Below are 113,206 nucleotides of genomic sequence, written 5' to 3' on the forward strand. Positions count from 1 at the left end.
CAGAAGGCGGCTGCGAACAGTCCCCACCCTATGCCCGGGAGCCGGCCCGCGTGCCAGCCGATGAGGACGGCCACCCCGATAATCCAGTTTTTGGGTTCAAGGCCGTCTGTGATGGCACGGGCGAGGGAGGATTTCTGCCTGGCGAGGGTGAGTGTCACACGCTTTCCTGATCGGGTGTGGTGGTGACCGGGGCGATGGGGTTCGTCGTGGTGGGGCCGCCCGCGGTTTGGGCTCCGCGCGACTGGTAGGCCGTGCTGACGGACCGGAGTCTGGCAACTTCGGCCTCGAAATCGAAATCTATGAGGTCCTGCCGCTCGGTGTATGTGCCTTGAGTTGGTGTGGGTGTTGGCGCGATAGGTGCTCCGGCGAGCCTGGCTGCACGGGCGGCGTGCAGCCAGATCGCTTCTTCCAGGGCGGAGCGAAGTGCAGGAATGGGTTCGGACTGTTCCGCTGCGCGACGGGCCTGTTCGCGAAGGCCGGCCGGGGCATGGCGTGCCAGGATGAGTGCGGCGTCCCGGACCTCGATCACGGCCCGGTGTAGTCGGACCCGTGGGCTGGGACGGAGGAAATGCGTATCGAGAACGACTTCGGGGACGGCGCTGGTGAGGGACGCCCACAGGGGCCGGATACTGCGTAGTGCATGCCAGTCGCGCACCGAGCGCCGCAGAGCTCCCATCGCGGGGATCGAACTGCCCACAATGATGAGAGCGATGGCGGTGTACTCAATAACATCGGCTATCCGATTGGCCCGGGGCCCGTCAACGCTGATACGCAGCAGGCCCAGGATCATGAGGACGGAACGGTACAGGCTGTACCCGGCGCCGAGGGCTGTTCCCGTGCCCAGCAGCCGCAGCCCAATGCGCAACCAGCCAGCCCCGGCATGGCGGCCGCTTCCCCAGAACAGCCAGGTACACATGGCCATCGCCAGGCCGAGACTGTCCAGGAAGACCAGGCAGTAGGCGGTGCCCGGCACGGAACCAAGGCTGGATTGGAAGAAGTTGTCGGACTCGATTGGACGTGGGGTCACTGCAAAGAGTCCGGCCAGCACTGCCATCGTGGAGGCAGTTGCCGGGATCAGCCATCGGCGGGCACCAGCCGCAGCTGCGGGCCGGGCGATCGAGATGACGAAATCTAGAACCGCCGCTGAGGCAACGATGCCCAGTAGGTTCTTTCCCAGGGTGGCCGCGTCGTGGATGCCGATCAGGGCATCAGTGGAGCGGGCCACGCCGGGGGCCCCGAGAGTCGTGGCGGCTGCTATGGAGGCGAAGGCGAGCCACAAGGCCCGCTGCTTTGTGACGCGGACGGCGCCGGGAAGCCGCCAGGCCGTGACGGCCCAGAGCAGGATCAGCGCCGCGTGCTTGACGACTGTCACGACCTTCTCCCCGGATGGCCGAGGACGTCGTTGAGGCGAGCGAGGACGTCTGCTGATCCGCCCGAGGTCGAGATGGTCTCATTGCGGCTGGCACGCTCAAGGATGAGGGTGGCCAGCGTCTCCGCCTCTTTCTCCTGACGGTCGGCGAACTTGGTGCGGCCGAGGAGATGGAGGATGCGGTCGGTGGACAGTCCCAACTCGGCGTCACCGGGAGCTGGCCTGGCTGCGGCGGCGCGGATCCGCGCCGCCTCGGCGCGCACGATCTCGGGCAGTCCAGGTTGGTTCACTGCGTTCACGGCGTCACCGGTGCGTGCGAGCAACTGGGTGAAGTGTTCGGATATGGCGGAGAATTCGTCCTGGGGGGTGTCCTCGTTGGGGTGCAGCTGGGGTGCGACGTGTCCGAGGAGCATGTGGGCGATCTCATGGAGCACGATCTGGACTTTGAGGATGTCTGCTGCGCAGGACTCGTAGAACACCAGGTCTGCGGTGTCGAGGCCGAGCCAGATGCCGCACGGCTGCTCGGGGTCGGCTGGGCCGTCGAGCGGAATCAAATACAGGGGACGGCCCCGCTGTTCAGCAATGCTCGAGCAGAAAGCGTCGAGATCGAACGGCTGGGGGATGGCAAGTCCCTCGACGATGGTTGCACACAGGTGGGGGCGTGACCTCTTCCACCAGCTCATGAGATCCCTCACCGCTCCAGGCATCGACAATGCGCGGCGGGCCACCCGACCGCGCCGACGGCCGCTGAATCTAGCCGTTACGTCGCTTGGGTTGCGGAACCTTCGCTTCCGGTAGCCCCTCGGCTTGGCGGAACCCTTCGACGATGCTCTTGATTCCCCGCAGGGACCGGGCTGACAGTCCGCTGAGCCGAAACGCCACGGCGCGGACCTCCTTGTCCCTGAGGACATCGGCGACCTCGTCCCCCGCGTCGGCCGTCTCCACACTTTCCTTGATCTCCCTGATGCGCGCCTCGACAGTCCTGGAGAGTGAGTCATCGAGGAAGTAAGCGGTCGGAACGCCGAAGAAGGCGGCCAGTGCCCGCAGGGAGTCTACGCTGGGGTTGGTGACCTTTCCTGTGCGGATTGCCTGGACGGTCCCATGGGAAACAGTCGGTTCCCCTTCACCCGCAGACTCCTTGATCATGTCCGCGATCTCCTGGTACGTGAACGGCCCCCGGCCCTTGGGGTGGATCTCGCGGATCAGGTAGTCCAGCTTTGCGGCGATCGTACGTCCGTCGGCGGCCGGGGCCCGGTTGCCCATCTGCTGATCACCTCTTCTTGCACGGGTCTGCGGAGCCCCCTCCGGAGCGGACCGATTATCTCGTTGACTAGATGGACTCGCAACTCACGCCACTTCATCGTCAGGAACATGCTTGACATGCTCAGGTGGGCGTGACGTATGTTTCGGCACGCTGCATCTAGTTGACTAGACGTTGATATGGAGAGGCGCACGGGACGCACTGGCCGTAAGTGCGGTCGCCATGAAGGTTCGGGAGTGACTGCCTGGGCCACCATGCGATCGTCGGCATGCCGGTCTGAGGAGTTGCAGGGGAATGCAGCTCTGCGGTGGCCCCGACGACACGTTGACCGGCATCTGCGGCAACTGTTGGTCGAGGTCTCGCGAGGTCAGGCCTACAGACCGGCGCGTTCAGGAGGAGGGGGAAGTGGGCGAGGATGTCCTTCAGGACCAGAAGGATGTCGCAGGGGCTCGGCTGGGGTTCCGGGGTGTGTCGGCGCCAGAGGAGGCCCTGTACCGACGGTTGCTGAACGAAGTAAGGGATGACGGGGGTGCAAGGTGCGTGCAGCCACGGGAAGAAGACCTGGCTGACCGGCTGGTCGAACTCGGCCTCGCCGTACGCAGTGGTGTCGGCGGCCTTCGGGCTGCCGGCCCGGCGCGCGCGGTCGATCAGCTCATCGACAGGCGGCTGAACAGGCACCGGGAAGAACTTGAGCAGACCGTGCAGGCGCACGGTGTTGTCGAGTCACTGGTGACCGAGATGGCGAGCTTGCCGACCTCATCCGACGATGCGCAGCCGGTCAAGCAGTTGGAGGGGCTGACAGCCGTCCGTGAGGCCATTGACGAACTGACCTTTTTCGCGCGTTCGGAGAAGCTGACCGTGAACCCGGTGGGCGTACTCGCCAGTGAGTCCATCGAGATGTCCCGTCCGCTGGACCTGCGTGGGGCACGACGGTCGGGTTCTTCATCACTGTGACCAAGGGGGGAGTCTGCCTTGCGCAATGACATGTCAATTCTCGGATTGTCCGAGATGGAGGAGCGGATCTACCGGCATTTCCTCCGGAATCCCGGAACCACCGCAGACGATATGCATCTGCTGTTCCGAGTGGCTCTCGACGACGTCCAGCGGGCATTGGACCGGCTGTGCGTCGGCGGTGCACTGCGCGAATCGCCACCGACGGGGTATCTGGCCGCGCCACCCGACATCGCGGTGGACAAGCTCACCGACCTGCGCCTGCGTGAGCTTCACGAGGAGCTGCGAAACCTCACCCAGTCCCGGCACCTGGTCTCCTCGCTGCAGGCCGAGTGCGAGCCCAAGCCGGTGGAGGCGTCCGGCATCGAGCGGCTCGACCGGGTGCGCCAGATCCGCGACCGGATCGACGACCTGGCCTTCTTTGCGCGCGAGGAGATCCTGTCGGTGGAGCCGTACTCGGCGCTCACCGAGGACAACATCGGACACGCCCGCCCGCTGGACATGCGCTGCCTGCGGCGGGGTGTGCGGATCCGCAGCGTCATCCTGCGGAAGGCGCTCGACCACCCGCCGACCGCCGGATACCTGCGGGAGCTGCACTCCCAAGGGGCCGAGATCCGGGTGGCCGAGGAGATCAACGAACGGATCCTGGTCTACGACGGCCGCACCGCACTGACCCCGGTCGATCCGGCCAACATCTCGCGGGGCGCCCTGATTGCCCGCGAAGCCGGGCTGGTGGCCAACGTGGTGGCGCTCTTCGAGAAGATCTGGGACTCGGCAGTGGACCTCCTCGCGGCCGCGCCGACCGGGGAGGCCGAGGCCCCGGGCCTCGGGGACACCGAGCAGCGCGTCCTGGAGGCGATGTGTCGCGGCGTCAAGGACGAGATCGGCGCGCGCGATCTGGGCATGTCGGTGCGGACGTACCGCCGTTACGTGGCCGAGCTGCTGCAGACGCTCGACGCGGCCAGCAGGCCGCAGGCAGCGCTGCTGGCCCGCGAGCGCGGCTGGGTCTGACCGAACGTCAAGCACCTTCGTGGCCACGGATACCCGACTTTCCATGATGGAAAGTCGGTGGTACGCTTTCCATCATGGAAAGTGACAAGAGCACGCCTGAGAACATCGCCGCCGCCCGCGCCGCACTCGACGGTGTCAGCGAGGTCCGCAGCCGGATCGCCGACCGGGTGGCCAGCCCGTGGTGGTACCACGCGGGGCTCGGTCTGTCGGTGGCCACCGTGTTCGCCTCGATCGACGTCGGCGGGTCGTTGGTGCCCTCCGGCGTCGTCGCCGGCGGCGTCCTGATGCCGCTCGCGCTGAGCTGGACGGTGGCCAGGTCCAGGGGTATCTCGGTGTCCCAGGCGGTCTCGACGCCGAGCGCGCGGGGGCTGAACGGCGCCTTCCTGGTGCTGCTGATCCTGCTCGGCGGCCTCGGGCTGACCCTCAAGATGGCCGCCGGACTGCCCGGCGCGATGACGGCGGCCGGGCTCGCGGCGGCCGCGCTGACCATCTGGACGACCGTCCGCAACGACGTCGCGCTCCGCCGGGACCTGCGAAGCGGCGCATGAGCGGCCCGAGATTCGACGAGGTCATCCACCCGGCGCACCGGCTGCAGATCTGCGCGCTGCTCGCCGGAGTGGAGGCCTTGGAGTTCGCGGTCGTCCGCGACACCCTCGGGGTGAGCGACTCCGTGCTGAGCAAGCAGGTGAAGGCCCTGCAGGCGGCGCAGTACGTGGAGATTCGGAAGGTACCGCTGAACGCCCGTACCCACACTTGGCTGGCGCTCACCCCGTCGGGCCGCACGGCACTGAAGGGGCACCTGGCCGAACTGCGGCGGGTGGCGGCGCTGGCCGGGCCCATTTAGGGCGTACAGGCCAACGCATCAGCCACAACAGGGGCGCGGGAAACCGCGCGAAGCGGAAGGCACAGGCCCGCAGCCTCCCGATTCGCGCAGTTCCTCGCGCCCCTTGGGGATGCCCCTCACTGGCGGGGACTTGGCATCAGGGCGCTGCCAGGGCGTCGGCGTCCAGGTCCCCCAGGGCGACCGTGGTCATCGCCTGCTCGCCGAACAGCTGCGCGCCTGCGGATGACACCTCGTCGGCGGACACCGCCCGCAGCCGCGCGGGCAACCGGTCCAGCTCGGCGACCTGGTGGCCGGCGGCCGCCAGCTGCCGCAGCAGGTCGGCCAGCAGCGCCGGGGAGTCGAACGCGGCGAGCAGCTGGGCGGCGCAGAACCCGCTGGCCCGGGCGACCTCCGCCGAGCTGAACGGCTCCCGCGCGATGCGCCGGAACTCCTCCCGCAGCGCAGTCAGCACCTGCCTGGCCTGCGAACGGGGCATCCGGGCACGTACCAGCGACCGGGGAATGTCGAGCAGCACGTCGCGACCCGAGTAGATCTCGAAACCCTGCGCCGAGAGTCCGGCGTGACGGGCCGCCAGGCGAGAGCCGTAGTAGCCACCGAACGCGGCCGTGGCGACGTACCGGGCGGCCTCCGTCGCGCCCTCGGCGCGCTCCGGCGCCGCGCAGAGCAACTGGACGTCCCCAGCCGTGCGGTCCTGGAGGATCAGCAGTCGGTCGGGCTCCGGGAACGGTCCGGGCGTGGGCGCCGGTTCACCGTCCCAGCCGCCGAGCGCGTGGTGGGCAGCAGCCGTCACCGCTGCGGCGCCGAGCGGGCCGACCACGACCAGAACACCGCCGGCCGGGCGCAGCACGGAGCGCTGGAGAGCCGCAGGCGTCGGTGCCGGGTCCTCGGCGCCACCCCAGTGGCGCCGCAACGCCTCGTCGAGCAGGCGGTGCGGGACCGGCCGGCCGGGAGTCGGCGGGAGGGTGTCGGGAAGCGGCGCAGTGACGGCGCTGCGGAGCACTTCGAGCCACTGCCGCAGCGCCTGCGGCGGGACGTGTCCGGCGGCGTCCAACCACTGGCCGTCGGTGGACAGCGACAGGCAACCGCCGAGCGCGGCGGCTCGGGCGGGCGCGTCGGTGGCCGACAGGCTGTGCCGGAGCAGTGCCTCGACTCGGCCCGGGTGCTGCCAGCCCAGAGCGCCGAGCGGCAGCCGCAGCCGTACCTCGGCCAGCGGGGTGCGGCCGTCGCCCGCGGTGAGCACTCGGAGGCCGTTGTCCAGCACCGTGTCACCGAGCAGGGCGGACGTCGGAGGAAGGTCCTGGCCGTAGGCAGGCAGTGGCCGGGGCTCCTGACCGGACAGGCGTGCGGCGGGCGGGACGGGCTGCGGCTTCGCAGTGGTGCGGTCGGGGCGGGTGCGGGTAGCTCCGGGACGCATGACGAGCACCGCCGGCAGCGCCGTGGCGAGCGTGTGGGCGGCGTCGGCGAGGTCGGCGGGCCGCAGGGCGAGCAGGTGGTCCGGTAGGGCGTCGAGTAGCTCGGCCCGGCCGTAGAGGATCTCCAGTCGACCCAGTGCGCGGCAGCGGGTCTCCAGGTCGCCGTGCGCGCGGTGGTGCTCGCCGGCCATTGCCAGGGTGGTCCGCCTGATCGCGTCGTGGTCCGGCGTGCCGTCGGACCAGTGCGACCACTGCTGCCGGACGGCCGCGAGGGCCTGCTCGGGTGCGAGGTCAGGGGGCAGCAGGGCGGTGAGAACCAGGGCATCCGGGTCCTTGGCGTCGAGCGGGCCGAAGAATCCGCTGCTGGTGCTGAGACCCGGCAGCGAGGTGCCCGTGCCAGGCACCCCGCTCCGGTCACTGAGCAGGCGGGCGAGGACGGTGTGGGCCAGATAGGCCGTCAGATCGGTCTGCGGGTCGGGCAGCCGGTAGCCCAGGGCGAGGGCGGTGGCGGTGACGCCCGGCTCGGTGGTCTCCACCCAGCGCTCGGCCTGCGGGTGTGGCTCGTCCAGGTCGGGCGCCGGGGGTAGCGGGCGGGCCGGGATGTCCGCGAAGTGCCGCTCGACCAGGTCCGCGACGAGCTCGGCGGGCAGCGGACCGGCCACGGTCAGGACGGCGTTGCCCGGGGCGTAGTGCGTGGTGAAGAAGTCCATGCAGTCGGCCGGGGTGACCCGGCGCAACCGGTCGGCGTCGCCGTAGCCGTCGTGGGCGTTGGCGAAGTTCTGGAACACGGCGCCGGGCAGCAGCGGCCAGGGGAACCCGCCGTATGGCCGACCGTGCACGGCCTGGTGGATCTCCTGGGCGACGCCTTCGAGTTGGCCGGCCAGCTCGGCCTCGGTGAAGCGGGGAGCGCGCATCCGGTCGGCCTCTGCGAACAGCGCGCGTTCGAACGCGCCCGGCGGGACCACCTGGTAGTAGTCGGTGTAGTCCTGGTGGGTGGTCCCGTTGGCGTGTCCGCCGTGGCGGTGGACGTGGTCGTAGAAGCGTCCGTCGGGAAGGCTGGCGCTGCCCCGGAACATCAGATGTTCGAAGAGGTGCGCGAAGCCCTCCCGGCCGGGCGGTTCTGAGCGGAAACCCGTGCCGTAGTGGACGGCGACGGCCATCCGGGCCGCCTCGGGGACGGTGTCCACCACCACCCGCAGTCCGTTCGGGAGGGTGAAGCGGCTCACGCGGGACGTCAGTGGGGTGGGGGACATGCGGGTGTCTTTCGCTCGGAGGTCGCTCGGGAATCAGAGATCGATCAGGAAGATGAGGAAGCCCGCGTAGTGCTCGAAGCCCATGGTGTGCCAGCCGACGTACGCGGCGATGTCGTGGACGTGCAGCAGGATCCGGATCGCGGCCGTCGCGGCCCAGTGCGTGCCCAGCTCGCGGCCGTAGCCCTCGAACAGCGCTTCCAGAAGCAGCTGCCAGTTCTCCTGTTCGCCACCCAACTGCCAGCGCAGTTCGACGATTTCGCCAACGGCCCAGCCGAGGTCGAAGTACCAGGGCGCGACGGCGAGATCCTCGCCGACCAGCAGCTCGGCCGGGCGGCCCGCGGTGTTGGTGACCAGTGAGCCGAGGCCGGGGGCGCCGTGTACCAGCGTGACGGCGGTGTCCTCGTTGAGCTGCTCGGTCCAGCCGAGGATCTTGGACCAGCGGTCCTCGCCGAGCCGGGCCCGGAGCTCCGCCGCGACCCATGCGGCCCGCGCCACCGGGGCACGGCCGCCCAGCCAGGTGTTCAGCCGGTCCAGGCCGCGCGGTGGCTGCGGCGCGAGCGCGGCCGTGTGCACCGGACCGGCGTCGTGCAGCCCGCGCAGCAGGGCACCGAAGCCGCGCAGCGGGTCCGCGAGTTCGGGCTGCGGGCCGCTGGTCAGCAGGCGGTTGGCGACCGACTCGCGGCCGTGGACCCGGTAGATCCTGGCCGGACCGTCGGCTGCCGCCGGTGCCCAGCGGGCGAGAGCCTCGTCGCCGGGCTGGACCAGCAGGTCGAGCAGCTCGTCGCTCGGCCGCCGGAACGGCGCCGGGGCGGCCGTGCCCGGTGCGCGGCGCCACTCGTAACCCCCGGGGATGCTGCGCACCGTGGTGTGCAGCAGATCGGTGCCGAAGTCCGCGACGGTGTGCGCACCGACCAGGGTGCTGCCCCGGCCGGTCACGGCTTGGCCAGATCTGCGAGGAAAGCGGCCGGAGCAGTGGAGGCGAACGGGTCTGCCGCCCGGTCGAGTTCGAGACGGCGTTGTTCAGTCATGGCGATGACCTCCGGAAACAGGGGTGGCACCCAGGCGTCTGAGCGGCCGGTGGTCAGACTGACACCGGAGTGCGGCGGGGCGAGGACGATGTTGGGGCGGGCGGCGAGCGCCGCCCAGTGGGCTTGGAAGGCGGCGCTGTGCAGACCACCTGGCGGCAGTGCGGGGGCTACCGCCACCGGTGCCTTGGTGCACTGGGCGGCGAGCAGCGCGGGGCTGTCGGCCAGGCCCAGGGCGAGCCGGGCCATGAAGTGCAGGGTGGCCGGGTAGACGACGATCGCCTGCGCCCACTCGGCGAGTTCGACGTGCCGGGCACGACTGTCGTCGTCCGGCCAGGTGTCCACCAGCACCTCACCGGGGGTGCGGCCGGCCAGCGCGTGGCGGGTGACGAAGCGCTCGGCGCTCCGGGTGAGCACCACGTTGACCGCCAGCTGCGGGTAGTTGGCGCGGGTCCAGTCGAGCCAGAACGGCATCCCGGTGGCGTACGCGGAGCCGGCCGTGACCACCAGGAGCCGGTCGATGCCGAGCGCGGGGGCCGGGGCTGCGGCGGGCGGTATGTCGGTCACCCGGCGACCTCCTTGAGGATCGTCTCCAGCTCGCGCAGCGCGGCCTGCCCGCCGTGCAGGCCGAGCACTCCGGTGACGTTGAGCACGATCTCGTCGACGCCGGCCTCGCGGTACTCTGCGAAGGTGTCGGTGAGTTGCTCGGGCCCGCCGTAGAGGAAGGCGCCACCCTCGACCAGAGCCGCCGCGCCCGCCTGCGGGTCGGCGGTGTCGATCTGGATGCCGGAGCGGCCCAGCATGTCGGCGTAGTGCGGGAGTTGAAGGTGCCCCAGGTTGCTGGCGTACGCCAGGGCGACGGGGTTGCGGTCGGGTGCGGCAAGCGCGACCGGGACGATGGAGACCACGCGTGGCACCGGACGGCCTGCGGCCTCGGCTCCCTCGCGCAGTGCGGGCATGATGACCTCCCGCAGGTAGCGGGCCGGGGTCAGCCAGGTGATGGCGACGTCGGCGACCTCACCGGCGAGCCGGGCCATGCCGGGCCGCAGTACGCCCAGGCCGACCTCGATCGGCGGCCGCGGCACGGCGGGCAGCTTGCCGTGGCAGCTGAAGTACTCGCCGTCCTGTTCGACCAGCTCGCCGCCGAGCAGTCCGCGGACGACGGTCAGGTACTCGCGGGCCGCGGTGAGCGGGCTGCGGTAGGGGCGGCCGAGCATGCTGCGCTGGAAGACGGCGGCGCCGGGGCCGAAGCCGGCCACCACCGAGTGGCCGGTGGCCGCCGCGACGGCATGTGCCTGCAGCGCTGCCTCGTAGGGGTGCTGCAGCGGCATCAGGGCCACGCCGAGCCCGACCGGGATCCGGAAGCCGGCTGCGGCGGCGTAGGTGAAGGCATGGTGCGGCTGGTTGAGGACGGCCTGGCCCTGCCAGAGCCGGTGGGCGCCGCTCCACTGGGTGAGCGCCGCGTAGGGCAGCAGTTGCTCGGGCCTGGGCGGCGCGAACGGCATCAGGATGGAGTAGGTGGTCACGGGAGGGGCTCCGGTGGTCATGCCGGTGCATAGGTCAGGGTGCTGAGCACCTGTCCGCTCACCAGGTCGGTGTAGTCCTTGCAGCGCTCGAGCAGGTCACTGTGGGTGCCCTGGTCCACCACCTGTCCGGATTCGAGGACGATGACGTGGTCGGCGTGCTGGATGGTGGACATCCGGTGGGCGACCACCAGGACGGCGCGGTCGGTCGCGATCTCGTCCACGACCTCACGCAGCTTCAGTTCGTTGAGGCTGTCCAGCTGGGAGGACGGCTCGTCGAGCAGCACCAGCGAGGCATCGGTCAGCAGGGCGCGGGCCAGGGCCAGTCGCTGGCGCTGGCCGCCGGAGAGGTTCGTGGCGCCGCCCAGGACGGTGTCGAGGCCCTGAGGCAGTCGGCCGACCTCGGCGGCCAGACCGACCCGCTCGAGCGCAGCCACGAGCTGCTCGTCGTCCGGTGCGTCCGTTCGGCCGAGCAGCAGGTTGTCGCGGACGCTGCCGGGCAGCAGCGTCGCAGCCTGGTCGACATACGCGATCCGGGCCCGCTGTTCGTCCAGCGACCAGTGAGCCGTGTCGCGGCCGAAGAGCTCGATCCGACCGGCGTCGGGTTCCAGGAACCGCTCGACGAGGGCGAGGACGGTGCTCTTGCCGGCGCCCGAGAGGCCGACCATCGCGGTCAGGCCGGTGCGGGGGACGGACAGGTCGATCCCGCGCAGGATCTTCTGGTCGCCGTAGCCGAACTCGACCTGGCGGAACCGGACGGCCGGAGCGGCGTGGTCGTCGGTGCGCCGGGCGCTGCCGGCCTGGGCCTCGACCTGGGTCGGCTCGGCCGACGTCGGCTCCGTCGGCAGAGCGAAGACGTCCTCGAAGCGCCGACGGGCCATCAGGCCCATCTGCAGTCCGCTGACGCCGGACGCCGCCATGATCAACGGAGCGGTGAGCTGCAGCAGGTAGAGCAGGAATGCGACGAAGTCCGCGAGCGACAGGTGCCCGTCGAGCATCCGGCTGCCGCCGCCCACCACCACGCTGACCAATGCGATCTGCTGGCCCAGGTTGATCACCGGGACCATCAGCGACTCCATCCGGGCGGCCCGGGTCTCCAGCGCGGCCACCCGCTCTGCCCGCTCGGCCAGCTGGTCCGCGACCCGCCGTTCGGCGCGGAACGCCTTGACGACGGTCAGTGCCTCCAGCGTGTCGACGAACTGCTGGGCGAGCGATCCGACCTCCTTCTGGACGGAGAGATAGGTGCGGCGCAGCCCGATCACCACCATGGCGATGATGCCCACGGCCAGGAGGAAGGCGGCGACGGTGACCAGCAGCAGGACCCAGTCGAGGGTGCCCATGATCACGAGCGTGCCGAGGACCGTGATCCCGGCCATCGGCAGCTGGATCGGCCCGATGTCGATCAGGTTCTTCACCCGGGCCGCGTCCGCGGTCAGCCGCGCCACCAGATTGCCGGAGCCCTCCTGCTGCGCCGTCGCCAGCCGCAGCGCCAGCGCGTGCCGCATGGTGCGGATACGCAGGCGGCAGATCAGCCGCTGGCCCATCCGGCTCAGCAGAAAGCTGGCCAGCGCGCCGGCGGCGGCGGAGCCGAAGCCCGCGCCGACCATCGCCAGCACCCGCCAGGTCAGGCTCTCCCCGCGCTCGATGGTGGCGATCAGCTGCCCGACCACCATCGGCAGCGCGAGCGTCGCCAACGTACTGACCGTGGCGAGCACACCGATCAGGACGACCTCCGTGGCCCGACCCCTGGTCAGTTCCCGCAGGACTCTCAGCTGCTGCGGCCGCTGTGCTTCTGTCGTGCTCACGGTGTTCCCACCTTCCTGTGGATAAGTCCTGTGTGTCCGGATCCTCAGCGCCGTGCGCCGCGCAGGGCGTCCCTGACCTTGACGATCCCGCCGTGCTGCAGCAGGCCGCCGGTGTAGATCCGGCTGCCGATCCGCAGCAGCGCGGCGACCGCCGCGAGCATCAGCGCGAACGAGGCGCCGACCTGCCACCACGGGACGGGGCCGACCGCCATCCGGACGGGCATCGCGGCCCAGGACACGCCCGGCACCAGGGAGAGCGCCTCGATCAGGCTCTGGTGCTTGCCCGAGACGGCCAGCGCCGGGCCGACCAGGCTGATCATCTGCAGCATGTTGACCGGGCCGATCACCCGGTTGACGTCCTCCGGCCGCGAGACCAGCGCGCCGGCGGCGGCGTACATCGTGACGAACAGCAGGTAGCCGGGGACGAACCAGATCAGCACGTTGACCGCCGCGCCGATGGTGTCCAACGGCGCCTCGACGGCGCCGGAGGCGATCGCCGCGGTGAGCGCGGCGGTGACCAACAGCAGGATCTGCACCAGGGCAGCGGTGCCCAGGCCGACGATCTTTCCGGCCAGCAGGTGCCAGGCCCGGACCTTGGCCAGCAGGACTTCGACGATCCGGCTGGACTTCTCCTCCGCCACGCCCTGGGCGATGCCCAGCCCCGAGATCATCATGAGGATGAAGAGCAGGAAGACGCCGAGGCCTGCCGTCATGGTCCGCTCCTGGGTGCGGGCGGCATCCTTGTCCAGCGTGGTGATCCGCAGCGGCTCGGGTGCCAGTGCCTGGTCGACCTCCGCCCGGGTGGCGCCCAGGGCGGTCAACTGCTGTGCCTGACGGGTCGTCTGATACGCGTGCTGAATGCTCTGCGCAAGGCCGGACGGCAGCGTGCGCAGTACGGCCACCTGGCCGCCCGGCAGCAGGGCCGCGTCGGCCTTGCCGGCCCGCACGGCCGCCTGGGCCGCTCCGGCGTCCGCGTAGTCGCGGACCTCGGTCTGCGAAGCCAGCGCGGCCGCCAGCGCGGGCTGGGCGCCGACCACGGCGACGGCGGGCCGGTCGGCGCTGGAACCGCGGAGGACGCCGGTCAGGGTGAAGGACAGGCAGAGCATGAGCGAGGTGACCGTGACCGAGATCCAGAAGGTCTTGTTGCGCAGTTGCTGGGAGATCTCCCGGCCGGCCACGATCCTGATCAGCGAAAGGTCGGCGGCCCGTCGGCGCCGGCCGGTCGCGGGCTGATCGCCCGTCAGGTCGATGGTGGGCTGATTACTCGTCAGGTCGATGGTGCTCATCCCGACACCGCCTCTCGGAAGATCTCTGCCAGGCCGCTCTCGCATCGGCCGAAGTACTCGACCTCGCCGGCGGCTTGGGCGGCGGCGAGGACCTCCCGGGCGGCCCGGGGTCCGTCTGTCAGAAGCGTCGTGGTGCGGCCGTCCTCGGACAGCACGCGTACCCCCGGCACCCGGTCGGCCCAGCCCCGGGTCGCGCCGGTGAGGGTGACCTGCAGCTGCTCGCCGCCGGCGTTGCGGCGCAGTTCCGCCACGGTTCCCTGCGCCACCAGGGTGCCGGCGCGGATGATGCCGACCCGGTCGCAGAGCCGCTCGACGAGTTCCAGCTGGTGGCTGGAGAAGACGATCGGCACGCCCCTGGCCGCGAACTCGAGCAGTGCGGCGGCCATCGCGTCCACCGCCAGCGGGTCGAGGCCCGAGAACGGCTCGTCCAGGACCAGGACTTCCGGATCGTGGATGAGCGCGGCGGCGAGCTGGACCTTCTGCTGGTTGCCCAGTGACAGCTTCTCCAGCGGGTCCTTGGGGGAGCAGACGACGCCGAGCCGTTCCATCCACTCCTGGGCGCGGCGCTCCGCGACGCCCGCGCGGACGCCGCTGAGCCGCGCGAGGTAGACCAGTTGCTCGGCCGGCACCATCTTCGCGTACAGGCCGCGCTCCTCCGGCATGTAGCCGAAGCGCCTGCGGGTCGCCGCGTCCACCTCGGCGCCGTGCCAGCGCACGCTGCCGGAGTCGGCGGCCAGCACGCCGAGCGCGATGCGCATCGCGGTGGTCTTGCCGGCGCCGTTGGCCCCGCAGAAGCCGAACAGTTCGCCCGGTCGCACGTCGAAGGTCAGGTCGCGCAGGACCTGTCGGTCGCCGAAGCTCTTCGCGACGTTCTCGAAGCTCAGCATCGACCGTCCTCGCCCTCGGCGGGCCCGGCAGGGGCGAGTTCCAGCAGCGAGCGCACCGCGGTGGACGGACCCTGCCAGGTCACTCGCAGGCCGGCGGCCGCCACCAGGGCGAGCAACTGGTCGGCCGTGCGGGTGGGCGCCGGCATGGTGGCCCGCAGCCACAGTTCCGGTCCGGCCGCCGTCCCCGGGTCACCGGGCACCTGCAGGTTGACCTCGGCCAGAAGCACCTTGCCGGTCGGGCCGGCGGCCTCGGCGCAGCGGCGCAGGATCTCGACGGCCTGGTCGTCGCTCCAGTCGGCGAGGATCGCGGACAGCAGATAGACGTCGCCGCCGACCGGCAGCGGCTCGAAGAAGCTGCCGACGACGGTCTCGGTCCGGTCGGCCAGGCCTGCGGCCTCGAAGACCCGGCCGGCCACTGCGGTGACGTTCTTGAGGTCGATCAGGGTGCCGTGCAGGTGCTCGTGGCGCTGCAGCAGGCTGGTGAGGATCGCGCCGGTGTGCCCGCCGACATCGACGACGCGCTCGACCGGCGCCCAGTCGTAGCTGTCGATGATGAGCTCAGCGCCCCAGCCGACCCGTTCGGCGTCGCTCTGGTTCCGGGCGTCGGCCTCCAGGTCCTCGACGAAGGCCGGGTCCTCGTTGACGCTCTGCCAGTAGTCCCGGCCGAAGATCGAAGCGTGCGCCGGCTCGCCGGTCCGAACGGTGTGGACCAGGTTGACCAGCGCCATGTCGGCCCGGCCGACCAGGCCGGTCGCGCTGAGGTGGCGCCGGACGCTCTGCGGATGGTCCGAGCGGAGCGGCCCGCCGAGTTCGGTCAGCGTGTAGCGGGCATCGGCGTCACGGCTCTCTGTGTGACGGTCGAGCACGCCCTGGGCAGCCAGGTGGCGCAGCATCAGGTCGAGCAGATCCGGTCGGGTGCCGGTCAGTTCGGCGAGTGCGCCGGTACTGGTGGCGCCGGCGGCGATGTGGTCGGCCACCTTGAGGGTGGCAGCGGCACGGATGGTCGCGGGGCCGAGCAGATCGGCCATGGTCAACAGGTTGGCGGGCTCGGCTGGTTGCGCCATCGTGATTCCCCTCGGTGTTCGGGCGAACGGGTTGGCCGGCCGGCCGTGGGAGGGAGAGCGTTGCTCGGTCCCACGGCCGGCCGCGGCAGGTGCGGTTCAGCAGCCGCCGGAGATCGTCTTCGCCGAGAACTGGCTGGCCAGCCAGCTGGCGGTGGCGGAGGCGATGCAGGCCGGGGAGGTGGCGGGTGCGTCGACGGCCGAGGTCACGCCCAGCTCACGGGCGTCGCTGTACGCCTCGTAGCCGGCCATCAGGTCCTCGATCGCGGTGGCCTTCTCCATGGTTGTTCCTTTCGGGTTCTGTCCCTGGCAGGGGCGATGGGTTGTCGGCCGGTTCGGCCGGCCGAAACGGCGAGGGTGGGTCAGCAGGTGATCTCGTAGGTGGCGCCGGAGGCGGCGCTGGCACCCGCGGCGCACCACGAGGAGCTGGCGATGCTGACGGCGCAGACCGGCGTGGTGGCCGGGGCGTCCGCAGCAGCGGTGACGTTCAGCTCGGTCACGTCCGCGTAGGAGGTGTAGTTGGAAACCAGCTCCATGATCGCGGTGCTCTTGTCCATGGGATTCTCCTTGTGAATAAGGGATCTGACGGGAAAACAGAGAGCGCTGCCAGCGCTCCCAGCAATCGCGTCAGCGCCGCTTGCAGGAGACGGTGGGGCTGGGGCAGGCCGCGCGATACGGGGGACGGATCGCGCGACCTGCGGATCGGGACGGCCGGTCAGGCGGGTACGGGCACAGCCGGGCACGGCACGTGGAAGGCCGGGAAGCGGGGCGAGTCGAGGTTGCGAGCCGGGTTGTCCGGATCGATGCCGGCCTCGGTGAACCTGGCGCGGAGCACCGCGGCCAGCGGTTCGCCACCGGCGGCACTGTCCATCAGGGCGTGTGCGAGGGCGGTGGCACGGTGCTGGCCGAAGCTGAGCCCCTGCATTCCGGGGCTGCGGTCGTCCGGCTCCCAGGCGACCGACACCCCGGGGACGATCCGCTGGGCGAAGACCGAGGATTCGGGGGCCACCCCGGGCAGGCCGTCGAGCAGCGCGGCCAGCGCGGCGATGTGGTCCCAGGACTCCTGGCCGAGGTAGACGACGAGCGCGTCACGGCGCGGGTAGAGCGCCTTGGCGGACAGCACCTTGGACCGGTAGGCGACGTCGCGCTCCTCCAGGTACTCCAGGACCTGTGCCCAGACCGGGGCGGCAGCTTCCCAGCCGTCCAGGTGCACATACAGGCGGAGCAGTTCGCGGTGCGGGCTGCGCGGCGTGGTGCCGTCGACCACGAAGAAGCCGGGGGAGAGCGCGGGGCGCCTGGCCGGGACGGTGACCGCCACCACCTGGCCTTCCCGTGCGGTGTCGGCGTCGCGGACCAGCCCGGCGGGCAGCCACAGCTTCACGCCGTCGCGCTCCACCAGCAGCCGGGTGCCGCCCTTGCCGTCGTCCTCGGCGGGGCGGAGGACGAGGGCGGGAGCCGTGGTCCGCTCGTGCGGCACGGCGGTGGCCAGGTGGGCCTCGAAACCCTCCTCGCGCAGCCGGAAGGACAGTTCGCCCTTCTCCACATGCTGGCCGGCGTGCAGGATGTCGTAGAGCGCCTCAGCCAGCATCCGGCGCATGTCGCGGGAATTGTCCGTCTCGATCTCGCGGTCGGCGACGGTCGCACGTGACAGGTTGGGTGCCACCGTCAGCTGATGGGCCACCGCCCGGTACCAGCCCGGCAGGCCCTCGTCATTGGTGCTCATACCTCTTCCTTCGAAAAGCCGAGCGTGGTTGCGAACTTCTCCGGTGCCAGCAGCGCGGCCCGCCCGATGCCCGCGGCCGCCCGCTCGATGCCGGAGAGCCGGGAGGCACGGGAGCCGCCCGCCATCAGCCGGTCCAGCAGGTGCCAGCCGGCGTAGGCGGTGGCGCGGACCGGCAGGCCGGCGTCGAAGTCCGGCCGGGTGGACCGGTAGCCGTGCCAGAAGCTCTCGATCAGGGGCAGTAGACGCTGCATCTTCGCCACGCCCCGGCTGAGCACGAGTTCATGGGTGAGTTCGGCGTCGAGGAAGACCGTGTCACCGCGGGTGGTGACGATGTCCAGCACCGACCGGTACAGCCACTCGCCGGCGAACGCGCCCACATCGCGGGCGGGGTCGGCGAGCCGGAACTCCTCCCAGTCCGTGACAAGGAAGTCGTCGCCCAGAACGAGGAACTGATCCACCCGCAGGTCGCAGTGGGACGGGACGCGTGGGGTGTGCTGCTCCTGCTCGCGCAGCGCCGACACCGCCTGGACCAGTGCCTCGTCCTGCTGCATCAGCCGCCAGCCCTGGAGCTCGGCGAAGGTGAGCGTCTCGAACAGCGGCAGCGACATGCCACGCAGGAGGTTCAGCGGCGGGTGCGGCGGCACCGAACGGTCGAGTCCCGCTTCCGGCGCCACCGGGGCCGCGTGCAGCAGCCCGATGGCCCGCCCGATCTGCTCGGCGAGTTCCTCGCCGAAGGTCTCGTCGACCATCAGCTCGGCACCGTTACGGGCGCCGTTGACGTATTCGAAGACCACCAGATGGTTCTCCTCGTCGCTGCCGAGGAAGGCGGGCCCGCGCAGGGCAGCCGCCGGCAGGCCGGTGGCGAACCGCTCGAAGGCGAGCATCCGGCCCATCCGGGCGCGCACGTCCTCCTCGGGGCCGATCAGGCGCTTGACGAACACCCGGCGCCCGCCGACGGTCTGCCCGGCCCACGAATCGTTCCGCCCGACCGGGGCCACCAGCGAATCCCGCAGGAACGGGCCGAGACCCAGATCGTCGAGCAAAGCGTCCACAACCGGAAAATCGTCCAGATCGCGCGGCTTGAATGCCGGTGCGGCGGGATTCGCCGAGTTCTCAAGGGCAGGGCGCGCGATGACGGAAGTATTTCCGCTCATTATTCCTCGCATAGTCGTGATCCGACACGAACGGATCGTGCTCGCAGCCTGATGCCGACGGCCCGGCTACTGCCAGCCGTTGACGTCCATCGACTCCAGCTGCCAGCCGTTGACGTGGGCCTGGATCCCGACCGAGACCGAAGCCTTGTCGCCGCTCCCCGCAGCGAAAGCCGAACCGGCGAACACCGGCGAAACCACAATCGTCAGCGCAGCGCCCACAGCAGCGACAATCCGTCGGGCGTTACCGGCGATGAATTCCTTGCTCATTTCGTTCCCCCTGGTTACTTCGTCTGAGGAAAACTCTGCCAGCGCGCAGGGGCCGGAACCATGGAATCGGATGTCAACTTGCTGCAGACGGCGGTGCACCTGCATTTCGTCGGCGCAGCTTCATGCAACCGCCGCACCTTCACGGCAATCGGCCATCCCGGTCCTGGCTCGGCCCAGTGCCTTTCGGGTGGCCGAGATCAGGGCATGCGATCGGGTGTCCACCTCCCCTCGCCGCGGCCGCGCCATCCCCTGGAGCGGCCGCGCCCGTCGGCCGCGCTCCGCCCTGGGAAGGGTGCTACCACCTGGGCTCGCGACACGCACACCGTGGAGGGGAGGTGTCGCAGCCGCTCGACGTCCACCGCCGCCGCCCTGCCACACGCGCGGTCGTCGTCGCACCCCGCGGGTCCGGCGCCGCCCGTCCGACCGGCCGTGCCATGGCCGACGCGCCGTAGAAAGGAGAACCGCATGGCGATGACGACCGAACTGGCCGATCCGACCCAGGAAATGCCGGCGCTGGAGGCGGAGACCTTCGAGATCGAGGACTACGCCGAAAGCCAGGGCAAGCTGCTCGGCGTCAGCTCCACGAGCTGCGACAGCAGCAGCTGCTCGTCCAGCACGACGAGCACCACGAGCTGCAGCTGCGCCTGACAGCGTCCCCATCCACCGTCGCACCGACGGCCCATCCACCATTGTGAGGAGAACGCACATGACCCCGAAGACGGATCTGGCTGACCTGGCCCAGGAGATGCTGGCCCTGGAGTCCGAGACGTTCGAGATCAACGACTACCCGGACACCCAGGGCGTGCTGCTCAACGCCACAGCACCAGCTGCGACAGCAGCTGCTCGTCCAGCACGATGGAGCCCAGCTTGCGCCTGTTCATCGACAAGGTCCTGCCGAACCTTTGACCGGAGATGACCGAGGCAGCAAGTCGGCACGGGCGTGACGCCGTCAGGATCAGCAGGCGAACGAGCCTACGAAGCCAAAAGCTCCGCATCGGCCACGACGCGCGCGAGCGGGCCATCGAGGCCCTGACCGAGCACAGCCGCGAGGGCCGGCTGAGCATCGACGAGTACGGGGACCGCCTCGCGGCCGCTCAGGAGGCCGTCTCCCGCGAGGACCTGTCGGCCCTCTTCACGGACCTGCCCGAGCCGCACCTCCACCGCCCGGAGCCCGCCGCGCCGGCGGCCACGTCCCCTCACCGGCCGACCGTACGGGAACGCCTGACCCGGGCGAGTGTCCCCGTGGGTGCCGTTGCGGCGGTGGGCCTCACAACCGCCACCGGTAACTGGCTGTTCATGTTCCTCACCCCACCGGTGACCTACGCGGTTGAGTCCCTCCTCCGAGGCGCCCGGTCCCGCCGCCACGGCTGACGCCGGTCCGCTCACCGTCCCCGCAGCGCGGACAGCGCCCTCGACTGCGATCCGGCACCACCCCGCAGTGGGGGTTTCTTTGCTCTGCATCGACAGGCCCCTGACCTGTGGCTTTAAAGTTTTGCTCAAGGCCCACGAAGGCGTGGGTGGGCGGTTCAGGACGTGGGGATGTGGGTGAAGCGGGACGCCGTGTGGAGGTCGGACTCGATGCGGTCGGCGGTCGTGCGGAGCGCGGGGAGGATGTCGTGGACGCAGTCCTCCAGGGTGCGGCGGGCCGCGTGGGTGGCGACGTTCACGGCGGCGACCGCACGGCCGGCCCGGTCCCGCAGCGGTACGGCGATGGATCGCAGGCCCGACTCCAGTTCCTCGTCGACCAGGGCGTAGCCCCGGGCGCGGACCTCGGCGAGGGGCGGGGGGAGGGAGGAGGGGGTGTCGGCGAGGAGGACGCGGCCGAGGGAGGTCGCGGCGGCGGGCAGGCGGGCGCCGACGGTGATGTGGACCGTCAGGACGCGGCTCGTGCCCGCTCCGGCCGTGTACTGGATCTCCGTGCCGTCGGGGGTGAGGACCGCCAGCGCGGTCGGCTCGTGCAGGCGGTTCGCCAGGGAGCGCAGGTGCGGCTCGGCCAGGCGGGGGAGGGTGGTCCGGGACAGGGGAGGGAAACCGAGGCCGAGGACGCGCGGGGTGAGGGTGAAGGTGCGGTCCGGCTGTGCCGACACCAGGCCCAGGTGCTCGTGGGTGAGCAGCGCGCGGCGGGCCGTGGCCCGGGCCAGGCCGGTCGCGTGGGCCACCTCGCTCAGGGACAGCGCCGCGCGGCCCTCGCCGAAGGCGGCCGGCACGGTCAGGCCGCGCGCCAGGGACTCCACGAAGTCCCGGCCCAGTCGGTGTTTGGACGCCGTGGTCCAGGTCGCGAGGCCCGAGGGCGGCGGGCCCGGCTCGGGCGGGGGGGCGGTGCGCAGTTCGGACTCCATCGCCGCCACCGCCGTACGAAGGCGGGGGAGGAGGGTGGCGCGCAGGTCGGTCGCCGAGTGGCGGCTGGTGTGGCTGACCACGCTCGCCACGCAGGCGGGCCGGCCGGTGCCCGGGTGCCGTACGGGTACGGAGATCGCGACCAGGCCCGGTTCGATGAGCTGGTCGTCCACGGCCCAGCCGTCCCGGCGGGCCCGCTCCACCCGTGCCGGGAAGGCGGAGTCGTCGGCGGGCACCTGTTGCGGGGGTACGGAGGGGAAGGTCGCGTCCGTCGGGTCCGCGGCGCGGCGGGCGCGCCAGCGGGTCCAGTCCGGCTCGGTCCACTCGGTCGCGAACAGGGGGCCGGGGGCGGTGCGTTCGGCCGGGAGCAGGTCGCCGATGCGGAAGCTGACGGACATCGCGCGGCGGCGGGTGGCCTGGTGGATGAAGCGGATGCCGTCGAGGTCGGCGACCGCGAGTGACACCGACTCGTCCAGTTCGTCGGCGAGGGCGTCGGCGTGGGCGCCGAGCAGCGCGGGCAGGCGGAGGGCGGCCAGGTAGGCGTTGCCCAGCTCCATCACGCGGGGGGCCAGGACCACGTCCCGGCCGTCGAGGCGGACGTAGTCCATCCGGGAGAGGGTCGCGGTGATCCGGTCGACCGTGGAGCGGGCGAGGCCGGTGGCCCGTTCCAGTGCGCTCGGGCTCAGCGTGCCGCCCGCCTCGGTCAGCCGCCGCAGCACCCCGACCCCGCGCAGCAACGGCCCGACCGCTTCCCCCGTCTCGACACGGGCGTCGGCATCCAGTGCGGTCTTCGCGGGCATCGGCTCTCCGGTACGGCGTTCGGGCAGGCCTACGGTAAACCGCCGAGCGGGCGTCACGGGACGGCGCCGCCGTGGCCGTTCCCGCGGCCACGACAGCGGGGGTGGGGGGCCACCGGTACTTCTGCCATGTCCCTGCCGTCAGCTCCCATGGCCCGGCACGGCGAGCGCACGCTTCCGGTGCCTCGGTACGCCCCTGCTTCCCCCTGCCTCCCCTACTTCCGTGTCACCCGCACCCGGTAGTTCCCGTCCTCGTCCCTGCTGACCACCTGCACGGTGACGCCGTGGCGCGGGTCCTTGAAGGTCTCGCCGGGGGAGAAGGGGGCGTCGGAGAGTTCTGCCTGGACGTTGGGGCTGCGGGTGCAGCCGCCGCTGTCCCGGTGGCTGTCGTACACCGTGACCGGTCCGCGTCCGGTGTCGATGGTGCCGTCCACCTTGTAGATCAGCACACCCGGCCGGCACACCACCTCGTCGTTGCCGCCCTGTTCCCGCACCTCCAGGGCGTACGAACTGCGCGCGTCGACGGGGACGAGGACCAGCTTTCCGCCGCCCGGCCGGTACAGCGGTGTCAGCGCGTACTCGACGCTGCCCCGCGCCGCCGCGCAGCCCACCTGGGAGCCGTCCAGCCAGCCCAGCTTCCACTTGTGCCAGCCGAGCAGGTCGTTGTCGGCCCCCCAGTCCTCGCTCATGATGTCCCAGTGCCCGACCGCGCTCCCGCCCTCCTGTGTGTACAGGTCGGGCAGGCCGAAGGTGTGGCCGTTCTCGTGCGGCAGCACCCGGTAGCCGGTGCGGGAGTAGGAGCCGGAGCCGTCGTCCTGGCGGGAGTAGACGAAGGACGCGTTGGCGATGGTGACGCCGTCGGCGACCGGGGCGTCGCCGTTGCCGGCGAAGGTCACGGACAGGACCGTGTCCAGGGCGGAGGGGCCGGCGTTGGGGGTGACCAGGACGTTGAGGATGTCGTACGCGCGGAAGTCCACCTTCGGATCGGCCGCGGCCACGATGTCCTGCACCAGTTGCCGGTAGCCGGGGTCGAAGGGCGCGCCGCGCTCTATGCCGTACCCCTTGAAGGGCTTGGGCATCCGCAGCCATGTGGTGATCGGGGTCTCCGGCTCGTAGTCCAGGCGGCCGTACGACGCGGTGCGGAACCACTCCTGGGTCTGCGGGAAGAACTCGTGGAAGCGGTCCATGGCGCTGCCCTTTCCGGGCGCGTCGGAGAAGTCGACCATCAGGGTCAGGGCGTGGAGCGTGCCCGTGGAGTGGGCGTAGCCGTGCGGGGTGGGCAGGCCCTCGGTCATCTGTACGTCGACGGCACCCTGGACCGCGCAGGGCGCGAGGGCGGAGCGGGCCGTGCCGATGGGCCCGGCGGTGGTGGGCGCCGGCAGGCGTCCGGTCCCGGCCGAGGTGCCGACCGCCAGGGTCAGCGCGGTCACCGCGGCGAGAGCGGCCGTCCGGCGCGGGCGTATGCGACGGCGGGTGCGAGCGGGGCGTACAGCGGGGCGTATGCGGCGGCGGGGTGGCTGCGGCTGCATGCATGGGCCTCTCGCTCCACGGCAGCCGTGGTCTGTCGGCTGCACCCTTGCGCTCACCCTGTGTCGGCGGGGTGCGGGCCGCTCGCTGGAGGAGACCGATCGTGGGAATGCCGGTCCGCACGGGAGTGAATTCCGGCGGGAGGTGAGTGTGTCTCAGGTCACAGGCGCTCTTTTTGTGGGCGGGAAATAACCGGGGACCCTCTCCCCGTTTAACCGTGTGTCCGAGCGAACCGGGGACTGCCTCCCCGGATCGCCCCCGCCTCTTCGAGGAGTACACCGTGCCGACCGCGAGCATCCCCGCACCGCGCAAGGTGACCCGGCCGCGCGCCGACGCCGTGCGCAACCGGGAGCGGATCGTCACCGCCGCCCGGGAGATGTTCGTCGAGCACGGCCCGGACGTGCCGCTCGACGAGATCGCCCGCCGGGCCGGCGTCGGCAACGCCACGGTGTACCGCAACTTCCCCGACCGTGAGGCCCTGGTCCGCGAGGTCGTCTGCTCCGTCATGGACCGTACGGCCGAGGCGGCCGAGGTGGCCCTCGCCGAGACCGGGGACGCCTTCGCCGCGCTGGAGCGGTTCGTGCACGCCTCCGCCGACGAGCGGATCAGCGCGCTCTGCCCGATGATCTCCAGCAGCTTCGACAAGCACCACCCCGACCTGGAGGCCTCCCGCGAGCGCGTCGAGCAGCTCGTCGAGGAGGTCATGGGCCGGGCCGTGGCGGCCGGACAGCTCCGGTCCGACGTCGGGGTCGGCGACCTGATGATCGCCGTGGCCCAGCTGAGCCGGCCCCCGGCCGGCACGGACTGCCTGCGCGGCGACCGTTTCGTCCACCGCCACCTTCAGATCTTCCTCGACGGCCTGCGGGCGCCCGCCCGCTCCGCCCTGCCGGGCACGGCCGTGACCATCAAGGAGCTGCGCGAGTGCTGACCGATTAGTTCGGCTCCCGATCCCAGTCCACCCGTACGTCCCTTCGTACGAGCTGTACGCCCTGTACGCCCGACCTTCCGGCCGTCAGCGTCGACGAGCCGTTCCCTGCGCCTGCCGCTTTGCCGTCCTGTTTCTCCGTACTCCTCCGTACTCCTCCGTACTCCTCCGTACTCCTCCCTAGTCCTCCGTAGTTCTCCTACCTCGTCTTTTTCCGTCACGAAGTCCCGAAGTGGGTACCTCCATGTCCGATACCGCCCGTAAGGCTCCCGGCGCCACCGCGCCGGCCGGCTTCGCCGCACAGTCCGGCGACGCCAATCGCTGGAAAGCGCTCGTCTTCATCGCGCTCGCCCAGCTGATGGTCGTCCTCGACGCCACCATCGTGAACATCGCCCTGCCCCACGCCCAGACCGACCTCGGCATATCCGACGGCAACCGGCAGTGGGTCGTCACCGCCTACGCCCTCGCCTTCGGCGGTCTGCTGCTCTTCGGCGGCCGTATCGCCGACAAGTGGGGCCGCAAGCGCGCCTTCGTCACCGGTCTGACCGGCTTCGCCCTCGCCTCCGCGCTCGGCGGTGCCGCCACCAGCGGCGCGATGATGTTCGGCGCCCGCGCCCTCCAGGGCGTCTTCGGTGCCCTGCTGGCCCCGGCCGCGCTCTCGCTGCTCGCGGTGATGTTCACCGACGCCCGTGAGCGCGCCAAGGCGTTCGGCATCTACGGCGCCATCGCCGGCGGTGGCGGTGCCGTGGGCCTGATCCTCGGCGGCTTCCTCACCCAGTACCTGAACTGGCGCTGGACCTTCTTCGTGAACATCCCGTTCGCCGTCGTCGCCGCGCTCGGCGCCTACTTCGTCATCCGTGAGCCCGAGGGCGGCCGAAACCGCTCCCCGCTCGACATCCCCGGCGTGGTCCTGTCCACCCTCGGCCTGGTCGCCCTCGTCTACGGCTTCACCCGTGCCGAGTCCGACGGCTGGAGCGACGCGGTCACCATCGCCATGTTCATCGCGTCCGTCGTGCTGCTCACCGCGTTCGCGTGGGTCGAGTCCCGGGTCAAGGCCCCCCTGCTGCCGCTGCGCGTGGTGACCGACCGCAACCGCGGCGGCATCTACCTCTCGCTCGGCCTCGCGATCATCGGCATGTTCGGCCTGTTCCTCTTCCTGACCTACTACCTCCAGGTCGTGAAGGGCTACTCGCCGGTCAAGACCGGCTTCGCGTTCCTGCCGATGGTGGCCGGCATGATCACCGGCTCCACGCAGATCGGCACCCGGCTGATGACCCGGGTCCCGGCCCGCTTCCTGATGGGCCCCGGCTTCCTGGTCGCCGGTCTGGGCATGCTCATCCTGACCCAGCTGAAGATCGACTCCGCCTACCTCACCCAGCTGCTGCCCGCCATGGTGCTGCTCGGCCTCGGCATGGGTACGGCGTTCATGCCGGCGATGTCGCTGGCCACCCAGGGTGTCCAGCCGCGGGACGCCGGTGTCGCCTCCGCGATGGTCAACACCTCGCAGCAGGTGGGCGGCGCGATCGGCACCGCCCTGCTGAACACCATCGCGGCCTCGGCGACCACGTCCTACGTCAAGGGCCACATCGCCGGTGCCGCCGCCAGGCCGCAGCAGGAGCTGGTGAAGCTCCAGGGCATGGTGCACGGCTACAGCATGGCGATCTGGTTCGCCGTGGGCATCCTCGGGCTCGCCGCCCTGATCGCCTTCACCTTCGTCAACGCCGGCCGCCCGGGCGGCACCGAGGTGATCTCCGGCGAGGGGCAGGGCGAGGGCATCGAGGACGAGGTGCCGGTGCCGGTGGTGGCCCACTGAGCACCCGTACGGTGATTCACCAGTGATCTAGCGGAGCCAGGGCAGGTCCGCACCCACTTCATCGGGCTGGAGGCCCTCGGCGATGATCTCCATGATCTCGCCGAGGGCCTTCTGCTGCTGCGGGCTGAGCCGGTCGAACATCGCCTGCCGTACGGCGTCCACATGGCCGGGGGCGGTGCGCGCGAGCACCTCGGCGCCCTCGTCGGTGAGCACCGCGAACTGGCCGCGCTTGTCGGAGGGACAGTCCTCGCGGCGCACCCAGCCGTTCTTCTCCAGCCGCGCGATCGCGTGCGACAGCCGGGAGCGGGTGATCTTCGCCTGCATCGCCAGCTCGGTCATCCGCAGCCGGCGGCGCGGGGCCTCGGCGAGACCGACGAGCAGGCCGTAGTAGATGTGCGGCATGCCCGCGTCGCGCTGCAGCTGCCGGTCGAGGTGGTCCTCCAGCAGGGTGGTGGCGTGCAGATAGGCGCGCCAGACGCGCTGTTCCTCGTCGGTGAGCCAGCGGTGCTGTGCGGCGGAGCCGGGTGCCGTGTTCATGTGTCCCACTGTACGAGGCAGCTCCTTGAAACTTGAACAAGTCGGGCGTACCGTTGTCGGTATAGAGCTTGAGAGTTAAAGCATCTGGATCGACTGCTGGAGCCGCCGCCATGTCCTCCGCCGCACAGGAGACGCACACCGTCGCGCAGGAGCGCATGCCCGCGCTGTACCTCAGCCACGGCGCCCCGCCGCTCGCCGACGACCCCGTCTGGCCCGGCCAGCTCGCCGCCTGGTCCGCCGCTCTGCCCCGGCCCAGGGCGATCCTCATGGTCTCCGCCCACTGGGAGGAGGCCCCGCTCGCGCTGGGCGCGGTGCGGACCGTCCCACTCGTCTACGACTTCTGGGGCTTCCCCGAGCACTACTACCAGGTGCGGTACGCCGCCCCCGGCGCCCCGGAGCTCGCCGAGTCCGTCCGCAAGCTGCTGCGCGCCCCCGGCACCCCCGTCCAGGACATCCCCGACCGCGGCCTCGACCACGGCGCCTACGTCCCCCTCGTCGAGATGTTCCCGGCCGCCGACATCCCCGTCCTGCAGATATCCATGCCCACCCTCGACCCGGTGCGGCTGATGGACATAGGCCGCAAGCTGGCGCCGCTGCGCGACGAGGGTGTGCTGATCGTCGGCTCCGGCTTCTTCACCCACAACCTGGCCGCCCTGCGGTACGCGGGGACGGGCGTGCCCAGCTGGTCCTCCGAGTTCGACGACTGGGGCCGGCGCGCGCTGGAGGCCCGCGACTGGGACGCCCTGCTGGACTTCCTGGACAAGGCCCCGGCCGGCCGCTACGCCCACCCGCGCACCGAGCACTTCGCCCCGCTCTTCGTCACCATGGGCGCGGCGGAGGCGGGCGGCGAGCTCGACGCCCAGAGGTCCGTGATCGACGGGTTCTGGATGGGCATGGCGAAGCGGTCGGTGCAGTTCGGGTGAGCCGCGCGTCCCGGCCGGGGCCGTGCCCCTAGCCGAGGTCCTTCTCGTACCAGGCCACGTCCCAGTAGCGGCCGAACTTGCGGCCGACCTCGCGGTACGTGCCGACGTGCCGGAAGCCGAAGCGGGCGTGCAGCCGCTCGGAGGCCTCGTTGGGCTGCGCGATCCCGGCGTAGGCGCGGTGCACGTCCTCGCCGGCCAGCGCCTTGAAGAGGGCGTCGTAGAGGAGCGACCCGATCCCGCGGCGTCCGGCGTCCGGGGCGACGTAGACCGAGACCTCCACGGACGTGACGTACGCGGGCTTCGGGCGGTAAGGGCTGGATGTGGCGTACCCCAGAATCTCCTGTGACTCCGCATCTGTGGCAACCATCAGGCGGTGCGGGCCGTCTTCCGGGTGGGAGAGCAGCCAAGGGCGGCGCTCTTCCGGAGTGAAGATCGCGGTATCGAACGTGATGGCCGTCTCGCGTACGTAGTGGTTGTAGATCGCCGTGAGGGCGTCGAGATCACCCTCGGCCCCCGCTCTGACCTGCACCTCTGTGCGTTGCGTCGGCATCGCGCCTCCCGTGTGGCGGACAGGGTACTGCATGATCAGAAAAATTGGGGGGCGGGTTGGGAATTCTGTCCGGATTCCAGTCGTTGTTTCCCACGGATGCAGGGCACTCGGAGAGAGTCGCCAGAGACACTCCCCCGATGCCGAGCGTTCATCAGGACCACCCGCCAGCCCACCATCGCAAGGGAGCACGCATGGCAACCCGTGCCGTCGCCCGTCGTCAGTCCGCCACCGGCGAGACGGCCGACTCGGCAAGCAGTGTTCGCGCTCATGGCGGCGAGATCGCGGACCGCGACCTGGTCGGCATGTACCTCGACGAGATCGCGCGTACGCCGCTGCTCGACGCCGCAAAGGAGGTCGAGCTGTCCCAGACCATCGAGGCGGGTGTGTTCGCGCAGCAGGTCCTCGACGGCGAGGAGGAGTCCGCGTCGGACGCCACCCGCGAGGAGCTCCAGGCCCTGGTCGCCGCCGGCGAGCGGGCCAAGGACATCTTCATCCGGTCCAACCTCCGCCTGGTCGTGGCGGTGGCGCGCCGCTACCCCCGTAGCGGTCTGCCGCTCCTCGACCTGATCCAGGAGGGCAACGCCGGCCTGGTGCGCGCGGTCGAGAAGTTCGACTACCGCAAGGGCTTCAAGTTCTCGACGTACGCCACCTGGTGGATCCGTCAGGCCATCACCCGCTCCATCGCCGACCAGTCCCGCACCATCCGGCTCCCCGTCCACCTGGTGGAGGAGCTGGGCCGCATCCGCCGCGTCCAGCGCGAGTTCAACCGGGAGAACGGCCGCGACCCGGAGCCCGCGGAGATCGCCGCGGAGCTGGGCGCCACGCCGGAGCGCGTCATCGACGTCCTCGACTGGGCACGCGACCCCGTCTCGCTGAACATGTCGGTGGACGACGAGGGCGAGACCCAGTTCGGCGACCTGCTGGAGGACACGTCCGCGGTCAGCCCCGAGCAGTCCGTCCTCACCCTCCTGCGCAGCGAGGAACTGGACGACCTGATCGGCCGCCTGGACCAGCGCACGGCCTCCATCATCAAGATGCGCTACGGCATCGAGGACGGCCGCGAGCGCACCCTGACCGAGGTCGGCAAGGAGCACGGCCTGACCCGCGAACGCATCCGCCAGATCGAGAAGCACGCTCTGCTCGAACTGAAGAAGCTGGCCCGCCAGACCGGCTTCGACGCGGCGGCGTAAGGGGTTCGGGTGCCGGTGCCGGTGCCGGTGCCGGTGCGGTGAGGGGGTGCCTGTGAGGGGAGGCAGGGGCGCGACGCCGGGGCGCGGCGCTGCGCAACGCCTGGTGCCTGTGGGCGTACGGTGCCTGAGGGAGCGCACGCCGGTGGCGGAGGACGGCGCAAACATGGCGTGGTCCCATCGCTTCAACTGCCGGGCCCACGGGAACAACCCTTGCGGGCCCCACAGCAGCCAGGCCCCGGAACCGCACTCCCCACGCACCGCACAGACCGGCCGACCCCACGCGCCCACCCGCACGACCCGACCCGCACAGCCAGGTCCCGACGCTCATCCCCCCCCGGCGCCGGGACCTTCCCAGCCGGGCCTCGGCACCTATCCCCCCCGGGTGCCGGGGCCCGGCTTCATCTGTGTCTCCATAGGCAACATCCCCTGTGTTCGGGCCGGTTGAGGGGTGGGATCCGTCAACGCGTCACTCGAATCCGAACGTTGGCATCAAGCCACCGCCCGCGCACGCAACGCCGCGGTCGCCCAGTCGATCACCGGGGGCACCGGCTCGGGAGCCGGCCGCCCGTTGACGACGGCCGGCAGGCAGAGGCAGGCGTCCCTGCGGGGTTCGCGCGCGGATTCGAGGCGCTGGAGCAGCCACGCGTACGGCGTGACGGTGGCCGGCCTGCCCGGAGGCGGGGGCGCACCGGCTGACGAGGGCCGCGACGTCGGCATCCGCTTCCGGCGCTTCGGGCCCGGTGCCGGACGCCAGAGCGGTGCCCACGACATCCCGGGCGACAGCGACGACATCCGGCGCGGGCGGTGTGGCCACGCTCTGCTCGGGCCCGTTCCGATTCCCCGCGTGCTCCTGGAACTCGGAGGTGAGGGAACATCGTAGCCCGGTCTTGGCGGGGTGAGGTGTGCCTGCCGGTGAGGGCCGGGGTGTGAGGGCGGGGACGGTGCCTCGAAGACTGCGCCGAGGAAACCGTTAGTCAGGCGTCGCCGTTCCGCTGCGGACAGGGTCGCCAACCGGCGCATGAGCTCCATCTCCTCCAGGGTCGGCTCACGCCTGGCGGACACGGCGGACAGCACCGCCCGGCGCAGGCGCAGCACACTGATCTGCACGTCCGGTGCGGCCGCCTGTTCGGCGGCGACCCGGCCCAGGAGAGCGGCCGGTCCGCGATCCGCCGGATCACCTCCAGGCCGAGGCCGAGTTCGCGCAGTGTCCGTACGAGCGCCGGCCGGGCGACCGCCTCGGGGCCGTAGCGGCGGTAACCGGCCGGCGTGCGGCTCGCCGTGCCACGAGACGCCGAGCCGAAGAGAAACGGATCGTCCTGACCGACAGCCCGGTGCGCCGGGCCGGTTCATCGATCGAGTGCGAGATGCCGGAGTGCATGAGCCCGCCTTCCGGTCTTCCCCGGCGGGAGGCTCAAGTCCGCGCGGTGGGCGGGGCGGTGGAGCGTCCTGGAGCGACGGCCCACCCCGTACCTGAACCCCGGGGTGGACCGTCGGATGGCAGATTCTGCCACATGGGCATAGCCTGCCGGGATGAGCACCACCCCCAGCGCCACCAGGGGCATCTTCCCCAGCACCGACCGCCGGCCGCCTTCCGCCCCCGCGCCGGTCTCGCTGACCGAACGGCGCAAGGCCGAGACCCGGATGGAGATCGCCCGGGCGGCGGCTGCCCTGTTCGTCCGCCAGGGCCTGCGGGCGACCCGCGCCGAGGACATCGCACAGGCCGCCGGCATCGCACCGCGCACCTTCTACCGTTACTTCGCCACCAAGGAGGAGGCGGTCGCCCCCCTCTACGCGGCAGGCGCGCAGCGCTGGGCGGAAGCGGTCCGCTCGGCCCCGGACCGGCTCAGTGTTCCCGAGGCCCTGGAGCACGCCGTACACCACACCTTCACCCCCGGCGCGGGTGTCTCGGTGGCGTCCTGGGAATGGGTCCGCACCCTGATCCGCCTCGCCGACTCCAGCCCCGCCCTGCGCAAGGTCTGGGCAGAGGTCTGCCAGGCGTCGGAGCAGACCCTGGCCGAGATCCTGGCGCACCGGATTGCGTCAAGCGGCCGACGCGGTACGGGAGTCGGGTCAGCCGGAAGCGGTGACGACGCCGGAAGCGGTGAGGCCGCAGCCGGAAGCGGTGACGACGCCGGAAGCGGTGAGGCCGCAGCCGGAAGTGGTGACGACCCCGGAAGCGGTGAGGCCGACGCGGTCGAAGGGCGACGCGACACCACTGCCCCGGGGCCCACGGCCCCCGCACAGGTGACCCCCGGCCTCCGCTTCGCCGCGGCCGTCGCCGGCACTGCCGTCCGCGTGGCCGTGGAGTCCTGGGCCACCTCCTCCTCCCCGCCCAGCGGCCCGGAGGGCCCCGCGGCCCTGGCGCTGCGCAACCTCCGGTCCCTGCGGGACTTCCAGTGGGGCGAGGGCTAGGTCTGGGCCAGGCCGTCACCGAGGGCTTCCCGCTCGGGGGCGTCCGCCCCGGCCCGGCTCAGCCGACCACCCAACTCCCGTACCGCTGCCCCCAGTTCATCCGGTCCGTGCACCGTGAACTCGTACCCCGCCATCGCCGGCCGCACCGCCAGCCACTCCGGGGGATCACTGACGCTGCCCCGCAGCACACAACCTCCCTCGCCGTCGTCCTCCGGCGCCCCGAGCCACGCCGACAGGCGGGCGGAGACCTGCTCCGCCGGCGCGACGAACCGCACCGCGAACGCGTAGGTCTCCTGCCGCCGGTGGATGGACCGCCGCAGGTACTCCGCCGCGCTCCCGGTCGGCAACTCCCCTGGCACGAAGCTGACTCCGGTCGCGAACGGCGAGCTCACCCGGTCCACCCGGAAGGTCCGCCAGTCGCCGCGGTCGAGGTCGTACGCGACGAGGTACCACCGGCGCCCGGTCGACCCCGGCCCGGGTCGGCCCGGCCCTCGTGCACGCCTTCCAGTACGCGCTGGGGTGGGTCGCCGGGATCATGGGCGCGATCTTCCTGCTGATGTCCGCCCTGCCGAGACGGTCGGCTCAGCACATGGAGGGGGCCGGAGCGGAGCCGGCCGTGGCCGAACGGGAACCGGAACTGGTGGCCTGACCAGTCACGACGAGGCCCGTCACCCCCCAGGTGCCGGGCCTCTCTGCTGCTCCGAGCGCCCACGGACGTCCGATCATGCCCGCTTCGGGTCTGAACCTGTTTACTTTCCGGAAATCCGGGCGTAGCCTCGCATCGAAGCCACACGTTCGGGCATCACCCGGAAGCGAACGGACATCGAGGCGGAGGCCAACGACATGTACGCACCGGAACGGCAGCAGGAGATCCTCCGGCTCGCCCGTGACGGCGGCCGGGTGGACGTGCTGTCGCTCGCCGAGGAGTTCCAGGTCACCGCGGAGACGATCCGCCGCGATCTGAAGGCCCTCGACCGCGCCGGACTCGTCCGCCGCGTGCACGGCGGTGCCATCCCGGTCGGCCGCCTGGACTTCGAACCGGACCTCACCGAGCGCGAGTCCACCGCCGCCGACGAGAAGGACCGCATCGCCAAGGCCGCCCTCGCCGAACTGCCGACCGAGGGCACGATGATCCTCGACGCCGGTACGACGGTCGCCCGGGTCGCCGCCGCGATCCCGCTGGAGGCCTCCCTCACCGTCGTCACGCACAGCCTGCCCATCGCCGCCCGCCTCGCCGACCACCCGGGCATCCAGCTCCACCTGGTCGGGGGGCGCGTACGGCACCGTACGCGCGCCGCCGTGGACGCCTGGGCACTCCGCGCGTACGGCGAGATCCGCGCCGACGTGCTGTTCGTGGCGGCGAACGGCTTCTCCGCCGAGCACGGCCTGACCACCCCGGACCTCGCCGAGGCCGCGGTCAAGCGGGCCGCGGTCGCCGCCGCCCGCCGCGTGGTGCTGCTGGCCGACTCCTCCAAGCACGGCCAGGAGCACTTCGCCCGCTTCGGCGACCTGAGCGACGTGGACCTGCTGATCACCGACAACGGGCTGAGCCCCGAAGACGCCGCCGCCATCGAGCGCGGCGGCACGGAAGTAGTGCGCGCATGATCCTCACCGTCACCCCCAACCCCTCCCTCGACCGCACCTACGAGGTCCAGGCCCTGAAGCGCGGCGAGGTCATCCGTGCCGAGACCGAGCGCATGGACCCCGGTGGCAAGGGCGTGAACGTCTCGCGCGCCGTCGCGGCCGCCGGCCGGCGTACGGTCGCCGTTCTGCCCCTGGGTGGTGCGCCGGGGGCGCTCGTCGCCGACCTGCTCGACGCGCAGGGCATCGAGGTCGCGCCGGTCCCGGTCGCCGGGGACACCCGCTCCAACATCGCGCTCGCCGAGTCCGACGGAGTGCTCACGAAGATCAACGCGCCGGGGCCGGAGCTGTCGGCGGCCGAACAGGAGCTCCTCCTGGACACCGTGCGCGAGCAGTCGCGCGACGCCGACTGGATCGCGTGCTGCGGCAGCCTGCCCCGGGGACTCGCCCCCTCGTGGTACGCCGATGTCGTCACGCGGGCCCACGCCGGGGGCGCACGCATCGCGCTGGACGCCTCGGGTCGTGCGCTCCTGGAGGCGCTGCGCGCGCAGCCCGACGTGGTGAAGCCCAACGCGGAGGAGCTCGCGGAAGCCGTCGGGCGCCCCCTGGCCACCGTGGGCGACGCCCTGAAGGCGGCCGAGGAGTTGCGCGGCATGGGCGCGCGCGCCGTGCTCGCGAGCCTGGGCGCCGACGGGCAGATCCTCGTGGAGGACGCGGGCGCCTGGTTCGCCACCGCCCACGTGGACACCGTCCGCAGCAACGTCGGTGCCGGCGACTCCTCCCTCGCCGGTTTCCTGATCGCCGGCGGGAGCGGCCCCGAGGCCCTGGCCTCCGCCGTCGCCCACGGCGCCGCCGCCGTCCAGCTCCCTGGCAGCGTCATGCCGACCCCCGCCGACCTGGACCCGTCGGCGGTGACCGTCACGGCCGAGATCCCCCTCGACCGCGAACTCACGGAGCCGGTGCCGTGACCGGGTTCGCGTTTCGTGGCACCCGCCCGGGCACCCGGCATCTGGGCGCACGCCCCACGCCCGCACGCCCGGACTCCACGCCACCGGCGCCCAAGCGGCGAGGCGCCCCCTTACTCGTCGCTGTCCGGGGGCGGCCCGGCCACCTGAGCCGCCACCGTGCCGCCTCGGGAAGGCGGAGTTTCCCCGACCCCGCCTCCCGCACGACCTCATTCCCCCACCGCACCCCCGTCCCCCTTTCCGCCCACCCCTCTCCCCGGGCGATACGCGTGCATAGGAGCCCGCGATGAGCGACATGATCACCGCGGACCTGGTCGACCTCGACCTGTCCGCCGACACCAAGGAAGCGGCGGCGCGCGCCCTCGCCGAGCGCATGGTGAGCCAGGGCCGGGTGACCGACCTGGAGGGCTTCCTCGCCGACGTGGCCGCCCGCGAGGCGCAGATGCCGACCGGCCTCGACGGCGGCATCGGCATCCCGCACTGCCGCAGCGCGCACGTCACCGAGCCGACCCTCGCCTTCGGCCGCAGCGCCGCCGGCATCGACTTCGGCGCCGCGGACGGTCCGGCCGACCTGATCTTCCTGATCGCGGCCCCGGCCGGCGCCGACGACGCCCACCTCACGATCCTCTCCTCACTGGCCCGCCAGCTGATGAACGCCGACTTCACCTCGGCGCTGCGCGCGGTGACCGACGCGCGGACGGCGGCGGCGCTGATCCGCGGGGACGAGACGCCGAGCACGGCACAGGTGCCGGCGGCCACTACCGAGGAGGGCGGGGACGCGGGCGCGGCCGTGGAGAGCGCGGGCGCGGGCGCCGCGCAGGGCGCCGTGAGCGCCTCCAAAGACTCCGCTGCGACGCCGGTGGCGGCCTCCGCCGGCGCCGCAGCGGACACCACGGCCCCGGCACCGGGCGCGGCCGCCGAGAGCGGATCCGCCCCGGCGCCGGGTGCCACCGACTCCGGTGAGCGCCCCTTCCGCATCGTCGCGGTGACCTCCTGCCCGACCGGCATCGCGCACACGTACATGGCGGCCGAGTCCCTGGAGAACGCGGGACGCGAGGCGGGCGTCGAACTCGTCGTCGAGACCCAGGGCTCGGCCGGCTTCACCCGGCTGGACCCGGCGCTGATCGCGGCGGCGGACGCCGTGATCTTCGCGCACGACGTCCCCGTACGCGACAAGGACCGCTTCGCCGGCAAGCCGACCGTCGACGTCGGGGTGAAGGCGGGCATCAACCGCCCCGCCGAACTCATCACGGAGGTGCGCGGGAAGGCGGCGCGCGGCGAGACGAGTGCGCCGGCGGCCGCGTCGGGCGGCACGCCGGTCGAGCGCGCGGGCGACTCCACCGAGGGCTACGGCACCAAGCTCCGCAAGTGGCTGATGAGCGGCGTGAGCTACATGGTTCCGTTCGTCGCCGCGGGCGGCCTCCTCATCGCCCTCGGCTTCGCCATCGGCGGCTACAAGATCAACAAGGCGCCGTCGGTGATGGACCACTTCGTGTGGACCCAGGCCGACAGCTGGGGCGCTCTGATGTTCCAGATCGGCGTCGTCTCCTTCGGCTTCCTGGTGCCGGTCCTGGCCGGCTACATCGCCTACGGCATGGCCGACCGGCCGGGCCTGGTCCCCGGCTTCGTGGGTGGCGCGATCTCGGTGACCATCAACGCGGGCTTCCTCGGCGGCCTCGCGGCCGGTCTGATCGCCGGTGGCGTGGTGCTGGCCATCCAGCGGGTGCGGATCCCCGCGGCGTTGCGCGGCATCATGCCGGTGGTGGTGATCCCGCTGATCTCCGCGGCGATCGTCGGATTCCTGATGTTCGTCGTGATCGGCAAGCCCATCGCCACCGCGCAGAAGGGCCTCACCGACTGGCTGAACAGCCTCACCGGCACCAACGCGATCCTGCTCGGCGCCCTGCTCGGCCTGATGATGTGCTTCGACCTGGGCGGTCCGGTCAACAAGGTCGCCTACACCTTCGCCACCGCCGGCATCGCGGTCTCGAACCCCAGCGACTCCGCGATGAAGATCATGGCCGCGGTGATGGCGGCCGGCATGGTCCCGCCGCTGGCGATGGCCCTCGCCACCACTGTGCGCGGCAGGCTGTTCACGCGGACCGAGCGCGAGAACGGCAAGGCCGCCTGGGTCCTGGGCGCCTCCTTCATCTCCGAGGGCGCGATCCCGTTCGCGGCGGCCGACCCGCTGCGCGTGATCCCCTCGGCGATGATCGGCGGCGCACTCACCGGCGCCCTGTCGATGGCCTTCGGCGCCACCCTGCGCGCCCCGCACGGCGGCATCTTCGTGGTCCCGCTGATCGGCAACCCGTTCCTGTACCTCATCGCCATCGCGGCCGGCGTCTGCGCCACCACGGCCCTGGTCGTCCTCCTCAAGGGCATGCGCAAGCAGACCCCGGAGACCGCGGCCACCGAGCCCGCCCCGAACGCGGACGCCACGACGAAGGAGACCAAGCAGCCCGTGGCGGCGTGACCACTGCACTCGCCCCGTCCGCCCTTGTCCCTTTAGTTCGCTGTGAGTTGTTCACGGCACATGCGAGATACGTCACGGTCCGGGACCACAGTCCCGGACCGTGGTGTGTACTGGGCCCATGCCAGAGCATGTCTCGACTCTCCAGTCTGCGGGCGCGGTCGCCCTCACCCTGGCCGGCGTGGCCTGGGCGATCGTCGTCATACGCCTGCTGCGCCGCTTCCGCGCGGCGGCCCTGCGAGAGCTCCCGGCTGTTCATCTCCCGGTCCTGCCGCGCCAGCCGCAGGCCGGCCCCGCGCTGGAGAAGGTGGAACTCACCCCGGCGGAACAGGACGCCTTCGCCGGACTGATACGGCGACTCGGCGATCACTGACCGGACGGGCGCCGTCCCCCGCCCCCCGGAACGCCCCCCTACGCCTGCCGCGCCGCGCGCCGCTCCATCGCGTCCCGGGCCGCGTCCTCCGACATGTACACCTCGCACATGTGGCGCCCGTCCGGCGTCGCCGTGTGCTCCACCTCCCACAGCGAGAGCTCGCTGCCGTCCGGCAGCAGGAACGCGTGCTCGTACAGCGCGTAGCTCAGTCCCGCACGCCCGGCGCGGCCCGGGCGCCCGAACGCCTGCGTGATCTCGTGCGCCGTCGACGTCGCCAGCAGCGCCGCCGTCTCCGGACCGGGCCGGTCCGGATTCTCCGCACGGCGCAGCAGCCGGCGCGCGTGGTCCGCCGAGTCGTCGGCGGCGAACACGTGCCGCGGCTCCGGGATCGCCCACAGCCGCATCAGCGCGGGCAGCTCGAACTCCGGCGGCTGAGGCGGCATCCCGAGCCGCGCCGTGGCCGTCTGCAGCTCGTCCTCGTCGACGTACAGCTCGCTCTCCGGGGCGCCGCCCGGCGTGGGGTTGTGCACGAGCTCCCACAGCGTGACCGCGGAGCCGTCCGCGAGCAGCCAGGTGTGCCGGTACGTCTCCCGGTGCAGCCCCGCGCTGTGGTACGCGGAGTGCAGCGAACTGTCATGCGCCAGCGCGCACTCCAGCTGCCGAATCACCTCGTCGGGCAGCTCGAAGGAGTTCAGGGCACGGCCGAGGAGCCGCTCGAGATGCTCCTCAGGAGACTCGGGCGACTCGGCTGGTTCGTACGCTGCCGTCTCGTACGGAACGCTCAAGGTTTCTCCCGGCGTTGCTGCATGTCACCTTGTGGGTGCATACCGTAGCCCCTCGGTCGGACATCATGTCCGGGAACCGAGAAAACGTACGCCGGGAAAACGCGCGGGCCGCGCGAGAAGTTCCCGCGCGGCCCCACATGCCGTCAAAAACCGCCGCTCAGGCGGCGCTTCCGGCGGTCCAGGCGCTCCAGGACATGTTCCAGCCGTTCAGGCCGTTGTCCGGGGATACCGACGTGTCCGGGGAGTTCTTCACGACGACGACGTCCCCGATGAGCGAGTTGTCGTAGAACCACTTGGCAGGCGTGGCGCCCTGCGCGCCCTGCACATCGGCCAGGCCGACGCAGCCGTGGCTGGTGCCCTCGCGGCCGAAGGGCGGATTGCCCTTGTCGTACCAGTAGTTGCCGTGGATGAAGGTGCCGGAGTCCGTCAGGCGCATCGCATGCGGCACGTCAGGGATGTCGTACTCGCCGCCGAGGCCGACCGTCCGGCTGTCCATGCGGGTCTGGGTGAACTTCTCGGAGATCACCATCTGCCCGTTGTAGGTGGTGTGCTGCGGGCTTCCGGTGGAGATCGGAATCGACCTGACCGTCCTGCCGTCCCGCACCACGGTCATGGTCTGGGTGTGGGCGTCGACCGTGGAGACCTGCGACCGCCCGATGGTGAAGGAGACGGTCTTCTTCTGCACCCCGTAGACGCCGTGCGCGCCCTGGACCCCGTCCAGGTCGATCTTCATCGTGACCTTGGAGCCGGCCTTCCAGTAGTCCTGCGGCCGGAAGTCCAGGCGCCGGTCCCCGAACCAGTGCCCGACCACCTGCTGACCGCTGCTGGAGCCGATAGTGATGTGCGACTGCACGGCCTTCTTGTCGGTGATCGACTTGTCGAACGTGAACGACACCGGCATCCCCACCCCGACCGTGGTGCCGTTGTCCGGCGTGTAGGTACCGATGAAGCTGTTCGCCGACGTCACCGTGGTGAAGATGGAGTTGGCCGCCGCGGTCCGCCCGTCGGCGTCCTTCGCGGTCGCGTCTATCTGGTACTTCGTCCCGCGCTCCAGCTGCTGCTTCGGCTTCCAGCTGCTGCCGTCCGCCGAGATCGCCCCGGCCACGGCCTGCCCCGTCCCTGACACGGTCATCTTCACGTCGGTCAGCTTTCCGCCGCTGACCCTCACGCCGGTCGCGTTGATGGACGCGTCGGTCGAGCCGTCCTTGGCGGAGATGAGGATCCTCGCCGTCGACGTCTTGGGGGAGTTCTTGCCGCCCTTGCCGTCGTCAGTGGCGTTGGCGCTGCCACCGCACGCGGTAAGGGTGAGGCTGCCGACCAGCAGGGCGGCACAGGCCCCCAGTACGCGCCGCGCTGCAATGTCCGGCGTTGTCACGGGCTGCTCCAGGTTCGTGTGATGTGCGTGATCCGTTCCAGTGCGTGAGGAAAGAGGGCACTGGCGCCCGGAAAGGTTCCCTCCCACTCCTGTGAACCGCCATCACGTGACAGAACCGCGACAATTCGCGTCCGGCGGACGGTCCACCCCGACCACAGCCCACCGCGCCCCGCCGTCCGCCCCCGCCCGCACCCCCTACCTCGCTCCGTACAACTCCCCGTACGACGGCCACACTCCACCGGGCCCGTCGACCGACTCGGCTGCGCGGACGCCCCGCACGATCGCGCGCGTCACGACATCCGCACCGGCCGCGAGGATGCCGTTGAGCTCCAGCGGGTGCTCGGCGAGAGCGCGCGTGCCGGTCGCGAGGGCGAACACCGTGTCGCCGTCGTTCATGAGGTGGACCGGCCGTACGGCGCGCGCGATCCCGTCGTGCGCCGTGCCCGCCAGCTTCTGCGCCTGCGCCTTGGAGAGGTGCGCGTCGGTCGCGACCACCGCCAACGTCGTGTTGAGCGGAGGCGGCGCGTTCTTGGCGGCTGTTTCGTCGAGGCGCCGGCACGCGGCCTCGTGCACGCGCTCCCCGGGATACTCCACTCGCCCCTGACTCAACTCCCCGTACAGCGCCCCCGTCTCCGGCTCGATCACCGACCCCGCGGCGTTCACGACCACGAGCGCGGCCACGGTGATTCCCGAGTCCAGCACCGTGCTCGCGGTGCCCACGCCGCCCTTGATCCGTCCCGCCGCGGCGCCCGTCCCGGCCCCGACGCAGCCCTCCGCCACCCGACCACCCGGCGTGCTCACCGCCGCGGCCTCCACCGCCGTGCGCCCGGTCGCCGCGTCCGGCCGCGCGCCGAAGTTCCCTCCGCGCCCCAGGTCGAAGACGCACGCGGCGGGCACGACCGGCACGACATGCCCCGGGTCCGGGCCCACCCGCACTCCGCGCCCCCGCTCCTCCAGCCAGGCCATCACGCCGGACGCCGCGTCGAGCCCGTACGCGCTGCCACCGGTCAGGACCACGGCATCGACCCGCTGCACCACGTTCCGCGGATCGAGCGCGTCGGTCTCCCTGGTGCCGGGGCCGCCGCCGCGCACGTCCACGGCGGCGACCGCGCCGCCCTCCGGAGCGAGCACGACCGTGGTGCCGGTGAGCCGGCCGTCTCCGCGGAGGGTGGCGTGCCCCACCCGCACCCCGGCGACGTCCGTGATTGCGTCAACTGTCATGGGGGCCAGTCTCGCCCGCCGAGGCGCCCTGGGGCAGTCAGCCGGCCGGAGCGGTGGCGCTCGCCGCACGCTCCCGGCCGGCCGTGCGCGCCGTCAGCGTCACCCCGACCGCCACCGCGGACGCGCACACCAGCCCCGTCGCGAACACCGCCCAGTCGCCCAGGAAGGTGCAGCAGATCACCAGCAGCGCCGTGGCCGGCAGCACCAGTTGCTGGGCGATGCCGACCTTGAAGTGCCGCGAGTGGAGCGCCCAGACGGTGATCAGATACAGCGCCGTGGGCAGTGTCACGGCCGCCGACGCGGACAGCGTGGAGATGTGGGTCCTGCCGACCGCGTGCTCCACGGTCACCTCCAGGCCCGCGCCGATCGCCGCGGCCGAGGCGAAGATCAGGTAGTGGCCGTAACCCCACAGGAACGCCTGACCATGGGCACGGAGGTGACCGTGGATGGGCACCACGAAGTAGATCCACCACGCGGAGAAGACGATCAGGAGTCCGCCCGCCGCGATCGGCAGCAGCTCGCCCAGCGCGTTGTGCTCGTCGAAGGCCCCCTTCACGGCGACCGTCGCCGAGGCGACCGTCTCGCCGAGCACGATGATGGTGAACAGGCCGTACCGCTCGGCGATGTGATGCGAATGCCAGGACGTCTCGTGGTGCTTCTCGGCGAACAGCGGCACGCACATCTCCGCGATCGCCATCACCAGGAACACCCAGGGCCGCGCGGGTCCGGGCAGCAGCAGCAGTCCCAGCCAGCCGACCTGGCACAGGAGCACGCCGCACGCGTACCGCAACGCCACGGTCCGCTCGGCGCCCTCGGCCGAACGCGCGGCTCTCAGCCACTGCGTGGCCATCGCCAGCCGCATGATCAGGTAGCCGAGCCAGACCACCAGGTAGTCGTGGTGCTGGAAGGCCCGCGAGATGCCGGCGGCCAGCACCAGGACGCCGGCGATCTGCACCAGGGTGACCACCCGGTAGAGCACGTCGTCGTTGTCGTACGCCGAGGCGAACCAGGTGAAGTTCATCCAGGCCCACCAGATGGCGAAGAACTGCATCGCGTAGTTGAGGATTCCGTCGCCCGCGTGGCCCTCGGCGACGGCGTGCACCAGTTGCACGCCCGCCTGCGCGATCGCCACGACGAAGCACAGGTCGAAGAAGAGCTCCAGAGGCGAGGAGACCCGGTGCGCCTCGTCGCGCCCGCGCGCGACGAGGCGTCGCAGAGGCCCGGAGGACTGGGGTGCGCCCGAGGAGGTGGGCGCCGGAGCGGAACTCGACGTCATGCCTCTCAGCACAGCAGAAAAGCGGGCGGGAGGCCTTGTGAAGACCACTGCGGACAAGAAGACCACTGCAGACAGTGGCCGCGGTCACGAGCGGCCCCCACGCGGGCGGCGGACGCCCAGGGGCGCGTGCAGAGGGGCCGTACCCTTGAGGCATGAGCACCGCCCCCGCACCCGGCTCCCGCGACCCGAAGCCCGCGCTGGTCTTCGACGACCCGCTGGACCAGCAGACCTCGGACGACACCGATCGCGGCTGGGGCGAGCGCACGGACGGCGACAGTGCAGCCGACCTGAAGCGCTTCCTGGACGAGAAGCCGCCGCACCACCTCTGAGCCGCCCGCGGCGGCGCGGCTAGCGCTCGTCGTGTCCCGATCCACGCTGTGCGACCAGCGCGTCGCGGATCTCCTTGAGCACCTCCAGCTCGGTCACCTCGATGACCTCCTTGGTGCCCTCCCGTGCCGCCTTGCGGGCCGCCTGGCGCGCCAGGTACTTCGACATCGGCAGGATCATGAGGAAGTAGACGACGGCTGCGGTGATCAAGAAATTCAGCGTGGCGCCGAGCACGGAGCCCCACATCAGCTGGATGCCGTGGGTTTTTGTGCAGGAGGAGGTCAGGCACGAGCTGTAGCTGTCCAGGCTCTGCGTGCCGATCGCTCCGACCACCGGGTTGATGACCCCCTTGACCACCGAGTTCACGATGTTCGTGAAGGCCGCGCCGATGACCACCGCGACTGCCAGATCGACGACGTTGCCGCGCATCAGGAAGGCCTTGAAGCCCTGCCAGACGCTCGCTTCCTTCTGCTTGCTCACCTCGGGGACTCTCCTCGCATGCACAGGGTGTGGAACCAAACGCTCCGCAACCTACGACACGGTGTGGCCATGGTGTCCAGTCCCGCCGTTCGACCGAGCGGTGTGACAGCAGTCCGCGGAGAAAGCGTCCGAGCCGGTTCAGCACGGCGTCGATCAGCACAGCGTCACCGCCAGGCGCGCCGTCGCGCTCGCGCCGACGAGCTTGGCCGCCGTGCCACGCGGCACCGACAGCACGACCAGCGCCCCGCTCTCGGCCGCCTCCGCCGGCGGCTCGGGCACCTCGGTCACCCGCACACCGCGCGCGAGCACCCGCGCGACGCCTCCGGCCGCCGGGTCCCCGGCGGCGATGACGTCGACGCGGTCGCCGGGCCGCAGGAGCCGGACGGTGGCCGCGTCGGCGATCCGCACGGGCGCCGTCACCACCTCCACGGCCGCATGCCGGCGTACGGGCACCGTGGCCGGGTGCGCCCGGGCCCGCTCCGCAGGTTGCGGTCCGGCGCCCGTGCGCGGCCCCGCGGCGACGAGCGCGGCCGCGGTCACCGCGAGGCCGGCCGCGATGGCCCGCCTGCGGTGCCGTACGAGCCGCTGCAGTTGATACCGCCCGCCGCGCACCCGCACCGGAGGGAACTGCGGCACCTCACAGGTCGCCGGGGCGTCCGTGCCCAGCGGACGCGGAAGCCGGACGGGAAGCGGGGAAAAGGGAGGCGGGGAAACGGGCGGCGGGGAAAGAGGAGAGGGCGAGGGCGGAGTGGGAGACGGGTTCAAGGACGGGGACAGAGGCACGGAAATCACCGCCTGCGACGAGGAATTCGGCTTGCGATGCCACGATGAGGCCTCGCGCCGAATCCCGCCGCAGCCGGTGGATCACCGACGGTTTGTGGACAACCCGCTCACTCGAACGAGAAATTCCGGAACTTCCCGTGCCTGTGTCACGGCAGCTCGAAGCCCGGATCCATGCCGCCGAGCGCGTCCACGCAGAGACAGTCCCGCGCCCCGGTCTCCGGCAGTGCCGCCACCGCGTCGAACAGCACGCCCCGCAGCCGGTCCACATTGGCCGCGAACACCCGCAGCACCTCCTCGTGCGAGACGCCCTCACCGGTCTCGGCACCGGCATCGAGGTCGGTGACCAGGGTCAGCGACGTGTAGCACAGCTGAAGTTCCCGGGCGAGCGCCGCTTCCGGGTGACCGGTCATGCCCACGACCGACCAGCCCTGGGCCCGGTGCCACAACGATTCGGCACGCGTCGAGAAGCGCGGTCCCTCGACCACGACCAGCGTGCCGCCGTCCACCGGCTCCCAGTCCCGCCCCCGGGCGGCCTTCAGCGCGGCAGCCCGTCCGGTGGGGCAGTAGGGGTCGGCCATGGAGACGTGCACGACGTTCGGCACGGTGCCGTCGGGCAGCGGCAACCCGTCGAAGTACGACTGTGCCCGGGACTTCGTACGGTCCACGAACTGGTCCGGCACGAGCAGGGTGCCGGGGCCGTACTCGGGCTGCAGGCCGCCCACCGCGCACGGGCCGAGGACCTGCCGGACGCCGACCGAGCGCAGCGCCCACAGATTGGCGCGGTAGTTGATGCGGTGCGGCGGCAGGTGGTGGCCGCGGCCGTGCCGGGGCAGGAAGGCGACCCGCCGGCCGGCGACCTCGCCGAGGAAGAGGGAGTCGCTGGGCGGCCCGTAAGGGGTGTCGACCTGGACCTCGGTCACGTCGTCGAGGAACGAGTAGAAGCCCGAACCGCCTATTACGCCGATCTCTGCGTTCGCCATGACCAGCACACTAGCGGGCCGTGAAACCGTGGGGGAGCGGTGCCGGAGAGCACCGAGGACCCCGCCGTCGTACGACGGCAGGGTCCGGGGAGGCAGAGGTCAGGCCGCGGAGCTGCTGGCGGAGCTCGAGGAGGAGGACGACGAGGCCGGCTTCGAGTCGGACGAGGACGAGCCGGACGACGACGTGCTCGACGACTTCGACGCCGGGCTGCTGCTCGACGTGGAACCGCGGGAATCGTTGCGGTAGAAGCCCGAGCCCTTGAAGACGATGCCGACCGCGGAGAACACCTTCTTCAGGCGGCCCTTGCAGTTGGGGCACTCCGTCAGGGCGTCGTCGGTGAACTTCTGCACCGCCTCGAGGCCCTCGCCGCACTCGGTGCACTGGTACTGGTAGGTCGGCACTGTGTTCCTCCTGGCACTCTCACTCAATGAGTGCTAACGACGAACCATAGTGACGTATTCCGGGGGATCAGTCCACCGCCACCGGCACGCGGTGACCGACGCCACGTGCGACGGTGCGGTTCTGCCCCCGCGCGACCAGCCGGGACCGCAGCGCCAGCAGGGTCGCCAGCGCGAGCACCGTGCCGGCCATCGGCACCAGGAATCCGGCGCCGTCCCACAGCCGGTCCTCCAGCTGTCCGGCGACCGTGACGGCGGCCGCCTGCCCGAGCGCGACCGCACCGGTCAGCCAGGTGAAGGCCTCCGTGCGGGCGCCGGCCGGGACCAGGCCCTCGACCAGCGTGTACCCGGTGATCAGCGCGGGCGCGATGCACATGCCGACCAGCAGGCCGAGCCCGGCCAGCAGCAGGACCGAGTGCGCCGTCCACAGGGCGGACGCGACGATCGCGAGCGCCGTGTAGCCGACGACCAGGCGGTGCTGCGGGGCGGTCTTCCAGGCGATCGCGCCACAGACGATGCCGGACAGCATGTTGCCGGCGGCGAAGACGCCGTACAGGACGCCGTTCAGGCCGGGCTGGCCGATCGACTCGGTGAACGCCGCCAGCGCCACCTGCATGCCGCCGAAGACGGACCCGATGCCCAGGAAGGTCACGACCAGCACCCGCACGCCCGGCACGCGGAGCGCGGAGGCGTGCTTCACGCGCGCGTGCCCGCTCTCCCCGGTCACCGGCGGCTGTGTGCCCTTCTGCGCGGCGAACAGCAGACCGCCGACGAGGGTCAGCGCGCCCTCGGTGACCAGGCCTGCCGCCGGGGTCACCGCGGTGCACAGCGCGGTCGCCAGCAGCGGGCCGAAGACGAAGGTCAGCTCGTCCGTGACCGACTCGAACGCCGCGGCGGTGGCCATCAGGGGCGAACCCTGCAGCTTCACGCCCCAGCGTGCACGCACCATGGGGCCGACCTGCGGCACCGAGGCGCCGGTCGGTACGGCCGCCAGGAACAGCGCCCACAGGGGGGCGTGCGCCAGTGCGAGCGCGGTCAGCGACAGACCGGACAGCGTGTGCACCACCACGCCGGGGACCAGCACGGCGCGCTGGCCGTAGCGGTCGGCGAGGCGTCCGCTGTACGGCGCGAACAGCGCCATGGAGACGCCGGTGGCGGCCGCGGCGGCACCCGCGGCGCCGTACGAGCCGGTGGTGTGCTGGACGAGCAGCACGATGGAGATGGTGAGCATCGCGAACGGCTGGCGCGCCGCGAAGCCGGGGAGCAGGAAGGTCCAGGCGCCGCGGGTGCGCAGCAGCTGTCCGTACCCCGGGCGGGGCGAGGCCGGCGAGGTCTGCTCCGGTTCGGAGACCTTCTCCGGTTCGATGGTGCTGACCGTGGATCCCACGGCCCGTGCCTTTCTGCCGCCTGGTAGCGCGGGCCCCGTGCGGGCCCGGGCGCCGAGAGCTGTCCTCTTGCGCGGACTGCGGTAGATACCGGCGCCCACTGGGGGGTGGGGGGCGTCACGGCCGCCATACGGTCGCGCCAGCTCTGCGTCAGGCAGAGTTGGTTCGATCAGGGTGCGCCTTCATGGTACAGGGATCATCGGCTTGCACGGCTGTGAAAATGAGCACCACGCGCGCCGGTAACCTGGGATTTCATGGGGCGTGAGCCGCCCGAAACGCGCCCTTAACGCGCGCCGCCCGCTCCGTTCAGGCCCAGCCAGCCGGCCAGCTTGCCGCCGTGCGCGACGGCGCGCAGACGTCGTTCCGCCGCGTCGCGGACCGGGTCGGTGGCGACGACGAGCAGTTCGTCGCCCCACCGCAGCACTGTGGTGGGGAGCGGAACAAACGATTTTTCATCGCGGACGACCAAGGTGACGGCAGCACCGGGCGGCAGGCGCAGCTCGTTGACCTCCACGCCGTGCATCCGCGAGCCCTCGGGGATCGTCACGGACAGCAGATGTCCGCGCAGCCGCTCCAGGGGCGCCGACTCGATGCCGAGGTCGGCGGCCTCGCCCGCCTCGCCCAGGCGCAGCGTGCGGGCCAGCCAGGGCAGCGTCGGCCCCTGCACGAGGGTGTAGACCACGACCAGCACGAAGACGATGTTGAAGATGCGGCGGCTGCCGATGACGCCGTTCACCATCGGGATGGTCGCCAGGATGATGGGCACGGCGCCGCGCAGTCCCGCCCACGACATCAGGCTCTGCTCCTGCCACGGCACCCGGAACGGCGCCAGGCTGAGCACCACGCTCAGCGGCCGGGCCACCATGGTCAGGACCAGGCCGATCACCAGGGCGGGCCAGACGTCGTCGCCCAGCTCGTGCGGGGTGACCAGCAGGCCGAGCAGGACGAACATGCCGATCTGGGCGATCCACCCGAGTCCCTCGGCGAAGCCGCGCGTGGCCGGCCAGTGCGGGAGTTTGGCGTTGCCGAGCATCATCGAGGCCAGATAGACGGCCAGGAAGCCGCTGCCGTGGCCCAGCGCGCCGGCGGCGTACGCGGTCACGGCGATCGCCATGACCGCGATCGGGTAGAGGCCGGAGGCGGGCAGGGCCACGTGCTTGAGCCCCCACGAGCCGAACCAGCCCACCGCGAGCCCTATGGCCGCGCCGATGGCCAGCTCCAGGGCTATCTCGCCCAGCAGGACGTACCAGTGCTCGACCGGTCCGGCCGTGCAGAAGGCGACGACCAGGATGACCACCGGGGCGTCGTTGAAGCCGGACTCCGCCTCCAGCGTGCCCGTCACGCGCGCGGGGAGGGGAACTCTGCGCAGCACCGAGAAGACCGCCGCCGCGTCCGTCGACGACACCACCGCGCCGATGATGAGCGCCTGCCGCCACTCCAGCCCGACCAGGTAGTGCGCACCTGTCGCCGTGACGCCCACGCTCACGGCCACGCCGAGGGTCGCCAGGACCGACGCGGACGACAGGACCGGCCTGATCTCCTTCCACTTCGTGCCGAGACCGCCCTCGGCGAGGATCACGACCAGCGCGGCGTAGCCCATGACCTGGGTCAGCGCGGCGCTGTTGAAGTGGATGTGCCCGATGCCGTCCTGGCCCATGAGGATGCCGATCCCCAGGTAGACGAGCAGGCTGGGGAGCCCGCTGCGGGAGGAGATCCGCACGGCCGCGACGGCGACGAGCAGGACCAGCGAGCAGACGAGCAGGAGCTGGTTGAGATGGTGGACGGTCAGCGGCGTTTCCTCCCCTGAGATCTCCGGTTACTTCGTTACCTTACCTAACTCTTGACGCTTTCTTGACGCTCGCCGAGGCAAGATCGAACGCCCGTGCGCGCTTGTTCCCGACTCCGCGTCAAGCGGGACAGGGCCCTGCGCCTATGGTTGCTCCAGCGCTCATTCAAAGTCACAGCCCGACCTGCCGCTCGCGTTAGGACAGCAAGGACAGCGATGCCCCCCAACACCACCGCCACAACGGGTGCCGCCGCCACCACCGGTGCCGCGCCCGCCAAGTCCGGCAGGAAGAAGGGGCGCAAAGCCCGGCTGATCGTGCTGGTGCTGGTCCTGGCCGTCATCGGCGGCATCGCCTACGGGGCGTACTGGTCGATCAGCACCGTCCGCGCCTCCTTCCCGCAGACCAAGGGCACGATCACGCTCCAGGGCCTGTCGGGGCCGGTCGACGTCAAACGGGACGGCAACGGCATCCCGCAGATCTACGCGTCCTCCGACGAGGACCTGTTCATGGCGCAGGGCTACGTCCAGGCGCAGGACCGGTTCTGGGAGATGGACGTGCGCCGGCACATGACCTCCGGCCGCCTGTCCGAGATGTTCGGCAAGAGCCAGGTCAAGAACGACGAGTTCCTGCGCACGCTCGGCTGGGACCGGATCGCCAGGCAGGAGTACGACACCAAGCTGTCGGCCGCCACGAAGACCTACCTCCAGGCGTACGCCAAGGGCGTCAACGCCTACCTCCAGGGCAAGGACGGCAAGGACATCTCCCTGGAGTACGCCGCCCTGGGCCTCACCAACGACTACAAGCCGCAGCAGTGGACCCCGGTCGACTCGGTCTCCTGGCTCAAGGCGATGGCCTGGGACCTGCGCGGCAACATGCAGGACGAGATCGACCGCGCCCTGATGACCAGCCGGCTCGGCCCGCAGCAGATCCAGGACCTGTACCCGGAGTACCCGTACAGCCGCAACAAGCCGATCGTGCAGGAGGGTCAGTACAACGCGCTGACCAAGTCCTTCGAGCAGGGCGGCGCCGGCACGGCCTCGCAGAGCACCGGCACGACGGGCACGACGGGCACGGCCGGCGGCGCCACAGGCGCCTCTGCGGGCTCCACGGGCACGACCGGCTCCTCCGCCTCGGCCACGACCGGATCGTCGCTCACAAGCCAGCTGGCGGGCCTCCACCACGTTCTGGACGACGTCCCGACCGCCGTCGGAGTGAACGGCCAGGGCATCGGCTCCAACTCGTGGGTGGTCGCCGGGAAGTACACCATCACCGGAAAGCCGCTGCTGGCCAACGACCCGCACCTGTCGCCGTCCCTGCCGGGCGTCTGGTACCAGATGGGCCTGCACTGCCGCACCGTGTCCAGCAAGTGCCAGTACGACGTGACCGGCTACACCTTTGCGGGCATGCCCGGTGTGATCATCGGGCACAACGCGAACATCGCCTGGGGCATGACCAACTCCGGGGTCGACGTCACCGACCTGTACCTGGAGAAGGTGACCGCGAACGGCTACCTGTACAACGGCAAGGTCCGGCCCTTCAGGACCCGCGAGGAGACCATCAAGGTCGCCGGCGGCGCGTCCAAGTCGATCGTCGTGCGCCAGACCCAGGACGGGATGCCGCTGCTGTCCGACCGCGACGACGAACTCGTCCAGGTCGGCAAGCGGGCCACCGTCAACACCGCCGCCCCCGACCGCGGCGACGGCTACGGCATCGCCCTGAGGTGGACCGCGCTCGACCCGGGCACCTCCATGGACGCCGTGTTCGCCCTCGACAAGGCGGCGAACTGGAGCGACTTCCGCGCGGCGGCCGCCCTGTTCGACGTGCCCTCGCAGAACCTCGTCTACGCGGACACCGACAACCACATCGGCTACACGCTGCCCGGCAGGATCCCCACGCGCTCCTCCGTCGACGACGGCTCGATCCCGGCTCCGGGATGGGACTCGAAGTACCGCTGGACCGGCTTCATCAAGCAGGACGAGCTGCCCTACGAGTACAACCCCAAGCGCGGCTACATCGTCACCGCCAACCAGGCCGTGGTCGACAAGGACAAGTACCCGTACACCCTCACCACCGACTGGGGCTACGGCACCCGCAGCCAGCGCATCACCGACCTGATCGAGTCCAAGATCAAGGACGGCGGCAAGATCTCGACCGAGGACATGCGGCAGATGCAGCTGGACAACAGCAGCGAGATCGCCAAGCTCCTGGTGCCCAGGCTGCTGAAGATCAACCTCGACGACAAGAACGTCCGCGACGCACAGAAGCTGCTGGAGGGCTGGGACTACACCCAGGAGTCCGACTCCGCGGCGGCCGCCTACTTCAACGCGGTCTGGCGCAACATCCTCAAGCTCGCCTTCGGCAACAAGCTGCCCAAGGAGTTGCGCGTCCAGGGGCAGTGCCTGTGGGTCGACAAGATCGACAGCACCGGCCCGGTCGACGACGACGCCAAGGTGCGCGAGTGCGGCCAGCGCGACGCCGACCAGGCGCAGCCGGACGGCGGCGACCGCTGGTTCGAGGTCGTGCGCGAGCTGATGGACAAGCCGGACAGCGACTGGTGGAAGACGCCCAGGTCGGGCACCCGGCCCGCGGCCACCAACATGGACCAGCTCTTCGCCCGGGCCATGATCGACGCCCGCTGGGAGCTGACCGCCAAGCTCGGCAAGGACATCGACACCTGGAGCTGGGGCCGGCTGCACCGCCTGTTCCTGAAGAACCAGACACTCGGCACCGACGGCCCCAAGGCGCTGCAGTACATCCTCAACCGCGGCCCCTGGAAGCTCAGCGGTGGTGAGGCCACGGTGAACGCGACCGGCTGGAACGCCGCCGGCGGCTACGGCGTCGTCTGGGTGCCGTCCATGCGGATGGTCGTCAACCTCGCCGACTTCGACAAGTCGAGGTGGATCAATCTGACCGGCGCCTCCGGGCACGCCTTCAGCGCGCACTACACGGACCAGACGAGTCTGTGGGCGAAGGGCGAACTGCTGCCCTGGTCGTTCTCGGACCAGGCGGTCGGCAAGAGCACGAGCGACACGCTCGTCCTCAAGCCCTGACCGGCCGGCTGACGCACGGAAAACGGCCCTCCACGCGCGCGTGGAGGGCCGTTTCGTCGTACGGGCAGCGGGGGCGCCGGGTCAGGCGTCCGGGAAGCGGCGCACGCCGGAGGGCGTCACCACGGCGTGCACGGGCTTGTCGTGCGCCTCCGCCGGGACGCGCGCGACGACCTCCGTGTCGTACAGCAGCACCACGAGCCGGGGGCACGCGCCCGCGCGCTCCAGGCGGGCCAGTACGCGGTCGTACGACCCTCCGCCGCGCCCGAGGCGCATCCCGCGCGCGTCGACCGCGAGACCGGGCAGCAGCACGACGTCCGCGGCCGTCACGGCGTCCGGACCGAGACGCGCCCCGGATGGCTCGAAAAGCGCCATTTTCCCGCTGTGTTGGACCCGGGCGAGGGAGCCCCGGCCGGCGTATTCGCCCCAGTCCAGGTCGTTGTCGGGCAGGAGCGCGGGGAGCAGCACCCGCACGCCCCGCGCGCGCAGCGCGTCCAGCAGCGCAGGCGTGCCGGGCTCGCTCCCCACGGAGACGTACGCCGCCACCGTGCGTGCGTGCGCCAGCTCGGGCAGCTCCAGGGCGCGCTCCGCCAGTGCGCGGCCCGTCTCGGCGACGTCATCGTCCGTCAACCTGTTCCTCACCGAGAGGAACTCCCGGCGCAACATTCGCTTGTCAGGCTCGCCCCTGCGTCCTTCGTGTTCCACTGGTCGTTCTCGCGCCCTTTCTTGAATGCAGTCATAAAGGGTCAATCAACCGGAGCCACAGTTTCCGCACAAAGGCACCGGATAAGGTTGCGGGCATGACTCAGTCGCACCCCAGGATCAGCAAGGCTGTCATCCCCGCGGCAGGCCTCGGCACCCGGTTCCTGCCGGCCACCAAAGCCACTCCCAAGGAGATGCTGCCGGTCGTCGACAAGCCCGCGATCCAGTACGTGGTCGAGGAGGCCGTCGCGGCAGGGCTGGACGACGTCCTCATGGTCACCGGGCGTAACAAGCGTCCCCTCGAGGACCACTTCGACCGCAACTACGAGCTGGAATCGGCGCTCGACAAGAAGGGTGACGCCGAACGGCTCGCGAAGGTGCAGGAGTCCAGCGACCTGGCGACCATGCACTACGTGCGCCAGGGCGACCCCAGGGGTCTCGGCCACGCCGTGCTGTGCGCCGCCCCGCACGTCGGCCACGAGCCCTTCGCCGTGCTCCTCGGTGACGACCTGATCGACCCGCGCGACCCGCTCCTGCAGCGCATGATCGAGATCCAGGAGCAGCACGGCGGCAGCGTGATCGCCCTCATGGAGGTCGCGCCCGAGCAGATCCACCTCTACGGCTGCGCGGCCGTGGAGGCGACCGCCGACAGCGACGTCGTCCGGGTGACCGGGCTGGTCGAGAAGCCGGACCCGGCGGACGCCCCCTCCAGCTACGCGATCATCGGCCGTTACGTCCTCGACCCGCACATCTTCGACATACTGCGCAAGACCGAGCCGGGTCGCGGCGGTGAGATCCAGCTCACCGACGCCCTCCAGCAGCTCGCGGCGGACGAGAAGGTCGGCGGGCCGGTGCACGGCGTCGTCTTCCAGGGCCGCCGCTATGACACCGGCGACCGTGGCGACTATCTGCGTGCCATTGTCAGACTCGCGTGCGAACGTGAAGACCTGGGCCCGGACTTCCGGACCTGGCTTCGCAGTTACGTAGCCGAGGAGATGCAGCAATCTTGAGCAGCGCCGCGACCCGCCCCGCCGGCCCGGACGACCTGTGGTCGGTGGACGAGCACCTGGAGGACATCCTCTCGACCGTCCGCCCCCTCGAACCCATCGAGCTGCAACTGCTCGACGCCCAGGGCTGTGTCCTGGTCGACGACGTCACGGTGCCGGTGTCCCTGCCGCCGTTCGACAACAGCTCCATGGACGGGTACGCGGTGCGGGTCTCGGACGTGGCGGGCGCCAGTGCGGAGTTCCCGGCCGCCCTGGAGATCGTCGGCGACGTCGCGGCGGGCGCGGCCGATCCGGTCCGGGTCGGCCCCGGCCAGGCCGCCCGCATCATGACCGGCGCCCCGCTGCCGCCCGGTGCCGAGGCCGTCGTCCCGGTGGAGTGGACCGACGGCGGACTCGGCGAGGGCCCCGTGAGCGGGATGCGGGCGCGCAGCCTGGCCCCCGAGGGCGCGCAGGGGCAGGTGCGGGTGCACCGTCCCGTCGAGGCACGCGCGCACGTGCGCGCCCAGGGCAGCGACGTGAAGGCCGGCGACCGCGCCCTCGAGGCCGGGACGATCCTCGGCCCGCCGCAGATCGCGCTGCTCGCCGCGATCGGCCGCGGCACGGTCCGCGTGCGCCCGCGCCCGCGCGTGGTCGTCCTGTCCACCGGCAGCGAACTCGTCCAGCCCGGCGAGGAACTGGCCCGCGGGCAGATCTACGACTCCAACAGCTTCGCCCTCACCGCCGCCGCGCGGGACGCCGGCGCCATCGCCTACCGGGTCGGGGCCGTCGCCGACGACGCCGAGACGCTCCGCTCCACCATCGAGGACCAGCTCGTCCGCGCCGATCTGCTGGTGACCACGGGCGGGGTGAGCGTGGGGGCGTACGACGTCGTCAAGGAGGCGCTGTCGTACGCCGGCGACGCGGACGAGGCGGGCAGCGGCGTGGAGTTCCGCAAGCTCGCCATGCAGCCCGGCAAACCCCAGGGCTTCGGTTCCATCGGCCCCGACCACACGCCGCTGCTGGCCCTGCCGGGCAACCCGGTGTCGTCGTACGTCTCCTTCGAGCTGTTCGTCCGTCCGGCCATCCGCGCCCTGATGGGGCTCACGGACCTGCACCGGCCTCGTGTCCGGGCCATCTTGAGGGCCGACAAGGCGCTGCGCTCGCCCAAGGGGCGCCGGCAGTTCCTGCGCGGTGCCCACGGAGACGGCGAGGTGACCCCCGTGGGCGGCGCCGGCTCGCACCTGATCGCGGCGCTGGCCCAGGCCGACGCGCTGATCGTCGTCCCCGAGGACGTGGAGTCCGTCGAGCCCGGCGCCGAGGTGGAGGTGGTCCTGCTCGGCTGAGACCCGCTGGTTGGGGGTACCGTGTCGCGCACAACAGGCCCGCGCACCGCACTGCGCCGGGCCCGGACCGGGAGCGGCACACACCATGGCTGAGTCTTTCCGGGGGGAGACCCCCGGACCCCCTGCGCAGGACCGACTGACGCACATCGACGAGGCGGGCGCGGCCCGGATGGTCGACGTGTCCGGGAAGGACGTGACCGCGCGCACCGCCCGCGCCAGCGGCCGTGTCCTCGTCTCGGCCCGCGTGGTCGAGCTGCTGCGCGGCGAGGGGGTGCCCAAGGGGGATGCCCTCGCGACGGCACGGATCGCCGGGATCATGGGCGCCAAGCGCACACCGGATCTGATCCCGCTGTGTCACCCGTTGTCGGTGTCGGGTGTGAAACTGGATCTGTCGGTCGCGGACGACGCCGTGGAGATCCAGGCCACCGTGCGGACCACGGACCGTACGGGCGTCGAGATGGAGGCCCTCACCGCCGTGACGGTCGCCGCGCTCACCGTGATCGACATGGTCAAGGCGGTCGACAAGGGAGCGGTCATCACGGACGTGCGGGTGGAGGAGAAGACGGGCGGCAAGTCGGGCGACTGGAGCCGGGCATGACCTATCGCGCTCTGGTGGTCACCGCCTCCAACAGGGCCGCCGCGGGTGTCTACGAGGACAAGGGCGGCCCGTTGGTCGCCGACGGCCTGAAGAGCTTCGGGTTCCACGTCGACGGCCCCCGGGTGGTCCCGGACGGGGACCCCGTGGAAGCGGCCCTGCGCTCGGGAGTCGACGCCGGCTACGACGCGATCGTCACCACCGGCGGCACCGGGATCTCGCCCACCGACCGCACGCCCGAGGCGACCCGCGCGGTGATCGACCAGGAGGTGCCGGGCATCGCCGAGGCCATCCGGGCGTACGGGCGGGAGAAGGTTCCCGCGGCGGCGCTCTCCCGGGGCCTGGCCGGTGTGGCGGGGCGGACCCTGATCGTCAACCTGCCGGGCTCCACGGGCGGGGTACGGGACGGCCTCGCCGTGCTGGAGCCCCTGCTGATCCATGCCGTCGAGCAGATCCGCGGCGGCGACCACCCCAGACCCGGCAGCGGGGGTGCGAGCTGAACAGCCCTTCCTGGCCCGTCGTGCTGGCGGACGGCGATGTCGTCCTCCGGCCGATAAGGCTGCGCGACCAGCGGGCCTGGCGCGAGGTGAACCGGCGCAACCGGGACTGGCTGCGCCCCTGGGAGGCGACCATTCCGCCGCCCACGCCGAGCGGGCCGATCGCGCACCGGCCGACCTACCGCCAGATGGTCCGGCACCTGCGGTCCGAGGCCAACGCCGGCCGGATGCTGCCGTTCGTCATCGAGTACCAGGGGCGGCTCGTCGGCCAGCTGACGGTCGCCGGGATCACCTGGGGATCGATGTGCTCGGGGCACGTCGGTTACTGGGTGGACGAGTCGGTGGCCGGGCGCGGGGTGATGCCGACGGCCGTCGCGCTGGTGGTGGACCACTGTTTCCGCACCGTCGGACTGCACCGCATCGAGGTGTGCATTCGGCCGGAGAACCGGCCCAGCCGCCGGGTCGTGGAGAAACTGGGATTCCGCGAGGAGGGGCTCCGGCCGCGCTATCTGCACATCGACGGGGCCTGGCGCGACCATCTGGTGTTCGCGCTCACCGCGGAAGAGGTGCCCGACGGTTTGCTGGCGCGGTGGCGGCGGGCACGCTCCCAGCAGCTGCCGCAGAAACCCCAGAGCACGGGAAATTGAATATGTGTTCGAAATTGATCGTTTGTTGACCGTCTCAGGGGTATTGAATTCACGCCTGAGGCGGTCCGCTGATCGCATCGGTCGCAAAAAAAGCTAGAAATATCAGCCAGATCGTGCGACACACCGGCCCAATTGGCGGATGGCCTCACGCAAACCCCTCTACGGTGTGAGACGTGAGCAGCAGCGGCCTCATCTACGCAGTCATTGTCGGGGCCTGGGCCGCCTACTTGGTGCCGATGTGGCTCCGTAGGCAGGACGAGCTGAACGAGGCCCGTCCGACGGAACGCTTCAGCACCGCCATCCGGCTGCTGTCCGGACGGGCGGGAATGGAGCGCCGGTACGCCAAGGACCTGCGGGCACGCTCCGCCGAGGAGGGGGAGCCGGACGCCGGCGCCCCGGACGCCGTCACCGATTCGGTGGACGTCCGGGCCTTCGCCATGCCTCCGACCCGCCGTCAGGTGCACGCCGACGCCGAACCCGAGCCGTCCGGCAGGGTGGAACCGGCGCGCGAACAGGACGTCGCACCGGCGCCCAAGTCCGGTTCGGCACCCGCCCAGAAGCGAGTGCCGTCCGCGCGGCCCGCGTCCTCGGCGCAGGCGGCCGCAGCGCGGGCCCGGCGCTCGAAGGTTCTCGCGCGCCGCAGGCGCACCACTGTGGTTCTCTTCGTCGCCTTCACGCTGGGCGCGATCGTCGCCGCCGTCGGCGGGCTCGCCTTCCTGTGGGTGCCCGCCGTGCCGGCCGTGCTGCTCAGCGGGTACATCGCGTACCTGCGCTCCCAGGAGCGCCGTCGCTTCGCGTACCAGATGGACCGCCGGCGCGCCGAGGTGGCCGCCCAGCGGCTGCGTGAGCGGGAGCGCCAGCCGCGCCGCCGCGCGCCCCTCGACGCGGGCCCCGGCGCGGACGAACCGGAGGACGCCCCGCGGGCCGGGACGGACCCGGGGCTCGCCGCGCTCGCCGCGGACCGGCGCGCCCTGGTCGAGCAGACGGACCACGCCGAGTGGGTCGACCAGCAGCGCGAGCGGCAGCGGCGGCCTGGCGGCGACAGCTGGGACCCGGTACCGGTGCCTCTGCCGACGTACGTGACCGCGCCGGTCGCGCCGCGTGCCACCTCCGACGTGGATCTGGGGGCGCCCGGCACATGGAGTTCGGCGCGCTCCAGCCCGGTCGCGCCGGAGCACGAGGCCGGTCGCCCGGCGGAGGCCGGGGCGGACGGACAGGCGCCCGCTTCCGGGGAGAAGCCGGCGGACGGCCGTGGCGACGCTCGCCGTGTGGCCTCCGCGCGCCGGTCGCGCGAGCGCGGCGGGCGCACCCCTCTCTTCGATCAGTACGAGGACGGCGACCGGCCCCGCGCGGCCAACGAGTGACGCCCGCCACACTTCCGGAAGGCGCGCTGACCAGTCAGGGAACGGATTTCCAAGCACCCCGATCGGGATGCTAAAGTTTCACTCGTTGCAAGGGCCTGTGGCGCAGTCCGGTAGCGCACCTCGTTCGCATCGAGGGGGCCAGGGGTTCAAATCCCCTCAGGTCCACGCAGCATGGAGCCCCGGTCGGCGGAAGCCGACCGGGGCTCCATCGTGTTCACAGCTGCTTCGCGAAGCAGCGGCTGTCCTCGTAGTGGCGGTAGTAGCCGAACTTGGCGCACGGCTCGTAGCCGCTGGAGGTGTACAGGGCGATGGCCTCCGGCTGCTTGGTGCCCGTCTCCAGGACCATGCGGACGCGGCCGGCCATCCGGGCGTTCTCCTCCAGTGCCGCGAGCATGCGGCGGGCCAGGCCCCGGCCGCGCATCTGAGTGATCACGAACATGCGCTTCAGCTCGGCGTCGCCGTCCTCGTTGCCCTCGTCGTTGCGGTCCTGGCTGCGCCAGCCGCCGGTCGCGACGGGACGGTCGTGCTCGTCGTAGGCGATCAGGTACACACCCCGGGGCGGGTCGAAGTCGGCGGGATCGAGGAGCGTGGCGTCGCCGCCGTCGCCGTAGCGAAGGTGGTACTCGGCCTGGACCTCGTCGTTGAGCTTGACGGCGTCGGGGTGGTCGAAACGAACACGACGTATATTCATGCTGGGTATCGTACTTCTATGCAGTAGGGGGGCTTCGGCCTTTTCCGGGCACTCGGACCAGTGTGCCGGTATCGTGCCCTGGTGCTGACTGTGACCTCGGTGAACGTGAACGGGCTGCGAGCCGCCGCCAAGAAGGGCTTCGTGGAGTGGCTCGCGCGGACTGACGCGGACGTCGTCTGCCTGCAGGAGGTGCGCGCCGAGCCGCACCAGCTGCCCGAGGAGGTGCGGCAGCCCGACGGCTGGCACGTCGTGCACGCCCCGGCCGCCGCCAAGGGCCGTGCGGGCGTCTCCCTCTACACGCGGCGCGAGCCCGACCGCGTCCGGGTCGGCTTCGGCTCGGCCGAGTTCGACGGCAGCGGGCGCTATGTCGAGGCGGATCTGCCCGGCGTCACGGTCGCCTCCCTCTATCTGCCCTCCGGTGAGGTCGGCACCGAGCGCCAGGACGAGAAGGTCCGCTTCATGGGCGAGTTCCTCGCCCATCTCAAGGCGCTGCGCGAAAGGGCCGCCGCCGACGGGCGCGAAGTGGTCGTCTGCGGTGACTGGAACATCGCCCACCAGCAGGCCGACCTCAAGAACTGGCGCGCCAACACCAAGAACTCCGGCTTCCTTCCGGAGGAGCGGGAATGGCTCGGGCGGGTGTTCGCCGCCGAGGACGGCGGGTACGTCGACGTCGTACGCGCCCTGCACCCTGACGTCGAGGGGCCGTACACCTGGTGGTCGTACCGGGGCCGGGCCTTCGACAACGACTCCGGATGGCGCATCGACCACCACGTGGCCACGCCCGGTCTCGCCGGCAAGGCGGTGAAGGGCTTCGTCGAGCGCGCGGCCACGCATGCCGAGCGCTGGTCGGACCACGCCCCGGTGACCGTCGTCTACGACCTCTGACACGCGACCGCCGGCCATACGCAGGGGGCGTTCAGCAGGGGCGCGTTCAGGTGTCCTGCGCGCCCGTCTCCTTGTTGATCCGCCGGTCCAGCGCCAGGGACAGCTCCGCCTCCACCACGCTGCGGGCCAGGGGGCGCAGGCGGTGGAGGTCCTCCTCGGGGCCGTGGCGGAGGATCAGGTCGGTGAAGAGTTCGGCCAGGGCGTCGGCGTGTTCGCGGACCCGGGCGCCGGCGGTGAGGACCTCGGCGAGCGGGATGCCCTCGCGGACCAGGGCGGAGGAGACGTCCAGCAGGCGGCGGCTGATGTGGACGATCTCGTCGCCGTCGGTGCCGAGGTAGCCCAGTTCCATGGCGGCGGCGAGGTTCTCGGGGGTGACCTCGCCCTCGAAGCGGGCGGCGAGTTCCTCCGGGGTGAGGCGGACCGGCTCCTCCTCGGTGGGGGTGCCGACGCCGAGGAGGTCGGCGACGCCTCGGCCCTGGTCGAGGGCTTCGGCGAGTTCGGCGATGCCGTTCAGCGTGTGGCCGCGCTCCAGCAGGGCGGCGATGGTGCGCAGACGAGCCAGGTGGTGGTCGTCGTACCAGGCGATACGGCCCTCGCGGCGGGGCGGGGGGATCAGCTTGCGCTCGCGGTAGAAGCGCAGGGTGCGCACGGTGATGCCGGCCAGCCGCGCCAGCTCCTCCATGCGGTACTCGCGCCGCGCCTGGGGTCGTACCTCCGGGTGTTCTGCGTCCTCTGCCACGCCCGCAGCCTATGTTGTACCGCCGGTAACTTTCCTTTCCCGACCCCTACCGCCGAGTACGGAGCTGCTCTACAGTCCCATTGCGCCAGTGTTCACTGGCAGAGTTCCTGGGTTCCTAGGTGACGCGTGGAGGCTTCGTCGATGGCCGAGCACGAGCATGTACGGGTGGCGGTGATCGGGTCCGGGTTCGGCGGGCTGGGGGCCGCCGTGCGGCTGCGCCGCGAAGGGATCACCGACTTCGTCGTCCTGGAGCGGGCGGACAGCGTCGGCGGGACCTGGCGGGACAACAGTTACCCCGGGTGCGCCTGTGACGTGCCCTCCCACCTCTACTCCTTCTCCTTCGCGCCCAACCCCGACTGGCCGCGCACCTTCTCCGGGCAGCAGCACATCCGCGCCTACCTGGAGCACGTCACCGACGTCTTCGGGCTGCGCCCGCACATCCGCTTCGACTCCGAGGTCAAGCTGATGCGGTGGGACACCGAGAAGCTGTGGTGGGAGATCGAGACCGTACGGGGCACGCTCACCGCCGACGTCGTCGTCTCCGCCACCGGGCCGCTGTCCGACCCGAAGGTCCCCGAGATCCCGGGCCTCGCGTCCTTCCCGGGCAAGGTCTTCCACTCCGCCCGCTGGGACCACGACTACGACCTGCGCGGCAAGCGCGTCGCGATGGTCGGCACCGGTGCCTCCGCCATTCAGATCGTGCCCGCGATCCAGCCGCAGGTCGGCCGGCTCACCCTCTTCCAGCGGACCCCGCCCTGGGTGATGCCCCGCATCGACCGCGCCATCAGCGGCGCCGAGCGCCGACTGCACCGGGCCCTGCCCTTCACCACCCAGCTCAGGCGCGGCCTGCTGTGGGGCATCCGGGAGCTGCAGGTCCAGGCGTTCACCAAGCATCCCGACGAACTCGGCCTGGTCGAGCGGCTCGCCAAGCGCAACATGGCCCGCGCCGTCAAGGACCCGGCCCTGCGCGCCAAGCTCACTCCCGACTACCGCATCGGCTGCAAGCGGATCCTGCTGTCCAGCGAGTACTACCCGGCGCTGGCCAGGCCGAACGTGGACGTCGTCGCCAGTGGGCTCAGCGAGATCCGCGGGTCGACCGTCGTCGCCGCCGACGGCACCGAGGCCGAGGTCGACGCGATCGTCTTCGGTACGGGCTTCCACGTCACGGACATGCCGATCGCCGAGCGGGTGGTCGGCGCGGAGGGCGTCACCCTCGCCGAGTCCTGGAAGAACGGCATGCAGGCGCTGCGCGGCGCCGCGGCCGCCGGGTTCCCCAACTGGATGACGATCATCGGGCCCAACACCGGTCTCGGGAACTCCTCGATGATCCTCATGATCGAGTCCCAGCTGAACTACATGGCCGACTATCTGCGGCAATTGGACGTCCTCGGCGGCCGCACGGCCCTCGATGCCCGGCCCGCGGCCGTCGAGGACTGGAACCGGAAGGTCCAGGAGCGCATGAAGCGCACCGTGTGGAACACCGGCGGCTGCACCAGCTGGTACCTCGACGCGAGCGGCCGCAACACCACCATCTGGCCCGGTACGACGGCGGAGTTCCGGCGCGCGACCCGGCGGGTCGACCTGGGGGAGTACGAGGTCATCCGCAAGCCCGGCAGCAAGCCTGCCGGTGCGGCCGTACAGCAGAAGACGGTGGCCGCCGCCGCGCGGAGCGAGGGTGCCGCATGAGCCGGCCCGCCCCCGCGGCTTCCGTGACCTCCGGACCGTACGCCCCGCCCACCCCCTCCCGGGAGCTCACCGTCGTTTCCGCCGACGGCGCGCGGCTGCACGTCGAGGTGCACGGTCCCGAGAAGGCGCCCCCCGTCGTCCTCGCCCACGGCTGGACCTGCTCGACCGCGTTCTGGGCGGCGCAGATACGGGAGCTGGCGACCGACCACCGTGTGATCGCGTACGACCAGCGGGGGCATGGGCGCAGCCCCGCGAGCCCCGCGTGCACCACCCACGCGCTGGCGGACGACCTCGAAGCGGTGCTCGCGCAGACGCTCGCACCCGGGGAGAAGGCGCTGATCGTCGGCCACTCCATGGGCGGGATGACCGTCATGGCCGCGGCGACGCGCCCCCGCTTCCGTGATCACGCCGCCGCTGTCCTGCTGTGCAGCACGGGCAGTTCGCGGCTGGTCGCTCAGGCGCGCGTGGTGCCGCTCGGCGCCGGGCGCGTGCGCACCTGGCTCACCGGGCGCATTCTCGGCTCGCGCGCCCCGCTCGGCCCTGTCACGCCGGTCGCGAAGAGCATCCTCAAGTACGCCACCATGGGTGCCGGTTCCGCCCCGCACATGGTGGAGGCGTGCGCGCGGATCGTGCACGCCTGTCCGCGCTCGGTGCGCCATGCCTGGGCGCGGGCGCTCGAGGCACTCGATCTCGACCACGGCGTACGGGAGTTGCATGCGCCCACCGCGATCGTGCACGGCGTGTCCGACCGGCTCACGCCCCCCGTGCACGCCCGTGCGCTGGTCGCCGCGCTGCCGCACTGCGTCGGCCTCACCGAGCTGCCCGGCATCGGCCACATGACCCCGATCGAGGCCCCCGACCTGGTGACCGGCAGGATCCGGGAACTCGTCACCACGTATGTCACCGTCACGGGCACCGATCCCGAGGACGCGCACGGTTCCACCCCGGAGCAGATCAAGGAGGGCGCATGAGCAGGGTCAGCCTCGAAGGCCAGGTGGCGGTCGTCACCGGAGCGGCGCGCGGCGTCGGTGAGCAGCTGGCGCGCAAGCTCTCCGCGCGCGGCGCGAAGGTGGCGCTGGTCGGTCTGGAGGAGGAGGCGCTCAAGGAGGTCTCCGAGCGGCTGCACAGCGACAGCGCCTACTGGTACGCCGACGTCACCGACCACGAGACGATGAGCCGGGTCGCGCAGGAGGTGAAGGCGCGGTTCGGGAAGGTCGACATCGTGGTCGCCAACGCCGGTGTGGCGACCGGCGGTCCGTTCATGGACTCCGATCCGCAGGCCTGGCGGCGGGTGATCGAGGTGAACCTGATCGGTTCGGCGGTGACCGCGCGGGCCTTCCTGCCGGTCCTGGTGGAGAGCCGGGGCTATCTGCTGCAGATCGCCTCGCTCGCCGCGATCACCCCGGCGCCGATGATGACGGCGTACTGCGCGTCCAAGTCGGGTGTGGAGGCGTACGCGCACAGTCTGCGCGCCGAGGTCGGCTACCAGGGCGTGCGCGTCGGTGTCGCCTACCTGTCCTGGACCGACACCGACATGGTGCGCGGGGCCGACCAGGACGACGTCATGCGGGAGCTCAGGCAGCGACTGGTGTGGCCGTCCAACAAGACGTATCCGCTGGGACCGACGGTGGACCGGCTGGTCGCCGGGATCGAGCGGCGCTCGGCACATGTGTACGGGCAGTGGTGGCTGCGCGGCATGCAGGGCGTGCGCGGCTATCTGCCGGCGCTCATCGGGCGGGTCGGGCAGCGCGAGATGAAACGGTTCGCGCCCCGTCTCCAGGGAATGCGCTCCGGGCTCGTCGGCGCAGGTGGGGCGGCTGATGACGCAGCCCGCGCTACGCACCGTAAGTGATCCACATGCGTTCCGTGGTCGGCCGTGTGAATCTGGGTGAGGCCCCTCCGAGGGGCCGTTTCCCCCACCTCACCCACCACGGGAGTGAACCCACATGGGTATGAAGGACAAGGCCAACGAGTGGCAGGAACAGGGCAAGCAGAAGATCGGTGACGCCCGTGAGCGGGCCGGTCAGCAGCAGTCCCAGCGCGGCCAGCAGCCGCAGCGCGGTCAGCAGCCCCAGCGTGGCCAGCAGCCGCAGCGCGGTCGCGAGAACCTGCGCGACATCGAGGACACGGAGGCGGAGATGGAAGACCGCTTCGACCGGGACTACGACGCGTAGTCGCTGCGCTCGGCTTTGGCCGTCTTGGCGTGGGGCGCCCTTCTTCTTGGAGGGCGCCCTGCGTCTGTTCTGGGGCGGTGGAGGTGCGTTTGTCCGGTGCGGGTGCGTGGTGGGTCGCTCGCGCAGTTCCCCGCACCCCTTCACGCGCGTCCCTCGCGATCAACTGGGTCGCTGCGGCAGTTTCGGGCGGGAGCGGTCGGGGAGGCCGGTGTAGCCGGGGGGGATGGCCGCCGGGTTGGACTCCAGGAGTTCCAGGGCCAGTTGGACCGCGTCGGCGAGTTGGGCGTGGCGGCCCTCGGCCCAGTCCAGGGGGGTGCGCAGGATCTCCAGGTCGGGGGTGACGCCGTGGTTCTCCACGGACCAGCCGTAGGCGTCGAACCAGGCCGCGTTCATCGGGACGGTGATGACCGTGCCGTCGCCCAGCCGGTGGCGGCCGGTCATGCCGACCACGCCGCCCCAGGTGCGGGTGCCGATCACCGGGCCGAGTTTCAGCAGCTTGAAGGCGGCCGTGATCATGTCGCCGTCCGAGGAGGTCGCCTCGTCGGCGAGGGCGACCACCGGGCCCCTCGGGGCGTTCGAGGTGTACGACACCGGTTGCGCGTCCCGGGTCAGATCCCAGCCCAGGATGGTCCGGGTCAGCTTCTCGATGACGAGTTCGCTGATGTGCCCGCCCGCGTTGCCGCGCACGTCCACGATCAGGGCGGGCCGGGACACCTCCATGCGCAGGTCGCGGTTGAACTGGGCCCAGCCGGAGCCGCCCATGTCGGGGATGTGCAGATAGCCGCACTTGCCGCCGCTCAACTCCCGGACGACCGTACGGCGTTTGGCGACCCAGTCCTGGTAGCGCAGCGGCCGTTCGTCGATGAGCGGGACGACGGCGACCCGGCGGGCGTGCCCCTCGCCGTCCGCCTGGGCGAACGTCAGCTCCACGGTCGTACCGCCGGAGCCTGCGAGGAGCGGATACGGTCCGGTCACCGGATCGACCGGGCGGCCGTCGACGTGGGTGAGGACCGCGCCCTCGCGGATGCCCGTGCCGGCCAGCGGTGAACGGGCCTTGGAGTCGGAGGAGTCGCCGGACAGGATGCGTTTGACGATCCAACCCTCCTCGCGGTGCACGAAGTTGGCGCCGAGGAGACCCTGCCAGCGCTGGTAGTGGGGTGGGCCCTCGTTGCGGCGGGCGGCGGTGACGTAGGCGTGCGAGGTGCCGAGTTCGCCGAGGACCTCGCGCAGGAGGTCCGCGAACTCGTCCGGGGAGGCGACCCGTTCGACGAGGGGACGGTACTGGTCGAGCACCGCGTCCCAGTCGATGCCGCACATGCCGGGGTCCCAGAAGTAGGCGCGGATGAGCCGGCCGGCCTCGTCGAAGGCCTGGCGCCACTCGGCGGGCGGGTCGACCACGTGCAGGATGCGGCGCAGGTCGATCCAGACGGTCGTGTCGCTGTCGCCCAGCTCCGTGGCGGGCACCGCGCGCAGGTCGCCCTCGTCCACGACCACCAGCCGCGTCCCGTCGCCGCTGACCGCGAACCAGTCCAGGTGGTCGACCAGTTCGGACTTCTTCGCCTTGGCGAGGTTGAAGTACTCCAGGGTCGGACGGCCGCTGATGTCGGCCGGGTTGGCGAAGGTCTCGCCGAGCGCGCCGGAGATCGGCCAGCGCAGCCAGACCAGCCCGCCGCCGGCGACCGGGGCCAGCGCGGAGTACTTGGAGGCGATCACCGGGAACGGTGTGACCCGCATCGCCAGGCCCTCCACCTCCACGGTGACCGTGCCGGCCTCGCCCGTCTCCTCCTCCTCGACCGGGTCGAGCCCGCCGGCCGCCGGACGGCCCTCGGGGTTCAGCGCGAAGGGGGAGGGGGTCGCCGAGTTCAGCGGCACGAGGTAGGGGCGGCAGCCGAGCGGGAAGGACAGGTCGCCGGTGTGGACGTCGTACACCGGGTCGAAGCCGCGCCAGGAGAGGAAGGCGAGATAGCGGCCGTCGCGGGTGAAGACGGGGTTCTCGTCCTCGAAGCGGCCGTTGGTCACGTCCACGATCAGCCGGTCCTTGATGCGGGCCAGCTTGATCTGGCGCAGGGAGCGGCCGATGCCCGGGTGGGACCAGGTGAGCCAGGCACCGTCCGGTGAGAAGGCGAGGTCGCGCACGGGTCCGTTGACGGACCGGATCAGCTCGGTGACCCGCTCACCGGCATCGGCGACGCCGGCTTCACCGGATCCACCGGAACCGTCTCCTGCGTCCGCCGCTTCCTCCGCGACCTGATCGTCCGCACTCTCCGACCCGGCCCCCGACTCACCCTCCGACTCCCTCGCCCCTTCCCCCTGCCCCTCCCCTTCCTCCGCCACGTCGATCAGCAGCAGCCGCCCGTCGTGCGAGGCGACCGCCAGCCGTTCGCCCAGGGGATCGCAGGCCAGCTCCAGGACGCGGCCCAGCCGGCCGGAGGCGAGCCGGCGCGGAGCGCGGTCGCCGCTCGCGCGGGGCAGCTGGGCGATCTCCACGGCGTCCTCGCCCTCGGCGTCCGTCAGGTACGCCACCTGGCCGGTCGTGCCGAGCATCTCCGGCAGCCGTACCCGCACCCCGGGCGGGTCGGTGATCGTACGGGCGGGGCCGTCGCGGTGGGTGAGCCAGTACAGGCTGCCGCGTACGACGACGGCGCTGGCCCGGCCGGTCTCGTCCACGGAGATTCCGTCGACGTTCTGCGCGGCCGGGACCGGGTAGCGGCGGCGCCCGGTGGCGGGCCCGGCGAGGCGGATGTCCAGCCTGCGCGGTACGCCCCGCGGCGAGAAGTCGTCCACCAGCCACAGGTCGCCCGCGCACTGGTAGACCACGCGGGTGCCGTCGCTTGCGGCGTGCCGGGCGTAGAAGGCGTCGTGGTCGGTGTGGCGGCGCAGGTCGGTGCCGTCGTAGGCGCAGGAGTAGAGGTTGCCGACGCCCTCGTGGTCGGAGAGGAAGGCGATCCGGCCGGCGACGAACATGGGGGAGGCCAGATGGCCGCCGATGTCGGGCACGAGCTGCCGCCCGTGCAGCCACAGGCGGCCCATGGCGCCGCCGCGGTAGCGCTTCCAGGAGGCCGGTTCGTGCGGCGGGGTGCCGGTGAGCAGCAGCGTCCTGTGCTCGCCCTCGACGTCGGCGACCTGGATGTCGGCGACCGGGCCCCAGGGCAGTTTGCGGCCGGGGTGGCCGTCGGTGGACACCTTGTAGGCCCAGGTGAAGTGGGAGAAGGGCTCGCCGTGGGAGGCGACGGCCAGGATGTCGGCGTTGCCCTCCCCGTCGGGGGGCGTCCAGCCGCAGACCTGTGTGTCGGTGCTGCCCCAGTACGTCAGCTGCCGGGTGGGACCGCCGTCGACGCTCACCAGGTGGATCTCGGGCTCCAGGCTGCGCCAGCTCGTGTAGGCGATGTCGCGGCCGTCGGGCGAGAACCGCGGGTGCCCGTCCTTGGTGCGGTCCGCCGTGAGCCGCCAGGCACGGCCCGGGGCGTCGAGCGGGGCCAGCCAGAGGTCGTCCTCGGCCACGAAGCACAGCAGGTCGCCGCTGAGGTGGGGGAAGCGCAGATAGCTCACCCTCCCCATGCTTTTCCGGGTACAGGGCCCCAGCAACTTATGCGGCCTTCACCTTGGTGAGCCAGGACACGTACGAAACTGTTTCGTTTCGATCCGCCTCAGGGTATCTTCATGGATGTACGAGGACGGAGATACGGAGCGGGAAGGTGAGTGGCATGACCGAGGCCGTCACGGCGGCACGTCGCAGCCGGATCACACCCGAGCGTGAGGCCGAGCTGTACGAGGCCGTGCTCGACCTGCTCCGGGAGGTCGGCTACGACGCCCTCACCATGGACGCCGTCGCCGCCCGCACCCGGTCCAGCAAGGCCACGCTCTACCGCCAGTGGGGCGGCAAGGCCGAGCTGGTGGCGAAGGCGGTGCGGCACAACAAGCCGGGCGGCTCGGCCGACGACGTCGACACCGGGTCGCTCCGGGGTGATCTGCACGCCCTCACCCTGCGCTCGGACGACTGCGAGATGGAGCAGAACTCCGCGCTGATGCGGGGTCTGGCGATGGCCGTGCACGGCAATCCCGACCTTCTGCGGGCGTTCAAGGACCATCTCATCGAGCCGGAGATGGCGGAGTTCCGCCGCGTGCTGGAGCGGGCGATCGACCGGGGTGAGATCCGTGCGGACAACCCCGCGCTCGACTACGTGATGCACATGATGATCGGCGGGTTCGCCGCCCGCTCGCTCATCGACGAGCAGCCGCCGACCCAGGCCTTCCTGCTGTCCTACATCGACGCCGTGGTCCTCCCCGCCCTCGGCGCCTCCACCAGCTGAACCCTCTCCACCAGCTGAACCCTCTCCCCGAGCAAGCCCACCACCTGACGTAACCGCTCACGTCGTCGGGCTGATCACCCCTGCCCTGAAAACCCCACGACTGACCGGGAGTACGCCCTCGTGGCCACGTTCCTCTACAAACTCGGCCGGCTCGCCTTCCGGCGACGGCACTTCGTCGCCCTGCTGTGGGTCGCGCTGCTCACCCTGGCCGGGGTGGGCGCCGCCTCCGCGCCGCCCGCCGGCAGCACGTCCTTCTCCATCCCCGGTACCGAGGCCCAGAAGGCCTTCGACCTGCTGGAACAGCGCTTCCCAGGGATGAGCGCCGACGGCGCCACCGCGCGCGTGGTCTTCAAGGCGCCCGGCGGCGAGAAGATGACGGACGCCGGCAACAAGGCGGCCGTCGAGAAGACCGTCAAGGAGCTGAAGAGCGGCTCCGAGGTCGTCTCCGTCGCCGACCCCTACGCCGGGCACGCCGTCAGCCGGAACGGCACGATCGCCTACGCCTCGGTGAAGTACAAGGTCTCCGGCATGGAGCTGAAGGGCTCCTCGAAGGACGCCCTGAAGGAGGCCGCCCAGCACGCGCGCGACGCCGGGCTGACCGTCGAGGTCGGCGGTGACGCGCTCACCACGGCCCCGGAGACCGGCTCCAGCGAGGTCATCGGCATCGGGATCGCCGCCGTCGTCCTCGTCATCACCTTCGGTTCGCTGCTCGCGGCCGGATTCCCGCTGCTCACCGCCCTCATCGGCGTCGGCATCGGCGTCTCCACCATCACCGCGCTCGCCAGCGCCCTGGACCTCGGCTCCACGACCTCCACCCTGGCGATGATGATCGGCCTGGCCGTCGGCATCGACTACGCCCTCTTCATCGTCTCCCGCTACCGCGCCGAACTGGCCGAGGGCCGCGAGCGCGAGGAGGCGGCCGGACGGGCCGTCGGCACGGCGGGCTCGGCGGTGGTCTTCGCCGGCCTCACCGTCGTCATCGCCCTGGTCGGCCTCTCGGTCGTCAACATCCCGATGCTCACCAAGATGGGCATCGCCGCGGCGGGCACGGTCGCCGTCGCCGTCCTGATCGCGCTGACGATGATCCCGGCGTTGCTCGGCTACGCGGGCCGCAGGATCAAGCCGGCCGGCCAGAAGAGCAAGCTGCTGGGCGGCGGCCGTACGCCGAAGAAGCCCGGCCGCCCCAACATGGGCACCCGCTGGGCGAGCTTCGTCGTACGGCGCCCGGTCGCCGTCCTGTTGCTCGGGGTGCTCGGCCTCGGCGCGGCGGCGGTCCCGGCCGCGTCCCTGGAACTGGGGCTGCCCGACGACGGTTCCCAGCCCACCTCCACCACTCAGCGCCGCGCCTACGACCTGCTCTCCGAGGGCTTCGGGCCCGGCTTCAACGGCCCCCTGATGGTCGTGGTCGACGCCAAGGACAGCGCCCACCCCAAGAAGGCGTTCACCGAGGTCGGCGACGAGATCAAGGGCCTGAAGGACGTCGTCACGGTCACCCCGGCCGTGCCCAACAAGGCCGGCGACACCGCGACGATCACCGTCGTACCCAGGTCCAAGCCGTCCTCGAAGACGACCGAGGACCTGGTGCACGCCATCCGCGACAAGGGCGCGGGCATCACCGAGAAGACCGACTCCAAGGTGCTGGTCACCGGCTCCACGGCGATGAACATCGACGTCTCGCAGAAGCTGAACGACGCGCTGCTGCCCTACCTGGCGCTGGTGGTGGGCCTCGCGTTCCTGCTGCTGATCGTGGTCTTCCGCTCGGTCCTCGTCCCGCTGAAGGCGGCCCTCGGCTTCCTGCTCAGCGTGCTCGCGGCCCTCGGCGCGGTCGTGGCGGTCTTCCAGTGGGGCTGGCTGTCCGGCCTGATGAACGTCGAGCAGACCGGCCCGGTCATGTCGATGATGCCGATCTTCATGGTGGGTGTCGTCTTCGGCCTCGCGATGGACTACGAGGTGTTCCTCGTGACCCGGATGCGGGAGGCGTTCGTCCACGGCGAGAAGCCGAGCCAGGCCGTGGTGACCGGCTTCAAGCACGGGGCGCGGGTCGTGACCGCCGCGGCCGTCATCATGATCGCCGTCTTCTCCGGCTTCATCGGCTCCAGCGAGGCGATGGTCAAGATGATCGGCTTCGGCCTCGCGGTCGCCGTCCTCTTCGACGCGTTCATCGTCCGCATGGCCATCGTCCCGGCGGTGCTCGCCCTGCTCGGCAGGCGGGCCTGGTGGCTGCCGAAGTGGCTCGACCGCGCGCTGCCCAACGTCGACGTCGAGGGCGAGGGCCTGCGCACGCAGTCCCCGGCGGGCGGCAAGGACGCCGACCCCGACGAGGAGAGGGAGCTGGTACGGGCCTGACGTACCGCTCCTGACGACGGACCGGCCGGTGAGGGTGCCCGTGGGGACGGGGCTGCACCCTCACCGGCCTTCTGCCGTGCCCGGGAAAACGCCGTGAGCGGTGTTCGGACGATGGCGTAGCGTGCCTGCCATGACGACGACAGCCGCCACTGACGCCGACACATCCGGAGCCCACCCCCGTTTCGCCGAAGCCCTTCGCGCGCTCGGCCTCGACGACGTGCTCGCACGGACCAGGAGGTTCCCGGAGGCCACCCGGACCGCGGCCGAGGCCGCCGCTGCCATCGGGTGCGAGCTCAGCCAGATCTGCAAGTCGCTGATCTTCGCCGCCGACGGGGTACCGGTGCTGGTCCTCATGGACGGGGCCTCCCGCGTGGACGTGCAGCGGGTACGGGAGGAACTGGGCGCCCGCGAGGTCACCCGGGCCGGCGCGGGTGTCGTGCGCGAGACCACCGGGTACGCCATCGGCGGCGTGCCGCCCTTCGGGCACCGCACACGCACGCGGGTCCTCGCCGACCGTTCGCTGCTCGCCCACGACGTGGTCTGGGCGGCCGCCGGGACGCCGCACACCGTCTTCCCGATCGAACCGAAGGCACTGGTGGCCCACGCGGGTGCCGACCTGGCGGACGTGCGCGAGCGGACCGCGTGACCCCGCTCGTCGCGACCGCCGTCCTGCTCGCCGCGGTGACCCACGCCAGCTGGAACGCCATCGCGCACCGGATCACCGACAAGCTGGTCGGCTTCAGCCTGATATCGGGGGGCGGGGTGCTGATCGGGCTCGCGATCGCGCCGTTCGCGGCCTTCCCGGCGGGGCCCGCCTGGCCGTACCTGCTGACCTCGGCGGTCGTCCACATCGCCTACTACGCCCTGCTGATGACCTCCTTCCGGCTCGGCGACTTCGGGCAGGCGTACCCCATCGCGCGCGGCAGCGCCCCGCTCGTGGTCACCGTGCTGGCCGCCGTGTTCGCGCACGAGGTGCCCGGCGGCTGGGCGCTGGCCGGGATCGCCGTGTCCTGCGTGGGACTCATCGGCGTCAGCCTGTGGGGCCTGCGCGGCAGCCGCCCGAACTGGGCGGCGATCGGCGCGGCCCTCGCGACCGGCCTGACGATCGCCGCGTACACGGTGATCGACGGCCTGGGCGTACGCGCCGCGCACGCACCCCTCGGGTACATCGCCTGGCTCATGGCCATCCAGGGAGTCGTGATCCCGGGCTACATGTACGCACGCGCGCGTGCCGACACCGTCCGGCTGCTCCGGCCCCACGCCGCCGTCGGTCTCCTCGGCGCCGCCCTGTCCGTCACCGCCTACGCCCTGGTCCTGTGGGCCCAGACCCGCGCCGAACTCGCGCCGATCGCCGCCCTGCGCGAGTCCTCGATCATCGTCGGGGCCGCGATCGGCGCGGTCTTGTTCAAGGAGCGCTTCGGCGCCCCCAGAATCGCGGCGGCCGGGCTGCTGGTGGTGGGCATCGGGTTGATGTTGCACGCCGGGTAGCCGGGTAGTCCGTCAGTGAGAAGCACCGGGCAGCAATCGGACGACAGGGAGCCGTCAATGACCGACAAGCCGACCGTCAGCGTTCTGGGCACCGGCATCATGGGGGCCGCGATGGCCCGGAACCTGTGCCGTGCCGGGCTGGAGGTCCGCGCGTGGAACCGTACGCGCGACAAGGCCGAGCCACTCGCCGCCGACGGCGCGCGGATCGCCGGCACACCCGCGGAGGCCGTCGAGGGCGCCGACGTCGTCCTGACGATGCTGTACGACGGCAACACCGTCCTGGACGTCATGCGCGAGGCCGCGCCGGCGCTGCGGCCCGGCACGGTGTGGGCGCAGTGCACCACCGCCGGCATCGAGCTGGTCACCGACCTGGCCGCCTTCGCCGACGAGCACGGGCTCGTCTTCTACGACGCACCCGTCCTCGGTACGAAGCAGCCCGCCGAGGCCGGTCAGCTGACCGTGCTGGCCGCCGGGCCGGAGGAGGGCCGGGAGACGGTCGCGCCCGTCTTCGACGCGGTCGGCGCGAAGACCATGTGGACCGGGTCCGACGGCGGCGCGGGCAGCGCGAGCCGGCTGAAGCTGGTCGCCAACAGCTGGGTGCTCGCGGCCACCGCGGCGGCCGGTGAGGTCCTCGCGCTCTCCCGCGCCCTCGGCGTGGATCCGCAGGGGTTCTTCGACCTCATCGAGGGCGGCCCGCTCGACATGGGTTACCTGCGGGCGAAGTCCGCGCTGGTGCTCGACGGCAGGCTGACCCCGCCGTCGTTCGCGGTGGCCACCGCGGAGAAGGACGCCCGGCTCATCGTGCAGGCGGGTGAGCGGGGCGGCGTACGGCTCGACGTCGCCGCGGCGGCCGCCGAGCGGTTCGCCCGCGCCGCCGCGCAGGGGCACGCCGACGAGGACATGGCCGCCGCCTACTTCGCCAGCTTCGAGGACCAGGCGTCGACATGACGGGCCGGGGTGCCGGGGCGCACCCTGGAAGCAAGGGTTTTCGGAGGTGATCGTCATGATGCACACCGCTGTGGGATGGCACGTCGAGCTCGAGTTCAAGGAGGACGATCAGCACACGAAGGCGGCCGCCCTGGTGCGCTTGCCCGATGGAACCGAGGTACGGGCGCACGGCCATGCGACCAGGCACCGCGTCGACTCCAACCAGCCCAGGGTCGGCGAGGAGATAGCGGGCGCCCGTGCCCTCAACGAACTGGCCATGCAGTTGCTGACCAAGGCGCACGACGAGATCGACGCGGCGTCCGGACGGACCTCGCACACGATCAACGTGTGACGGCGCGCAACGGCGCGAGCGCCCGGGCGAGCGCCGTGCGTACCCCGCCTAGGCGAGTGCCGTGCGTACCGCCCGTACCAGCGCCTGCGCCCTCGGGTCCGCTGTCACACTCTTCCTGAAGCCGTTGGTGACATAGCCGAAGGCGATACCGGTCTCCGGGTCGGCGAAGGCGAGGGCGCCGCCCCGGCCCGGGTGGCCGAAGGAGGCGGGGGAGAGCAGCGGGGACGCCGCGCCGTGCAGCATGTGGCCGAGGCCGAACCGGGTGCCCACCACCAGCACCCGGTCCGGTCCGGCGGACTGCTCGGCGCGGGCGAGTTCCCTCGTCTCGGGGGTGAACAGCCGGCAGCCGCCGTCCACCGCGCCGATGAGCGAGGCGTAGAAGCGGGCCAGCCCGTCGGCGGTGGCGATGCCGTTGGAGGCGGGCAGGGCCGCCGCGCGGTAGGCGGGGTCGTTCTCGTCGGGCAGCGGGGTGATCGCGGCGAAGGCGCGCCGGGTCAGCGAGTCCGGGTCGGCGTAGGCCTCGGCCACCGCGCGCTTGGGGCGGGTCTTCAGGCCGCCCACGGCCTCGGGCGCCTCGAGAGGGCCGACGCGGCCCACGCGCGCGTGCTCGGACTCCGGCAGGCCGAGCCACAGGTCCGCGCCGACGGGACGCGCGATCTCCTCCGCGATCCACACGCCGGCCGGGCGGCCGGTGATCCGCCGGATCAGTTCGCCGGTGAGCCAGCTGTAGGTCTGGGCGTGGTAGCCGTGGTCCGTGCCGGGCTCCCACACCGGCGCCTGCGCGGCGACGGCCGCGGCGCCCAGGTCGGGGTCGGCGGCCTCGGCGGGGGTCAGCGGGCGGTCCAGCACGGGCACGCCCGCGCGGTGCGCGAGCAGGTGCCGGACCAGGGTGTGCTCCTTGCCGGCCGCCTTGTACTCGGGCCAGTACGCGCCGACCGGGGCGTCCAGGTCCAGCTCGCCGCGCTGGTGCAGCAGCAGGAGCGCGGCGGCGGCGACGCCCTTGGTGGCGGACCGCACGATCTGCGCGGTGCCGGGCTCCCAGGGAGCCGTACCGTCCACGTCCCTGGTGCCGGCCCACAGGTCGACGACCTTGTGCCCGTCGCGGTACACGGCCACGGCCGCGCCGCGCTCGCCGAGCAGCGCGAAGTTCGCTGCGAACGCCTCCCTGACCGGCTCGAAGCCCTCGGCCACTGTGCCGTGCACGTCCACGTCCGCTCGTTCCCTTCGGCTCGCCTTCGACAATGGGTCCAACAGCCACTGTCCGCCTGGGATTCCTTGGTGGCGCTACCCGAGGAGAATCGTTACGTCGATGTTGCCGCGCGTGGCGTTGGAGTACGGGCAGACCTCGTGCGCCGCGTCCACCAGCCGGGCCGCCACGTCCGGGTCCAGTACCGGCAGGGAGACGCTGAGGGCGACCGCGAGGCCGTAGCCGCGGTGCCGGTTCGGGCCGATGCCGACCTTGGCGGCCACCGTGGAGCCGGTCAGGTCGTAGCCCGCGCGGTTGCCGACGAGGATCAGCGCGTTGTGGAAGCAGGAGCTGTAGCCGGCCGCGAAGAGCTGTTCCGGGTTGGTCCCGTTGCCGTCGCCGCCCAGCTCCGGAGGCATCGCGACCCTCAGCTGGATCTGGCCGTCCTGGCTGGTGACATAGCCGTCGCGGCCGCCGTGGGCGGTGGCCTCGGCGACGTACATGATCTTCGTCGGACGGGTGTCGACAGCGGTGTCCTCGGTCATGGCCGGCCTCCCCCGGAAAAAGTGGCGCACAAGTACATCGTGCACAAGGTACTGTCCGGTACGTCAGCAGACGGCACCAGGGGGTGGCAACCGGGGGTAACGGGAGATCGGCGCGCCGGAACCGGATCAGTGCCGGTCGGCCGCCGCGTCGGCGCGCTCGGTGAGATGCCACAGTGCCTCGCGCAACCGCGCGACCTCCTGCGCGCCGAGACCCGTCGTGGTGAGCAGCGCGCCGGGTATGCGCGCCGCGCGCTCCTTGAGTTCCTCTCCGCGCCCCGTGCACGCGACGAGCACCGAGCGCTCGTCGCCGGCCGCCCGCTCCCTGCGCACCAGACCCGCCCCCTCCAGCCGCTTCAGCAACGGCGAGACGGTCCCGTAGTCCAGACGCAGGGCGCCTGCCAGCTCCTTCACGCTGGTCTCGCCTCGCTCCCACAGCACCAGCAGCACCAGGTACTGCGGGTAGGTGAGCCCGAGGTCGTCCAGCAGCGGACGGTACGCGGCGGTCACGGCCCGCTGTGCCGCGTACAGCGCGAAGCACAGCTGGTCGTCCAGCAGCAGCGACCCCTCGGGGGCGCGGTCCTCGTTCGTCACGCGCCCATTGTCACGGACTTCGGGTCGAAGCCGAACGGCAGCTCCAGCCGGTGCGTGCGCATCAGCTCCTCGTCGGAGAGCAGCGTGCCGGTCGGGCCGTCGGCCGCGATGACGCCGTCGCCGAGGATCAGGGAGCGCGGGCACAGCTCCAGGGCGTACGGGAGGTCGTGGGTGACCATGAGGACCGTGACGTCCAGGGAGCGCAGGATGTCGGCGAGTTCGCGGCGGGCGGCCGGGTCGAGGTTGGACGACGGCTCGTCGAGGACGAGGATCTCCGGCTCCATGGCGAGCACGGTGGCCAGGGCCACGCGCCGGCGCTGACCGAAAGACAGGTGGTGCGGCGGGCGGTCGGCGAGGTCCCGCATGCCGACCCGCTCCAGGGCGGTGTGCACCCGTTCCTCCAGCGCCGCGCCCTTGATCCCGGCCGCGGCCGGGCCGAACGCGACGTCCTCGCGCACCGTCGGCATGAACAACTGGTCGTCCGGATCCTGGAAGACGATGCCGACCTTCTGCCGGATCGCGGCCATGTGCCGCTTGCCGACGGGCAGTCCGGCCACCGTCACGGTGCCGGTGCCGCCGCCCAGGATGCCGTTCAGGTGCAGCACCAGGGTGGTCTTGCCGGCGCCGTTCGGGCCGAGCAGCGCCACTCGTTCCCCGCGGGCGATGGTGAAGTCGACGCCGAACAGGGCCTGGTGGCCGTCGGGGTAGGCGAAGGCCAGTCCGGCCACTTCCAGCGAAGGTGTCACAGAACCCATCCCCACAGACAGACGACGAGGGCGGCGCAGGGGAGCGTGAGTGCGCGCCGCCACTGCGCGCCGGAGGCGGTCACCTCGTCGATGACGGGCATCGACCCGGCGTACCCGCGGCTCACCATGGCCAGGTGCACGCGCTCCCCGCGTTCGTAGGAGCGGATGAAGAGCGCGCCGGCGGACTTGGCGAGCACGCCCCAGTGCCGGACGCCCTTCGCCTCGAAGCCGCGCGACTCGCGGGCGATCCGCATGCGGCGCATCTCGTCGGTGATGAGGTCCCCGTAGCGGATCATGAAGGAGGCGATCTGCACGAGCAGCGGCGGCAGTCCCAACCGCTGCAGACCCGGCAGCAGGTGGCGCAGCTCGGTGGTGGCGGCCAGCAGCACGGAGGCGGCGACGCCGAGCGTGCCCTTGGCGAGCACGTTCCAGGCGCCCCACAGCCCGTTCACGCCGAGCGGGAGGCCGAGGACGTGCACCCGCTCGCCCTCCGCCACGAACGGCATGAGCACCGCGAACGCCACGAACGGCACCTCGATCAGCAGCCGCCTGAGCAGGAAACGTGCGGGCACGCGCGCGTGGTGCGCGACGAACGCGAGCAGGACGGCGTACGCCGCGAACGCCCCCATCGCCTCGCGCGGGGTCGACACGACGACCACCACGAACAGGAAGGCGGCGGCGAGCTTGGTGTGCGGCGGCAGGCCGTGCACGGGCGAGTGCCCGTGCCGGTAGAGCCTGTGCAGATGTCCGGCGCCCATGTCAGCCGCCCGTGTGGGCCGCGGAGACGTCGTCGGTACGGCGCCTGCGCACGGCCCGGAACACCGCGCTGCCCGCCACGACCGTGACACCGACGCCGATCACGCCCGCGAGACCGCCGGACAGGCGGGCGTTCGAGACGTCCCTGACGCCGTAGTCGGCGAGCGGGGAGCCGGCGGCGGCGTGCCTCCGCTCCGCCCTGTCGATCCCCTTGTCGTGCGCGACCTTCTCCAGCCCGTCGGGGTTCGAGGAGGCGTAGAAGCTCACGAAACCGGCCAGCACCAGCGAGGTGACCAGACCCGTCATCCACAGCGCCCGCCGGGAGGTGCGCGCCGCCACAGGCGCCGTGGGCGCCCCTGTGAGCGCCGGAGCGTCCACCAGCGCGCCGTTCACACGCAACTTGAGCCGCTGTCGCAGGCCGTGCGCGCCGTACACGAGATCCGGGCGCACGGCCATCACCGCGCTCACCGTGAGAGCCGTGATGACGGCCTCCCCCACGCCGATCAGCAGGTGCACGCCGACCATCGCGGTCGCGACCTTGCCGATGGACACGTCGGTGGTGCCGCCGATCGCATACAGGAGTGTGAAGACGACGGCGGCGGCCGGCACGGACACCAGAGCGGCGACGAAGGAGGCCACGGTCACCGAGCGCCGCCTGCGGGGCAGGACGGCGAGCAGCGCGCGGAAGACGGCGTACGACACGGCCGTCGTGGTGATCGCCATGTCGGTGACGTTCACGCCGAGCGCGGTGAGCCCGCCGTCCGCGAACAGCACGCCCTGCATGAGCAGCACCACGGACACGCAGAGCACACCCGTGTACGGGCCGACCAGGATCGCGGCGAGCGCTCCGCCCAGCAGATGGCCGCTTGTTCCGGCCGCGACGGGGAAGTTGAGCATCTGTACGGCGAAGATGAACGCCGCCACCAGACCGGCCAGCGGAGCGGTGCGCTCGTCGAGTTCCCGGCGGGCGCCGCGCAGGCTCACCGCGAGGGCGCCGGCGGCGGCCGCTCCGGTGACGGCGGAGGTGGGGGCGTCGATGAATCCGTCAGGTACATGCACCTGGTGATTTTAATATGTTGTTGCCAACCCTTTGCAAGAGAGACAAGGTCTCGCCGCTCGCCCCGCCGCTCGTCGGCGCGCTCGAAAATGCGTGAATCGGAAAATATGGGACATTAGGGATGAGGCGGATACACAGGTTTCTCAGAGGTCACCCGGCGTGAAAGGGCGGTCCGATGTCTGTAGTCGAACAGTACGCACGCGCCCACATCGTCACGGACGAGGAGGATCCGGGGGCCGTACCCGTAGTGCTGCGCTACGACCCCGACTCCGATCCACGGTCGGTCCGGGTGGGCCTGCCCGGACCGCACGAGTGGACGTTCTCGCGCACGCTGCTCGAACGGGGCCTGCGGGCGCCGGCCGAGAGCGGCGCGGTCCGGGTGTGGCCGTGCGGACGCGTTCAGGCCGTCGTCGAGTTCCACTCCGACAACGGTGTCGAGGTGGTCCAGTTCGAGTCGAAGACGCTGGTGAGATTTCTGCGCCGGACCTACACGGCGGAGCCGGTACGGGCCTGATCAGCCGCCCGTCGCGAACTGATCAGCCGCCCGTCTTCAGCAGGGCCGCCACGATCGGCCCGGCCGTGTCACCGCCGTGACCGCCCGCCTGGACCACGCCCGCGGCGGCGAGATCGCCCTTGAAAGCGGTGAACCAGCCGTTCGGCTTCTTCTGTCCGTCGACCTCCGCGGAGCCCGTCTTGGCGCCGTAGTCGCCGCTCATCCCTGCCATCGCCTTGGCCGCCGTGCCGTAGTCCGCCGTGAACCGCATGACGTCCTTCAGCTGGGACTGCGTCGTCGCGGACATGGTGCGCGCGGCCTTCGCCAGCGTCCGGTGGTCCACGTCGGGGGACACCAGGTACGGCTGGCGGAAGACGCCCGACTCCACCGTGGCCGCCACCGACGCCATGTTCAGCGGGTTCATGCGCACCCCGCCCTGCCCGATCAGTGAGGCACCCATCTGCGCGCCGCTCTGCACGGGGACGGAGCCGTCGAAGGACGGGACGCCGATGGCCCAGTTGTCCATGGAGAGGCCGTAGACCTGCTGGGCCTCCTTCGTCAGGTCGCTGTCCGACAGCTTCGGCGCGAAGTCGATGAAGGCGTTGTTGCAGGAGGCGCCGAAGCTCTGCTTGAACGTGCCCTTCTTGATCTCGGAGTCGCCGTCGTTGTGGAACGTCCAGCCGGCCAGCTTGTACGTCTTGGGGCAGGGGTGCGAGGCGTCCGGGGTGATGAGCTTCTTCTCGAACAGCATGGTCGACGTCACGATCTTCATCGTGGAGCCGGGCGCGAGGGAGCCCTGGAAGCCGACGTTGAAGCCGTGCTCGCTGTTGGCCACCGCGAGGATCTCGCCGGTCGAGGGCCGTACGACGACCACGGAGGCCTTCGCCCGCTTGCCGACCTGCTGCTCGGCCGCCGCCTGGAAGGTGGGGCTCAGCGTCGTTCGCACCGTGCCCGGCGTGCCCTTGCTCAGCTCCACCAGCGTCTTGTCGGACAGCCCGGCCTTCTGCGAGGCCTTGCCGCGCACCACGCGCAGCTCCACGCCCGCCTTGCCGCCCGCGGTCTTGCCGTACTTCTCCCGCAGCCCGTCCAGCACCGGCCCGAGCGAGGGGTACTTGGCGGCGGTCAGCTCGCCGCCGTGGCGGTCCAGCGCCTTGACCGGCGGGGTTCCGGACTCGCCGGTGACGAGGGTGTCCCCGTCCCTCAGGTCCGGGTGGACGACCGAGGCGTGCCAGTCGACCAGCGGCTTGCCGTCGCTCGCCCGCCGCACCACGGTGAAGGAACTGCCGTACACCAGCGGCTTGCTGAGGTCCCGGTAGGCGACCGTCGCCTTGACGGAGAACGGCACCTTGGCGCCCGTCGGCGTGCCGGCGGTGAGCGTGACGTCCTTCAGGTGGGCGTCCTTGGCGTAGCCGGTCAGCAACTGGGCGGCGGCGGAGGCGTCGTCGGTGGCGGCGGCCGCCTCACCGACCCTGCCCTGCTGCCACGCGGTGAGGAAGCGGGTGGAGGCCGTGCGGATCTCGGCGGCGCTGAGCGGGCCGGTCCTGACGGCCTTGTGGTCGGTGGTGGGGGACGTCCGCTCGTCGGCGGCGGCACCGCCGCCGGTCAGCGTGTAGACGGCGAACCCGGCGCCGCCGACGACCAGGGCGATCACCCCGCCGACCACGGCGGGCGCGGTTGTTCTCCGTCGCTCGGCGACGCGCCTTCTGTTGCCCACAGCCTCAGTTCCTCCGTGCCTTCCCCAGGATCCCGTAGCCCGCACACTCCTCAACGACGGCACTCACCTTAAGGTCCCTGCCTCAGCGGGCGATCCCGGCGGCACATCCGTAGCACGCTTGCGACAATCGTCCCGGCCCACGCGCGGCCCACGCGCCCCCGGCACGCACGCGTGGCGGCCGTGCGCCCCGCGCCGGCGTCCACGGCCATCGGGTAGCGGCAGGTTCGCAGATGGCACGGATCTTGGGCGCAGATCATCCCATCGTGGTACCAGTTGGACATGTCTGATGGACGGCGGACGACCGGGTGGTTGCAGTCCCCGGAGGCACGCCGTTGGGTGAGGTTCGGTTCGGCGGTGCTCGGCTTCGGCGGCGCCGCGGTCGTCGTGCACCTCTGGCTGGGACAGTCATGGCGCGATGTCCTGCTGATGGCCGCTTCGCTGGCTTTCGTGTGGGTGGTCGTTCGAGAGGCCCTGGAGGGCAGGCGCGGTGGGCGGACCGGGCGGCGGGACCGTTGAAGGCCGGCCGTGGAAAGGGTTCCGCTTGAAGCTCGCTTTGCGGATGCCGGCAGAACGCCAAGGGTCCGGTCAGACCCAGGTGTCCAGCCACATCCGCGACCGCCAGGAGTCGATCGGGATCGCCGTGCCCGTGTACAGGGGCCAGAAGTAGATGAAGTTCCAGGCGATCAGCAGGACCAGCACGCCCGCCGCCGACGCGCCGATCACGCGGCGGGTGTCGGAGGAGCCCGGTGGGCCGATGATCGCGCCGATCATCATGGCCACCGCCAGGCACAGGAACGGCAGGAAGACGACGGCGTAGAAGAGGAAGATCGTCCGCTCCTGGTACAGGAACCAGGGGAGGTAGCCCGCCGCGATGCCGCACGCGATGGCACCGGCGCGCCAGTCGCGGCGCAGCGCCCACCGCCACAGCACGTACAGGATCGCGAAGCAGGCCGCCCACCACAGCAGCGGCGTGCCGATGGCCAGCACCTCACGGGCGCACTTCTCGCCCGCGTTCGCCGGGCAGCCGTCGGCGCCGGGGTTCGGGGACTCGTAGAAGTACGACACCGGACGGCCCAGCACGATCCAGCTCCACGGGTTGGACTGGTAGGTGTGCGGGGAGGTCAGGCCGACGTGGAACTTGTACACCTCGTGCTCGTAGTGCCACAGGCTGCGCAGCCAGTCCGGCAGGAAGGTCCAGCTGCCGCCCCTGCCGTCGGTGGCCGCCCAGTTGCGGAAGTAGCCGCCGGTGCCGTCCGTCGGGGAGAGGATCCAGCCGAGCCAGGAGAGCAGGTAGACGGCGATCGCCACCGGGACCGTCGCCAGGAAGGCGATGCCCGTGTCGTACTTCACGGCCGCCGCGTACGGGTGCCGGGCGCCGGCCGTCTTCCGGGCGCCGACGTCCCACAGCACCGCCATCACACAGAACGCGACCAGGATGTACAGGCCGTTCCACTTGGTGCCGATGGCCAGGCCCAGCATCAGCCCGGCCGCCCAGCGCCAGGGGCGCAGGCCGAAGCGGAACGCGTCGGCGACGTGCTCGTCCGGGCGGACCCGGCCGTCGGCGTCCACGGGCAGGGCCGCGGCCAGCCGTTGCCGTGACCGGTCCCGGTCGACGACCAGACAGCCGAACGCGGCCACCACGAAGAACATCAGCACGCCGTCGAGCAGCGAGGTCCGGCTCATCACGAAGTGCAGGCCGTCCACCGCCATGAGCGCGCCCGCCAGGCAGCCGAGGAACGTCGAGCGGAAGACGCGGCGGCCGATACGGCACAGCAGGAGGACGGAGAGCGTCCCCAGCAGCGCCGTCATGAACCGCCAGCCGAACGGGTCGAACCCGAAGACCAGTTCGCCGAGCCCGATGACGTACTTGCCGACCGGCGGGTGCACGACGTACGCCGCGTCCGTCGGGATCGTGAGGTGCCCGTGCGTCTGCAGCACCAGGTCGTTGGCGTTCTTGTCCCAGTTGACCTCGAACCCGCGGTGGACGAGCGCCCAGGCGTCCTTGGCGTAGTACGTCTCGTCGAATATCACCGCGCGCGGGCTGCCCAGGTTCCAGAACCGCATCAGGCCCGCCATCAGCGTCACCAGCAGCGGCCCGCCCCAGCCCGACCAGCGGGTGATCCGCTCGGCGAGGACCGGCGGCACGCCGAGCACCTGCCACAGCCGGGGGCTCGGCTCGGCGTACGGGGGCACCAGCCGGTCGCGTACGTCGCCCGAGGGCGCGTCCTTCGCCGGTACGTATCCGAATCGGCGCAGCCGCTGCTGCCACGACGGCCGCTGGTCGTGCGGCGCCTGGCCCTGCCGGAGGTCCATGGAGGACGCGGTACTGGTCACCCGCGCCATGGTAGGGAACCGTGCTGTGCGAGTCCCGTGCATGTGGGGTACCGGTCGCGACACGGTCGTCCCGCCGGGCCCGGAGGGCCGGCCGTCCGCGGTGCTCGTCGGCACGTCGGACGGGCTGTCAGTGGTTCCTGCGAGGATGGGGAGCGTGACTGGAACCCTTGTCCTCGCAGGCACCCCCATCGGCGACATCGCGGACGCGCCGCCCCGGCTGGCGGAGGAGCTCGCCGGCGCCGACGTGGTCGCCGCCGAGGACACCCGGCGGCTGCGCCGGCTCACCCAGGCCCTCGGCGTCACACCCAAGGGCCGCGTCGTGTCGTACTTCGAGGGCAACGAGTCCGCGCGTACGCCGGAGCTGGTCGAGGAACTGCTCGGCGGCGCGCGCGTGCTGCTCGTGACCGACGCCGGGATGCCGTCCGTCTCCGACCCGGGCTACCGGCTGGTCGCGGCCGCGGTCGAGAAGGACATCCGGGTCACCGCCGTACCGGGGCCGTCCGCCGTGCTCACCGCGCTCGCGCTGTCCGGGCTGCCCGTGGACCGCTTCTGCTTCGAGGGCTTCCTGCCCCGCAAGGCCGGCGAGCGCCTGTCCCGGCTGAAGGAGGTCGCGGCCGAGCGGCGCACCCTGGTCTACTTCGAGGCCCCGCACCGGCTCGACGACACCCTCGCCGCCATGGCCGAGGTCTTCGGCGCGGACCGGCGGGCCGCCGTGTGCCGGGAGCTGACCAAGACGTACGAGGAGGTACGGCGCGGCCCGCTGGCCGAGCTGGCGGAATGGGCCGCGGAAGGCGTCCGGGGGGAGATCACCGTGGTGGTCGAGGGGGCGCCGCAGGCCGCACCGGAGGAACTCGGCGCGGAGGAGCTCGTACGGCGGGTACGCGCGCGTGAGGAGGCGGGGGAGCGGCGCAAGGAGGCCATCGCCGCGGTGGCCGTGGAGGCGGGGCTGCCGAAGAGAGTGGTCTTCGATGCCGTTGTGGCCGCGAAGCGTTCGGGTGACTGACGGGTCTCCTCCCGGTCCTCCCAGCCTTCATACCCCCTCTGAGCAGGGCTGTTCTCGGGTGAGCGAGCGGGCCATGGGACGGCAAAGGGCTGTCGCCGATGGCAAAGGGAAACGGGGCCGACCGGGGCCTTTTCGGCAAGGAAGACTCAAATCGCCTCCAACACTCGACAGCCCTCGTGCGTTCGGCCTGGTGAAGGCGTCCACTGGTTGAAGAGCGCCCCGTTGCGGGGCGCTCGTCCAGCGGAACAGAGGAGCTGGCATGAGCGAGATCGCAGGGCAGACCGGCCTCCGTGGCACGCCTTCAGCCGTCGTTCACGAGTCGTACTCGTTCGCCTGCATGCGATGCGGGCACGGCTGGGAGCAGTCGTACGAGATAGAGCACCACACGGACGCCGACGGGCACGAGTTCGTGCTGTACGTGGCCGACGGCCGGGTCGTGCCGTCGCCGCTGAGCCGGCCCAGCTGCCTCAACTGCGACGGTCACGTCGTGCGGATCATGCGCGCCGGGCAGGTCTCGTCGGTGCGGGGCACCGCCGAGCGGCACCACGCCGTGCCGCAGGCCGGCCCGGTCGAGGCGCCCCAGGTGCCCACGGAGCCCGGCGAACCGCACCACTGGCACCTGTCCGATCTCCTGCACGCGTTCCAGCGCAAGGCCGGCTGAGCGGAACGCCGGCCGGTGCGGGCATGCCCCTTTCGTAGGATCGGGGCATGCCTTCGAACGCCGGCCAGACCTCCAAGGGCGACAAGAACGCCGCACCGCCGCTTCCGCCGCCGCTGCGGGTTCCGGTCGCCGACTCGCACACCCACCTCGACATGCAGTCCGGCACGGTCGAGGAGGGCCTCGCGAAGGCCGCGTCGGTGGGGGTGACGACCGTCGTCCAGGTCGGCTGCGACCTCAAGGGCTCGCGCTGGGCCGCCGAGACCGCCGCCGCCCACGACAGCGTCCACGCCACCGTCGCCCTTCACCCCAACGAGGCCCCGCGCATCGTCCACGGCGACCCCGACGGCTGGTCCCGGCAGGGCGCCCGTGAGCCGGGCGGCGACGCGGCGCTGGACGAGGCCCTCGCCGAGATCGACCGGCTCGCCGGGCTGCCCCAGGTGAAGGGCGTCGGCGAGACGGGGCTGGACCACTTCCGCACCGGCCCGGAGGGCAAGGCGGCCCAGGAGCGGTCCTTCCGCGCCCACATCGAGATCGCCAAACGGCACGGCAAGGCGCTCGTCATCCACGACCGCGACGCGCACGCCGACGTGCTGCGCGTGCTGAAGGAGGAGGGCGCCCCCGAGCGGACCGTCTTCCACTGCTACTCCGGCGACGCCGAGATGGCGGAGATCTGCGCCCGCGAGGGCTACTTCATGTCCTTCGCCGGCAACGTCACCTTCAAGAACGCCCAGAACCTGCGGGACGCGCTCGCCGTCGCCCCCCTGGAGCTGGTCCTGGTGGAGACCGACGCGCCGTTCCTGACCCCGGCGCCGTACCGGGGGCGCCCCAACGCGCCGTATCTGATCCCCGTCACGGTGCGCGCGATGGCCGTCGTGCGCGGCATCGACGAGGACGCGCTGGCCACGGCTCTCGCCGCCAACACCGCCCGCGCCTTCGGCTACTGAGTCTCCTGTTCGAGCGCTGGGCGCACGCTCGACGGGCAACAGTGCGTAGTCGCGTCGCTTTGGAGAGTGACGGTCGCTCCGCTAGGTTCTGGGGGCCCGATCCGGACCCCTCTGGCACCTCTGGAGCGTGTCGGCGTGAGCAAGTCGCAGTACGAGACGTCCGAGACCTACGAGCCGTATCCGCCCTACGGCCCGGACCCCTCCGTGCACACGGCGGAGACCCTGGCGTACGGGCTGTACCCGGACACCTACCGGCCCGCCTACGAGGCCCAGGCCTACTTCGTCACCGAACCGGTGCTGCCCCGGCAGGGCGGGAGCGGCCTGCCGCAGCCGGGGGACCCGGAACACGACAGGAGAGCGCAGGACGCCGGGGGCATGCCGGGTGACGTCGGCACGCCGGACGGAGAAGGGGCGTGCGTGGCCGAGGCGGCCGCCGTTGGGGGCGGGCGGGCCGCGCGCCGCCGCAGGGTGCGCTGCGCCGAGCGCCCGGAATCCGCGGTGCGCCGCCTGCTGCCCCAGGCGCTGGTCGTGGCCTTCCTCGCCGGCGGCACCACCGCGTTCGTCGCCAAGGACAAGGCGATCGAGCTGAGCGTCGACGGCAAGCCGCGCACCCTGCACACCTTCGCCGACGACGTGCACGAGCTGCTGGCCGAGGAGGGCGTGCACGTCGGGGCGCACGACGCGGTCGCACCCGCCCCGGGCGCGGAGATCGCCAGCGGAGACACGGTCGCCGTGCGCTACGGGCGCCCGGTCCGGCTCACCCTGGACGGCCGGCAGCACGAGGTGTGGACGACGGCGCACACGGTGGAAGGCGCGCTGCACGAGCTGGGGGTGCGCGCGGAGGGCGCGTACCTGTCCACCTCGCGCTCCCAGCCCATCGGCCGCGCCGGGCTCACGCTCGACGTACGCACCGAGCGCGCCGTCACGATCATGGCCGACGGCCGGACCCGGACCATCCGCACCAACGCGGCCACCGTCCGCGAGGCCGTCGAGGAGGCCGGGATCGGGCTGCACGGCCAGGACACCACCTCCGTCCCGCTCGACAGCTTCCCCCGGGACGGGCAGACGGTGACCGTGCTCCGGGTCAGCGGCACCCGGGAGGTCCGCGAGGAGCAGATCCCGTTCCGGACCGAGCGCACCGAGGACCCCACCCTCTTCGCCGGCGCCGAGGTCGTCGTACAGCCCGGGCAGCCCGGACTGCGGCGCGACACCTATCTGCTGCGGATCGTCAACGGGGTCCGGGAGAAGCCGCGCCGGGAGGCGTCCGAGGTGGTGCGCAAACCGCGCAAGCAGATCGTGAAGGTGGGCACCAAGCCGCGGCCGCGCTCCGTGGCCGGCGCCGACCATCTGAACTGGCACGGCCTCGCCGCCTGCGAGTCCGGCGGCCGCCCGCACGCGGTCGACCCCTCCGGGACGTTCGGCGGGCTCTACCAGTTCGACCTCGGCACCTGGCACGCCCTCGGCGGCACGGGGCGTCCCCAGGACGCGCCGGCGGAGGAACAGACCTTCCGCGCGAAGAAGCTGTACACGCGCCGCGGGTCGACGCCGTGGCCGCACTGCGGGTCGCGGTTGCACGGGTGACGTGGGGAGGGCTTGGGTGCGGGGATGCGCCGTCGGGGTCGTGCCGGATGCCGGGTGCGGGGATTCGCCGTTGGGCGCGTGTCGGATGCCGGGTGCGGGTCGTTCGTGGCTGGTCGCGCAGTTCCCCGCGCCCCTTCGGGGCGCTCCGCCGGCGCGGGTGAGCGGTCCCACCCCCGCCCAGCCCTCGCGCCGGGCACCTGGCGAGTCGGCCCGCCTCGCCCCCGTACCCTTGTCCCGTGAGCAGCCCCACTCCCGACGCCCTCCTCGGCCCCGCAGACATCCGTGAGCTCGCGGCAGCGCTCGGTGTCCGGCCGACCAAGCAGCGCGGTCAGAACTTCGTGATCGACGCCAACACGGTCCGCCGTATCGTCCGCACCGCCGAGGTCCGCCCCGACGACGTGGTCGTGGAGGTCGGCCCGGGGCTCGGCTCCCTCACGCTGGCGCTGCTGGAGGTCGCCGACCGGGTCACCGCCGTCGAGATCGACGACGTGCTCGCCGCGGCCCTGCCCGCGACCGTCGGGGCGCGCATGCCGGCGCGCGCCGACCGGTTCGCGCTGGTCCACTCCGACGCGATGCACGTCACCGAACTGCCCGGCCCTGCGCCGACGGCGCTGGTGGCGAACCTGCCCTACAACGTCGCCGTACCCGTGCTGCTGCACATGCTCGACACCTTCCCGAGCATCGAGCGCACGCTCGTCATGGTGCAGTCGGAGGTCGCCGACCGGCTGGCCGCCGCACCCGGCTCGAAGGTGTACGGCGTGCCGTCGGTGAAGGCCAACTGGTACGCCGAGGTGAAGCGGGCCGGGGCCATCGGCCGCAACGTCTTCTGGCCCGCGCCGAACGTCGACAGCGGGCTGGTCTCGCTGGTGCGGCGGGCGGAGCCGATTCTGACGACCGCCGCCAAGGCCGAGGTCTTCGCCGTCGTCGACGCGGCCTTCGCACAGCGCCGCAAGACCCTGCGGGCGGCACTGGCCGGCTGGGCCGGATCCGCGGCGGCCGCCGAGGCCGCCCTGGTCGCGGCCGGTGTCTCGCCCCAGGCGCGCGGCGAGTCGCTGACGGTGGAGGAGTTCGCGCGGATCGCGGAAAGCAGGGAGGCGGGCGCGTGAGCGTCACGGTACGGGTACCGGCCAAGGTCAATGTCCAGCTCGCGGTCGGCGCGGCCCGCCCCGACGGGTTCCACGACCTCGCCAACGTCTTCCTCGCGGTCGGCCTGTACGACGAGGTCACGGTCACCGAGGCCGACGAGCTCCGCGTGACCTGCGAGGGGCCGGACGCCGGCCAGGTCCCCCTGGACCGCACCAACCTCGCCGCCCGCGCGGCCCTCGTCCTCGCCGAGCGGCGGGGCATCGAACCGAACGTGCACATCCACATCGCCAAGGACATCCCGGTCGCCGGCGGCATGGCGGGCGGCAGCGCGGACGGCGCGGGCGCGCTGCTCGCGTGCGACAGGCTGTGGGGTACGGGCGCCCCGCGCGCCGAGCTCCTCGCGATCTGCGCGGAGCTGGGCAGCGATGTGCCGTTCAGCCTGGTGGGCGGCGCGGCCCTCGGGGTCGGGCGCGGCGAGCGGCTGACCGCCCTGGAGGTCGGCGGCACCTTCCACTGGGTGTTCGCGCTGGCCGAGCGGGGCCTGTCCACTCCCGCGGTCTTCCGCGAGTTCGACCGGCTGGCCGAGGGGCGGGAGATCCCCGAGCCGGTGGCTTCGGCGGAGCTGCTCCAGGCGCTGGCGAAGGGGGACGTGGAGGCGCTGGCGGCGGCGGTCTCCAATGATCTCCAGCCTGCCGCTCTGTCCCTGTTCCCGGAGCTGGCGGAGACGCTGGCGGCGGGGCGGGGGGCGGGTGCGCTCGCCGTGTTGGTGTCCGGTTCCGGGCCCACGACGGCGTTCCTCGCGCGGGATGCGGAGTCGGCGGAGAAGGTGGCGGCGGCGCTGCGGGCGTCCGGTACCTGCCGCAGCGTACGGACGGCGGCAGGGCCGGTGGCGGGGGCGACGGTTCTCTAGGGCCTCAGAGTTCGTCGATCGCCGTCAGGTCGATGTCGATGGGGTACGGCTTGTCGACCTTGATGCGGTCGCGATGCATGCCGGTGTGGATGTATGCCCTGGTGAGCGGGTCGAGCTCGTAGACGTGGATGACGGGCCTACCACTCGTCCCGTTCTCCTCGACGCGCCAGAAGTTCGGGATCCCGGCAGCGGCGTACTTCTGGGGCTTGGTCGTGCGGTCGCGGGACTCCGAGTCCGGGGAGACGACTTCGATGGCCAGGAGCACGTCCTTGGCCTCGTACTTCGTCTGGCCAGGGCCCGTGACGGCGTCGGCGCGGATGACGCTTACATCGGGCTCCGGGCCGTTGCGCTCGTTGAGGACGATGGTCATCTCACGCTTCACCTTGAACTCGATTGGCAGGCCCTGGCGAAGGCCGTTCACCAGCAGGTCGATCGCATCGGCGTGAAAAGCGCGCTGCGGACTCACGAAAACCAGGCTCCCGTCGATCAGCTCGGTGTGCGGCGGGAGATCCGGCAGTGTGAACAGGTCGTCCACGGTGTAGCCGTCCTGGGGCGGCACCGGCCAGTGGTGGCGGTGCTCTACGGACTCGGCGGTCATGGTTCCTCCCATGGACGGGATCCTGCTGCCTGTCCTCCACGGTAGCGGCCTGTTCCCGATCACGGCATCACAAAGAGTGACAGCCCCCTCGCGCCCCGCTCGTCACCCCCGAGGCCCTACGCTAGAAGGCTGACCCCCGCGGCTGAGCCGCATGTCGACACAGCCCCGCGCACAGGAGTGAAATGGCCGTCAACCTGGTCAATGTCGAGAACGTCAGCAAGGTGTACGGCACCCGTGCCCTGCTGGACGGCGTCTCGCTCGGTGTGTCGGAGGGGGACAGGATCGGGGTCGTCGGGCGCAACGGCGACGGCAAGACCACCCTCATCCGGATGCTCGCCAAGCTGGAGGAGGCCGACACCGGGCGGGTCACGCACTCCGGCGGCCTGCGGCTCGGCGTGCTCACCCAGCACGACTCCCTCGACCCCGCCGCCACCGTCCGCCACGAGGTCATCGGCGACATGGCCGACCACGAGTGGGCCGGCAACGCCAAGGTCAGGGACGTGCTGACCGGGCTGTTCGGCGGGCTCGACCTGCCGGGCTTCCCGAAGGGGCTGGACACCGTCATCGGGCCGCTGTCCGGTGGCGAGCGGCGCCGGATCGCGCTCGCCAAGCTGCTCATCGAGGAACAGGACCTGCTCGTCCTCGACGAGCCCACCAACCACCTCGACGTCGAGGGCATCGCCTGGCTCGCGCAGCACCTGCAGAACCGGCGCTCGGCGCTGGTGTGCGTGACCCACGACCGGTGGTTCCTGGACCAGGTGTGCACGCGGATGTGGGACGTGCAGCGCGGCGACGTGTACGAGTACGAGGGCGGCTACTCCGACTACGTCTTCGCGCGTGCCGAGCGCGAGCGGATCGCCGCCACCGAGGAGGTCAAGCGGCAGAACCTGATCCGCAAGGAGCTGGCCTGGCTGCGGCGCGGGGCCCCCGCCCGTACGTCCAAGCCGCGCTTCCGGGTCGAGGCCGCCAACGAGCTGATCGCGGACGTGCCGCCGCCCCGCGACAGCAGCGAGCTGATGAAGTTCGCCTCCTCGCGGCTGGGCAAGACCGTCTTCGACCTCGAGGACGTCACCGTGCAGGCCGGGCCGAAGGTGCTGCTCAAACACGTCACCTGGCAGCTCGGCCCCGGCGACCGGATCGGCCTCGTCGGCGTGAACGGCGCCGGCAAGACCTCGCTGCTGCGCGCGATGGCGGACGCGGCCCGCAGCGAGGGCGAGGAGCAGCCCGCCGGTGGCCGGGTCGCCGTCGGCAGGACCGTCAAGCTCGCCTACCTCTCCCAGGAGGTCGCCGAACTCGACCCGACCTGGCGGGTCCTGGAGGCCGTGCAGCGGGTCCGTGAGCGCGTCGACCTCGGCAAGGGGCGCGAGATGACGGCCGGTCAGCTGTGCGAGACGTTCGGCTTCAACAAGGAGAAGCAGTGGACGCCGGTCGGCGACCTGTCCGGTGGTGAGCGCCGCCGTCTGCAGCTGCTGCGGCTCCTCATGGACGAACCCAACGTCCTCTTCCTGGACGAGCCCACCAACGACCTCGACATCGAGACCCTGACCCAGCTGGAGGACGTCCTCGACGGCTGGCCCGGCTCGATGATCGTCATCTCCCACGACCGCTTCTTCGTCGAGCGCACCACCGACCGGGTCTTCGCCCTCCTCGGCGACGGCACCCTGCGGATGCTGCCGCGGGGCATCGACGAGTACCTGGAGCGGCGGCAGCGCATGGAGGAGGCGGTCGCCGCCCAGGCCGCCGCCGCGGCGCCCAAGCCGGCCGGGACGGAGAAGAGCTCCGCCGACCAGCGCGCCGCCAAGAAGGAACTCCAGAAGATCGAGCGCCAGTTGGACAGGATCTCCGAGAAGGAGTCCAGGCTGCACGCCCAGATCGCCGAGAACGCCACCGACTTCGCCAAGGTCGCCGATCTGGACGCCCAGTTGCGCGAGCTCACCGACGAGCGCGAGGAACTGGAGCTGCGCTGGCTGGAATTGGCGGAGGACGCGTAGCGAGGACGCGCAGCGGGGAGCACCCCGACACTTCACCCCTGCACATGCGCCCCCGGGCGCGCGGTGCTGTTGCGTGCGCCGCGTGAAGGGGGCGTGAAGGCGCGTAACGGCGGCATCACGGGCCGGTCGTCCCTTGGGAACAGCGGCGGATCCGGGCCCGGGTGCTGTCGGTGCCGGGTGATAGAAAGGGCCGTCTGAGAACCGTCTGAGTAACGACCCAGGGTCCGTCAAGTACCTCAGGGCGTGGCGAAATCAGTGAGCGAGGGGGAAGAGCGCTGATGACCCAGCCACCCGACCAGCCGCCGCAGGGCGGATTCGGGGCGCCGCCGGGCCCGCCGCCGCAGGGGGGCGGGTTCGGCGCGGGCGTGCCTCCCCTGCCCCCGCCACCGGCCCAGCCGCCCGCCGCCCCGCCGCAGCCCGCGGGGCCGGGCTACGGCTACCCCCAGCAGCCGGGCCCGTACGGCACCCCCACCGCCCCCGGCACCCCGGGCCCCTACGGCCATCCGCAGCAGCCGGGCCCCTACGGGACGGTTCCCCAGCCGGGCCCCTACGGGGCGGTGCCCCAGCCCGGCTTCGGCGGGCCGCAGCAGCCGCCGTACCCGGGCGTCCCCGGCACCCCGCCCGGCAGGAAGAAGCCGGCGCTGGTCATCGGTGCCGCGGTGGCCGCGCTGCTGGTCATCGGCGGCACGGTGTACGCGGTCACGAGCGGCGGCGGTGGCGGCGGCAAGAAGAAGCCGGTCGCCCAGCCGAGCGGCGGCCCCGAGCAGTCCGCGTCCGCCTCGCCGAGCGCATCGAGCGGCGGCGGTGACGACCCGGAGAACCTCAACGCGGGCCGCAAGGCAGGTGAGGCGAAGGTGCTCTGGTACAAGTCGGCACCGGACGCCCCCGGTTCCGGCGCCGACGCGCCCGGCATGTGGGTCACCGGCAAGGCCGTGGTGAAGGCGGCCTACAAGCAGGTCTTCGCCTACGGCGTCGGAGACGGCGGGTCCGCCTGGAGCCCGATCGCCTTCCCGCAGAAGATCTGCGCGGTCACCCCGCAGAAGTCGGCGGACGACAAGGTCGTCGTGGCGTACATGAACGGCGCCGGCGACAACGCCGTGTGCAACCAGCTGCAGCAGATCGACCTGGACACCGGCCGAAAGGGCTGGAGCGGCACGCTCGACCGTCACGGGGCGTTCGACATCCAGGTCGAGATCAACCTGTCCGTCAGCGGCAGGACACTGATGGTGGGCAGCGGGGAGGCGGGCACGGCGTACGACATCGACAGCGGCAAGAAGCTGTACGAGAAGGGGAAGTACGGCGCTTCCTGCTACCCGGTCGCCTACGCGGGCGGCGCCGGCCGGCTGGTCCAGGCCTCCTCCTGCGCCGCGTACGCACCGGGCGAACACGCCGAGATCCAGGAACTCGACCCGGCCACCGGCAGGGTCAAGTGGAGCCGGCCGGTGAAGAAGGGCTGGCAGGTGACCAAGGTGTACTCCCTGGACCCGCTCGTGGTGTACCTGACCAACCCGGACAAGAAGGCCTGGAACATCTCCACGTTCACCAAGGACGGCACGTTCCGCTCCGAGGTGAAGGTCGACGAGAAGTTCGCCCCGCGCTGCGGTTTCCTGGACCGGGAGCTGCAGGGCTGTCAGGGCGTCACGGCCGACGCCGACAGGCTGTACCTGCCGACGGACAGCACGAGCCGCGCCAACGAGATCGTCGCCATCAGCCTCACCACCGGCAAGGCCGAGTGGCGGGCCAAGTCCCCGGCCGACGAGCCGATGTACCCCCTGAAGACGGAGGGCGGCAAGCTCGTCGCCTATGTGCAGGCGTCCTACGACGCGGGCGGCCAGGTGGTGTCGATCCCGGTGACCGGTTCCTCGCACCGGCCCGTCAGGTTGCTGCAGAACCCGCAGGGCACGGCCGAGATCGAGAACACCTTCTACGAGCCCGTCGTGGACTGGGCCGACGGGCGGTTCTTCATCTCCGCCGGACGGCTGTCCGGCAGCGTCCAGTCGAAGGAGAAGCTGATGATGGCCTTCGGCAACTGAGCCGCCGTCCCGGCTCCACCCCGTCCCTACCGAATCCCTTCGCCGTCCGGCCTTCCCGGCCTCACGAGGTACCCGTCCCATGACCCAGCCGCCCCCTCCGCCGCCCAACCAGCCCCCGCAGCAGGGTGGTTTCGGCCCCCCGACCCCGAACCAGCCCCCGCAGCAGCCTCCTCAGCCCCCGCAGCCGCAGCCGCAGCCCGGCTACGGCTACCCGCAGGCCGCACCGGCCCCGCAGCCGCAGCCCGGTTACGGCTACCCGCAGGCCGCGCCCGCCCCGCAGCCGCCCCAGCCCGGTTACGGCTACCCCGGCGCGCAGCAGAACCCGTACGGCCAGCAGCCCCCGGCCTACGGCCAGCCGCCCGCCGCTCCCTACGCCGGCCAGCCGCAGAACCCGTACGCGCAGCCCACGCAGCCGGGTTACGGCTATCCGGGCCAGCCCCCGACCGTCCCGATGCAGCCGCAGCCGGGGCAGAGCGGCGGCGGGCGGAACAACACGGTGCTGTTCATCGTCGTCGCGGCGGTCGTCGCCATCGCGCTGATCGTCGGCGGCGGCATCTGGTACGCCGGCTCGGGAGGCGGCGACGAGAAGCACGACACCGCGTCCTCCAGCGGCGGCACCGGCGGCAAGAACGGCAGCGGCGGGAGCACGGGCGGCGGCCAGGAGAAGCCACCGGCCGACCCCTCCGGGCAGCTGCTGTTCCAGGAGCCCATGCCGACCGCGAACGACCTCGTCAGGACCGTCGGTTCCTGGCTGACCGACAAGGTGTACGCCAAGACCGGCGTCGCCGAGATCACCGGCTACGACCCGGCCGACGGCACCAAGCTGTGGACGCTCAAGCTGCCCGGCCCGGTCTGTGCGGCCAGCAAGCACGCCACGACGGACGGCAAGACCGCGATCACCTACCAGCCGACGTGGGACACGGCGAAGACCATCGCGGGCTGCAGCCAGATCGCGGCCGTCGACCTCACCTCGGGGAAGAAGCTCTGGACCAAGACGGTCAAGTCCGGTGACTACCCGGTCGACTACCAGAACGTGACGGTCGCCCAGCGCACCGTCGCGGTCGGCGACAGCGACGGCGGTGCCGCCTTCGACCTCGACTCCGGCAAGCCGCTGTGGCTGCCGAAGCCGGGCGACGACTGCTACGACGGCGGCTACGGCGGTGGCACCAAGCTCGTCGCGGTGCGCCACTGCGGAGACTCGGACAACGAGCGGCTGCTCATCCAGACCCTCGACCCGAGGACCGGGAAGGTGATCTCCGAGTACCGGATGGACCCGGGCATCGGCTACGCCTCGGTCGTCTCCACCGACCCGCTGGTGGTGGCCGCCGAAGCCGGCGACGAGAGCCGAGCCCTGGACTACTTCTCCATCGACGACAAGACGGGCAAGCTGCTCGCCCACATCTCCGCACCCAGCAAGACCTACGGCGGCCAGTGCGACAGCAGCAGCCGCATCGAGGACTGCAAGGAGGTCGTCGTCGGCGACGGCAAGCTGTACCTGCCGACCGCGGAGCACGACGGCACCGGCGATTTCAGCAACACCAACGAGATCGTCTCCTTCGACCTGAACACCGGCAAGCCGACCGGTCAGCGAGCCGAGGCCGGGGACGGCTACACGCTCTCCCCGCTGCGCATGGACGGCCCGAACCTGCTCGCCTACAAGCGGCCGCCGTACGACAAGGGCGGTCAGGTCGTCAGCATCGACGGCGGGTCGTTCAAGGAGACCAAGTTGCTGGAGAACCCGGCCACGCAGAGCGTGCGGCAGGCGGAGACCAGCATGCTGCCGGACTACGCGGAGATCCTGTTCGGGCACGGCCGTCTGTACATGTCGGACGTCTTCGCGACCAAGAAGGGCGAGTCGGCCGGTAAGAAGTACCTGGTCGTGGCGTTCGGCCCGAAGAGCTGACCGCCTCGCCGACGCCGCCTTCGGGTTTCGCCCGAATGGGTGACTTACCGAGAAGTGCCCCGGATTTCATCGATCCGGGGCACTTCTCGTCAAGAGGGGCAGCGCGACGTCGAACAAGCGTGTAGCTTCCGGGGGCATGTGGAAGGCGGAGGTGCCGGGGGGCCCTCTGTCCTTGTGGACCGGTGGGCGTCCATAGTGGGGCATCCATGGGGGGGACTGGGGGGTTGCTCTATGGGAGTGCGGCTCATGGTCGTCGACGACCACCGCCTGCTCGCGGAGGCGCTCGCGTCGGCGCTCAAGCTGCGCGGGCACCGGGTGCTCGCCGCGGCGGCGCCGGCCGCGGGCGCGGCGGACCTGGTGATCGCGCGGGCGCCGGAGGTGTGCCTGCTGGGTACGGCGGCACCGGCCGAACCGGGTGTCTTCGACCCGGTGGTGAAGATCAAACGGGAGCGGCCGCAGGTGGCGGTGCTGGTGCTGGGCCCGGTGCCCTCGCCGCGCGGCATCGCGGCGGCCTTCGCCGCCGGGGCGTCGGGGTACGTACGGCACGACGAGCGGATCGAGGGCGTCGAGCGGGCGATCATGAAGGCCCGGGCGGGCGAGGCCGCGGTGGCGCCGCAGTTGCTGCAGGGGGCGTTCGGGGAGCTGCTCAACCCGGCCGCGCAGCCCGACGACGAGGCGCAGCGGCTGCTGTCGATGCTGACGCCGAGGGAGGTGGAGGTGCTGGTCAGGGTGGCCGACGGGGAGGACACCCGGCTGATCGCGGCCGGCATGGGCATCGCACCGAGCACGGCCCGCACCCATGTCCAGCGCGTGCTGATGAAGCTGGGCGTCGGGTCGCGGCTGGAGGCGGCGGCGCTGGCCGCGCGCACGGGGTTGCTGGACCGGGCGGGGCCGTTGGGTTCCGGCACCGAGTAGACGCCCTGCGCCGGTGCCGGCGGCACTACGAAGCGACGGCCCTGCAGCGCCCCGGAAGGGGCGCGGGGCTGTGTCGACATGCGGCTCCGCCGCGTGGGCGCGACCAGCCCCCACGCACCCGCAGACGGAAACGGTGCGTTACTCCCCCTGCCTCTCCTCCGGCAACCCCTCCGGAGGAAGCGGCGGCGGAGTCGGGCGGAGCTTCAGCCAGGCCAGGAAGAAGATGCCCAGCAGGAGCATGCCGATCCCGGTCCACAGGTTGATGTTGACGCCCTGGGCCTTGTCGATGGCGGACTGGGAGTCGGTGATACCGGCGATCGTGACGATGACGCCGTACACCACGAACAGGCCGCCGATGATGCGGCGCAGGTCGAAGATGCGCGCCGCGGTCGCGGACTTGCCCTCCAGGTCGGTGACTTCCCGCGCCACCTCGTCCTCGGTGTAGTGGTGGCGACGGTCAGGGTGCTCGGGGTGTTCAGACATGGTTTCCTCGATCCTCCCGCGTCAGAACGAGAACGGGACGTAGCAGACGGCGGCCAGCACGACCGCGCCCCAGCCCAGCAGGGCCGGCCTGCGGTACCAGGCCTCGTCGCCGGGCGCGGGCGGTTCGGACATGCCGGGGGAGCGGGTGCCGTAGACCAGGCCCTGCAGCTCCTCGGCCGGCTTGGGCCTGGTGAACAGGGACACCGCGACCATCACGACCGCGCCGGCGACGAAGCCGGCGATCGCGGAGACGAAGTTGGCGCCCTGGTCGGAGGGGATGGCGATGATCCCCTTCTTGTAGAAGACGAAGTAGTTGACCATCGCGGTCACGGTGCCCGCGAGCAGGCCCCAGAAGCCGGACTTGGCGGACGCGCGCTTCCAGAACATGCCGACGATGAAAACGACGAACATCGGCACGTTGAAGAAGGAGAACAGCGTCTGCAGGTAGCTCATGATGTTCGAGAACGACGACGCCAGGAACGCCGTGCCGACGGAGGCGAGGACACCGATCACGGTGATCAGGCGGCCGAACCGGACGTAGTAGGCGTCCTCGCGGCCGCGCACCACGTACTTCGCCCAGATGTCGTTGGTGAACACGGTGTTGAAGGACGACACGTTGGCCGCCATGCCGGCCATGAAGGCGGCGAGCAGACCGGTGACGGCGATGCCGAGCACGCCGTTGGGCAGCAGTTCCTGCATCAGGAAGGGGATGGCGTCGTTGTACTGGTAGCCGGAGCCCGCGGTGCCGAACTTCGGGATGAGCGCGGCGGCGACCAGGCCCGGGATCATCACCAGGAAGACGATGAAGATCTTCGGGTAGGCGGCGATCAGCGGGGTCCGCTGCCCGGCGGAGAGGTTCTTCGCGGACAGGGCGCGCTGCACCTCGGCGAAGTTGGTCGTCCAGTAGCCGAAGGACAGCACGAAGCCGAGGCCGAGGACGATGGTCAGCCAGTTCGCGCCGAGCGGGTTGACGTGTCCGATGCCGGTGCCGCCCCAGGCGGTGGTGAAGTTCGCCCCGTGCGTCGCGGTGAGCTTGTGGGTCAGGCCGTCCCAGCCGCCGGCCTTCTTCAGGCCGAGGGCGGTGATCGGGATGAGGGCGGCCAGGATCACGAAGAACTGCAGCACCTCGTTGTAGATCGCCGAGGACAGACCGCCGAGGGTGATGTACGCCAGCACGAACGCGCCGGCGACCACGATCGCGACCCACTGCGGCCAGCCCAGCAGGGCCTCGACGACGATCGCGAGGGCGTACAGGTTGACGCCCGCGATCAGGATGGCGGCGAACGCGAACAGGATCGAACTGAGCAGGTGGGCGCCCCGGTCGAAGCGCAGCAGCAGGAACTCGGGGACCGAGCGGACCTTGCTGCCGTAGTAGAACGGCATCATCACCAGGCCGAGGAAGACCATGGCCGGGATGGCGCCGATCCAGTACCAGTGCACGGTGTACGCGCCGTACTGGGCGCTGTTCGCGGCCATGCCCAGGATCTCGGTGGCCGCCAGGTTCGCCGAGATGAAGGCGAGGCCGGTGATCCAGGCGGGCAGCGAGCGTCCGGACAGGAAGAAGTCGAGGCTGGTCTTCACCGAGCGGCGGGCCGCGAAGCCGATCCCGAGCACGACGACGAAGTAGATCGCCAGGATCGTGTAGTCCAGCCAGTTGGTGGGGAGCCGTAGCGCCGCCGCCAAGTACAGGGGACTGTCTGTGGGGGTTTGCATGAGTACTCGCTTCGTTGCGCGAACTGATCCAGAGCGGAACCTACGCCTCCGCGTTCAGAAATTGAACACTTCTGTTGGTGTTCTTTGTTTGATTGTGATGCGCCTGGACGTTGTCGAGTTGTGGTCTGTTATGTTTGATTGTGTTGAGTGATTGGGTGCGGGACGTAGAGGAGTCCGGCGTTGAAGAAGACCTCGACACGGCTGGCCGACGGTCGTGAGCTGATCTACTACGACCTCAAGGACGACGCCGTGCGGGACGCCGTCGACCGCCGTCCACTGGAGCCGACCCGTACGACGTCCGAGGTCCGCCGTGACGTGCTGCTCGGCGACTCGGTCGCCGTCGCCTCCCACCGGCAGGGCCGCACCTACCATCCGCCGGCCGACGAGTGCCCGCTGTGCCCCACGCAGGGCGACCGGCTGAGCGAGATCCCGGACTCGTCGTACGACGTCGTCGTCTTCGAGAACCGGTTCCCCTCCCTCGCCGGCGACTCCGGCCGCTGCGAGGTCGTCTGCTTCACCTCCGACCACGACGCCTCCTTCACCGACCTGACCGTCGAGCAGGCGCGCCTGGTGCTGGACGCGTGGACGGACCGCACGTCGGAGCTGTCGCATCTGCCCGCCGTCGAGCAGGTCTTCTGTTTCGAGAACCGCGGTGCCGAGATCGGCGTGACCCTGGGCCACCCGCACGGACAGATCTACGCATACCCCTTCACCACCCCGCGCACCGCGCTGATGCTCCGCTCGCTCGCCGCGCACAAGGAGGCCACCGGCGGCGAGAACCTCTTCGACGCCGTGGTGGAGCGGGAACTGGCCGGTGAGCGGGTCGTCCTTGAGGGTGAACACTGGGTGGCGTTCGTGCCGTACGCGGCGCACTGGCCCTACGAGGTCCACCTGTACCCCAAGCGCCGCGTGCCCGATCTGCTCGCCCTCGACGAGGCGGCGCGCACAGAATTCCCCCAGGTCTATCTGGAACTCTTGAGGCGCTTCGACCGGATCTTCGATGGCGGGGACGGAGGGGAAAACGCTGCGGGTGAGCCTCCGACGCCGTACATCGCGGCCTGGCACCAGGCTCCGTTCAGCGCGCTGGAGGAGTTCGAGGGGGTCACGCGCGACGACTTCGCGCTCCACCTCGAGCTTTTCACCATCCGCCGCACTTCCGGCAAGCTGAAGTTTCTCGCGGGTTCCGAGTCCGGCATGAGCGTGTTCATCAACGACGTGCCGCCGGAGCGCGCGGCCGAGCGACTGCGAGAGGTAGCGAGTTCATGAAGTACCTGGTGACGGGTGGCGCGGGTTACGTCGGCAGCGTGGTGGCCCAGCACCTGCTGGAGGCCGGGCACGAGGTCACCGTCCTCGACAACCTCTCCACCGGCTTCCGCGCGGGCGTGCCCGCCGGCGCGGCCTTCGTCGAGGGCGACATCCGCGACGCCGCCAAGTGGCTCGACCCCTCCTACGACGGCGTGCTGCACTTCGCCGCGTCCTCCCAGGTCGGCGAGTCGGTGGTGAAGCCGGAGAAGTACTGGGACAACAACGTCGCCGGCTCGATGGCGCTGCTCGGCGCGATGCGCGAGGCGGGCGTGCGCACGCTCGTCTTCTCCTCCACGGCCGCCACGTACGGCGAGCCGGAGCAGGTCCCGATCGTGGAGAGCGCCCCGACGCGGCCGACCAACCCCTACGGCGCCTCCAAGCTCGCCGTCGACCACATGATCACCAGCGAGGCGAACGCCCACGGCCTGGCCGCGGTCTCCCTGCGCTACTTCAACGTGGCCGGCGCCCACGGCGCGTACGGCGAGCGCCACGACCCCGAGTCGCACCTCATCCCGCTGGTCCTCCAGGTCGCCCAGGGCCGCCGCGAGGCGATCTCCGTCTACGGCGACGACTACCCGACCCCGGACGGCACCTGCGTCCGCGACTACATCCACGTCGCGGACCTGGCCGAGGCCCACCTGCTGGCCCTCAAGGCGGCCCGCCCGGGCGAGCACCTGATCTGCAACCTCGGCAACGGCGAGGGCTTCTCCGTCCGCCAGGTGATCGAGACGGTCCGGCAGGTCACCGGCCACCCGATCCCCGAGATCGTGGCCCCGCGCCGGGGAGGCGACCCGGCCGTCCTGGTCGCCTCGGCGGACACGGCCCGCGAGAAGCTGGGCTGGAACCCGACCCGCGCGGACCTCGCGGGCATCGTCGCGGACGCGTGGGAGTTCGCGCAGAGCATCACGAAGGAGCACTAGTGGGGGCACAGCAGGTCGCGGAGCGCTTCGCCGAGCTGTACGGCGCCGAGCCGGAGGGAGTGTGGGCGGCACCCGGCCGCGTCAACCTCATCGGTGAGCACACCGACTACAACGACGGCTTCGTGATGCCGTTCGCGCTGCCGCACCGGGCGGTCGCGGCGGTCTCGCGCCGCACCGACGGCGTGCTGCGCCTGCACTCGGCGGACATCGACGGCGGCATCGTGGAGCTGTCCCTGGACGCCCTGGCGCCCGGGAGCGACGCGAACTGGACGGCGTACCCGGCGGGCGTGGTCTGGGCGCTGCGCGACGCGGGCCACGGCGTGACCGGCGCGGACGTCCACCTGTCGTCCACGGTCCCGACCGGAGCCGGCCTGTCCTCCTCGGCGGCCCTGGAGGTCGTGATCGCGCTCGCGCTGAACGACCTGTTCGCACTGGACCTGCCGCGCTGGCGGCTGGCCCGGCTGTGCCAGCGCGCGGAGAACGTCTACGTCGGCGCGCCCACCGGGATCATGGACCAGACGGCGTCGGCCTGCTGCGAGCAGGGCCACGCGCTCTTCCTGGACACCCGTGACCTGTCCCAGCGGCAGATCCCCTTCGACCTCGCGGCCGAGGGCCTGCGCCTGCTGGTCGTGGACACCCAGGTCAAGCACGCCCACAGCGGCGGCGAGTACGGCAAGCGGCGGGCGGGCTGCGAGAAGGGCGCGGCCCTGCTCGGCGTCGACGCCCTGCGGGACGTTCCGTACGCCGAGCTGGACGCGGCCCTCGCCCGCCTCGGCGACGAGGAGGAGGTGGTTCGCCTGGTCCGCCATGTGGTGACGGAGGACCAGCGGGTGGAGCGGGTGGTCGAGCTGCTGCGCGCCGGTGAGACCCGCGCGATCGGCCCCGTCCTCACCGAGGGCCACGCCTCCCTGCGCGACGACTTCCGTATCTCCTGCCCGGAGCTGGACCTGGTCGTCGACACCGCCCTGGCGAACGGCGCGCTCGGCGCCCGGATGACCGGCGGCGGCTTCGGCGGCTCGGCGATCGTCCTGACGGAGGCGGCCGAGGTGGACACCCTCACCAAGGCGATCGAGGAGGCGTTCGCCGCGGCGGGCCACACCGCGCCTCGGGTGTTCGAGGCGGTGCCCTCGGCGGGGGCGCGCCGGCTGAGCTGAGCGAGTGATCGGTCCGGTGAGCGGTTTTTCGTACCGAAGGCCCGGGTAATGTCGCGGCACCTTGTTGTCCGGTATAAGCCAATATGAGGCAGAAAATATGCGTGTACGCAGAGCCCTGGCCATCGTGATCGCCACCCCCGTCCTGCTCGCCACGATCGGCGTGACCGGCGCATCCGCGTCACCTCGGCCCCAGCCCGCCGGCGACGGACCGAGCGCCCGGCACCACCATGCCGCCGACAGCAGGGGTGCTGCGGCGGCACAGTCCCCCGACGAAGCGGAACAGGAAGAAGGCCTCCTCGGCACACTCACGGGTGAAATCCTGGGGCGCACGGCCTAGGGGCGAAGGCAGGCGGAGGTTGCCTCCGGAGCGCCTCCGTGATCCCCGGCGGACCGCCGGGGATCACGGCTGTCCGCCAGACTGTCGACTTCCGCCTCAATACGAAACTCGTGGCACACGACAAACACGCTGGGCGGCCAGTTCTGCAAATCTCCTTCCGCTGCGTGCTCCCATCCGTACTCTGTGGAACAGCACCGGTGGGGGCCGGTGCTGTTCAGGGGGCGAGACAGGCGGGTACGGCGCCCGCGGTGGGGGTAGCAGTTTCCGCGACGGCGGCGGCCGAAGCGGCGCGCGTCCTTTTTCCGTGGGTGGCCGTATCCGCGCGGGTCGTCGTCCTCCGGAGGACCAGGCCCGGTCCGGGAGGGGTTTCGTGGTTCGTATCCGAGTCCTGGTCGTCGACGACCACCGCATCTTCGCCGAGTCGCTCGCGGCCGCCCTGGCGGCCGAGCCGGACGTCGACGTCTCCGCCGCCGGCAGCGGCCCCGCGGCGCTGCGCTGTCTGGAGCGGGCGGCCGGTGAGGGTCGCCGCTTCGACGTGCTGCTGGTCGACTCCGACCTGGGCGGCCACGTGCCCGGCACCCGTCCGGCCGTGCCCGTGCCGGTGCAGGAGGGCGGCGAGGACGGGCTGGTCGACGGTATATCGCTGGTCGCCGGGGTCCGGGCCGCCCAGCCCGCCGTGCGGATCGTGGTGCTCGCCGAGAAGGACGATCCCCGGCGGGCGGCGCTCGCGCTGCAGGCCGGTGCCTCCGGGTGGGTCGCCAAGGACTGCTCGCTGTCCCGGCTGCTGACGGTGATCCGGGGCGTGCTGCGCGACGAGACGCATCTGCCGCCCGCCCTGCTCACCGGCGTGCTCAGGGAGCTGACGGCCGCCCGCCGGCACCGCACCGAGAGCGAGCGGCTGGTGGAGTCCCTCACCCCGCGCGAACGCGAGGTGCTGCGCTGCATGGTCGCGGGCCTCGGCCGCAAGGCCGTCGCCGAGCGGCTGTTCCTCTCCCCGCACACCGTGCGCACCCACATGCAGAACGTCCTCGGCAAGCTGGGCGTCCACTCCACGCTGGCCGCCGTCGCACTCGCCCGCCGTGCGGGGGTCGGACCGGCCGAGCTAACCGGGGATGTTGTCGAACGGGGCGGTCAACTGGCGTAGCAGACCGGCGAGTTCGGCGCGCTGGGCGCGGGACAGCTCGGCGAGGATCGCCCGCTCCTGCTCCAGCAGGCCGGCCAGCGCCTCGTCCGCGCGGTCCCGGCCGGTGTCGGTCAGCCGGACCAGCACACCCCGCCGGTCGCTCGGATCGGGCAGCCGCTCGACCAGGCCCTTCTTGGCCAGCCGGTCGATCCGGTTGGTCATCGTGCCCGAGGTGACCAGGGTCTGGGTCAGCAGCTGACCGGGGGAGAGCTGGTACGGCGTGCCCGCGCGCCGGAGCGCGGTCAGCACATCGAACTCCCACGGCTCCAGCTGATGTTCGGCGAAGGCGAGCCGGCGCGCACGGTCCAGATGCCGGGCGAGCCGGCTCACCCGGCTGAGCACTTCCAGCGGCTCCACGTCGAGGTCCGGACGTTCCCGGCGCCACGCTGCGACCAGCCGATCGACCTCGTCCTCCATGGAGATCAGTGTAGTGGTTGTGTCGACATGAAGTCTCTTGATCTAAAGTCTCTTGACATCAAGAGAAATGGCGGGGGACAGTGGAGGCATGACGACACCGATCTGGGACCCCGGGCAGTATCTGCGGCACGCCGGTCACCGCGCCCGTCCCTTCGCCGACCTCCTCGCCCGCGTCCCCGCCCTGCCCACGGAACCGCCCGCAGGGCAACCCCGCATCGCCGACCTCGGCTGCGGCCCGGGCAACGTGACCGTGCTGCTCACCGAACGCTGGCCGGCCGCCCACGTCACGGGGTACGACAACTCGTCCGAGATGCTCGACGCGGCCCACACCGGGCACGAGGGCCCCACAGCCGGGGGCGGCCGGCTGGACTTCGCCCACGCCGACGTGCGCACCTGGGCGCCCGGAGAGCCGTACGACCTGATCGTCTCCAACGCCACCCTGCAGTGGGTGCCGGGGCACACCGACCGGTTCGCCGACTGGATCGCCGGCCTGCGGCCCGGCGGCGCCCTCGCCTTCCAGGTGCCCGACAACATCGACGCCCCGCTGCACGCCCTGATGCGCGAACTCGCCGCCACCCCGCGCTGGAAGTCCCGCCTCGCCGAGGTCCTGCGCCGCACCGACTCCGTGCACACCCCCGGCGCCTACCTGGACCGCCTCGCCCGCCTCGGCTGCGCGACCGACGTGTGGCAGACGACGTACCACCACGTCCTGCAGGGCGAGGATCCCGTCCTGGACTGGGTGAAGGGGACCGGCCTGCGGCCCGCGCTGACCGCGCTCGCCGACGACCCCGAGGCACGGGACGCGTTCCTGGCCGAGTACCGGGACCTGCTGCGGCAGGCCTACCCGAGCGCGCCGTACGGCACGGTCCTGCCGTTCCGCCGCCTGTTCGCCGTCGCCGTGAAGGAGGCCTGAACATGCTCGCCGCGGTCGACCATGTGCAGCTGGCGGCCCCGCCCGGGTCGGAGGACGCGCTGCGGGCGTACTACGTCGACGTGCTGGGGATGACGGAGATCCCCAAGCCGCCGGTGCCGGCGGCGCGCGGCGGCTGCTGGTTCCAGGCGGGTGCCGTGCAGCTGCATCTCGGGATCGAGGAGGACTTCAGGCCCGCGAAGAAGGCCCACCCCGGCCTGAGAGTCACGGAGATCGAGGCGTACGCCGCCCGGCTCACCGCCAAGGGCGCCAAGGTGACCTGGGACGACAACCTCCCCGGCCACCTGCGTTTCTACTCGCAGGACCCGGTGGGCAACCGGCTGGAGTTCCTCCAGCCCCGGTAACCGTACGCACCCTCCCGCAGCCGTCGGCGGGCTACGCCTTCCGGTGCCCGATCAGCCGCGGCTTCTGCTCCAGGCCGTCCAGGCCGTGCCAGGCCAGGTTCACCAGATGGGCCGCGACCTCGGCCTTCTTCGGGCGGCGCACGTCCAGCCACCACTGGCCGGTCAGCGCGACCATGCCGACCAGCGCCTGCGCGTACAGCGGGGCCAGCTTCGGGTCGAAGCCGCGGGACTTGAACTCGCGGCCCAGGATGTCCTCCACCTGGGTGGCGATGTCGGAGATGAGGGAGGCGAAGGAACCCGTCGACTGGGGGATGGGGGAGTCGCGGACCAGGATGCGGAAGCCGTCCGTGTACTCCTCGATGTAGTCCAGCAGCGCGAACGCGGCCTGCTCGCACAGCTCGCGCGGGTGGCCGGCCGTGAGCGAGCTGGTCACCATGTCCAGCAGGCGGCGCATCTCACGGTCCACCACCACCGCGTACAGCCCCTCCTTGCCGCCGAAGTGCTCGTACACCACCGGCTTGGACACCCCGGCCTTCGCCGCGATCTCCTCCACCGAGGTGCCCTCGAAACCTTTCGCCGCGAAGAGGGTGCGACCGATCTCCAGCAGCTGCTGGCGGCGCTCGGCACCGGTCATACGGGTCCGGCGGGTCCGCCGCGGCTTTTCATTGCTGGAGGTGCTGCTGGAGTCGGTCGCCACGGCGTCAATCATGCCGCCTTCGCGGTCTCCTTCCGGCGCCGGGAGCCGTCTTCCCCGGTGTTACGGCGCGAATCGATACGCGAGCGTGACGGCCAGCGCACGTCGTACGCCCAGCCGAGCAGCTCGAAGATCCGGATGAACCGCGCCGAGGAGTCGATCTGGCCGCGCATCACACCGTGCCGCGCCGAGGTCGGGTCGGCGTGGTGCAGGTTGTGCCAGGACTCGCCGCACGACAGCACCGCCAGCCACCACACGTTGCCCGAACGGTCCCGCGACTTGAACGGCCGCTTGCCCACCGCGTGGCAGATCGAGTTGATCGACCACGTCACGTGGTGCAGCAACGCCACCCGCACGAGTGAACCCCAGAAGAACGCGGTGCACGCACCCCACCAGGACATCGTCACCAGACCGCCGATCAGCGGCGGCAGCAGCAGGGACGTCGCCGTCCACAGCACGAACTGGCGGGAGATCGCCCGGATCGCCGGGTCCTTGATCAGATCCGGCGCGTACTTGTCCTGCGGGGTCTGCTCCTCGTCGAACATCCAGCCGATGTGCGCCCACCACAGGCCCTTCATCAGCGCCGGAACCGTCTCCCCGAACCGCCACGGGGAGTGCGGGTCGCCTTCCGCGTCAGAGAACTTGTGATGCTTGCGGTGATCGGCCACCCAGCGCACCAGGGGCCCCTCGACCGCCAGCGAGCCCATGATCGCCAGCGCGATCCTCAGCGGCCGCCTGGCCTTGAACGAGCCGTGGGTGAAGTACCGGTGGAAACCGATCGTGATGCCGTGGCACCCCAGGAAGTAGAAGAACACCAGCAGGCCCAGGTCGAGCCAGCTCACCCCCCAGCCCCAGGCCAGCGGCACAGCCGCCACGAGCGCGAGGAACGGCACGGTGATGAACAAAAGCAGCGTGATCTGTTCGATCGAGCGCTTCTGCTCGCCGCCCAGCGTGGCGGAGGGGGTGGAGGTGTCGGTGGCCTGACGGGCTTCTTCGATCACATCGGAACTTGAGGTCATACGCGTCCCCTGTGGGGTCGAGGGTCGAGGCAGGTGCCGGGCCGCCGGGACCGCACGGGACTGGACGGGAATTCCCTACGGTTCCGTAACCTACGGCGTCGTAAGTATGGCAGCGTGTCGAGCGGCGGCAAGAGCCCCAGAGCCTGCGCGTCCTCATCGACACCTATCCTTGAACTCGGTCGGACAGCGCGGTCCGCTGAAGTTTCCTTCCCGGACGCTCCCGCCCGTATGCGGTACCCGCCGCCGCGGCAGTCGGCCGGGTTCCCGCCAGACGAGCTTCAACACTGCAAGGAGCCGCACCTGTGAGCAGTGCCGACGACCAGACCACCACGACCAGCAGCGAGCTGCGCGCCGACATCCGCCGGCTGGGTGATCTCCTGGGCGAGACCCTCGTACGGCAGGAAGGCCCCGAGCTCCTCGACCTGGTCGAGAAGGTCCGCCGCCTCACCCGCGAGGACGGCGAGGCCGCCGCCGAGCTGCTGCGCGGCACCGAACTGGAGACCGCCGCCAAGCTGGTGCGCGCCTTCTCCACCTACTTCCACCTCGCCAACGTCACCGAACAGGTGCACCGCGGCCGCGAGCTGCGCGCCCGGCGCGCCGCCGAGGGCGGTCTCCTCGCCCGGACGGCGGACCGCCTGAAGGACGCCGACCCCGAGCACCTGAAGCAGACCGTCCAGAACCTGAACGTCCGCCCGGTGTTCACCGCACACCCCACCGAGGCCGCGCGCCGCTCGGTGCTGAACAAGCTCCGGCGCATCGCCGCGCTCCTGGAGACCCCCGTCCAGGGCTCCGACCGCCGCCGCCACGACGTCCGCCTCGCCGAGAACATCGACCTGGTGTGGCAGACCGACGAGCTGCGCGTCGTACGCCCCGAGCCCGCCGACGAGGCCCGCAACGCCATCTACTACCTCGACGAGCTGCACGCCAACGCCGTCGGCGACGTCCTGGAGGACCTGACGGCGGAACTGGAACGGGTCGGCGTCAGACTCCCCGACGACACCCGCCCGCTCACCTTCGGCACCTGGATCGGCGGCGACCGCGACGGCAACCCCAACGTCACCCCCCAGGTCACCTGGGACGTCCTCATCCTCCAGCACGAGCACGGCATCAACGACGCCCTGGAGATGATCGACGAACTGCGCGGCCTGCTCTCCAACTCCATCCGCTACACCGGAGCGACCGAGGAGCTGCTGGAGTCCCTCAAGCGCGACCTGGAGGTGCTCCCCGAGATCAGCCCCCGCTACAAGCGCCTCAACGCCGAGGAGCCCTACCGGCTCAAGGCCACCTGCATCCGGCAGAAGCTGGAGAACACCAAGCAGCGCCTCGCCAAGGGCACCCCGCACGAGGACGGCCGCGACTACCTCGGCACCGGCGAACTGCTGAAGGACCTGCGGATCATCCAGGCCTCCCTGCGTGAGCACCGCGGCGGCCTCCTCGCCGACGGCCGCCTCGCCCGCACCATCCGCACCCTGGCCGCCTTCGGCCTCCAGCTCGCCACCATGGACGTCCGCGAACACGCCGACGCCCACCACCACGCCCTCGGCCAGCTCTTCGACCGTCTCGGCGAGGAGTCCTGGCGCTACGCCGACATGCCCCGCGAGTACCGCACCAAGCTCCTCGCCAAGGAGCTCAGGTCCCGACGTCCCCTCGCGCCCACCCCGGCGCCCGTCGACGCCGCCGGGCAGAAGACCCTCGGCGTCTTCGAGACCGTCAAGAAGGCCCTGGAGGTCTTCGGCCCCGAGGTCGTCGAGTCCTACATCATCTCCATGTGCCAGGGCGCCGACGACGTCTTCGCCGCCGCCGTCCTCGCCCGCGAGGCAGGCCTCATGGACCTGCACGCCGGCTGGGCGAAGATCGGCATCGTCCCCCTGCTGGAGACCACGGACGAGCTGAAGGCCGCCGACACCATCCTGGAGGACATGCTCTCCGACCCGTCCTACCGGCGCCTGGTCGCGCTGCGCGGCGACGTCCAGGAGGTCATGCTCGGCTACTCCGACTCCTCCAAGTTCGGCGGCATCACCACCAGCCAGTGGGAGATCCACCGCGCCCAGCGCCGCCTGCGCGACGTCGCCCACCGCTACGGCGTCCGCCTGCGCCTCTTCCACGGCCGCGGCGGCACCGTCGGCCGCGGCGGCGGCCCCTCCCACGACGCCATCCTCGCCCAGCCCTGGGGCACCCTGGAGGGCGAGATCAAGGTCACCGAGCAGGGCGAGGTCATCTCCGACAAGTACCTCATCCCCTCCCTCGCCCGGGAGAACCTGGAACTGACCGTCGCCGCCACCCTCCAGGCCTCCGCACTGCACACCGCCCCCCGCCAGTCCGACGAGGCCCTCGCCCGCTGGGACGCCGCCATGGACGTGGTGTCGGACGCGGCGCACGCGGCCTACCGCGCCCTCGTCGAGGACCCGGACCTGCCGACGTACTTCCTCGCGTCGACGCCGGTGGACCAGCTCGCCGACCTGCACCTGGGCTCCCGGCCCTCCCGCCGCCCCGGCTCCGGCGTCTCGCTCGACGGCCTGCGCGCCATCCCGTGGGTCTTCGGCTGGACCCAGTCCCGGCAGATCGTCCCCGGCTGGTTCGGCGTCGGCTCCGGCCTCAAGGCCCTGCGCGAGGCCGGCCTGGACACCGTCCTCGACGAGATGCACCAGCAGTGGCACTTCTTCCGCAACTTCATCTCCAACGTCGAGATGACCCTCGCGAAGACCGACCTGCGCATCGCCCAGCACTACGTGGACACCCTCGTCCCCGACGAGCTCAAGCACGTCTTCGACACCATCAAGGCCGAACACGAACTGACCGTCCGCGAGGTCCTGCGGGTCACCGGCGAGAGTGAACTCCTGGACGCCCAGCCCGTCCTGAAGCAGACCTTCGCCATCCGCGACGCCTACCTGGACCCCATCTCCTACCTCCAGGTCACCCTGCTCAAGCGCCAGCGCGACGCAGCGGCGGCCGGCGTCACCCCCGACCCGCTGCTCTCCCGCGCCCTGCTCCTCACCGTCAACGGCGTGGCAGCGGGCCTGCGCAACACCGGCTGACCGCCACGACACGACAAAGGGTGCCCCCGGGGCCGTACGACCCCGGGGGCACCCCCCTTTCCGGGCTCCGGTCAGCCGCGCGCCTTCCGGCGCCGCAGCGCCAGGCAGCCGCCCGCGCCGGCCAGCACGGCCGCCACACCCGACAGCGCACCCACCGGAACGCCGTTGCCGGTCTCGGCCAGACCACCGCCACCGCCCTGCGCGGACGGCGAGGAGGACGGAGCGGGCGCCGGCGAGGACGACGCCCCCGGAGCCGACGCGGACGGCGACGACGACGGCGACGACGGCGACGACGGCGACGACGGGGCCGACGACGAGGACCCGGACGGCGCAGAGGACGTGCCGGCCGACGGACCCGAGGACGGCGCACCGCCACCGGAACCCTGGCAGTTCGTCCAGAACACCTTGTGCTTCGCCGAGCCCTTCTCACCAGCGAAGTTCCAGAACAGCTTGTAGTGCCCGTCGGGCAAGGTCATGTCCGCGCTGCGGCCGTGACCGTCGGCGTCCAGGGACAGGGCACCCGACTTCACCGTCGTGCCCTTCGTCCCACCGGTCGGCGCCCACACCTCGATGCGCCAGTCGACCTGCTGACCGCCGTCGAAGTGGAAGGCGTCCAGGTAGAACGAGCACACGTGCGGCTGATTGCGCTCGTCGTACTCGTCCGTCGCGGACTTGTGGATCTTCACATCGCCGTTGTCACCCGGCGGAGCGGCATGCGCCGCCGGGGCAAGGAACAGCGCTGCAGACACACCGGCGGTCACCGCGCCGGCACGAATGAGGGTACGCATGGGGCTGGTCCATCTTCGAGTGGCCTACGGGGAGGATGTGGAGGGGGCGACACAGCTTCCAGCCCCCCCTGACCCAAGGTCAATCACGAAGACACAACACCTGCCCGCCACCACCGGCGCACGGAGTCACGAACCGGCGGACACCGCAAGAAAAGCCCCCGTCAGCAACGCCATCCCACACCCCGCCAGCACCCACGCCACCCGCGTCAGCCGCATCCCCCCGGCCACCACCACCGACGCCAGAAGCAACGCCCCGCCCAACGGCACCCACGCGTACAGGATCCCCGCCGGACCCGACCGCACCGCGTCCGCCGTACCCGGCTTCAGCACCACGTCGTACGTCCGCCCCGCACGCACCGCCACCGGCTGCGCGATCTCCACACGCGCGCGTGCCCGCGCCCCCGCCGACGTCGGCGAGAACGGACCACTGCACACATCACGCGCACAGGCGGTCACCCGCACCGTGCCCTGCTCACGCCCCTTGGACAGCATCACCTGCTGCGCGGTCCCCCAGGAACCCCACACCCCGGCGAACAGAACCAACGCGGCGACCGCACCCATCGCCGAGACCCGCCCCCACCGCAATGCGGTCACAGAGGCCTGGCGAGCAGTGCTGGCTGTGGCAGGCATGGCCGGGATCATTGGCCATACCCGTAACCGTGGTCAACCTCGCTGTCCGCCGTGGAAGCACATGTCAGGAGTTGTACGCGCTCTGCGCCCGCTCCAGACCCTCGATCACCAGACACTCCACCGCGTCCGCCGCACGGTCCACGAAGTAGTCCAGCTCCTTGCGCTCCGCCGACGAGAAGTCCTTCAGCACGAAGTCCGCCACCTGCATACGACCCGGCGGCCGGCCGATCCCGAACCGCACCCGGTGATAGTCCGAACCCATCGCCTTCGTCATCGACTTCAGACCGTTGTGCCCGTTGTCCCCACCGCCCAGCTTCAGCCGCAGGACGCCGTAGTCGATGTCCAGCTCGTCATGCACGGCCACCACATTCGCCACCGGCACCTTGTAGAAGTCCTTCAGCGCGTTCACCGGGCCACCCGACAGATTCATGTACGACATCGGCTTCACCAGAACCACCCGCCGGCTGCCCGGCCCCGCCGGACCGATCCGCCCCTCCAGCACCTGCGCCTGCGCCTTGCCCGCCCGCTTGAACCTCCCCCCGATCCGCTCCGCGAGCAGCTCCACCACCATGAAACCGACGTTGTGCCGGTTCATGGCGTACTCCGGCCCGGGATTCCCGAGCCCGACGATCAGCCAGGGATCAGTGCTGGCGGGGGTGGTCACGTCCATGTCTCCTTGATACGCGCCAGCCGCCGCTCCCCGCGAGGGAAACGGCGGCTGAACCAGATGATGACGACGGCGAGGATCAGGCCTCGGCGACCTCTTCGCCCTCGGCGGCCTCCTCACCCTCGGTCTCCTCGGCCTGCGCGGCCAGGACCTGCAGGACGACAGCGTCCTCCTCGACGGCCAGCGTGGTGCCGCTCGGCAGGGTGATGTCCTTGGCGAGGATCGAGGCACCGGCCTCCAGACCCTCCACGGAGACGGTGACGGCCTCCGGGATGTGCGTGGCCTCGGCCTCGACCGGCAGCGCGTTCAGGACGTGCTCCAGCAGGTTGCCACCCGGGGCCAGCTCGCCCTCGGTGTGCACCGGAACCTCGACCGTGACCTTCTCGCCACGCTTGACCAGCAGCAGGTCCACGTGCTCCAGGAAGCCCTTCAGCGGGTCACGCTGCACGGCCTTCGGAATCGCCAGCTCGTTGGACTTGCCGTCGATGTCCAGCGAGATCAGGACGTTCGGCGTACGCAGCGCCAGCAGCAGGTCGTGACCCGGCAAAGTCAGGTGCACCGGCTCGGTGCCGTGGCCGTAGAGAACAACCGGAACCTTGTTGTCACGGCGGATGCGACGGGCCGCACCCTTGCCGAACTCGGTACGGGTCTCGGCGGCGAGCTTCACCTCGGACATAGTGATCACTCCTCGTAGGAACTCGGAACGGACGTGGTCACCCGGCCACGAACGGCCTGCTACGAAGAGCGCGTCGATAACGGACCGCCGTACTGCACGAGTACGGCCTCCCTCGCCGAGCAACTGCAGCAGTCTACTCGGCAAGGGAGGCCGCACCCAAAAGGATCTTCAGCCGCCGCTAGCGCAGGCAGCGCAGAAACCTCACTGCTCGTCGAACAGGCTCGTCACCGAACCATCCTCGAACACCTCACGCACCGCACTCGCAATCGTCGGAGCGATCGACAACACCCTGATCTTGTCCAGATCCCGGCCCAGCTCCGCCGGCGTCGGCAACGTGTTCGTGAACACGAACTCACTCACCCGCGAGTTCTTCAACCGGTCCGCGGCAGGACCGGACAGCACACCGTGCGTAGCCGTGACGATGACATCCTCCGCACCATGCGCGAACAGCGCGTCCGCAGCCGCACAGATCGTCCCACCCGTGTCGATCATGTCATCGACCAGCACACAGACCCGGCCCTTGACCTCACCCACGACCTCATGGACGGTCACCTGGTTCGCCACGTCCTTGTCCCGACGCTTGTGCACGATCGCAAGAGGCGCACCCAGCCGGTCACACCAGCGGTCCGCCACCCGCACCCGACCCGCGTCCGGCGACACCACCGTCAGCTTGTCCCGGTCCACCTTCTCGCCCACATAGTCCGCCAGCAGCGGCAACGCGAACAGATGATCCACCGGCCCGTCGAAGAAACCCTGGATCTGATCCGTGTGCAGATCCACCGTCAGGATCCGGTCCGCACCCGCCGTCTTCATCAGATCAGCGATCAGACGCGCCGAAATAGGTTCACGACCCCGGTGCTTCTTGTCCTGCCGCGCGTAACCGTAGAACGGCACGATCACCGTGATGGAGCGGGCCGACGCACGCTTCAGCGCGTCGATCATGATCAGCTGCTCCATGATCCACTGATTGATCGGAGCCGTGTGGCTCTGGATCACAAAGCAGTCCGCACCACGCGCCGACTCCTGATAACGGACGTAGATCTCACCGTTCGCG

At 71.3% G+C, this 113,206-nt stretch carries 110 protein-coding genes, 1 tRNA gene and 2 pseudogenes (2 of these 113 only partly in view); 57 read left to right on the top strand and 56 right to left on the bottom strand.

The features are described from left to right. From FB563_RS17340 to FB563_RS17355, 4 genes are all read right to left on the bottom strand, one after another. Positions 1-158: the 5' portion of a hypothetical protein gene (locus FB563_RS17340; RefSeq protein ID WP_055704488.1), read on the bottom strand. The gene continues 436 nt to the left of window position 1, outside the view; the window shows 158 of its 594 coding nt (coding positions 1-158); it begins with the start codon at positions 156-158; its stop codon lies off the left edge, out of view. Beyond that, positions 155-1,372, bottom strand: a complete 1,218-nt coding sequence (locus tag FB563_RS17345; RefSeq protein ID WP_063797020.1) for an MAB_1171c family putative transporter — start codon at positions 1,370-1,372, stop codon at positions 155-157. Before FB563_RS17345 ends, FB563_RS17340 begins: the two co-directional genes overlap by 4 nt. Continuing rightward, a complete protein-coding gene (locus FB563_RS17350; RefSeq protein ID WP_055704506.1) occupies positions 1,369-2,052 on the bottom strand; it encodes a hypothetical protein in 684 nt (227 codons plus the stop codon). Before FB563_RS17350 ends, FB563_RS17345 begins: the two co-directional genes overlap by 4 nt. A 70-nt stretch (positions 2,053-2,122) precedes the next feature. Continuing rightward, the gene (locus FB563_RS17355; RefSeq protein WP_055704489.1) at positions 2,123-2,632 is read right to left on the bottom strand and encodes a helix-turn-helix domain-containing protein; all 510 of its coding nucleotides are present in this window, start codon (positions 2,630-2,632) and stop codon (positions 2,123-2,125) included. 403 nt (positions 2,633-3,035) lie between these two features. Here FB563_RS17355 and FB563_RS17360 point away from each other — a divergent pair, with 403 nt between their 5' ends. From FB563_RS17360 to FB563_RS17375, 4 genes are all read left to right on the top strand, one after another. Next, positions 3,036-3,584, top strand: a complete 549-nt coding sequence (locus tag FB563_RS17360; protein WP_142218770.1) for a hypothetical protein — start codon at positions 3,036-3,038, stop codon at positions 3,582-3,584. A gap of 30 nt (positions 3,585-3,614) precedes the next feature. Next, the gene (locus FB563_RS17365) at positions 3,615-4,592 is read left to right on the top strand and encodes a hypothetical protein (RefSeq protein WP_055704491.1); all 978 of its coding nucleotides are present in this window, start codon (positions 3,615-3,617) and stop codon (positions 4,590-4,592) included. Between the two features lie 74 nt (positions 4,593-4,666). Then, positions 4,667-5,140: a hypothetical protein gene (locus FB563_RS17370; protein WP_055704492.1), complete on the top strand. Its 474-nt coding sequence runs from the start codon at positions 4,667-4,669 to the stop codon at positions 5,138-5,140. Continuing rightward, positions 5,137-5,436 (top strand): transcriptional regulator, encoded by a 300-nt coding sequence (locus FB563_RS17375; protein WP_055704493.1) that lies wholly within the window; start codon positions 5,137-5,139, stop codon positions 5,434-5,436. The genes FB563_RS17370 and FB563_RS17375 overlap by 4 nt, the downstream gene beginning before the upstream one ends. Positions 5,437-5,572: 136 nt before the next feature. Here the strand turns inward: FB563_RS17375 and FB563_RS17380 are convergent, their stop codons facing one another. From FB563_RS17380 to FB563_RS17440, 13 genes are all read right to left on the bottom strand, one after another. Then, on the bottom strand, positions 5,573-8,101 hold the full coding sequence (locus FB563_RS17380) for a M16 family metallopeptidase (RefSeq protein ID WP_055704494.1): 2,529 nt from the start codon (positions 8,099-8,101) through the stop codon (positions 5,573-5,575). 33 nt (positions 8,102-8,134) lie between these two features. Further along, complete coding sequence (locus FB563_RS17385; protein ID WP_055704495.1) at positions 8,135-9,037, bottom strand: hypothetical protein; 903 nt, start codon at positions 9,035-9,037, stop codon at positions 8,135-8,137. Beyond that, positions 9,034-9,693 (bottom strand): flavoprotein, encoded by a 660-nt coding sequence (locus FB563_RS17390; RefSeq protein WP_063797021.1) that lies wholly within the window; start codon positions 9,691-9,693, stop codon positions 9,034-9,036. The genes FB563_RS17385 and FB563_RS17390 overlap by 4 nt, the downstream gene beginning before the upstream one ends. After that, positions 9,690-10,652, bottom strand: coding sequence for an LLM class flavin-dependent oxidoreductase (locus FB563_RS17395; RefSeq protein ID WP_055704507.1), 963 nt, complete (start codon positions 10,650-10,652; stop codon positions 9,690-9,692). Before FB563_RS17395 ends, FB563_RS17390 begins: the two co-directional genes overlap by 4 nt. Before the next feature lie 17 nt (positions 10,653-10,669). Next, positions 10,670-12,454 carry an ABC transporter ATP-binding protein gene (locus FB563_RS17400; protein WP_055704496.1) on the bottom strand — a complete coding sequence of 595 codons (1,785 nt, stop codon included), beginning with the start codon at positions 12,452-12,454 and terminating at the stop codon, positions 10,670-10,672. A 44-nt stretch (positions 12,455-12,498) separates the two neighbouring features. Beyond that, entirely contained in the window at positions 12,499-13,740 is a 1,242-nt protein-coding gene (locus tag FB563_RS17405) for an ABC transporter permease (RefSeq protein ID WP_055704497.1), read from the bottom strand. Continuing rightward, positions 13,737-14,627: an ABC transporter ATP-binding protein gene (locus tag FB563_RS17410; protein ID WP_055704498.1), complete on the bottom strand. Its 891-nt coding sequence runs from the start codon at positions 14,625-14,627 to the stop codon at positions 13,737-13,739. Before FB563_RS17410 ends, FB563_RS17405 begins: the two co-directional genes overlap by 4 nt. Beyond that, complete coding sequence (locus FB563_RS17415) at positions 14,621-15,691, bottom strand: methyltransferase (RefSeq protein ID WP_055704499.1); 1,071 nt, start codon at positions 15,689-15,691, stop codon at positions 14,621-14,623. The genes FB563_RS17410 and FB563_RS17415 overlap by 7 nt, the downstream gene beginning before the upstream one ends. A gap of 96 nt (positions 15,692-15,787) precedes the next feature. Beyond that, the gene (locus FB563_RS17420) at positions 15,788-15,970 is read right to left on the bottom strand and encodes an LxmA leader domain family RiPP (protein WP_055704500.1); all 183 of its coding nucleotides are present in this window, start codon (positions 15,968-15,970) and stop codon (positions 15,788-15,790) included. An 80-nt stretch (positions 15,971-16,050) separates the two neighbouring features. Further along, positions 16,051-16,245: an LxmA leader domain family RiPP gene (locus FB563_RS17425; protein ID WP_055704501.1), complete on the bottom strand. Its 195-nt coding sequence runs from the start codon at positions 16,243-16,245 to the stop codon at positions 16,051-16,053. Positions 16,246-16,403: 158 nt separating this feature from the next. After that, entirely contained in the window at positions 16,404-17,411 is a 1,008-nt protein-coding gene (locus FB563_RS17430) for a T3SS effector HopA1 family protein (protein WP_055704502.1), read from the bottom strand. Continuing rightward, positions 17,408-18,463: a class V lanthionine synthetase subunit LxmK gene (lxmK, locus tag FB563_RS17435; protein ID WP_234357595.1), complete on the bottom strand. Its 1,056-nt coding sequence runs from the start codon at positions 18,461-18,463 to the stop codon at positions 17,408-17,410. Before lxmK ends, FB563_RS17430 begins: the two co-directional genes overlap by 4 nt. A gap of 168 nt (positions 18,464-18,631) precedes the next feature. Then, entirely contained in the window at positions 18,632-18,832 is a 201-nt protein-coding gene (locus tag FB563_RS17440; protein ID WP_142218771.1) for a hypothetical protein, read from the bottom strand. A gap of 465 nt (positions 18,833-19,297) precedes the next feature. On the opposite strand from FB563_RS17440, the gene FB563_RS17445 reads away from it, so the two are divergent. Genes FB563_RS17445 through FB563_RS17455 form a run of 3 tightly spaced genes read left to right on the top strand, consistent with a single transcriptional unit; the run spans position 19,298 to position 20,203 of the window. Beyond that, positions 19,298-19,480: a thiazolylpeptide-type bacteriocin gene (locus FB563_RS17445; protein ID WP_055704505.1), complete on the top strand. Its 183-nt coding sequence runs from the start codon at positions 19,298-19,300 to the stop codon at positions 19,478-19,480. Positions 19,481-19,538: 58 nt separating this feature from the next. Continuing rightward, positions 19,539-19,748, top strand: a complete 210-nt coding sequence (locus tag FB563_RS43520; protein WP_199832729.1) for a lantibiotic protein — start codon at positions 19,539-19,541, stop codon at positions 19,746-19,748. Continuing rightward, on the top strand, positions 19,745-20,203 hold the full coding sequence (locus FB563_RS17455) for a DUF1707 SHOCT-like domain-containing protein (RefSeq protein ID WP_142218772.1): 459 nt from the start codon (positions 19,745-19,747) through the stop codon (positions 20,201-20,203). Before FB563_RS43520 ends, FB563_RS17455 begins: the two co-directional genes overlap by 4 nt. A gap of 155 nt (positions 20,204-20,358) precedes the next feature. Here the strand turns inward: FB563_RS17455 and FB563_RS17460 are convergent, their stop codons facing one another. Both FB563_RS17460 and FB563_RS17465 read right to left on the bottom strand, forming a co-directional pair. Beyond that, positions 20,359-21,969: an IclR family transcriptional regulator domain-containing protein gene (locus tag FB563_RS17460; RefSeq protein ID WP_142218773.1), complete on the bottom strand. Its 1,611-nt coding sequence runs from the start codon at positions 21,967-21,969 to the stop codon at positions 20,359-20,361. Between the two features lie 212 nt (positions 21,970-22,181). After that, positions 22,182-23,495, bottom strand: a complete 1,314-nt coding sequence (locus FB563_RS17465; protein ID WP_055707328.1) for a M6 family metalloprotease domain-containing protein — start codon at positions 23,493-23,495, stop codon at positions 22,182-22,184. A gap of 278 nt (positions 23,496-23,773) precedes the next feature. On the opposite strand from FB563_RS17465, the gene FB563_RS17470 reads away from it, so the two are divergent. Together FB563_RS17470 and FB563_RS17475 are read left to right on the top strand one after the other, a co-directional pair. Beyond that, positions 23,774-24,421, top strand: coding sequence for a TetR/AcrR family transcriptional regulator (locus FB563_RS17470; RefSeq protein ID WP_055707329.1), 648 nt, complete (start codon positions 23,774-23,776; stop codon positions 24,419-24,421). Positions 24,422-24,662: 241 nt separating this feature from the next. Then, a complete protein-coding gene (locus tag FB563_RS17475) occupies positions 24,663-26,231 on the top strand; it encodes an MFS transporter (protein WP_199832876.1) in 1,569 nt (522 codons plus the stop codon). 27 nt (positions 26,232-26,258) lie between these two features. On the opposite strand, the gene FB563_RS17480 is transcribed toward FB563_RS17475, so the two are convergent. Further along, the gene (locus FB563_RS17480) at positions 26,259-26,768 is read right to left on the bottom strand and encodes a MarR family winged helix-turn-helix transcriptional regulator (protein WP_055707331.1); all 510 of its coding nucleotides are present in this window, start codon (positions 26,766-26,768) and stop codon (positions 26,259-26,261) included. Positions 26,769-26,923: 155 nt separating this feature from the next. On the opposite strand from FB563_RS17480, the gene FB563_RS17485 reads away from it, so the two are divergent. Beyond that, the gene (locus tag FB563_RS17485; protein ID WP_055707337.1) at positions 26,924-27,691 is read left to right on the top strand and encodes a DODA-type extradiol aromatic ring-opening family dioxygenase; all 768 of its coding nucleotides are present in this window, start codon (positions 26,924-26,926) and stop codon (positions 27,689-27,691) included. A 28-nt stretch (positions 27,692-27,719) separates the two neighbouring features. Here the strand turns inward: FB563_RS17485 and FB563_RS17490 are convergent, their stop codons facing one another. After that, positions 27,720-28,241: a GNAT family N-acetyltransferase gene (locus FB563_RS17490; RefSeq protein WP_055707332.1), complete on the bottom strand. Its 522-nt coding sequence runs from the start codon at positions 28,239-28,241 to the stop codon at positions 27,720-27,722. A 191-nt stretch (positions 28,242-28,432) separates the two neighbouring features. Between FB563_RS17490 and FB563_RS17495 the strand changes: the two genes are divergently transcribed. Continuing rightward, positions 28,433-29,431: a sigma-70 family RNA polymerase sigma factor gene (locus tag FB563_RS17495; protein ID WP_055707333.1), complete on the top strand. Its 999-nt coding sequence runs from the start codon at positions 28,433-28,435 to the stop codon at positions 29,429-29,431. Positions 29,432-30,405: 974 nt separating this feature from the next. Here FB563_RS17495 and FB563_RS45200 read toward each other — a convergent pair. Continuing rightward, positions 30,406-30,648, bottom strand: a pseudogene (locus FB563_RS45200) (hypothetical protein); the annotation flags it as partial. A 313-nt stretch (positions 30,649-30,961) separates the two neighbouring features. On the opposite strand from FB563_RS45200, the gene FB563_RS17505 reads away from it, so the two are divergent. Beyond that, a complete protein-coding gene (locus tag FB563_RS17505; RefSeq protein WP_079048872.1) occupies positions 30,962-31,843 on the top strand; it encodes a TetR/AcrR family transcriptional regulator in 882 nt (293 codons plus the stop codon). Here the strand turns inward: FB563_RS17505 and FB563_RS17510 are convergent. Beyond that, a pseudogene (locus FB563_RS17510) lies at positions 31,840-32,310 on the bottom strand (WYL domain-containing protein); the annotation flags it as partial. The gene FB563_RS17505 and the pseudogene FB563_RS17510 overlap by 4 nt on opposite strands. Before the next feature lie 26 nt (positions 32,311-32,336). Between FB563_RS17510 and FB563_RS17515 the strand changes: the two are divergent. The 5 genes from FB563_RS17515 to FB563_RS17535 all read left to right on the top strand — a co-directional run bounded on the left by FB563_RS17515 (position 32,337) and on the right by FB563_RS17535 (position 37,232). Then, complete coding sequence (locus FB563_RS17515) at positions 32,337-32,492, top strand: hypothetical protein (protein WP_411573196.1); 156 nt, start codon at positions 32,337-32,339, stop codon at positions 32,490-32,492. Positions 32,493-32,686: 194 nt separating this feature from the next. Continuing rightward, positions 32,687-33,448 carry a DeoR/GlpR family DNA-binding transcription regulator gene (locus tag FB563_RS17520; protein ID WP_055707335.1) on the top strand — a complete coding sequence of 254 codons (762 nt, stop codon included), beginning with the start codon at positions 32,687-32,689 and terminating at the stop codon, positions 33,446-33,448. Continuing rightward, the gene (gene pfkB, locus FB563_RS17525; RefSeq protein WP_055707336.1) at positions 33,445-34,392 is read left to right on the top strand and encodes a 1-phosphofructokinase; all 948 of its coding nucleotides are present in this window, start codon (positions 33,445-33,447) and stop codon (positions 34,390-34,392) included. Before FB563_RS17520 ends, pfkB begins: the two co-directional genes overlap by 4 nt. Before the next feature lie 283 nt (positions 34,393-34,675). Beyond that, entirely contained in the window at positions 34,676-36,862 is a 2,187-nt protein-coding gene (locus FB563_RS17530) for a PTS fructose transporter subunit IIABC (protein ID WP_142218774.1), read from the top strand. Between the two features lie 118 nt (positions 36,863-36,980). Then, on the top strand, positions 36,981-37,232 hold the full coding sequence (locus tag FB563_RS17535; RefSeq protein WP_142218775.1) for a hypothetical protein: 252 nt from the start codon (positions 36,981-36,983) through the stop codon (positions 37,230-37,232). 38 nt (positions 37,233-37,270) lie between these two features. Here FB563_RS17535 and FB563_RS17540 read toward each other — a convergent pair whose 3' ends face one another. The 4 genes from FB563_RS17540 to FB563_RS17555 form a co-directional block, all read right to left on the bottom strand. Continuing rightward, on the bottom strand, positions 37,271-38,017 hold the full coding sequence (locus FB563_RS17540) for a DUF6227 family protein (RefSeq protein ID WP_055709647.1): 747 nt from the start codon (positions 38,015-38,017) through the stop codon (positions 37,271-37,273). A 157-nt stretch (positions 38,018-38,174) separates the two neighbouring features. Next, entirely contained in the window at positions 38,175-39,392 is a 1,218-nt protein-coding gene (locus FB563_RS17545) for a L,D-transpeptidase (protein WP_055709648.1), read from the bottom strand. Positions 39,393-39,587: 195 nt separating this feature from the next. Beyond that, positions 39,588-40,613 carry a P1 family peptidase gene (locus tag FB563_RS17550; RefSeq protein ID WP_107100672.1) on the bottom strand — a complete coding sequence of 342 codons (1,026 nt, stop codon included), beginning with the start codon at positions 40,611-40,613 and terminating at the stop codon, positions 39,588-39,590. Between the two features lie 37 nt (positions 40,614-40,650). Further along, positions 40,651-41,889: a low temperature requirement protein A gene (locus tag FB563_RS17555; protein ID WP_055707339.1), complete on the bottom strand. Its 1,239-nt coding sequence runs from the start codon at positions 41,887-41,889 to the stop codon at positions 40,651-40,653. A gap of 152 nt (positions 41,890-42,041) precedes the next feature. On the opposite strand from FB563_RS17555, the gene FB563_RS42980 reads away from it, so the two are divergent. Beyond that, on the top strand, positions 42,042-42,218 hold the full coding sequence (locus FB563_RS42980) for a hypothetical protein (protein ID WP_167528494.1): 177 nt from the start codon (positions 42,042-42,044) through the stop codon (positions 42,216-42,218). A 19-nt stretch (positions 42,219-42,237) separates the two neighbouring features. Here the strand turns inward: FB563_RS42980 and mscL are convergent, their stop codons facing one another. The 6 genes from mscL to FB563_RS17590 form a co-directional block, all read right to left on the bottom strand. Beyond that, the gene (mscL, locus tag FB563_RS17560; protein WP_055707340.1) at positions 42,238-42,696 is read right to left on the bottom strand and encodes a large conductance mechanosensitive channel protein MscL; all 459 of its coding nucleotides are present in this window, start codon (positions 42,694-42,696) and stop codon (positions 42,238-42,240) included. Between the two features lie 153 nt (positions 42,697-42,849). Then, the gene (locus FB563_RS17565; protein WP_411573197.1) at positions 42,850-43,461 is read right to left on the bottom strand and encodes a CpaB family protein; all 612 of its coding nucleotides are present in this window, start codon (positions 43,459-43,461) and stop codon (positions 42,850-42,852) included. A 164-nt stretch (positions 43,462-43,625) separates the two neighbouring features. Further along, a complete protein-coding gene (locus FB563_RS17570) occupies positions 43,626-44,459 on the bottom strand; it encodes an S-methyl-5'-thioadenosine phosphorylase (protein ID WP_055707346.1) in 834 nt (277 codons plus the stop codon). A gap of 99 nt (positions 44,460-44,558) precedes the next feature. Further along, positions 44,559-44,861, bottom strand: coding sequence for an FmdB family zinc ribbon protein (locus FB563_RS17575; RefSeq protein ID WP_055707342.1), 303 nt, complete (start codon positions 44,859-44,861; stop codon positions 44,559-44,561). A 67-nt stretch (positions 44,862-44,928) separates the two neighbouring features. Next, a complete protein-coding gene (locus FB563_RS17580) occupies positions 44,929-46,245 on the bottom strand; it encodes an MFS transporter (RefSeq protein WP_055707343.1) in 1,317 nt (438 codons plus the stop codon). A 281-nt stretch (positions 46,246-46,526) separates the two neighbouring features. Next, a complete protein-coding gene (locus FB563_RS17590) occupies positions 46,527-48,053 on the bottom strand; it encodes a potassium/proton antiporter (RefSeq protein WP_079048873.1) in 1,527 nt (508 codons plus the stop codon). A gap of 192 nt (positions 48,054-48,245) precedes the next feature. On the opposite strand from FB563_RS17590, the gene FB563_RS17595 reads away from it, so the two are divergent. After that, positions 48,246-51,080, top strand: coding sequence for a penicillin acylase family protein (locus FB563_RS17595; protein ID WP_055707344.1), 2,835 nt, complete (start codon positions 48,246-48,248; stop codon positions 51,078-51,080). Between the two features lie 81 nt (positions 51,081-51,161). Here FB563_RS17595 and FB563_RS17600 read toward each other — a convergent pair whose 3' ends face one another. Then, complete coding sequence (locus tag FB563_RS17600) at positions 51,162-51,743, bottom strand: 5-formyltetrahydrofolate cyclo-ligase (protein ID WP_079048841.1); 582 nt, start codon at positions 51,741-51,743, stop codon at positions 51,162-51,164. Positions 51,744-51,877: 134 nt separating this feature from the next. Between FB563_RS17600 and galU the strand changes: the two genes are divergently transcribed. The 7 genes from galU to FB563_RS17635 all read left to right on the top strand — a co-directional run bounded on the left by galU (position 51,878) and on the right by FB563_RS17635 (position 57,376). Continuing rightward, on the top strand, positions 51,878-52,789 hold the full coding sequence (gene galU / locus FB563_RS17605; RefSeq protein ID WP_055707047.1) for a UTP--glucose-1-phosphate uridylyltransferase GalU: 912 nt from the start codon (positions 51,878-51,880) through the stop codon (positions 52,787-52,789). After that, positions 52,786-54,108: a molybdotransferase-like divisome protein Glp gene (gene glp, locus FB563_RS17610; protein WP_055707048.1), complete on the top strand. Its 1,323-nt coding sequence runs from the start codon at positions 52,786-52,788 to the stop codon at positions 54,106-54,108. Before galU ends, glp begins: the two co-directional genes overlap by 4 nt. Positions 54,109-54,193: 85 nt before the next feature. After that, on the top strand, positions 54,194-54,706 hold the full coding sequence (moaC, locus tag FB563_RS17615) for a cyclic pyranopterin monophosphate synthase MoaC (protein WP_055707049.1): 513 nt from the start codon (positions 54,194-54,196) through the stop codon (positions 54,704-54,706). Continuing rightward, positions 54,703-55,203, top strand: a complete 501-nt coding sequence (locus tag FB563_RS17620; protein WP_055707050.1) for a MogA/MoaB family molybdenum cofactor biosynthesis protein — start codon at positions 54,703-54,705, stop codon at positions 55,201-55,203. The genes moaC and FB563_RS17620 overlap by 4 nt, the downstream gene beginning before the upstream one ends. Before the next feature lie 20 nt (positions 55,204-55,223). Next, entirely contained in the window at positions 55,224-55,847 is a 624-nt protein-coding gene (locus tag FB563_RS17625) for a GNAT family N-acetyltransferase (protein WP_055707051.1), read from the top strand. A gap of 173 nt (positions 55,848-56,020) precedes the next feature. Further along, on the top strand, positions 56,021-57,211 hold the full coding sequence (gene sepX, locus FB563_RS17630; protein WP_055707052.1) for a divisome protein SepX/GlpR: 1,191 nt from the start codon (positions 56,021-56,023) through the stop codon (positions 57,209-57,211). A 91-nt stretch (positions 57,212-57,302) separates the two neighbouring features. Continuing rightward, a tRNA-Ala gene (locus tag FB563_RS17635) sits at positions 57,303-57,376 on the top strand. Between the two features lie 49 nt (positions 57,377-57,425). Here the strand turns inward: FB563_RS17635 and FB563_RS17640 are convergent. Beyond that, positions 57,426-57,902: a GNAT family N-acetyltransferase gene (locus tag FB563_RS17640; RefSeq protein ID WP_055707053.1), complete on the bottom strand. Its 477-nt coding sequence runs from the start codon at positions 57,900-57,902 to the stop codon at positions 57,426-57,428. A gap of 81 nt (positions 57,903-57,983) precedes the next feature. On the opposite strand from FB563_RS17640, the gene FB563_RS17645 reads away from it, so the two are divergent. Beyond that, entirely contained in the window at positions 57,984-58,787 is an 804-nt protein-coding gene (locus FB563_RS17645; protein ID WP_055707054.1) for an exodeoxyribonuclease III, read from the top strand. Positions 58,788-58,833: 46 nt separating this feature from the next. Here the strand turns inward: FB563_RS17645 and FB563_RS17650 are convergent, their stop codons facing one another. Continuing rightward, the gene (locus FB563_RS17650) at positions 58,834-59,469 is read right to left on the bottom strand and encodes a MerR family transcriptional regulator (protein WP_055707056.1); all 636 of its coding nucleotides are present in this window, start codon (positions 59,467-59,469) and stop codon (positions 58,834-58,836) included. A 198-nt stretch (positions 59,470-59,667) separates the two neighbouring features. On the opposite strand from FB563_RS17650, the gene FB563_RS17655 reads away from it, so the two are divergent. The 4 genes from FB563_RS17655 (at position 59,668) to FB563_RS17670 (ending at position 63,386) form a co-directional block, all read left to right on the top strand. Continuing rightward, the gene (locus FB563_RS17655; protein ID WP_055707055.1) at positions 59,668-61,212 is read left to right on the top strand and encodes a flavin-containing monooxygenase; all 1,545 of its coding nucleotides are present in this window, start codon (positions 59,668-59,670) and stop codon (positions 61,210-61,212) included. Next, positions 61,209-62,183 carry an alpha/beta fold hydrolase gene (locus tag FB563_RS17660; RefSeq protein WP_142218776.1) on the top strand — a complete coding sequence of 325 codons (975 nt, stop codon included), beginning with the start codon at positions 61,209-61,211 and terminating at the stop codon, positions 62,181-62,183. Before FB563_RS17655 ends, FB563_RS17660 begins: the two co-directional genes overlap by 4 nt. Beyond that, positions 62,180-63,064, top strand: a complete 885-nt coding sequence (locus FB563_RS17665) for an SDR family oxidoreductase (protein WP_055710486.1) — start codon at positions 62,180-62,182, stop codon at positions 63,062-63,064. The genes FB563_RS17660 and FB563_RS17665 overlap by 4 nt, the downstream gene beginning before the upstream one ends. A 94-nt stretch (positions 63,065-63,158) precedes the next feature. Beyond that, a complete protein-coding gene (locus FB563_RS17670; RefSeq protein ID WP_055710487.1) occupies positions 63,159-63,386 on the top strand; it encodes a hypothetical protein in 228 nt (75 codons plus the stop codon). 159 nt (positions 63,387-63,545) lie between these two features. Here the strand turns inward: FB563_RS17670 and FB563_RS17675 are convergent, their stop codons facing one another. Further along, positions 63,546-66,944 carry a S41 family peptidase gene (locus FB563_RS17675; protein WP_142218777.1) on the bottom strand — a complete coding sequence of 1,133 codons (3,399 nt, stop codon included), beginning with the start codon at positions 66,942-66,944 and terminating at the stop codon, positions 63,546-63,548. A gap of 146 nt (positions 66,945-67,090) precedes the next feature. Between FB563_RS17675 and FB563_RS17680 the strand changes: the two genes are divergently transcribed. The 6 genes from FB563_RS17680 (at position 67,091) to FB563_RS17705 (ending at position 72,809) form a co-directional block, all read left to right on the top strand. Continuing rightward, positions 67,091-67,696: a TetR/AcrR family transcriptional regulator gene (locus FB563_RS17680; RefSeq protein WP_055704275.1), complete on the top strand. Its 606-nt coding sequence runs from the start codon at positions 67,091-67,093 to the stop codon at positions 67,694-67,696. Positions 67,697-67,816: 120 nt separating this feature from the next. Then, entirely contained in the window at positions 67,817-70,042 is a 2,226-nt protein-coding gene (locus FB563_RS17685; RefSeq protein ID WP_055704276.1) for an MMPL family transporter, read from the top strand. 130 nt (positions 70,043-70,172) lie between these two features. Further along, on the top strand, positions 70,173-70,688 hold the full coding sequence (locus tag FB563_RS17690; protein WP_055704277.1) for a YbaK/EbsC family protein: 516 nt from the start codon (positions 70,173-70,175) through the stop codon (positions 70,686-70,688). Then, complete coding sequence (locus FB563_RS17695; RefSeq protein WP_055704278.1) at positions 70,685-71,530, top strand: DMT family transporter; 846 nt, start codon at positions 70,685-70,687, stop codon at positions 71,528-71,530. Before FB563_RS17690 ends, FB563_RS17695 begins: the two co-directional genes overlap by 4 nt. 57 nt (positions 71,531-71,587) lie before the next feature. Beyond that, a complete protein-coding gene (locus tag FB563_RS17700; protein ID WP_055704279.1) occupies positions 71,588-72,478 on the top strand; it encodes an NAD(P)-dependent oxidoreductase in 891 nt (296 codons plus the stop codon). 55 nt (positions 72,479-72,533) lie between these two features. Continuing rightward, positions 72,534-72,809 carry a DUF1876 domain-containing protein gene (locus FB563_RS17705; RefSeq protein ID WP_055704292.1) on the top strand — a complete coding sequence of 92 codons (276 nt, stop codon included), beginning with the start codon at positions 72,534-72,536 and terminating at the stop codon, positions 72,807-72,809. 48 nt (positions 72,810-72,857) lie between these two features. Here FB563_RS17705 and FB563_RS17710 read toward each other — a convergent pair whose 3' ends face one another. The 6 genes from FB563_RS17710 to FB563_RS17735 form a co-directional block, all read right to left on the bottom strand. Beyond that, the gene (locus FB563_RS17710) at positions 72,858-74,018 is read right to left on the bottom strand and encodes a serine hydrolase domain-containing protein (RefSeq protein ID WP_055704280.1); all 1,161 of its coding nucleotides are present in this window, start codon (positions 74,016-74,018) and stop codon (positions 72,858-72,860) included. A gap of 75 nt (positions 74,019-74,093) precedes the next feature. Continuing rightward, on the bottom strand, positions 74,094-74,540 hold the full coding sequence (locus FB563_RS17715) for an organic hydroperoxide resistance protein (protein WP_055704281.1): 447 nt from the start codon (positions 74,538-74,540) through the stop codon (positions 74,094-74,096). A gap of 126 nt (positions 74,541-74,666) precedes the next feature. Continuing rightward, entirely contained in the window at positions 74,667-75,131 is a 465-nt protein-coding gene (locus FB563_RS17720; RefSeq protein ID WP_055704282.1) for a MarR family winged helix-turn-helix transcriptional regulator, read from the bottom strand. After that, positions 75,128-75,886, bottom strand: coding sequence for an energy-coupling factor ABC transporter ATP-binding protein (locus FB563_RS17725; RefSeq protein ID WP_055704283.1), 759 nt, complete (start codon positions 75,884-75,886; stop codon positions 75,128-75,130). Before FB563_RS17725 ends, FB563_RS17720 begins: the two co-directional genes overlap by 4 nt. Further along, positions 75,874-76,635 carry a cobalt ECF transporter T component CbiQ gene (cbiQ, locus tag FB563_RS17730; protein WP_055704284.1) on the bottom strand — a complete coding sequence of 254 codons (762 nt, stop codon included), beginning with the start codon at positions 76,633-76,635 and terminating at the stop codon, positions 75,874-75,876. Before cbiQ ends, FB563_RS17725 begins: the two co-directional genes overlap by 13 nt. A gap of 1 nt (position 76,636) precedes the next feature. Next, the gene (locus FB563_RS17735) at positions 76,637-77,692 is read right to left on the bottom strand and encodes an energy-coupling factor ABC transporter permease (protein ID WP_055704285.1); all 1,056 of its coding nucleotides are present in this window, start codon (positions 77,690-77,692) and stop codon (positions 76,637-76,639) included. A gap of 173 nt (positions 77,693-77,865) precedes the next feature. Between FB563_RS17735 and FB563_RS17740 the strand changes: the two genes are divergently transcribed. Beyond that, entirely contained in the window at positions 77,866-78,204 is a 339-nt protein-coding gene (locus tag FB563_RS17740) for an SsgA family sporulation/cell division regulator (protein ID WP_055704286.1), read from the top strand. A 22-nt stretch (positions 78,205-78,226) separates the two neighbouring features. On the opposite strand, the gene FB563_RS17745 is transcribed toward FB563_RS17740, so the two are convergent. Next, positions 78,227-79,897, bottom strand: a complete 1,671-nt coding sequence (locus FB563_RS17745) for a penicillin-binding transpeptidase domain-containing protein (RefSeq protein ID WP_055704287.1) — start codon at positions 79,895-79,897, stop codon at positions 78,227-78,229. 279 nt (positions 79,898-80,176) lie between these two features. Between FB563_RS17745 and FB563_RS17750 the strand changes: the two genes are divergently transcribed. Then, positions 80,177-80,413, top strand: coding sequence for a hypothetical protein (locus FB563_RS17750; protein WP_142218778.1), 237 nt, complete (start codon positions 80,177-80,179; stop codon positions 80,411-80,413). Between the two features lie 69 nt (positions 80,414-80,482). Here the strand turns inward: FB563_RS17750 and FB563_RS17755 are convergent, their stop codons facing one another. Next, complete coding sequence (locus tag FB563_RS17755) at positions 80,483-82,231, bottom strand: dolichyl-phosphate-mannose--protein mannosyltransferase (RefSeq protein ID WP_055704293.1); 1,749 nt, start codon at positions 82,229-82,231, stop codon at positions 80,483-80,485. 154 nt (positions 82,232-82,385) lie between these two features. Here FB563_RS17755 and rsmI point away from each other — a divergent pair, with 154 nt between their 5' ends. From rsmI to FB563_RS17785, 6 genes are all read left to right on the top strand, one after another. Further along, a complete protein-coding gene (rsmI, locus tag FB563_RS17760; protein WP_055704289.1) occupies positions 82,386-83,234 on the top strand; it encodes a 16S rRNA (cytidine(1402)-2'-O)-methyltransferase in 849 nt (282 codons plus the stop codon). 259 nt (positions 83,235-83,493) lie between these two features. After that, complete coding sequence (locus tag FB563_RS17765; protein ID WP_055704290.1) at positions 83,494-83,895, top strand: hypothetical protein; 402 nt, start codon at positions 83,494-83,496, stop codon at positions 83,893-83,895. Between the two features lie 47 nt (positions 83,896-83,942). After that, positions 83,943-84,839: a TatD family hydrolase gene (locus FB563_RS17770; RefSeq protein WP_055704291.1), complete on the top strand. Its 897-nt coding sequence runs from the start codon at positions 83,943-83,945 to the stop codon at positions 84,837-84,839. A gap of 135 nt (positions 84,840-84,974) precedes the next feature. Continuing rightward, positions 84,975-86,420 carry a resuscitation-promoting factor gene (locus FB563_RS17775; protein ID WP_142218779.1) on the top strand — a complete coding sequence of 482 codons (1,446 nt, stop codon included), beginning with the start codon at positions 84,975-84,977 and terminating at the stop codon, positions 86,418-86,420. A gap of 236 nt (positions 86,421-86,656) precedes the next feature. Continuing rightward, the gene (gene rsmA / locus FB563_RS17780) at positions 86,657-87,526 is read left to right on the top strand and encodes a 16S rRNA (adenine(1518)-N(6)/adenine(1519)-N(6))-dimethyltransferase RsmA (RefSeq protein WP_055709421.1); all 870 of its coding nucleotides are present in this window, start codon (positions 86,657-86,659) and stop codon (positions 87,524-87,526) included. Continuing rightward, positions 87,523-88,416: a 4-(cytidine 5'-diphospho)-2-C-methyl-D-erythritol kinase gene (locus FB563_RS17785; protein WP_055709420.1), complete on the top strand. Its 894-nt coding sequence runs from the start codon at positions 87,523-87,525 to the stop codon at positions 88,414-88,416. The genes rsmA and FB563_RS17785 overlap by 4 nt, the downstream gene beginning before the upstream one ends. Positions 88,417-88,420: 4 nt before the next feature. On the opposite strand, the gene FB563_RS17790 is transcribed toward FB563_RS17785, so the two are convergent. Continuing rightward, a complete protein-coding gene (locus tag FB563_RS17790) occupies positions 88,421-89,026 on the bottom strand; it encodes a Uma2 family endonuclease (protein WP_244329024.1) in 606 nt (201 codons plus the stop codon). Positions 89,027-89,196: 170 nt separating this feature from the next. Between FB563_RS17790 and FB563_RS17795 the strand changes: the two genes are divergently transcribed. From FB563_RS17795 to FB563_RS17810, 4 genes are all read left to right on the top strand, one after another. Next, on the top strand, positions 89,197-91,005 hold the full coding sequence (locus FB563_RS17795) for an ABC-F family ATP-binding cassette domain-containing protein (protein ID WP_142218780.1): 1,809 nt from the start codon (positions 89,197-89,199) through the stop codon (positions 91,003-91,005). A gap of 278 nt (positions 91,006-91,283) precedes the next feature. Further along, positions 91,284-93,038 carry an outer membrane protein assembly factor BamB family protein gene (locus FB563_RS17800; RefSeq protein WP_142218781.1) on the top strand — a complete coding sequence of 585 codons (1,755 nt, stop codon included), beginning with the start codon at positions 91,284-91,286 and terminating at the stop codon, positions 93,036-93,038. A 79-nt stretch (positions 93,039-93,117) separates the two neighbouring features. Then, positions 93,118-94,941, top strand: coding sequence for an outer membrane protein assembly factor BamB family protein (locus FB563_RS17805; protein ID WP_142218782.1), 1,824 nt, complete (start codon positions 93,118-93,120; stop codon positions 94,939-94,941). A gap of 231 nt (positions 94,942-95,172) precedes the next feature. Next, positions 95,173-95,856 (top strand): helix-turn-helix transcriptional regulator, encoded by a 684-nt coding sequence (locus tag FB563_RS17810; protein ID WP_055704869.1) that lies wholly within the window; start codon positions 95,173-95,175, stop codon positions 95,854-95,856. 138 nt (positions 95,857-95,994) lie between these two features. On the opposite strand, the gene FB563_RS17815 is transcribed toward FB563_RS17810, so the two are convergent. Next, positions 95,995-96,339, bottom strand: coding sequence for a hypothetical protein (locus tag FB563_RS17815; RefSeq protein WP_055704868.1), 345 nt, complete (start codon positions 96,337-96,339; stop codon positions 95,995-95,997). Between the two features lie 21 nt (positions 96,340-96,360). Next, on the bottom strand, positions 96,361-98,052 hold the full coding sequence (locus tag FB563_RS17820; RefSeq protein ID WP_055704867.1) for a sodium:solute symporter family protein: 1,692 nt from the start codon (positions 98,050-98,052) through the stop codon (positions 96,361-96,363). Between the two features lie 180 nt (positions 98,053-98,232). Here FB563_RS17820 and galT point away from each other — a divergent pair, with 180 nt between their 5' ends. The 5 genes from galT (at position 98,233) to FB563_RS17845 (ending at position 102,912) form a co-directional block, all read left to right on the top strand. Then, positions 98,233-99,318: a galactose-1-phosphate uridylyltransferase gene (gene galT / locus FB563_RS17825; RefSeq protein ID WP_055704866.1), complete on the top strand. Its 1,086-nt coding sequence runs from the start codon at positions 98,233-98,235 to the stop codon at positions 99,316-99,318. After that, positions 99,315-100,277: a UDP-glucose 4-epimerase GalE gene (gene galE, locus FB563_RS17830; RefSeq protein ID WP_055704865.1), complete on the top strand. Its 963-nt coding sequence runs from the start codon at positions 99,315-99,317 to the stop codon at positions 100,275-100,277. Before galT ends, galE begins: the two co-directional genes overlap by 4 nt. Beyond that, on the top strand, positions 100,277-101,431 hold the full coding sequence (gene galK / locus FB563_RS17835; RefSeq protein WP_055704864.1) for a galactokinase: 1,155 nt from the start codon (positions 100,277-100,279) through the stop codon (positions 101,429-101,431). The genes galE and galK overlap by 1 nt, the downstream gene beginning before the upstream one ends. A 97-nt stretch (positions 101,432-101,528) precedes the next feature. Continuing rightward, a complete protein-coding gene (locus tag FB563_RS17840; protein ID WP_055704863.1) occupies positions 101,529-101,768 on the top strand; it encodes a hypothetical protein in 240 nt (79 codons plus the stop codon). A 370-nt stretch (positions 101,769-102,138) separates the two neighbouring features. Further along, the gene (locus FB563_RS17845) at positions 102,139-102,912 is read left to right on the top strand and encodes a LuxR C-terminal-related transcriptional regulator (protein ID WP_055704862.1); all 774 of its coding nucleotides are present in this window, start codon (positions 102,139-102,141) and stop codon (positions 102,910-102,912) included. On the opposite strand, the gene tamR is transcribed toward FB563_RS17845, so the two are convergent. Next, positions 102,871-103,368 (bottom strand): MarR family transcriptional regulator TamR, encoded by a 498-nt coding sequence (tamR, locus tag FB563_RS17850; protein WP_055704861.1) that lies wholly within the window; start codon positions 103,366-103,368, stop codon positions 102,871-102,873. The genes FB563_RS17845 and tamR overlap by 42 nt on opposite strands. Before the next feature lie 88 nt (positions 103,369-103,456). On the opposite strand from tamR, the gene FB563_RS17855 reads away from it, so the two are divergent. Together FB563_RS17855 and FB563_RS17860 are read left to right on the top strand one after the other, a co-directional pair. Then, the gene (locus FB563_RS17855) at positions 103,457-104,281 is read left to right on the top strand and encodes a trans-aconitate 2-methyltransferase (RefSeq protein WP_055704860.1); all 825 of its coding nucleotides are present in this window, start codon (positions 103,457-103,459) and stop codon (positions 104,279-104,281) included. A 2-nt stretch (positions 104,282-104,283) separates the two neighbouring features. Next, positions 104,284-104,643, top strand: coding sequence for a VOC family protein (locus FB563_RS17860; RefSeq protein WP_055704859.1), 360 nt, complete (start codon positions 104,284-104,286; stop codon positions 104,641-104,643). Between the two features lie 31 nt (positions 104,644-104,674). Here the strand turns inward: FB563_RS17860 and FB563_RS17865 are convergent, their stop codons facing one another. Both FB563_RS17865 and FB563_RS17870 read right to left on the bottom strand, forming a co-directional pair. Further along, entirely contained in the window at positions 104,675-105,352 is a 678-nt protein-coding gene (locus FB563_RS17865; RefSeq protein ID WP_055704858.1) for a TetR/AcrR family transcriptional regulator, read from the bottom strand. Further along, positions 105,349-106,356, bottom strand: coding sequence for an acyl-CoA desaturase (locus FB563_RS17870; protein ID WP_055704857.1), 1,008 nt, complete (start codon positions 106,354-106,356; stop codon positions 105,349-105,351). Before FB563_RS17870 ends, FB563_RS17865 begins: the two co-directional genes overlap by 4 nt. A 302-nt stretch (positions 106,357-106,658) precedes the next feature. On the opposite strand from FB563_RS17870, the gene ppc reads away from it, so the two are divergent. Next, a complete protein-coding gene (gene ppc, locus FB563_RS17875; protein ID WP_055704856.1) occupies positions 106,659-109,391 on the top strand; it encodes a phosphoenolpyruvate carboxylase in 2,733 nt (910 codons plus the stop codon). 71 nt (positions 109,392-109,462) lie between these two features. On the opposite strand, the gene FB563_RS17880 is transcribed toward ppc, so the two are convergent. The 5 genes from FB563_RS17880 to FB563_RS17900 form a co-directional block, all read right to left on the bottom strand. Then, positions 109,463-110,179 (bottom strand): hypothetical protein, encoded by a 717-nt coding sequence (locus FB563_RS17880; RefSeq protein WP_055704855.1) that lies wholly within the window; start codon positions 110,177-110,179, stop codon positions 109,463-109,465. Positions 110,180-110,305: 126 nt separating this feature from the next. Then, on the bottom strand, positions 110,306-110,821 hold the full coding sequence (locus FB563_RS17885) for a hypothetical protein (RefSeq protein WP_107100541.1): 516 nt from the start codon (positions 110,819-110,821) through the stop codon (positions 110,306-110,308). Between the two features lie 52 nt (positions 110,822-110,873). Further along, on the bottom strand, positions 110,874-111,479 hold the full coding sequence (gene pth / locus FB563_RS17890; RefSeq protein ID WP_055704854.1) for an aminoacyl-tRNA hydrolase: 606 nt from the start codon (positions 111,477-111,479) through the stop codon (positions 110,874-110,876). Positions 111,480-111,555: 76 nt separating this feature from the next. Then, on the bottom strand, positions 111,556-112,152 hold the full coding sequence (locus tag FB563_RS17895) for a 50S ribosomal protein L25/general stress protein Ctc (RefSeq protein WP_055704853.1): 597 nt from the start codon (positions 112,150-112,152) through the stop codon (positions 111,556-111,558). A 201-nt stretch (positions 112,153-112,353) separates the two neighbouring features. Beyond that, a protein-coding gene (locus tag FB563_RS17900; RefSeq protein ID WP_055704852.1) for a ribose-phosphate diphosphokinase crosses the window boundary here: on the bottom strand, positions 112,354-113,206 show its 3' portion. The gene runs 128 nt beyond the window's last position; 853 of the gene's 981 nt are visible here — the last part of the coding sequence; its start codon lies beyond the right edge, outside the window; it ends in the stop codon at positions 112,354-112,356.

Source organism: Streptomyces puniciscabiei, from assembly GCF_006715785.1.
GTDB lineage: Bacteria > Actinomycetota > Actinomycetes > Streptomycetales > Streptomycetaceae > Streptomyces > Streptomyces puniciscabiei.

Coding starts and splice junctions, on each gene's coding strand:
- FB563_RS17680 (WP_055704275.1), top strand. CDS start 67,091: ATGACCGAGGCCGTCACGGCGGCACGTCGCAGCCGGATCACACCCGAG.
- FB563_RS17620 (WP_055707050.1), top strand. CDS start 54,703: ATGACCTATCGCGCTCTGGTGGTCACCGCCTCCAACAGGGCCGCCGCG.
- FB563_RS17800 (WP_142218781.1), top strand. CDS start 91,284: ATGACCCAGCCACCCGACCAGCCGCCGCAGGGCGGATTCGGGGCGCCG.
- FB563_RS17415 (WP_055704499.1), bottom strand. CDS start 15,691: ATGGCGCAACCAGCCGAGCCCGCCAACCTGTTGACCATGGCCGATCTG.
- FB563_RS17795 (WP_142218780.1), top strand. CDS start 89,197: ATGGCCGTCAACCTGGTCAATGTCGAGAACGTCAGCAAGGTGTACGGC.
- FB563_RS17440 (WP_142218771.1), bottom strand. CDS start 18,832: ATGAGCAAGGAATTCATCGCCGGTAACGCCCGACGGATTGTCGCTGCT.
- FB563_RS17895 (WP_055704853.1), bottom strand. CDS start 112,152: ATGTCCGAGGTGAAGCTCGCCGCCGAGACCCGTACCGAGTTCGGCAAG.
- FB563_RS17870 (WP_055704857.1), bottom strand. CDS start 106,356: ATGACCTCAAGTTCCGATGTGATCGAAGAAGCCCGTCAGGCCACCGAC.
- FB563_RS17675 (WP_142218777.1), bottom strand. CDS start 66,944: ATGGGGAGGGTGAGCTATCTGCGCTTCCCCCACCTCAGCGGCGACCTG.
- FB563_RS17380 (WP_055704494.1), bottom strand. CDS start 8,101: ATGTCCCCCACCCCACTGACGTCCCGCGTGAGCCGCTTCACCCTCCCG.
- FB563_RS17460 (WP_142218773.1), bottom strand. CDS start 21,969: ATGCCCGCGAAGACCGCACTGGATGCCGACGCCCGTGTCGAGACGGGG.
- FB563_RS17885 (WP_107100541.1), bottom strand. CDS start 110,821: ATGATCCCGGCCATGCCTGCCACAGCCAGCACTGCTCGCCAGGCCTCT.
- FB563_RS17860 (WP_055704859.1), top strand. CDS start 104,284: ATGCTCGCCGCGGTCGACCATGTGCAGCTGGCGGCCCCGCCCGGGTCG.
- FB563_RS17430 (WP_055704502.1), bottom strand. CDS start 17,411: ATGAGCACCAATGACGAGGGCCTGCCGGGCTGGTACCGGGCGGTGGCC.
- FB563_RS17715 (WP_055704281.1), bottom strand. CDS start 74,540: ATGACCGAGGACACCGCTGTCGACACCCGTCCGACGAAGATCATGTAC.
- FB563_RS17465 (WP_055707328.1), bottom strand. CDS start 23,495: ATGCAGCCGCAGCCACCCCGCCGCCGCATACGCCCCGCTGTACGCCCC.
- FB563_RS17840 (WP_055704863.1), top strand. CDS start 101,529: ATGCGTGTACGCAGAGCCCTGGCCATCGTGATCGCCACCCCCGTCCTG.
- FB563_RS17535 (WP_142218775.1), top strand. CDS start 36,981: ATGCCAGAGCATGTCTCGACTCTCCAGTCTGCGGGCGCGGTCGCCCTC.
- FB563_RS17455 (WP_142218772.1), top strand. CDS start 19,745: ATGACCGAGGCAGCAAGTCGGCACGGGCGTGACGCCGTCAGGATCAGC.
- cbiQ (WP_055704284.1), bottom strand. CDS start 76,635: ATGGGCGCCGGACATCTGCACAGGCTCTACCGGCACGGGCACTCGCCC.
- FB563_RS17420 (WP_055704500.1), bottom strand. CDS start 15,970: ATGGAGAAGGCCACCGCGATCGAGGACCTGATGGCCGGCTACGAGGCG.
- FB563_RS17405 (WP_055704497.1), bottom strand. CDS start 13,740: ATGAGCACCATCGACCTGACGAGTAATCAGCCCACCATCGACCTGACG.
- FB563_RS17350 (WP_055704506.1), bottom strand. CDS start 2,052: ATGAGCTGGTGGAAGAGGTCACGCCCCCACCTGTGTGCAACCATCGTC.
- FB563_RS17700 (WP_055704279.1), top strand. CDS start 71,588: ATGACCGACAAGCCGACCGTCAGCGTTCTGGGCACCGGCATCATGGGG.
- FB563_RS17880 (WP_055704855.1), bottom strand. CDS start 110,179: ATGCGTACCCTCATTCGTGCCGGCGCGGTGACCGCCGGTGTGTCTGCA.
- FB563_RS17425 (WP_055704501.1), bottom strand. CDS start 16,245: ATGGACAAGAGCACCGCGATCATGGAGCTGGTTTCCAACTACACCTCC.
- FB563_RS17445 (WP_055704505.1), top strand. CDS start 19,298: ATGGCGATGACGACCGAACTGGCCGATCCGACCCAGGAAATGCCGGCG.
- FB563_RS17815 (WP_055704868.1), bottom strand. CDS start 96,339: ATGTCTGAACACCCCGAGCACCCTGACCGTCGCCACCACTACACCGAG.
- FB563_RS17655 (WP_055707055.1), top strand. CDS start 59,668: ATGGCCGAGCACGAGCATGTACGGGTGGCGGTGATCGGGTCCGGGTTC.
- FB563_RS17770 (WP_055704291.1), top strand. CDS start 83,943: ATGCCTTCGAACGCCGGCCAGACCTCCAAGGGCGACAAGAACGCCGCA.
- FB563_RS17505 (WP_079048872.1), top strand. CDS start 30,962: ATGAGCACCACCCCCAGCGCCACCAGGGGCATCTTCCCCAGCACCGAC.
- FB563_RS17365 (WP_055704491.1), top strand. CDS start 3,615: ATGTCAATTCTCGGATTGTCCGAGATGGAGGAGCGGATCTACCGGCAT.
- FB563_RS17530 (WP_142218774.1), top strand. CDS start 34,676: ATGAGCGACATGATCACCGCGGACCTGGTCGACCTCGACCTGTCCGCC.
- FB563_RS17570 (WP_055707346.1), bottom strand. CDS start 44,459: ATGGCGAACGCAGAGATCGGCGTAATAGGCGGTTCGGGCTTCTACTCG.
- pfkB (WP_055707336.1), top strand. CDS start 33,445: ATGATCCTCACCGTCACCCCCAACCCCTCCCTCGACCGCACCTACGAG.
- FB563_RS43520 (WP_199832729.1), top strand. CDS start 19,539: ATGACCCCGAAGACGGATCTGGCTGACCTGGCCCAGGAGATGCTGGCC.
- FB563_RS17690 (WP_055704277.1), top strand. CDS start 70,173: ATGACGACGACAGCCGCCACTGACGCCGACACATCCGGAGCCCACCCC.
- FB563_RS17665 (WP_055710486.1), top strand. CDS start 62,180: ATGAGCAGGGTCAGCCTCGAAGGCCAGGTGGCGGTCGTCACCGGAGCG.
- FB563_RS17805 (WP_142218782.1), top strand. CDS start 93,118: ATGACCCAGCCGCCCCCTCCGCCGCCCAACCAGCCCCCGCAGCAGGGT.
- FB563_RS17725 (WP_055704283.1), bottom strand. CDS start 75,886: ATGGGTTCTGTGACACCTTCGCTGGAAGTGGCCGGACTGGCCTTCGCC.
- tamR (WP_055704861.1), bottom strand. CDS start 103,368: ATGGAGGACGAGGTCGATCGGCTGGTCGCAGCGTGGCGCCGGGAACGT.
- FB563_RS17410 (WP_055704498.1), bottom strand. CDS start 14,627: ATGCTGAGCTTCGAGAACGTCGCGAAGAGCTTCGGCGACCGACAGGTC.
- pth (WP_055704854.1), bottom strand. CDS start 111,479: ATGGACGTGACCACCCCCGCCAGCACTGATCCCTGGCTGATCGTCGGG.
- FB563_RS17790 (WP_244329024.1), bottom strand. CDS start 89,026: ATGGGAGGAACCATGACCGCCGAGTCCGTAGAGCACCGCCACCACTGG.
- FB563_RS17855 (WP_055704860.1), top strand. CDS start 103,457: ATGACGACACCGATCTGGGACCCCGGGCAGTATCTGCGGCACGCCGGT.
- FB563_RS17740 (WP_055704286.1), top strand. CDS start 77,866: ATGTCTGTAGTCGAACAGTACGCACGCGCCCACATCGTCACGGACGAG.
- FB563_RS17650 (WP_055707056.1), bottom strand. CDS start 59,469: ATGGAGGAGCTGGCGCGGCTGGCCGGCATCACCGTGCGCACCCTGCGC.
- moaC (WP_055707049.1), top strand. CDS start 54,194: ATGGCTGAGTCTTTCCGGGGGGAGACCCCCGGACCCCCTGCGCAGGAC.
- FB563_RS17355 (WP_055704489.1), bottom strand. CDS start 2,632: ATGGGCAACCGGGCCCCGGCCGCCGACGGACGTACGATCGCCGCAAAG.
- FB563_RS17475 (WP_199832876.1), top strand. CDS start 24,663: ATGTCCGATACCGCCCGTAAGGCTCCCGGCGCCACCGCGCCGGCCGGC.
- FB563_RS17495 (WP_055707333.1), top strand. CDS start 28,433: ATGGCAACCCGTGCCGTCGCCCGTCGTCAGTCCGCCACCGGCGAGACG.
- galE (WP_055704865.1), top strand. CDS start 99,315: ATGAAGTACCTGGTGACGGGTGGCGCGGGTTACGTCGGCAGCGTGGTG.
- FB563_RS17660 (WP_142218776.1), top strand. CDS start 61,209: ATGAGCCGGCCCGCCCCCGCGGCTTCCGTGACCTCCGGACCGTACGCC.
- FB563_RS17820 (WP_055704867.1), bottom strand. CDS start 98,052: ATGCAAACCCCCACAGACAGTCCCCTGTACTTGGCGGCGGCGCTACGG.
- FB563_RS17520 (WP_055707335.1), top strand. CDS start 32,687: ATGTACGCACCGGAACGGCAGCAGGAGATCCTCCGGCTCGCCCGTGAC.
- FB563_RS17600 (WP_079048841.1), bottom strand. CDS start 51,743: ATGTTGCGCCGGGAGTTCCTCTCGGTGAGGAACAGGTTGACGGACGAT.
- FB563_RS17705 (WP_055704292.1), top strand. CDS start 72,534: ATGATGCACACCGCTGTGGGATGGCACGTCGAGCTCGAGTTCAAGGAG.
- FB563_RS17550 (WP_107100672.1), bottom strand. CDS start 40,613: ATGACAGTTGACGCAATCACGGACGTCGCCGGGGTGCGGGTGGGGCAC.
- FB563_RS17480 (WP_055707331.1), bottom strand. CDS start 26,768: ATGAACACGGCACCCGGCTCCGCCGCACAGCACCGCTGGCTCACCGAC.
- FB563_RS17555 (WP_055707339.1), bottom strand. CDS start 41,889: ATGACGTCGAGTTCCGCTCCGGCGCCCACCTCCTCGGGCGCACCCCAG.
- FB563_RS17375 (WP_055704493.1), top strand. CDS start 5,137: ATGAGCGGCCCGAGATTCGACGAGGTCATCCACCCGGCGCACCGGCTG.
- FB563_RS17595 (WP_055707344.1), top strand. CDS start 48,246: ATGCCCCCCAACACCACCGCCACAACGGGTGCCGCCGCCACCACCGGT.
- FB563_RS17670 (WP_055710487.1), top strand. CDS start 63,159: ATGGGTATGAAGGACAAGGCCAACGAGTGGCAGGAACAGGGCAAGCAG.
- FB563_RS17370 (WP_055704492.1), top strand. CDS start 4,667: ATGGAAAGTGACAAGAGCACGCCTGAGAACATCGCCGCCGCCCGCGCC.
- FB563_RS42980 (WP_167528494.1), top strand. CDS start 42,042: ATGAGCACCGCCCCCGCACCCGGCTCCCGCGACCCGAAGCCCGCGCTG.
- FB563_RS17485 (WP_055707337.1), top strand. CDS start 26,924: ATGCCCGCGCTGTACCTCAGCCACGGCGCCCCGCCGCTCGCCGACGAC.
- FB563_RS17490 (WP_055707332.1), bottom strand. CDS start 28,241: ATGCCGACGCAACGCACAGAGGTGCAGGTCAGAGCGGGGGCCGAGGGT.
- FB563_RS17865 (WP_055704858.1), bottom strand. CDS start 105,352: ATGATTGACGCCGTGGCGACCGACTCCAGCAGCACCTCCAGCAATGAA.
- FB563_RS17810 (WP_055704869.1), top strand. CDS start 95,173: ATGGGAGTGCGGCTCATGGTCGTCGACGACCACCGCCTGCTCGCGGAG.
- galU (WP_055707047.1), top strand. CDS start 51,878: ATGACTCAGTCGCACCCCAGGATCAGCAAGGCTGTCATCCCCGCGGCA.
- FB563_RS17750 (WP_142218778.1), top strand. CDS start 80,177: ATGTCTGATGGACGGCGGACGACCGGGTGGTTGCAGTCCCCGGAGGCA.
- FB563_RS17640 (WP_055707053.1), bottom strand. CDS start 57,902: ATGAATATACGTCGTGTTCGTTTCGACCACCCCGACGCCGTCAAGCTC.
- FB563_RS17765 (WP_055704290.1), top strand. CDS start 83,494: ATGAGCGAGATCGCAGGGCAGACCGGCCTCCGTGGCACGCCTTCAGCC.